The organism is Telluria sp. RB2R28, assembly GCF_059685835.1.
This window is the reverse complement of sequence record NZ_JCASIK010000004.1, coordinates 398,551-513,893: the sequence shown is the minus strand read 5'-3', so window position 1 is coordinate 513,893 and position 115,343 is coordinate 398,551. Positions and strand designations below refer to the sequence as shown.

The following is a 115,343-nucleotide window of genomic DNA, read 5'->3' as shown; positions in this document are numbered from 1 at the left end:
CGCCAAGAACGGCGCAATCGATATTCCGGAGCGCTTCGTCAGCTTCGCCTGAAGCTCGCGATTCATCTCCATGCATGCCGCCCGGTAGAAACCAGGCGGCATTTTTTTTGTGGGTCACCGTCAAACGGCCGACAGCGGAACTGGCCTGCCCTGCTCTTCGACCTCGTGAACACGGGTCAGGAAGTGCATCTTGTGTGGCGCCCGATGACGTTCGTGGAGTACACGCGTGACCACCTCGACGCGGCGCGGCCGCAGGGCAAGCTGGCATGGATCGGCAACACCGCCGCCGCCCGGTATGGCATCGGCCAGTTGCTGCGCCAGTGGCTGGGCCACGGTGCCGGTGATGACGGTGGCTGCGCCATGAAGCACCGTGTGGAGTTCGAATGCGTGCGATTGCGGCAGCACGTACACGGTGCCGATGTATTCATTGCTGTACTCGTCCATATGCCCTCCGGCATGTTGCGAGAAAGGAGGCAACGCTGCTGCCGCCGTATCACTTCATCTTAGACCTTTGGCGGCGTGCTGCAAGCGGCACGCACGCTGCGTACTGGCATAAAAAAACCGGGACCTTCACGGTCCCGGTTTCGCTTGCCACGTTGCCGGTCAGCGCTTGCGCGGTGGCGGCAAATCGGTGCAGACACCTTCGTACGCTTCGGCTGCCATGCCGATCGACTCGCCCAGCGTCGGGTGCGGGTGGATCGTCTTGCCAATATCCACGCCGTCGGCGCCCATCTCGATCGCCAGCGCGATCTCGCCGATCATGTCGCCGGCGTGCGTGCCGACGATCGTGCCGCCGATGATACGGTGCGTTTCAGCGTCGAACAGCAGCTTGGTGAAGCCCTCGTCGCGGCCATTGGCCACGGCGCGTCCGCTCGCGTTCCACGGGAAGTGACCCTTCTCGACCTTGATGCCCTGCTGCCTGGCCTCGTCTTCGGTCAGGCCGACCCATGCCACTTCCGGATCGGTGTACGCCACCGATGGAATGACCTTGGCGTCGAAGTGCGTCTTTTTCTCGAAGGCCGCCTCGGCCGCCACGTGCGCCTCATGCACCGCCTTGTGCGCCAGCATCGGCTGGCCCACGAGGTCGCCGATGGCGAAGATGTGCGGCACATTGGTGCGCATCTGGCTGTCCACGGCGATGAAGCCGCGGTCGCTCACTGTCACGCCGGCCTTGTCGGCAGCGACCTTCTTGCCGTTCGGGCTGCGGCCTACGGCCACCAGGACCAGATCGTACAGCTGCGGTTCCGGTGCGGCTGTACCCGCTTCGGCTGACTCGAACGTGACCTTGATTCCTTCCGGCAGCGCTTCCACGCCAACGGTCTTCGTCTTGAGCATGATGTTGTCGAAACGGTGCGCATTGTACTTTTGCCAGACCTTGACGGCCTCGCGGTCCGCGCCCTGCATCAGGCCATCCATCATCTCGACCACGTCGATGCGCGCACCGAGCGTCGAATACACGGTCGCCATTTCCAGGCCGATGATGCCGCCACCGATGACGAGCATCTTCTTCGGCACCTGGCGCAATTCCAGCGCGCCCGTCGAATCGACGATGCGCGGGTCTTCCGGCACGAACGGCAGCTTGACCACCGACGAACCGGCCGCGATCACGGCCTTCTTGAAAGCGATGACCTTCTTGCCGCCATCGGCCGCCGTGACTTCGATGTGGTTCGGGCTCAGGAATGCGCCCACGCCCTGCACCGTGTTGACCTTGCGCGCCTTGGCCATGAAGGCCAGGCCGCCGGTCATCTTCTTGATCACGCCATCCTTGTAGCCGCGCAGCTTGTCGATGTCGACCTCTGGCCTGGCAAACGCCACGCCCAGGTCGGCCATGTGCGTTGTTTCATCCATGACGGAGGCCACGTGCAGCAGTGCCTTCGACGGGATGCAGCCCACGTTCAGGCACACGCCGCCCAGCGTTGCGTACTTCTCGACCAGCACGGTGTTCATGCCCAGGTCGGCCGCGCGGAACGCAGCGGAGTAGCCGCCGGGACCGGCGCCCAGCACCATCATGTCGCACTCGATGTCGACCTGACCGCTGTAGCTCGACGGGGTCGGCGCCGGCGCTGCGCCCGGCTGGACCGCTGGCGCCGGATGGGCCGGTGCATACGAATCGGTCGGGCCGGCGGCAGCCGTCGGCGCCACCGCTTGCGCGCCGATCTGCGCGGCTGGCTTGGCGTCGGCCGGCTTGGCGTCGGCCGGCTTGGACTCGGCCGGCTTGGCGTCGGCCGGCTTGGCGTCGGCGGCAGGGCTGGCTGCGCCCTCTTCCACCGTCAGCAGCAGCGTGCCTTCATTGATCTTGTCGCCGACCTTGACCGTGATCGACTGCACCACGCCCGCATGCGTCGACGGGATTTCCATGCTGGCCTTGTCCGATTCCACGGTGACCAGGGACTGGTCGACCTTGATCGTGTCGCCGGCCTTGACCATCAACTCGATGACTTCGACGTCCTTGAAGTCACCGATATTCGGGACTTTCACTTCAACAGTGCTCATCAGTGCGCTCCAATCACAGAAGGGTCTTGCGCAGGTCCGCCAGCACTTCGCCCAGGTAGGCGGAGAAGCGCGCGGCGCCGGCGCCGTCGATCACGCGGTGATCGTACGACAGCGACATCGGCAGCATCAGGCGCGGCTGGAAGGTCGAACCGTCCCACACCGGCTTCATCGCCGACTTGGACAGGCCCAGAATCGCCAGTTCAGGTGCGTTGATGATCGGGGTGAACGCGGTACCACCAATGCCGCCCAGCGACGAGATGGTGAACGTTGCGCCCTGCATCGCGGTTGGCGGCAGCTTGCCGTCGCGCGCCTGCGCCGACAGTTCGCCCATTTCAGTGGCGATCTGCGAGATGGTCTTCTTGTCCGCATCTTTCACGACCGGGACCACCAGGCCGTTCGGCGTGTCGGCCGCGAAGCCGATGTTGTAGTACTGCTTCGTGATCAGGGCCGCGCCATCGCCCGACAGCGACGCATTAAATTGCGGGAACTTCTTCAGCGCGGCGACGCTCGCCTTGATGACGAAGGCCAGCATGGTCAGCTTGACCGCCGACTTCTGCTTGGCCAGCGACGCGTTGGTATCGACGCGGAACTGCTCCAGGTCGGTCACGTCGGCTTCGTCGAAATGCGTCACGTGCGGGATCATGACCCAGTTGCGATGCAGGTTCGGGCCCGAGATCTTCTTGATGCGCGACAGCGGTACCGTTTCGGTCGGACCAAATTTCGAGAAGTCCAGCGACGGCCAGGCCAGCAGGTCCAGGCCAACGCCGCTGCCACCGGCTTTTGCCGGCGCTGCAGCAGGCGGCGCTGCCATCACGCCCTTGACGAAGTTCTGCACGTCCTGCTGGGTGATGCGGCCTTTCGGACCGCTGCCCGGCACACGGCCCAGGTCCACGCCCAGTTCGCGCGCGAACTTGCGGATCGATGGCGAGGCGTGGGCTTTCGAGCCGGTCACGCCTGGTGCGGCTGGTGCTGGTGCGGCGGCTGGTGCAGACGCAGCGGCTGGTGCCGGCGCAGGTGCAGCAGCAGGTGCCGGTGCAGCAGCGGCTGGCGCAGGCGCGGCTGCAGGTGCGGCAGCCGGCGCGCCGCCGGTCGCTTCCACGACCAGCACGAGCGAATCCTTGGCCACCTTGTCGCCAACCTTGACCTTGATTTCCTTGACCACGCCGGCATGGCTCGACGGGATTTCCATGCTGGCCTTGTCCGATTCGACGGTCAGCAGCGACTGGTCGACCTTGATCGTGTCGCCCACCTTGACCATCAGTTCGATGACTTCGACTTCCTTGAAATCGCCGATGTCCGGCACGGTCACGTCGACCAGGCCGCCGGATGCAGCGGGTGCGGCGGCTGGCGCTTCGGCGGCAGCCGCCGCAGGGGCAGCCGGGGCAGCGGCAGCCGGTGCAGCAGCAGGTGCAGCTTCGGCAGCCGGGGCTGCAGCTGGTGCGTCAGCCGCGCCGCCCGCTTCTTCGAGCAGCAGCACGAGCGAACCTTCGGCAACCTTGTCGCCGACCTTGATCTTGATTTCCTTGACCACGCCGGCATGGCTCGACGGGATCTCCATGCTGGCCTTGTCCGACTCGACGGTCACCAGGGACTGGTCCACCTTGATGGTGTCGCCCGGCTTGACCATCAGCTCGATCACTTCCACTTCCTTGAAGTCGCCGATATCAGGGACTTTGACTTCCACAATGCTCATAGTGTTAGCTCCAATTGTTATGTGAGTTAGCCTCGACCCGCCGCCCCGATTAGCGCAGGGCGGCGGACGTGAGCATTACTGGGTCACCGGATTCGGCTTGTTCTGGTCGATGCCGTACTTGGCGATTGCCTGCGACACGATGGCGCGGTCGATCTTGCCTTCGTCGGCCAGTGCGCGCAGCGAAGCCACCGTGATGTAGTAGCGGTTCACTTCGAAGAACTCGCGCAGCTTGACGCGCGAATCCGAGCGGCCGAAGCCGTCCGTGCCCAGCACTTTGTAGGTGCGGTCCTTCGGCATGAAGCCGCGGATCTGCTCGGCGAACATGCGCATGTAGTCGGTCGTCGCGACGATCGGGCCGCTGGTGGCGCCCAGCATCTCGGTCACGTACGGCACGCGCTGCGGCTGCTCCGGATTGACCATGTTCCAGCGTTCGCAATCGTTGCCGTCACGCGCCAGCAGCGTCAGCGACGGCGCCGACCACACGTCCGCATCGACGTTCCAGTCGTTCTTGAGCAGTTCGGCCGCAAAGATCGACTCGCGCAGGATGGTGCCGCAACCGATCAGCTGGACGCGCTGGACATTGTCCTTGCCGCCCTCTTGCAGCAGGTACAGGCCCTTGAGAATGCCCTCTTCCTGGCCAGGCTTCAGGCCCGGCTGCGGGTAGTTCTCGTTCATGATGGTGATGTAGTAGAACACGTCTTCCTGTTCTTCCACCATGCGGCGCAGGCCGTCCTGGATGATGACCGCGACTTCGTGACCGAAGGTCGGATCGTACGGCAGGCAGTTCGGCACGGTCGCGGCGATGATGTGGCTATGGCCGTCTTCGTGCTGCAAGCCTTCGCCGTTGAGCGTCGTGCGGCCAGCGGTGCCACCCATCAGGAAGCCGCGCGCACGGATGTCGCCCGCCAGCCAGACCAGGTCGCCCACGCGCTGCATGCCGAACATCGAGTAGAACGTGTAGAACGGGATCATCGTGCGGTTGTTCGACGAGTACGACGTCGCTGCAGCGATCCACGAGCTCATGCCGCCCGCTTCGTTGATACCCTCTTGCAGGATCTGGCCTGCCTTGTCTTCGCGGTAGTACATCACCTGGTCGCGGTCGACCGGCTCGTACAACTGGCCCTGCTGGTTGAAGATGCCGATCTGGCGGAACAGGCCTTCCATGCCGAAGGTACGCGATTCGTCGACCAGGATCGGCACGATACGCTGGCCGATGCTTTCGTCCTTCAGCAGGCTCGTGATCACGCGCACATACGCCTGGGTCGACGAGATTTCGCGCCCCTCTGGGGTTGGCTCGAGCACGCCCTTGAACGACGCCAGCGCCGGCACCGTCAGCTTTTCGTCCGATTTTTCACGGCGCTGTGGCAGGTAGCCGCCCAGCGCTTTACGGCGCTCGTGCAGGTACACCATTTCAGGCGCATCGTCGGCCGGCTTGAAGAACGGGATGTCGGCCAGCTGGTCGTCAGGGATCGCGATATTGAAGCGGTCGCGCATGTCGCGGATCGCCTGGTCATCGAGCTTCTTGGTCTGGTGCGCAGTGTTGCGCGCCTCGCCCGACTTGCCCATGCCGAAGCCCTTGACGGTTTTCACCAAGAGGACGGTTGGCGTGCCCTTGTTTTCTTGTGCGTTCTTGAACGCGGCGTAGATCTTGTGCGGATCGTGGCCGCCGCGAGTCAGGCGCCAGATGTCGTCGTCGCTCATCTTCGACACCATCTCGAGCAGCGCCGGATCCTTGCCGAAGAAGTGCTTGCGCACGTAGGCGCCGTCCTTGGCCTTGTAGTTCTGGTATTCGCCGTCGACCGATTCCATCATCACGCGCTGCAGGATGCCGTCCTTGTCCTGGGCCAGCAGCGGATCCCACTGCGAGCCCCAGATGACCTTGACGACGTTCCAGCCGGCGCCGCGGAAGTCGGCTTCGAGTTCCTGGATGATCTTGCCGTTGCCGCGCACCGGACCGTCCAGGCGCTGCAGGTTGCAGTTGACGACCATGACCAGGTTGTCCAGCTGCTCGCGCGCGGCCATGCCGATCGCGCCCATCGATTCCGGCTCGTCCATCTCGCCGTCGCCGCAGAAGACCCAGACCTTGCGGTTGTCGGTCTTGGCGATGCCGCGTGCGTGCAGGTACTTCAGGAAGCGCGCCTGATAGATCGCCATCAGTGGCCCTAAGCCCATCGAGACGGTCGGGAACTGCCAGAAGTCCGGCATCAGTTTCGGGTGCGGGTACGACGACAAGCCCTTGCCGTCGACTTCGCGGCGGAAGTTCAGCAGCTGCTCTTCGCTCAAGCGGCCTTCGAGGAAGGCGCGCGCGTAGATGCCTGGGGACGAGTGGCCCTGGATGTACAGCAGGTCGCCGCCATGGTCTTCGGTCGGGGCGTGCCAGAAGTGGTTGAAGCCCGTGCCCAGCATATTGGCCAGCGAGGCGAACGACGAGATGTGGCCACCGAGGTCGCCGTCAGCGCGGTTGGCCTTGACCACCATCGCCATCGCGTTCCAGCGCATCCACGAGCGCAGGCGCTCTTCGTATTCGAGGTTGCCGGGCGAGTTCTGGTTCAGGTGCGCGGGAATCGTGTTGACGTACGCGGTGTTGCTCGAGAACGGGACGTGCGCGCCGCGACGGCGCGCCAGGTCCACCAGGCGCTCCATCAGGTAATGGGCGCGTTCCGTTCCTTCATGTTCGATTACCGCCTCCAGCGCATCGAGCCATTCCTTGGTCTCGATTGCGTCCGGATCGTTGGCGGTTTGCGAGGTCAACTGGTCGAGTTGAGCTGCCATGTCATGCGTCTCCTAGTGTGGTACGCCCCATCCGATCCCTGCGCAGGCTGGCGGCGGTTGATGAAATTCGAACTATCTTTTAGCTAAACCATCAGATTCTAACAGTGGACTTCCTCATTTTCAAACTATGATATTCGATTTCATAATGTGAAAACCCATGCTGCGACTGCACAATTTGTATAGGGAAATGTTGAACTTCCTGCCACCAATCATCGTATACCGAAGCGCCTGAAACACGGCAGAAAAGGGCCATTTCAGCCATGCGGAACGGGCGACAGCGAACGGCAAGGCGGGCGCGGGCCGTATAATTCTGTTTTTGCCCAGGACGAGCCTCCCACCATGCCAGCCCAACACATCGACGGAATCCTTCTTTCCCAACAACTGCGCACCGACATCGCCGCGCGCACTGCCAAGCTCACCGCAGCCGGCAAGCAGCCCGGCCTGGCCGTGATCCTGGTCGGGGAAGATCCCGCCAGCCAGGTCTATGTGCGCAACAAGGTCAAGGCCTGCGGCGACGTGGGTTTCCACTCGGTGCTCGAAAAATACGACGCCGACCTGAGCGAGGCTACCCTCCTCGATCGCATTGCAGCATTGAATACCGACCCGGCCATCCACGGCATCCTCGTGCAAATGCCGCTGCCGAAGCACATCGACCCGAACAAGGTCATCGAAGCGATTTCGACGGCCAAGGATGTCGATGGCTACTCGGTGCTGTCGGCCGGCGAACTGATGACGGGCCTGGAAGGCTTCCGTCCATGCACCCCGTACGGCTGCATGAAGCTGATCGAAACCACGGGTGTCGACCTGCGCGGCAAGCACGCTGTCGTGATCGGCCGCAGCAACACCGTCGGCAAACCAATGGCCATGCTGCTCTTGCAAGCCAATGCCACCGTGACCATATGCCATAGCGCGACCGCGGATCTGGGCTACCACACCCGCCAGGCCGATGTCGTGGTGGCCGCCGTCGGCCGCCGCAATACCCTGACCGCCGATATGGTCAAGCCGGGCGCGATCGTGATCGACGTGGGCATGAACCGCGACGACGCGGGCAAGCTGTGCGGCGACGTCGATTTTGCCGGCGTGCGTGAAGTGGCTGGCCACATCACCCCGGTACCGGGCGGTGTGGGCCCCATGACGATCACGATGCTGCTGCAAAACACGGTGGAATCGGCGGAACGCGAACTGAAGAACCAACGCTAACGAATCTGGAAGGACTATTGATGACGAACGAAACGAGCAATCCCCTCCTCGACTTTTCCGACTTGCCGCGCTTTGACGCGATCAAGCCCGAACACGTCACGTCCGCCATCGACAGTCTGATCGCCGAGGCGAACGCCGTCGTGGCGCAGCTCGAGGCGCCGCTGGATGAGGTTACCTGGGCCACGCTGGCTCCGCTCGACGAGGTCAGCGAACGCCTGGGCCGCGCCTGGGGCGTGGTCGGCCACCTGAACCACGTGGTCGACACGCCCGAACTGCGCGCCACCTACAACGAGAATCAGCCGAAGGTCGTCGAGTTCTCGACCGCGCTGAGCCAGAACGAGGCGCTGTTTACCAAGTACAAGCAGCTGCGCGACAGCGCCGGTTTCGAGGCGCTGAGCGACACCCGCAAGCGCATCGTCGAAAACGCGCTGCGCGACTTCCGCCTGGGCGGCGCCGAACTGGCCGCCGACAAGAAAGAACGCTTCGCCGAGATCCAGGAACAGCAGTCGCAACTGTCGACGCGCTTTTCTGAAAACGTGCTCGACGCCACCAACGATTACAAGCTCGTGGTCGACAGCGAAGCCGAACTGGCCGGCCTGCCCGACGACGTGAAGGCCGCTGCGAAAGCCGCGGCCGAACGCGATGGCAAGACCGGCTGGCTGTTCACGCTGCACTTCCCGTCGTACTTCCCGATCCTGCAGTTCAGTACCAACCGCGCGCTGCGCGAGACGATCTACCGCGCCACCGCGACCAAGGCGTCCGACGCCGGCATCATGTTTACCGATCTCGCGAAGTGGGACAACTCGTCGAACATCGTCAAGTTGCTGCAACTGCGCAATGAAGAAGCCAAGATGCTCGACTACGGCAGCTTCGCCGATGTCTCGCTGGTGGCCAAGATGGCGCAAAGCCCGCAGCACGTGATCGAATTCCTCGAAGACCTGGCGCGCCGCGCCCGCCCGTATGCCGAAAAAGACCTGGCCGAACTGCGCGCGTTTGCGCGCGACGAGCTGGCAATCGACGACCTGCAATCGTGGGACGTGGCCTTCGCCTCCGAAAAGCTGCGCGAGCAGCGCTATGCGTTCTCTGCCCAGGAAGTGAAGGAATACTTCCCCGAGCCGAAAGTGGTCGCGGGCCTGTTCGGCGTGATCCAGGAGCTGTTCGGCGTGACCGTGCGCCCGGACGACGCGCCGACCTGGCACCCGGACGTGCGCTTCTTCCGCATCGAGCGCGATGGCCGGCTGGTCGGCCAGTTCTACCTCGACCTGTATGCGCGCGCCGGCAAGGCGCAAGGCGCGTGGATGAACGATGCGCGCGGGCGCCGCCTGCTTCATGGCGGCACCGTGCAAACGCCAGTGGCTTACCTGGTCTGCAATTTCACGCCTCCGGCGATGAAAGATGGCGTGCTGCAGCCGTCGCTGTTCACACACGACGAAGTGACCACGCTGTTCCACGAATTCGGCCACGGCCTGCACCACATGCTGACCGAAGTCGAAGAGCTGTCGGTCTCGGGCATCTCGGGCGTCGAATGGGATGCCGTGGAGCTGCCGTCGCAGTTCATGGAAAACTTCTGCTGGGAGTGGGACAAGCTGCAGCAGATGACGGCGCACGTGAACACCGGCGAGCCACTGCCACGCGCGCTGTTCGACAAGATGACGGCTGCGAAGAACTTCCAGTCCGGGATGCAGACGCTGCGCCAGGTCGAGTTCTCGCTGATCGACATGCACCTGCACTACGACTTCGACGCGCACAACGGTCAAGTCCAGGCGCTGATCGACGATGTGCGCCGCAACTTTGCGGTCATCACGCCGCCGTCGTTCAACCGCTTCCTGCATTCGTTCAGCCACATCTTCGCGGGCGGCTATGCGGCCGGCTATTACAGCTACAAGTGGGCTGAAGTGCTGTCGGCCGACGCTTATGCTGCATTCGAAGAAGCGGTCGAAGGCGGCGGCGCCGACCTGTTTGAAACGGGCCGGCGCTTCCAGCGCGAGATTCTGGCGGTGGGCGGTTCGCGCCCGGCGCTCGATTCATTCAAGGCCTTCCGCGGCCGCGAGCCCTCGATCGATGCCTTGCTGCGCCATAGCGGCATGAATGCCTGATTAATTGGATTGACCCTGTCGGGAGTGCCAGCGCACTCCCGATTTTCCATAAGCGCCCATGACCCGCATCGACTTTCATACCAATATCCCGGATAAGCTGGCCTATGCCTGCCGCCTCGCGCGCAAGGCATATGGCGCGCGCGCCAAAATCGTCGTGCTGGCCGATAGCCCCGAACAAGCCGACGCCTTGAATGCCGCCATGTGGACCGTGTCGGATACTGATTTCATTCCGCACGTGATGGCCGGCGACGGGTTGGCGGCGCAAACGCCGATCGTGATTACCGATAATGAAGACAGCGAACTCCCGCACCACGATATGCTCGTGAACCTGACGCGCCGCAGGCCGCGCAACTTCACGCAATTTGCGCGTGTATTTGAAATTATCTCGATCGATGAAGAAGACGCTGCCGAAGGCCGCAAACGCTATATCGCGTATAAAAAAGAATCCTATCCGCTGACCCACTTCGTCGCAGGACAATCATGAGCCACGATCCCGCTTTCGATGCCAGTATTCCCGTGTTGACCGAAGTAGTCGCAGAACCAACCGCGCCGGGCGCGCCGCTGGCGCAACCGGCACCGGTGGTCGAAGCAGAGTCCCCGCTGCCTGCGCCCGTGGCGGCCGCGCCGCAGGACGCACCAGAGGCGCTGGAACGGCGCGCCGTCGACCACTGGAGCGGCGAGCAATGGAGCGTGATGGAGCGGCGCGTCACCGAGCGCATCCTGCAGCAATTGCAAGGCCGGATCGATTTCGTGCTCGAACAGCGCCTGCGCGACGGTATTGCCGATGCCGTCGACAAAGCAATGACCAGTTTCTCAGCCGATATTCGTAACAGCCTCGGCGATACGCTGAGCGATGTCGTGACGCGCGCAGTTTCTCAAGAAATTGCACACATCAGAATGCTGGAAAAATAAACCCGTACCACATGCCGTTCTGCCTTCCATTTGATTCGAAATTAACCCCGCGCACGATTGTCATTCCAAATTGGCGATTCAATAGTAAAATCCCTGCGCGGCTCTTCGAAACGAATCGAATCACCTAATCAAGGAAGAAACAAAATGGCAAACATCAATCTGTCGGGTTATAACCTCGCCGAACTGAAAGGTCTTCAATTCGATATCGAAAAGGAGATCAAAAACCGCCAGCAGCAAGACGTAAAGAAAGCGCGTGAGCAAATTCTCGAGATCGCCCAGAATATGGGCATCTCGGTCGAGGAACTGCTGGCCAAAGGCGGCAGCACCAAAGCCAAGAAGACGGGCGGCGGCGCGAAAGTCAATCCGCAATATCACAACCCGGCTGACAATACCCAGACCTGGACCGGCCGTGGCCGTCAACCAAAGTGGGTTGTCGACGCACTGGGCAAGGGCAAGTCGCTGGACGATCTGCGCATCTAAGCCTCGCAGTACCACGCAAGACCTGCACGCCGCCGTGACGTTCGTCCGGCGGCGTTCGCATTTCTGCCCGCCCCATCCATTCACGTGTTTCGGCTAAGATTGCAACTTCAGCAATCAGCCGGTCGTCGTCGTGAAACGCACTCCCCTCATCGCAGCACTCGCCGGCGCCGCCATCCTGGCCGTCGGCACCGTCTTCTGGTTCACCGACCGGGTCGAACCCCACAGCGGCGCCACCCCGGTACTGACCGCCCCGGTCGCCAAAACGCAGCCATTCTGGCCTGCCCGCGTGCACCTGCTGGCGGGCGACGGCCAGGACGGCGTGCTCGATGGCGCAGCACCCGCCAGCCGCTTCAGCGATCCCTACGGCGTGGCCATTGGCCCGCGCGGCGCGATCTATGTCGCCGACGGGGGCGAGGCCAACCGCATCCGCGTCGTCCAGCCCGATGGCGCAGTGTCGACGCTGGCCGGCGGCAAGGAAGGCTTTATCGATGGCCTGGGCGCGGCCGCCGCGTTCAATACGCCATCTGCCATCGCGCTGGACCACCTGGGCAACCTGTACGTGGCCGACACGGGCAATCACGCGATCCGCCGCATCGCGCCCGATGGCGCCGTGACGACGCTGGCCGGCAACGGCAGTCCCGGCTATGTCGATGGCATCGGCCGTGCCGCCCAGTTCAACGGGCCGGTCGGCATCGCGGTGGACGACGCCGGCATCGTCTACGTGGCCGACACCTACAACGACCGCATCCGCCGCATCGCCCAGGATGGCACGGTGACCACGCTGGCCGGCACTGGCAAGCCGAACCTGTTCGACGGCCCCGGCACGGCCGCCGCCTTCGATACCCCAAGCGCACTGGCCGTCGACCATGACGGCAACCTGTACATCGCCGATACCGGCAACAACGCGGTGCGCCGCCTGCGGCCCGATGGCACGGTCGACACGCTCGCGCTGCCGCCCGAGGCCGAGCGCCGCCCCGCGCTGCGGCGCCCGGTGGGCCTGGCCGTCACGCGCGACGGCTACCTGTACATCGTCGCCAGTGCCGGCGGGCGCATCCTGCAGATGACGCCAACCGGCGAATTCCGTCCGCTGGAGGATACCGACCACCCGCTCGAGCCGAACGGTCTCGGCAGCGATGGCACCGTGCAGCTCAACGGCCCGCGCGGCATTGCCGTGGCGCGCGACGGCAGCCTGGTGGTGGCCGACGCCAACGCTCACCGCCTGCACCGCCTCGCGCCGCCGCGCGCAGGCGAAGCCGCGCCCGTGCTGGCGCGCCCGCCGCTGCAACGGCGCACGGCACCGATGCCCTGGCCGCTTGGCCCGCAAGACACCGTCCATGAAGTCGTGGGCGTGATGGGCGAAGTGCGCGGCACGTATGGCGGCGACAGCCGCGACCATTTCCATGCAGGCCTGGATGTGCGCGGCGACGTCGGCGCAACCGTGCTGGCGATCCTGCCGGCCAAGGTGACCGATCCGTATGCGAACTGGGGTTTCAACAACCTTGGCGAAGGCATGAGCGTGGGGCCGCTGTCGTACATCCACATGCGCGTGGGACGCGATCCGCAAGGCCGCGCACTCGACCCGCGCTTCCAGATCCAGCGCGAAGAAACCGCTGATGGCAAGAGCAATGGCAAGGCCGTGCGCGTGCGGGTGCCGCGCGGCACCCGCTTTGCCGTCGGCGACAAGCTCGGCACGCTCAATGCGCTGTCGCACGTGCACCTCGATTACTACCAGGGCGGCTCGCTCGTCAATGCGCTCACGCTGCCGTTCATCGGTTTCGTCGACACGGTGACGCCGACGATCTCGCGCATCGCGTTGTACGACACTGCCGGCAAGCGCATCACGGCGAAAAAGGGCCAGCCCCTGCGCCTCGACCGTACGCTGGGCGAGCTCCAGATCGTCGTGAATGCCTATGACCAGGTGGATGGCAACCTGGCGCGCCGCAAGCTGGGGCTGTACAAGCTGGGCTACCAGGTGCTGCGCGCCGACGGTACGCCACTGCCCGGCTTCGAGCAGCCCGTCATTACGCAGGTCTACGACCGCCTGCCGCGCAACCCTGACGCGGTGAAAGCGGCCTATGCGCCGACCAGCGGCATCACGGTCTACGGCAGCGCATCGACCCAGTTCGACTATGCGCTCAACAACCGCCTGCGCGATGGGAGGATCGAGACGGGCAGCTGGCGCGTCGCCGACCTGGCGCCGGGCGAGTATCTGCTGCGCATCCACGCCGCCGACTACGCGGGCCAGGTGGCGCAAAACGGCCGCGACCTGGCGTTCGTGATCGAGTAGGCGTGCATGGACGGCGCCGCTGCCGTCATGCACGTCACATAATCTAGACCTTGATATCTACTTTATATAGACATCAAGGTCTAGACGCTTTACGCTGGCCTTGCCACGGGAATGTTCCCGCTACGACAAGGATCATCATGCTCAAGATGTTTGCCACTGCATTGGCTGTCGCCGCCGTGCTGCACGCTGCGCCTGCCCACGCTGCCGACTTGCCCGCCTACCCCTTCATCCACGTGACGGCTGCTGCCGACCTGCACGTGATGCCGGACACCGGCGAGATCGATTTCGACATCGTCAGCACCGACGCCGACCTGGAGGCAGCATGGAAGCTGGTCCACGAGCGTCTAATGGCGAGCCGCGCGCTGCTGGCCGAACAGGGTGTGAAGGTCGAAGACATCTCTGTGCAGGACGTGCTGCGCCGCCCGCTCAAGGAGGGCGAGCGGGTGACGGCGATCGAAACCCGCGCCGCCGTGCACGCGACGGTGCGCGACCTGAACGGGTGGACGGCGCTGATCCAGAGCCTGATGGGCCTGCCCAATGTCGAATCGCTGGCCGTGGCGTTCAGCCGCAGCGACGCCGACAAGATCGAAGCGGAACTCGTGAGCCAGGCGCTGAACGCGGCGCGCGTGAAGGCGCTGAACATCGCCCGCGGCATTGGCACCAAACTGGGGCCGGCGGGTGGCGTGGCGCTGGCGCCACTGAAGAACCTGTCCAACGCGATGGGACTGGCCAGCGATGCGCCGCGCTACCCATCGGTGTCGTCGCCACGCGATCCTCAGCTGGTGGGCGTACAGAAATTTGTGCAGGGCGTGGACGTGATTTACCGGATCGCCAAGTAAGCTGACCCACCCTGCAGTGCGCAATGTCACGTGCCTGTCATGGAGACGTGAACGGATGAGTGCTCAGGCGTATGATGGACTTATCCACTGTCCACGAGAGGCACCAGCATGAGCAAACACCACAAAACAAAACACCTGACGCCCGGGATCGCGGCGGCCGCGACGCCCGATCAGACGGAGGCAGTCAAGATTATCGACGCGACCGAAGCGACCGAGGCAGCCGACGAACCGCAAACGGACCAGCCGCTGCCAGCTGAGCCGGCACCCGGCGTCAAAGAAGCGCCGATCGGCGCCGTCAAGGCCGAACCGGTCCACCTGCGCGGGCGCATGACGCTCGAAGACGCGTTCCAGGCCATTGGCCTCAATTGTGTGGCGCAGATCGAAGCAAACGTGCCGGGCGTGCTGAAACAGCATGTCGAGAGCCTGCACCAGATGCGCGTGGGCCTGCGCCGCCTGCGCGCGCTGCTCGCGATGTTCGAAGAACTGGCGCCGCCACCGGTGCCGCTGCATGCAAGCATCGAGTGGCTGTCCGGCGAACTCGGTCCTGCGCGCGACTGGGACGTGCTGGCCGATTCCACCATCAAGCGCGTACCGGGCATCGATGCACAGGCGCTGCGCCAGGCTGCACATGACCGCGCCACGGGCCACCACGCACAGATCCTGCACGTGCTGCGCGATGCGCGCTACACCGAGCTGATGGTGCAACTGAAGGACTGGCTGGGCGAGCGCCGCTGGCAGCCCGAAGGCGGCCTGCCGAAGGATTCGCCACTGCTTGAACGCGCCGCGAAAAGCGCCCTGCCCCTGCTGCGCACGGCCGAGAAGCGCCTGGCCAAGCGTATCGACGGGCTGGAAGAAGCCGATGCACCGGGCCGTCACCGCGTGCGCATTGCCGCCAAGAAGGCGCGCTATGCGGCGGAATTCTTCCGCGACCTGCTGCCGGCGCAGCGCGTCAAACGCTACCTCGGGCATCTCGAAAAGCTGCAGGATCGCCTGGGCGCGCTGAATGATCTCGCCGTGGCCGACCACCTGCTCGAAGAACTCAAGGGTGGCAGCAGCCAGGTCGCCAAGCAGGCAGCCTATGTTCGCGGCTATATCGCGGCAACCGGCGAGGCCGATGCGCAGGGGCTGTCGAAGGTGCTGGCCGACGTCGCCAAGCGCCGCATCACGCGCTGATCTTCCCCGGCCAGGCTGAAAAGAAAAAGGCCCGGGATTCACCCCGGGCCAGACGACAAAGTTACTTCACGTCGAAGCGATCCAGCTCCATCACCTTGGTCCAGGCCGCCACGAAGTCCTTCGCGAACTTCTGGCCGGCATCGGCGCTGGCATACACCTCCGAGATCGAACGCAGCTGCGCATTCGAGCCGAACACCAGGTCGACGCGCGACGCGGTCCACTTCTTCTCGCCCGTCTTGCGATCGCGGCCTTCAAAGCGTTCGACGCCCTGGCCAGGCCGCGTGGCAGGATGCCATTCGGTGGCCATGTCGAGCAGGTTGACGAAGAAGTCGTTCGTCAACGCGCCCTTCTGCTGCGTGAGCACGCCATCGGCGCTGCCGCCGGTATTGGCGCCCAGCACGCGCATTCCCCCCACCAGCACGGCCATTTCCGGCGCCGTCAGCGTCAGCAACTGGGCGCGGTCGATCATCAACGATTCAGCCGGGATGCTGTACAGGGCTTTCTCGAAGTTGCGGAAGGCATCCGCGACCGGTTCCATCGCATGGAACGATTCCACGTCAGTCTGCTCCTGCGACGCATCGGTGCGACCCGGCGTGAATGGCACGGTAATGTCGTGGCCCGCCGCCTTGGCTGCTGCTTCGACGCCGGCGTTACCGGCCAGGACGATCAGGTCGGCCAGCGAGACCTGCTTGCCGCCCGTCTGCGCCCCATTGAACTCGCCCTGGATGGCCTCGAGCTGCGCCAGCACGCGGCCCAGCTGTTCCGGCTCGTTGGCGGCCCAGTCCTTTTGCGGGACCAGGCGGATGCGCGCACCGTTGGCGCCGCCACGCTTGTCGGAGCCGCGGAAGCTTGCGGCCGAGGCCCACGCCGTCGACACCAGCTCGCCGATGCCCAGGCCGGATGCCAGCACCTTGTCTTTCAGGGCTTTGGCATCGGCGTCGTCAATCGCCGCGCCTTGGGCGGCCGGCACCGGATCCTGCCAGATCAGCACTTCGGCCGGGACGTCCGGGCCGAGGTAGCGGGCACGCGGCCCCATGTCGCGGTGGGTCAGCTTGAACCAGGCGCGGGCAAAGGCGTCGGCGAACTGGTCCGGGTTTTCCAGGAAGCGACGCGAAATCGCCTCGTAGGCCGGGTCCATGCGCAGGGCCAGGTCGGACGTCAGCATCGTCGGACGGTGGCGCTTGGCGGCGTCATACGCATCCGGCACGGTGGCATCGGCGTCCTTGGCGATCCACTGGTGGCCGCCGGCCGGGCTTTTCGTCAGTTCCCACTCGTGGCCGAACAGGTACGTGAAGTAATCGTGGCCCCACTGGGTCGGCGTGCTGGTCCAGGTGACTTCGAGGCCGCTGGTGATCGTATCCGGACCCTTGCCGCTGCCGAAGCTGTTTTGCCAGCCAAAGCCCTGGGCATGCAGGCCGGCTGCTTCCGGCTCTTCCTTGACGTGCTCGGACGGACCGGCACCGTGGGTTTTGCCGAAGGTGTGGCCGCCGGCGATCAGCGCCACGGTTTCTTCGTCGTTCATGGCCATGCGGCCGAACGTGTCGCGGATGTCGCGGGCCGATGCGACCGGGTCGGGCTTGCCGTCCGGGCCTTCCGGGTTCACGTAGATCAGGCCCATCTGCACTGCCGCCAGCGGGTTCTCGAGGTCGCGCGTGTGGGTGATCTCGCTGTCGTCATCCTTGTCGATAACGCCGCGGCCTTCGACGCCGGGCGAGCCCACCGTGTAGCGCTCGTCGCTGCCCAGCCACTTGTTCTCGCGGCCCCAGTACACGTCGAGGTCGGGTTCCCACACGTCCTGGCGACCGCCGGCAAAGCCGAAGGTCTTGAAGCCCATCGTTTCGAGGGCGACGTTACCGGTCAGGATGATCAGGTCGGCCCACGAGATTTTCTCGCCGTATTTCTGCTTGACCGGCCAGATCAGCCGGCGTGCCTTGTCGAGGCTGACGTTGTCAGGCCAGCTGTTCAGGGGTGCAAAGCGCTGCTGGCCGCGGCCGGCGCCGCCACGGCCGTCGCCGATGCGGTAGGTGCCGGCGCTATGCCATGCCATGCGCACGAACAGGCCGCCGTAGTGACCGAAGTCAGCCGGCCACCAGTCCTGGGAATCCGTCATCACCTTGGCCAGGTCGGCCTTGACTGCCTCGAGGTCGAGGCTGTTGAAGGCGGCGCGGTAATCGAAGTCGCCACCCATCGGGTCGGACTTGGCCGAATGTTGCGCGAGCAGATCGAGACGCAGTGCTTTTGGCCACCAGTCACGATTGGTCGTACCGGTGCCGGCTGCTCCGCTGAACGGGCACTTGGCCGGGATATTGTCCACACTCATTTGTTTCTCCTGTCTGATCGGTAAGATTTGACAAAATTATAGGAACAATTCGCTCACTCGTGGATTGGCAATGTTGATGGTTGCGATAGCAGTTGTCACATAAGTTTTTGGCAACAACCCGCAGCCGACTCCACGGTGCAGATGCGCGCATCTTTGAACCGCTCTAATTTTCCACAAGGCAACATTACATCGACATGCAGGTTTTGTCGCGCTATCGTTCTTTCTTTCTAAAAAGAAAGAACTCTACTATGTCGATCAATCAACTCGTCTACGTCAGCCAGGCCACCCGCAAGATGTCCCCTGCCGACCTGGCTGCCATTCAGGATACGGCGAAAAACAATAATGCTCCACTCGACGTGACTGGAAGCTTGTTTTACAACGGCGGCTGGTTCCTGCAGGTGCTGGAGGGGCCGGTGAGCACGCTCGACGAGCTGTACCAGAAAATCGAACTCGATCCCCGCCACAAGAATTCGCGCGTGCTCTACAACGAGCCGGCCAAGTTCCGTACGTTCCCACGCTGGAGCATGAACATGATCAATCTGAATGACCGTCAGGCCGACAAATACGATGAACTGGTCGAGGTCCTGGAAGCTGCGCAAGCCAACCGGCGCATCGGCTCGGCGGCTCCGGCAGTGGCCTTACTGAAGATGTTTGCGAGCTGAGACTGTGCCAGTGCTCGCTACCAGCGGTCGAGCGTGACAAAGTCGCCCAGCGTGCCGCGCTGGGCCCAGCCTTCGAGTTCGAGCATCGGCTTCGGATAAAACTCGGCGACATGGCCGAGGCACAGGATCGCAATCGGCTTGCCGCCTTCCGGAATGCCCAGCAAGGCCGCCAGCTGCACGGGATCGAACAGCGACACCCCCCCATTCCCAAGCCTTCGGCGCGCGCCGCCAGCCACATGTTCTGGATCGCGCAGGACACCGAGGCCAGGTCCATCTCGGGCAGCGTGCGGCGCCCGAACACGTGCCGTTCGCGCCCGTCCATCAGCGCCACGACCAGCACCTCGCCGCATTCGCGCAGTCCCTCGACCTTCAGGCGCATGAATTCGGTGCCACGCTCGCCCAGGGCGTCGGCGGTGGCCACGCGCTCCGCTTCAACGAGCGCGCAGATCTGCTCACGCAGCAGCGTTGACGCGATGCGGATGAAGCGCCACGGCTGCATCATGCCGACGCTGGGCGCCTGGTGCGCCGCCGTCAGCAGGCGCACCAGCACCGCTTCGTCGATCGCGCCGGGGATGAAGTGGCGCACGTCGCGCCGCTCGGCGATCGCGCGGTAGACGCCGTCGATCTGGGCGTCATCGAAGCGGTGCGCCATCGTCGTCACGCCTCCGTGCCCGCCTGGTGGAACACCAGGTCTTCCACGCGCTCACCCTTGCACAGGTGCTGGTCGATGATGCGGTCCATATTGTCCGGCGTGACGTTGTAGTACCAGGTGCCGTCCGGCTGGACGCAGACGATCGGCCCGCCCTTGCAGGCGGCGAAGCAGCTCACCCGGCTGCGCTTGACGCGCAGCGGCCCGCCATCCAGGCCGCTGGCCTTGAACTTCTCGCCCAGGCTGTCGAACAGGGCCTGCGAGGCGCCGTCGGCGCTGCAGCGCGAGCCGGTGCACACGAGCAGATGCCGGCGGTAGACGCCGATGGTGGGCTTGACAACCTGGCGGGGCGTATCGGGTGCGGGGGAATCGAGGGTGGTCATGCTTTGGTCAGGTGGCAAAGGCGGGAGCATAGCCGACGATCTTACATCACGCGCCCTGCGGATCGCCCATAAAAAAGCGCGCCTTGCTCACGCAGGCGCGCTTCATGTCGTGCAGCAGCCGGATGGCTTATTTGGTCGCGAGCACCCACTTGACCAGCGAGCGCGCTTCGGCCTCGCTGACCTGCGGATTGGCCGGCATCGGGATCGGACCCCAGGTGCCAGAGCCGCCCTTGAGCACCTTCTGCACCAGCTTGTCTTCGGCGCCCTTCTGGCCCGCGTATTTTTCGGCGACGTCCTTGTAGGCCGGGCCAACCAGCTTGGTGGCCGAAGTGTGGCAGGCCATGCAATTCTTGGCCTTGGCCAGGTCGGCCTGGGCCAGGGCGCTGCCAGACGCAAACGCCGACAGCACGACACACAACAACAGGGACCGCTTCATGGAATTCTCCAGATTAATGACTGAGTGAATTTTACCGGCAATCCGGTGGACCTTCTGCAAGCGATACACTCTGTAACGCGATCACCACATTTGCTCATACGGTGTAACAGAAAACTGTTAAATTTGCCCATAAGCATCATTTACTCCGTAAGATGTGCGGCTACAAGGAGTTTTCCCCATGCCCCTGATCCTCTTGATCGCCCTGCTTGCCGCGTTGCGCGGCTTCGAGGTCTGGCGTTTTGCCGACCTGTCCTGGTGGTACATCATCGGCCTGATGGTCGTTGCCTTCATCTGGTTCGAGTACATCGAAAAGGCGCTCGGCCTGGACAAGCGCAAGGCGCACGATGTCGATGAACAGCGCCGCACCGACCGCGTGAAGAAGTCGCTCGGCAAGCGCCGCTGACCAGACTCCGGCGCTGTCATGGTGGCGCTGTGATACTTGTGCTGTGATACATTGGACAACTCACCGAGTCCTGTCCATCCATCACCGCCATCAATGCATCCCGAACTGCGCCAGCTCCGCCATTTCGTCGCCGTGGCCGACGAGCTGCATTTCGGCCGCGCCGCGCAGCGCCTGCACATGACGCAGCCGCCGCTCTCGCAAAGCATCGCCAATCTCGAAGACCTGCTCGGCGCGCCGCTGTTTTTGCGCAACCGCCGCATGGTTGGCCTGACAGCGGCCGGCAGCGCGCTGCTGCCTGAAGCGCGCCGCATCCTCGACGAAGCCGGCGCCCTGCCCGAACTGGTGCGGCGCGCGGCCAGCGGCGAGGCGGGCCGCCTGGCGCTGTCGTTTGTTTCCACGGCCGGCCTGGGCATGCTGCCCGACGTGCTGCGCCGCTACCGCGCGGCGTTCCCGGGCGTGCGCCTGGTGCTGCACGAGGCGACGTCCGACGTGCAGTTCGACGACCTGCTGTCCGGCCGCATCGATGCCGGCTTCGTGATCCCGCTGCAGCCGGGTGCACCGGCGGGCATGGCCGATCCTGCGCTTAACTACCGCAAGCTGCTCGACGAACCCCTGGTGCTGTGCGCGCCGAGCGGACTGGCGGCGCTGGCCGCACCGGGGCCGGTGTGGCTGCGCGACCTGCCCCCGCTGCCGCTGGTGATCTTCCCGCGCACGGTGGCGCCCAGCCTGCACGATGCGATCCTCGCGTGCTATCGCGCCGCCGGCGTGCTGCCAACGATCGGGCAGGAGGCAATCCAGATGCAGACCATCGTCAGCCTGGTTTCCGGCGGCATGGGCTTGGCACTTGTGCCACAATCCGTCTCGAACCTGATGCGCCCCGGCGTAGAATACCGTGCCCTGCGCGACGCCGCGCCACTGGCCGAAACGGGCCTGGCGTGGCGGCGCGATAACGATTCGCCCGTCCTCAAGGGCTTCCTGGACCTATTGAAGAAAGACTGATTATGCTGATTCATCCGCAGCCGGACCCGATCGCGCTCGCGCTCGGGCCGGTGCAAATCCACTGGTATGGCCTGATGTACGTGGTCGCCTTTGCCCTGTTCATCATGCTGGGCCGCGTGCGCATCCGCATGCCGCACGTGGCGGTGCAGGGCTGGACCAAGGATGATCTGGACGACATGCTGTTCTACGGGATGCTCGGCGTGATCCTCGGCGGCCGCCTGGGCGAAGTGCTGTTCTACCAGCCGCTGTACTACCTGGCGCACCCGCTCGAGATCTTCATGATCTGGCGCGGCGGGATGTCGTTCCACGGGGGCTTTTTGGGTGTGCTGATCGCGATGGCGCTGTGGGCCCGCAAACGCCGCCGCAATATCCTCGACGTCTACGACTTCATCGCGCCGCTCGTGCCGCTCGGGTATGCCGCCGGCCGCATGGGCAACTTCATCAACGCCGAACTGCCGGGCCGTCTGGCCGATCCGAGCCTGCCGTGGGCCATGCTGTGGCCGGGCGTGGCCGGCCCGCGCCATCCGTCGCCGCTGTACCAGGCGCTGATCGACGGCGTGCTGGTCTTTATTATCCTGTGGCTGTTCGCGCGCAAGGCGCGTCCGCGCCTGGCCGTCGGCGCCATGTTCACGCTGCTGTACGGCTGCGCGCGCTTCTTCACCGAATGGTTCCGCGTGCCGGATTGGGAAACCACCGTGTTCGGCTTGCCGATCACGTCGGGCCAGGTATTGTCGCTGCCGATGATCGTTGGCGCGCTGGCCATGCTGGCGTGGGCGTACCGCAAAGCGCCGGCGCGGCCCGTGACGGCATAAGTACCCACTGGGTGGGCGAACGCACAGAGCGCCCACCCGTACTGCATCGACAATGGGACTCCCCGACACGGAGTCCCGATGGTTAAAGTCCAGCGCAAACGACATACCGGCTGGTGGCTGCTGCTCGCAGCCGTCATCGTCGCCAGCGGCGTCGCATTTGCCATCATGTGGCGTCCCGCACTGGCGCCGCAGTCCACACCACCTTCCTTCGACACCACCCGCATCGGGCGCGGCGCCAATCTGGCGCGCCTTGGCATGTGCGCCTCGTGCCACACGCCGGACCTGTCGCGGCCCTTCGCCGGCGGCAAGCCGATGAACACCCCGTTTGGCACGGTCCACAGCACCAACATCACCCCCGACACCGCGACCGGCATCGGCGCCTGGAGCGAAGCGGCCTTCACACGCGCGATGCGCGAAGGCGTCGCGCGCGACGGTCACTTGCTGTATCCCGCCTTCCCGTACAACCACTATGTACGCATGACCGACGGCGACATCGAAGACCTGTACGCTTATTTCATGACGCGCCCCGCGATCGTGGCGCCGGCGCGCGAGAACCGGATGACCTTCCCGTTCGGGTTCCGCCCGCTGGTGGCGTTCTGGAATGTGCTGTACCTGGACGATGCGCCCTGGCAGCCGGTCGCCGGGCAATCGGCTGAATGGAATCGCGGCGCGTACCTGGCGGACGCGGTCGCACACTGCGCCGCCTGCCACACGCCGCGCACGCTGCTGGGCGGCCCCGATCTGAAGAAGCAGCTTGATGGCGGCGAAGCCGATGACTGGTACGCGCCGGCGCTGAACGAGCAGTCGCCCTCGCCCCTGCCCTGGACCCGCGAGCAGCTGCATGCGTATCTGCGCAACGGGGTCGCGCATGACCACGCGATGGCGGCCGGGCCGATGCAGGATGTGGTCACGCACCTCGCGCAAGCGGACGAGCGCGACGTGGCGGCGCTGGCCGCCTGGACCCACAGCCAGCTGGCCAAGGCGCCGCCGCGCGCGACGCCGGCGCAGCAGGCCGGCCCGCTGCCCAAGCCTGCCAATGACGACCCCGACCTGCAGCGCATGACGCTCGGCTACGCCGTGTATGCCAATTCGTGCGCGCGTTGCCACGACGCCGGACGCGACGCCAGTTCCGGCACCGCGCTGCCGCTGCAAAAGGCGATCGCGCTGTACGACCCCGACCCGCGCGACCTGATTCACATCACGCTGGATGGCATCACGCCGCCCGATGGCGAGCCGTCGCGCTTCATGCCGGCCTTTAAAACGATCCTGACCGACGAACAGACCGGCGCCCTCGCGGCCTACCTGCGCAAATATGGCGCGAACCAACCCGTGTGGCCCGATCTGGACAAGGCCGTGCGCAAAGCGAGCAAAGAATGACGACCTACCGCCTGCAGGTAAACGGCAAGGTGCACGCCGTCGACCAGGATGCCGACACCCCGCTGCTGTACGTGCTGCGCAACGACCTGGAACTCAATGGCGCCAAGTTCGGCTGCGGCCTGGGCCAGTGTGGTTCGTGCACGGTGCTGCTGGACGGGAAGCCGGCAATGTCCTGCATGGTGCCGGTGTCCGTCGTCGGCCAGCGGCCGGTGCGCACGGTCGAAGGCCTGGGCAATGCCACCACCCCGGGCGTACTGCAGCAAGCCTTCATCGACGAACAGGCCGCCCAATGCGGCTACTGCATCGCCGGCATGCTGATGCAGGCCACGGCGCTGCTCGAAAAGACGCCGGCGCGGACCGATGCCCAGATCCGCGCCCACATGTCGCCGAACCTGTGCCGCTGCGGCACGCACATGCGCATCCTGCGCGCGGTGCGGCGCGCCGCCAATACGCTGGCAGCAAAGGGCAAGCCATGACGATCGATACCGGCCGCCGCGCATTTCTCGCTGGCGGCGGCGCACTGACGCTGTCGTTCGCGATGCCGGCAACCGCCTTTGCCGCCCCCGGCGAGCTGCCCAAGAGCCTGGACAAGTCGCCGTGGCTCGACGCCTGGATCCGCATCGAGGCCAATGAACGCATCACGGTGTTTACCGGCAAGGCCGAACTGGGGCAAGGCATCAAGACCGCGCTGCTGCAGGTGGTGGCCGACGAACTGCGCCTGGCCCCTGGCCGGCTGCAGCTCGTCACCGCCGACACGGCGCGCACGCCGGACGAAGGCATCACTGCCGGCAGCAACTCGATGAAGGACAGCGGCACGGCGCTACGCCATGCGGCCGGCCAGGTGCGTCTACGCCTGGGCGAACTGGCCGCAACGCGGCTTGCCACGCCCGTGGGCAGCCTGGCGCTCAAGGATGGTGCGTTCAGCGCGGGCGGCCGGCGCGTCACGTTCGGCCAGCTGGTGACGGGCCAGGAACTGCACCTGCGCGCCACGCCAACGCCCGCGCCACCCCCGCCAGGCCCGCGCACGGCAATCGGCAAGTCGGTGCCGCGCATCGACATTCCAGCCAAAGTCACGGGTGGCGCGGCCTATGTGCAGGACCTGCGCCTGCCGCAGATGGTGCATGCGCGCATCGTGCGGCCACCGTCGCAGGCGGCGCGGCTGATTGGCGTCGACGTCGCCGCGATCGAACGCCTGCCGGGCGTGCTCAAGGTGGTGCAGGACGGACGCTTTCTCGCCGTGATTGCCGAGGGCGAGTACCGCGCCGTGAAGGCGGCGACGGCGCTGGCACGGGCCACGCGCTGGGACACGCCGGCGTCGCTGCCGGTGCATCCCGACGTGAATGCCTTCATCCGCGCCCAGCCCGCCGAGGCGTTGCCGATCCTGGCGCGCGGCGCAGCAGGCCAAGCGGGCCGCAGATTCGCTGCGCGCTACACACGCCCGTTCCAGCTGCACGCTTCCATCGGTCCCTCGTGCGCCGTGGCGCAACTGGTCGACGGCCGCTACACGGTCTGGACCCATGCGCAGGGTGTCTACCCGCTGCGTACGGCCCTGGCCGAACTGATCGCCGTGGACGAAGCCACGATCCGCTGCATCCACGTCGAAGGGTCGGGCTGCTATGGCCACAACGGCGCCGACGACGTCGCGGCCGACGCCATCCTGCTTGCGCGCGCCCTGCCCGGCCGGCCCGTGCGCGTGCAGTGGATGCGCGAAGAGGAACACGCGTGGGAGCCGTTCGGAGCGGCGATGGTGGTGCAGGTGGCCGCCACGCTCGACAGCAAGGGCCGCATCGCCGACTGGCAGCACGACGTCTTCACGCCGCCGCACAATACGCGGCCCGGCAAGGCCGGCAACCTGCTGGCGGCCACGCACCTGGCGCGCCCGTTTGCGCCACCGGTCGCCAAGCCTGCACCGCAACCCGAAGGCAGCGGTGACCGCAATGCCATTCCCTATTACGTGCTGCCCAACGCGCGGGTGGTGCACCACTTCCAGCCAAAGCCGGTCCTGCGCTCGTCGGCGCTGCGCGGCCTGGGCGCCTACTGCAATGTGTTCGCCATCGAAAGCTTCATGGACGAACTGGCGCGCGCCGCGAACAGCGACCCGGTCGCGTTCCGGCTGCGGCATCTGGACGATCCACGCGCACTTGACGTGGTCAAGCTGGCGGCAGCAAAGTTTGGCTGGGATGCGTACCGGCGCCCTGCCCGGCGCGGACGCGGCTTCGCGTTTGCGCGCTACAAAAACCTGGCGTCGTACTGCGCCATCGCGGTGGAAGTCGAGGTGGCGCGCGAGACAGGCCTGGTGCGCATCACGCGCGCGGTGAGCGCCGTCGATTGCGGCGAGATCGTCAGCCCGGACGGCGTGCGCAACCAGATCGAGGGCGGCATCATCCAGTCGGCCAGCTGGACCCTGCTGGAACAGGTGCGCTTCGACGCATCGCGCGTGCTGACGGTGGACTGGGCGTCATATCCGATCCTGCGCTTTGCCCAGGCCCCCGAACAGATCGACGTGCACCTGATCGACCGGCCTGGCCAGCCGTTCCTGGGTACCGGCGAAGCAGCGCAGGGCCCGGCGGCGGCGGCGATTGCGAACGCGGTGTTCGACGCCTGCGGCCTGCGCATGCGCGACCTGCCACTGGACCGCACGCGGGTGCGCAAAGCCTAGCTCCAGTCTAGTTGAACGCTTTCCAGAACATGTAGGCAGCCAGCGCGCACAGGATGACGCTGAAGATACGCTGCAGTTGGCGTACCGGCATCTTGTGCGCGGTGCGCGCGCCCAGCGGCGCCATCGATACGCTGGCCAGCACGATGATCGCCAGCGCCGGCAGGTAGATGAAGCCCAGCGACCAGGGCGGCAACCCGGGTTCGCCCCAGCCGAAGTAGATGTTCGACAGCGTGCCCATCAGCGCAACCGGAAAGCCGATCGCGGCACTGGTGGCCACGGCATTATGGATGCGTACATTACAGCGCGTCATGAACGGCACCGAGACGAAGGCGCCGCCCGCACCCACGAGCCCCGCCAGGATGCCAATCACGCTGCCAGCCGCAAACATGCCCGGTTTGCCGGGCAGCTCACGCGCCGCCGCCGGTTTTTTCCCGATCAGCATCTGGATTGCCGAGTAAGCCACGAAGCAGCCGAAAAAGAAGGCCAGCACCGGGGTGTTCATCTGCTTGCCGATCCAGGGCCCGATCCACGCACCGAGCAGGATGCCGGGCGTGAACAGGCGTACGACATGCCACAGCACGGCGCCGTGCTTGTGATGCGCACGCACCGACGACAATGAGGTAAAGAAGATGGTGCCAAGTGACGTGGCGATCGCCATGTGCACCACGAGTTCCTCGGGAAAGCCGCGTGCAGTAAAAATCATCGTGATGAACGGGACGAGGATCATGCCGCCGCCGACGCCAAGCAGGCCGGCCACGAAGCCCCCGAATGCGCCCATTGCCAGCAGGGCCAGGATGAGCAGCGGATCGAATGCGGGCGCCATCATCAAGCCCCCTTGCCGCGCACCAGCGCGACGATGGTGGTGTACTGGGCTTTGGTGACCGGCGAGATCGACAGCCGGCTGCCCTTCTGCAGCAGCACCATGTCGTCCAGCGCGGCCACCGTGCGCAGTTCGGCCAGCGGCACGAAGCGGCCCGCTTCGACTGCCTTGACATCGACCGAGATCCAGCGCGGCGTTTCGGGCGTGGCCTTCGGGTCGTGGTAATGGCTGGCGGCGTCGAACTGGGAGGCGTCGGGATACGGACCGCTGACGATTTCAGCGATGCCGGCCACACCGGGCAGCTTGCCGCCCGAGTGGTAGAACAGCACGCCGTCGCCGACGGCCATGGCGTCGCGCATGAAGTTGCGCGCCTGGTAGTTGCGTACGCCAAACCAGGCCACGGTGGCGCCGGGGGCGGCGAGGACGTCGTCGAAACTGACTTCGTCGGGCTCGGATTTCATCAACCAATAGCGCATCGCGCTGTTCTCCCTGCCAGCACACGATGCACCGGAAGCATCAGTGAATGCGCACATAAAAAAAAAGCGGCTGCGTACCGAGTGCGCAACCGCTTGTATGTTTAGTCCCCGCCTGTGCCGTTTTTGCCGGCATCCTGAACCACAACGGTTCAAGGCGGTCACGGTCAGATCAATTTCGGGTTCGTCGGACTAGCGACGCTCACACCCATCGAACTTGTTCCACGACCTATGCGTAAGAATGGTTCAAGGAATATATGGCAAATCTCGAACACCGCAGGGCAGAAAAGAGTTTACTCCTTTGACCAGCCCTGTCAAACGGATTCGGCCTTTCAGGCCAGATTTTCCTGGTCAGCCAGGACGCGGTCCAGCACCGTGTGCATCGACTCGAGTTTTTGCTTGACCTCGAGGATCGACATGTCCGACAGCGGTCCCTGTGGCGACTTCACCGACAGGAATTCAGCGGCCACGCTCAGCGCCGCCATCACGGCGATGCGGTCGGTGCCCTTGACCTTGCCCGAATCGCGCAGCTGGCACATTTTGCCATCGAGGTAGCTCACCGCTTCGCGCAACGTGCGCTGTTCGCCATCGCGGCACGCGAGGCGGTAGGACTGGCCCATGATATGCACGTCGAGATGAATCATAGTGCCCCCTGACGTTGAGCGTGGGCGAGATGCGGCGGGATCGGTGCATCGGGATCGCGTGGCGCCTCTTGCGCAAGCGCGTCTGCGGCAGGTGCGTCTGCAGCAGGTTCTTCTTCGGCGTCCGACGCATCCGGCGGCTTCGGCAATTCGTCGAGCAGCGCTTCGACCCGGCGCTGCGCTTCGATCAGGCGTTCCTTGAACGCGAGATTTTCTGCGCTGAGCAAGGTATTGGCCTGGCGCAGCAGGTAATTCTCGGCGCGCAATGACTGGGTCAGCTGCGCAAGCCGGTCGATTTTGTCTGAAAGGTCTTGGAATTCGGAAATCATCCGACACTATAGGATCGAGTTGCTTTTTCCGTCAACCGGTGCTCATTGCCGTGCGGCAGTAATAGCACTGGCGTGCGGCACCGATGTGGTTAGCGGTGTACGCTGCCGGCCTTCCGTCGTCTACCAGCGTCGGACAAACGGCGGCAAAGATTGCGAATATGCCAATGTCATCATTGCGCTATATCAAATGTTTAAAATGATTTCGCCATCATGCGCCTTGAAAAGGCAGGTTATCGTCCCTATAATTAGCACTCGTTAGCTGAGAGTGCTAACAACTCTTTGCAGACCGGCGCAGCATTCACAATGCTTGCTGCGACGGCGCCAAAAACGCCAGTTAAACCATTGAATATTAAGGAGTTTTGCATGAACCTTCGCCCTCTGCACGATCGCGTAATCGTGAAGCGTCTCGACCAGGAAACCAAAACTGCGTCCGGCCTGATCATCCCTGATGCCGCGGCAGAGAAGCCGGACCAAGGCGAAGTTCTCGCCGTTGGTAACGGTAAAGTGCAAGATAACGGCCAGCTCCGCCCTCTGGAAGTGAAAGTCGGCGATCGCGTGCTGTTCTCCAAGTATGGCGCTCAGACCGTCAAGATCGATGGCCAGGAACTGCTGGTGCTGCGCGAAGAAGAAATCCTCGCGATCGTCGCACTGTAATTTCTGACCCCATTCACGAACATTTCGGAGAAATAACAAATGGCAGCTAAAGAAGTAGTATTCGGCGACGCAGCGCGCGCCAAGATGGTCGAAGGCGTCAACATCCTCGCCAATGCAGTCAAAGTCACCCTGGGCCCGAAAGGCCGTAACGTCGTGCTCGAGCGCTCGTTCGGCGCGCCGACCGTCACCAAGGATGGTGTCTCGGTCGCCAAAGAAATCGAACTGAAAGACAAGCTGCAGAACATGGGCGCGCAGATGGTCAAGGAAGTTGCTTCCAAGACCAGCGACAACGCCGGTGACGGCACCACCACCGCGACCGTGCTGGCACAAGCCATCGTTCGCGAAGGCATGAAGTTCGTTGCCGCCGGCATGAACCCGATGGACCTGAAGCGCGGCATCGACAAGGCAGTTGCTGCCACCGTCGAAGAACTGCGCAAGATCGCCAAGCCAACCACCACCACCAAAGAGATCGCACAAGTCGGCGCCATTTCGGCCAACTCGGAAACCTCGATCGGTGAGCGCATCGCTGAAGCGATGGAAAAAGTGGGCAAGGAAGGCGTCATCACCGTGGAAGACGGCAAGTCGCTGAACGACGAGCTGGACATCGTGGAAGGCATGCAGTTCGACCGCGGCTACCTGTCGCCGTACTTCATCAACAACCCGGACAAGCAAGTCGCTGTGCACGAAAACCCATTCGTCCTGCTGTGCGACAAGAAAATCTCGAACATCCGTGACCTGCTGCCGGTACTGGAACAAGTCGCGAAAGCTGGCCGTCCGCTGGTCATCGTTGCTGAAGACATCGACGGCGAAGCGCTGGCGACCCTGGTCGTCAACAACATCCGTGGCATCCTGAAGACCGTCGCTGTCAAGGCCCCAGGCTTTGGCGACCGTCGCAAGGCCATGCTGGAAGACATCGCTGTCCTGACCGGCGGCCAGGTCATCGCTGAAGAAGTCGGCCTGACGCTCGAAAAGGTCACGCTCGAAGAGCTGGGCCAGGCCAAGCGCATCGAAGTCGGCAAGGAAAACACCATCATCATCGACGGCGCCGGCCAGGCTGAATCGATCGAAGGCCGCGTCAAGATGATCCGCGCCCAGATCGAAGAAGCGACCTCGGACTACGACCGCGAAAAACTGCAAGAGCGCGTGGCCAAGCTGGCCGGCGGCGTTGCCGTGATCCGCGTCGGTGCAGCCACCGAAGTCGAGATGAAAGAAAAGAAAGCACGCGTCGAAGATGCACTGCACGCTACCCGCGCTGCCGTGGAAGAAGGCATCGTTGCCGGCGGCGGCGTGGCCCTGCTGCGCGCCCGTGCCAACATCACCGTCAAGGGCGACAACCCTGACCAGGACGCTGGTATCAAGATCGTCCTGCGCGCAATGGAAGAGCCACTGCGCATGATCGTCCAGAACGCCGGCGAAGAGCCATCGGTCGTCGTTGCAGCAGTGTTGGCCGGCACCGGCAACTACGGCTACAACGCAGCCAACGGCACCTACGGCGACATGGTCGAAATGGGCGTGCTGGATCCAGCCAAGGTCACCCGTTCGGCACTGCAGAATGCAGCGTCGATCGCCGGCCTGATGCTGACCACCGACTGCATGGTGTCGGAACTGGCTGAAGACAAGCCAGCCGGCGGCATGGGTGGTATGGGCGGCATGGGCGGTATGGGTGGTATGGACGGCATGATGTAATTGCCGGGGCAGTCCGGGCGAAGCGCGCTGCATGTTTCGCCCATACTACCCACGATAAAAAACCCGCGAGGTTCACACCTCGCGGGTTTTTTGTTGTCTGCGTTTCGTGCGGTTCGTACGTTTAGCGCGTCTCAGCGGGCGCGTGGGCCCTTGCGGCGCAGCCACAGCAGCGCAGCCAGTGCGATGCCGCCGAGCCACAGCGTGCCCGGTTCAGGCACTTCGGTCGGCGGGGCCGGTTCGACCACGGTGTCACCAGGGATCGTTGGCGTGGCCGGCACGGTCGGGGTACCTGGCATGCCATGCGTACCCGGCGTACCAGGGCTATCCGGCGTGCCAGGCGTGCCAGGGATACCCGGCGTGCCCGGCGTGTCGGTACCGGTACCTGGCGGTGGCAGAGGCGGCCGCGTATCAACCGGCAGTTCGGGCACACCGTTGCCGCCGCCGTCCCGCACGGGGGCCGGGGGCAAAACCGCGTTGCCGCCAGGGCGATCCGTGCCGACTGGCGGACTGACGCCTCCCGGCACCGTGCTCCCGCCACCATCGCGGACCGGCACTGGTATGTCATTGCCGGTGTCGTCGCTGCCGCCGACAGGGCCAGCAGGGCCCAGCACGCCGCCAGAATAGATTGGCGAGCCATACCAGCCCGGCAGGCCAGGTGGTTGCCCCTGGCGGGACGGCATCGGCGTCGGCGTCGTATTTTCCGGCGTCAGCAGGCCAGCGCCATCGGGGAAGCTCGTCGCGTAGTAGCGCTGCCCCACTGCCTCGCTGGTGGACAGGTCGTCCATGCTCACGGGCACTATGCCGCCCTCTTCACCGGCCACGCCAACCATGTCGGATGGCGCGCCGACAGCGAGCACGGTATCGAGTTCGGCTTCGCTTGGCCCGTGGGGTTCTACCGGATACTGCGGCACGTCCGAAATGCGGTTGGCGCAGCGGGCGCGGATCTCGTGTTCGCCATCGGTCAGCAGCGTCTCGCCCTTCTCGAGCATGACCTTCTTCGACGTCCAGTAGATCTGGTCGTTCTTCCGGTACGACACATAAACCGCGCGCGGCGCCGTCACAGTCACGGCGCGGGCATTGTCGACATTGAAGGTCGCGTAGTGCGCCGCCACCAGCCGGTCGGATCGCACAATCTGCGCCAGTTCACCCTTGTCCGCCACGCCGCCGGGCACAACCGAGTGCCGGTAGATGCGCCGCGCCGCGCCTGTCTGCTGCGCCGTGGGCGCCGTCGGGCTCAACGCATGCGCCGGCGCTGCAGTAACCGGTGCCACGTTCGAGGCCTGCCCGAACGTCGGCCAGCTGATCGATGGCGATGGCAGCACGACGCCGGCCACGCCGACGGCAACGCCGACCACGGCCAACGTCATCAGGCGCTTTTCGCGGTGCGAGCTTCGTTCGAGACGACGTTGATAAGTAGCGCGGCTGTCCATACGGTGTACTGACTGGTAGGAGTGATCCTACAGAATATCATTACTTGCATCAACAAAATCAGATGCCGACATGAAACACATGGAGAGCGTGGCGTAAACCATGAAAGGATTTCCATGTGGAAATAATAACGTTCATGTGGACGTCGCAGACGACGTATTTGCCGCTAAAACAAGCATGGTTTAGTATGGCCGTCTTATCTACCGGAACCTGCCATGTCCCCACGCGCCGCTGCCTTCCCTCCCCTGCGCACGACCCTTGCCACGCTGGCACTGTGCTGCGCGGTCGCTGCCTGCCAGCGCGCCGAGCGGCCCGCGTCGCCGCCTGCCCCGGCGCCGGCTGCACCCGTCGTCCAGGCGCCTGCGCACAGCAAGGAACAGGCCATGGCCGCATTGCTGGCATTACCGGAACTGACTGCCTGGTCGGCGCAGATCGAGCGACGCACGGGCGGCAAGGCGCGCGGCGCCGTGGTCGAAGACGATCCGGTACCGCGCGAGGTGAATGGCAAGACCTACTACCAGCTGAGTTTTGTCGAAAACCGCGCGCAGGACGCGCGGCGGCAGGAAAGCTTTCTGGTCGCGCAGGACGGCAGCGAGATCCTCGTCGAGGACACCGAGTCCGACACCCTCCTGAGCCTGCAGGAATGGCGCCGCACGATCGAGCGCTTCAACCTGAAAAGCGCGGATTAACTATCCAGGTGCGAGATCAGCAGCCGGCGCGGATCCTGACCTGGCGCCGGTCCGTGCTGGCCATCGACCGAGATCCCGACGGCCATGATGTCGATCAGCAGCAGCTGCAGGATGCGCGAAATCATCGACAGAAAACTCGTGCTGTCCTCGGCATGGTCGACCGCCAGGCACACGCTGGCCTTGCGCGCCAGCGGCGACTGGCTGTTGCTGATCGCAATGACGTCGGCGCCGGCAGCGCGCGCGATGTCCACCGCCTCCAGCAGTTCGGGCAAGCCACCTGAATTCGATACCGCAATCACCACGTCGCCCGGCCCCAGCAACTCGGCGGCCAGCGTGAACAGGTGCGCGTCGCCATACAGCGCGGTCGGGATGCGGAAGCGGAAGAACTTGTGCTGGCCATCGAGCGCCACCGCGCGCGAATTGCCCATCGCGTAGAACTCGACGCGCTTGGCGCGGCTGACCATCTCGATCGCACGGTCCAGCGAGCGCACATCGAGCTGGTCGCGAAAACGCAGGATCGCCGATACGGTGTTGTCGATCACCTTGGCCGACAGATCGTGCGTGCTGTCGCTCAGGCGCACCTGACTGTGGCGCACCGGGATCGAGCCGGTCAGGCTGCTGGCGAACTTGAGCTTGAAGTCAGCCAGGCCCTGGAAGCCCAGCGAGCGGCAAAACCGGATCACGGTCGGCTGGCTCACGTCGGCCAGGCGCGCGATCTCGGCAATCGGTTCATTGAGCACCATGCGCGGCTGGTCGATCACGAGGCTGGCCACGCGCCCTTCGGCGGGCGAGAGCTCGTGGCGCAGCTGCGTGATGCGCTCCATCAGCGTGTTGGCGCCGCTGCGCCCGCGCAGGTGTTCGGCCAGGATGGTGGCCACGCCGTGAAAGGCGGGGTTCGGCGTCGTGATCACCCAGGTCGGAATGTCGGCCAGGTAGTCCGAGAACCGGCCCTTGGCTTCGAAGCGCGCGCGAAACGGCGAGCTGGCAAACCACTCGCCCAGGCGCGGCACGATGCCCCCGCCGATGTACACGCCGCCAAAGGCGCCCAGCGTGACGGCCAGGTTGGCCGCCGCGCCGCCCAGCATGCCGCAGAAGCACTCGAGCGTTTCCAGGCACAGCGCATCGTTCTGTTCGAGCGCGCCGGCCACGATCGTTGCGGCCGTGCGCGGCGCGGCGTCGACGCCATTGCGGTCGGCCAGCGCGCGGTAGATCACTTCCATCCCGGGCCCGGAAATCAGGCGTTCGTTCGACACGTGCGGCCACTCGCGCCAGGCGTATTGCAGGATCGCGAATTCGCGTTCGTCGAACGGCGCGAAGTTCACGTGCCCGCCTTCGCTGCCCAGCGTGACGAAACCATCGGCGGTCGGAATGCCGCCCGAGACGCCCAGACCCGTGCCCGGGCCCAGCACGCCGATGACGGCGCCCGGCACCGCCTTGCCCGGGCCGACCTGCATCAGGTCGTCGCGCGCAAAATTGGGCAAGGCCGTGGCCAGCGCCGTGAAGTCATTCACGATCAACAGCGTGGCCAGGCCCAGCTCGCGCCGCACCGCATCGGTGGAAAACTCCCACGCGCGGTTGGTCATGCGCACATAGTCGCCGCTGATCGGATTGGCCACCGCAAAGGCGCCGTGGTGCAGCGTGACGTCCTGGTGGTCGAGCAGGTAATGGCGCAGCAGCGGCACGATGCCGGCGAAGTCGTCGCAGCGCAGCACCGCCACGTCGCGAAACACGCCGGATGCGTATTGCAGCGCGAAGCGCGCATGCGTGGCGCCAATGTCCGCCAGCAGGCGCGGGCCATCGGCAAACGCCGTGCGCGCGAATTTTTCGGGCTGCGCGCCGGCCATCAGCGGTTCGCCGCCACGGTGCCGAACCAGGCGCCGTACGGCGCCAGCGTGACGCGGCCCTGCTGCGCGCTGCCGGCCAGGCCGTCGACCGGCATCTGCGCCACGCCGTCCGTTGCCGGCCAGTCGAAGCTGACTTCTTCGTTCGACAGGTTGAACGCAGCCAGCACACTGTCGTGCCCTGCCAGGTCGCGGCGCAGGGCCAGGACCGGCTCGGGGGCATCGAAGAACGCGATCTCGCCGCGCGTGAGTTGCGGCAGGCTGCGGCGCAGGGCGATGAAGCGGCGCTGGAAGTTCAGCATCGAGTCATGGTCGCTGTCCTGCACGTCGACGGCAGCCTTGACGTGCGCGGCGTCCACCGGCAGCCATGGCTGGCCGTCGGTAAAGCCCGCGTGCGGCGCATCGGCGACCCACGGCATCGGCGTGCGGCAGCCATCGCGGCCCTTGAACTCGGGCCAGAAGGTCTTGCCGTACGGGTCCTGCAGCAGTTCGTACGGCACATCGGCTTCGGTCAGGCCGAGTTCATCGCCCTGGTACAGGCATGGCGTGCCCTTGAGCGAGAGCTGCATCGCCAGCACCAGCTTGGTGAAACCAGGGGCCGGGTTGACGCCGCCCCAGCGCGTGGCGACGCGGATCGCATCGTGGTTGCCGACTGACCAGGAGGCCCAGCCATCCTTGACGCGCTCGTTGAATTCTTCGACCTGGCGGCGCACGTGCGCGGCCGTGAAGACCGGCGTGAGCAGGTTGAAGCTATAGGCCATGTGCAGCTTGTTGCCGCCTTCGGTGTACTCGCTCATCTGGGCCAGCGCATCGTCCGAGCTGATCTCGCCGATCGAGACGGCGCCGAATTCATTCAGTTGTGCGCGTACGCGCTCGAGGAACGCGATGTTTTCGGGCTGCGTCTTGTCGTACAGGTGCGCCTGCATGCCGTACGGGTTCACATCGGTCACGGTCGACGTGTCGCGCACCAGCGCCGGCGGGTTGCTGCGCAGCTGGCGGTCGTGGAAGTGGAACACGCACGCATCCATGCGCACGCCGTCGACGCCGCGCTCGAGCCAGAAACGCTGCGCGTCCAGATGCGCCTGCTGCACCAGCGGATTGTGGAAGTTCAGCTGCGGCTGGCTCACGAGGAAGTTGTGCAGGTAGTACTGCTTGCGGCGGGTATCCCACTGCCACGACGAGCCGCCGAACACCGACAGCCAGTTGTTCGGCGGATTGCCGTCCGGGAGCGGGTCAGCCCACACATACCAGTCCGACTTCGGATTGTCGCGGCTGGCGCGGCTTTCGATGAACCATTTGTGCGTCTCGGCCGTGTGCGACATCACCTGGTCGATCATGATTTTCAGACCCAGGCTGTGCGCCTTGGCGACCATGCGGTCAAAGTCGGCCAGGTCGCCAAACAGCGGATCGACGTCGCAATAATCTTCGATGTCGTAGCCGAAGTCGGCCATCGGCGACTTGAAGAACGGCGACAGCCAGACGATGTCCACGCCCAGGCTCGCGATGTAGTCGAGCTTTTCAGTCACGCCGTTCAGGTCGCCGACGCCATCGCCATTGGTATCGAGGAAGCTGCGCGGGTACACCTGATAGATGATGGCTTCGCGCCACCAGTTCGGGTTGTCGGTCGTCGAGATCTGGGTCATTGGCTGGTCCGGGCGGATGCGTGATGTGGAATTCTAGGCAATATACATCAGGCGAACCTTCTTGACAATTCCATCCAGTCAGCCATAAATCCCATTTAGTCATTTGATTTCAATGACTTGAAACGTTATAGGCGATTCTGCCGATTCTTCGTCCGTACCTAAACTACGTATGCATGTTGCCACTTTGTTTCTAGTTTGTTTCACGACAATTTTTATGTTGCAAAGAGAGGCGTCCCCGTCATAGCATCGCGTCTGTTTGCCAATTCAAGGAAGCGGTTCGATGACAACTCTCGTAAAACCAGGCACCGGGCGCATGCCCCGGCAAATCCCCTACATCATTGCCAATGAGGGGTGCGAACGCTTCAGTTTCTACGGGATGCGCAACATCCTGACGCCTTTCCTGATCACGACGCTGCTGATGTTTTTGCCGGAAGACATGCGCACCGGTGAAGCCAAGCACGTGTTCCACACCTTCGTCATCGGCGTCTACTTCTTCCCGCTGCTGGGCGGCTGGCTGGCTGACCGCTACTTCGGCAAGTACAACACCGTGTTCTGGCTCAGTCTCGTGTACTGCCTCGGTCACGCCTGCCTGGCCATGTTCGAGGACAACGTCAACGGTTTCTACTTCGGCCTGTTCCTGATCGCGCTCGGCTCGGGCGGCATCAAGCCGCTGGTGGCCAGCTTCGTCGGCGACCAGTTCGACCACACCAACAAGGACAAGGCGAAAGTCGTCTTCGACGCGTTCTACTGGATCATCAATTTCGGTTCGTTCTTCGCCTCGCTCCTGATGCCGCTGCTGCTGCGCGACTACGGTCCGGCCTGGGCCTTCGGCGTGCCCGGCATCCTGATGTTCATCGCGACCATGGTGTTCTGGAGCGGCAAAAAGAAGTACGTGCACGTGCCGCCGGCGCCCGCCAATCCGCACTCGTTCATGCGCGTGGCAAAAAGCGCGCTGCTGGCCAGGCAGCCCGGCCAGGGCCGTCCGGGCCTGAATCTGGCCTTGCTGGGCGCAGCCGGCGCATTGGCTTCGCTGGCCATGGCCGCGCAATGGGGTTTCGTGATCGCCGCCTGTACTGCCCTGGTGCTGTTGATGGCCTTTGGCGGCATGGGTACCTCGATGCAGCTGGACCGCGCACGCGGCCTGCATCCGGACGACGCCGTGGACGGCGTGCGCGCCGTGCTGCGCATCCTGATCGTGTTCGCGCTCGTCACCCCGTTCTGGTCGCTGTTCGACCAGAAGGCCTCGACCTGGATCGTGCAGGCCAATACGATGACCACACAGGTGAACCTGCTGGGCTGGACCTTCGACGTGATCCCGGCCCAGATGCAGGCCTTGAATCCCCTGCTCGTGATGCTGCTCATCCCGATCAACAACATCGCCCTGTTCCCGCTGATGCGCAAGATGGGTGTCGAGCCGACGCCGCTGCGTCGGATGACCGCCGGCATCGCACTCTCGGCCGCGGCCTGGATCGTTGTGGGCAATCTGCAGGTGGCGCTCGACGCCGGCGACGCCGTCTCGATCGCGTGGCAGATCGCGCCGTATGCGCTGCTCACGCTGGGTGAAGTGCTGGTCTCGGCGACGGGTCTGGAATTCGCGTACAGCCAGGCGCCAGCCTCGATGAAGGGCGTAATCATGGCGCTGTGGTACCTGGCCGTCACGGTCGGCAACCTGTGGGTGCTGATCGTCAATGCCAGCGTGAAGAACGAAGCAGTGATCGCGTATATCGAAGGCTCGGGCGTGGGAGTGATGGCGTTCCAGATGTACTTCTTTGCCGCGTTTGCGCTGCTGTCGGCAGCGGCGTTCGGCTGGTATGCGACGCGCTACCGCATGGTCGACCACTATCGCAGCAGTGTCGCGGGGTAAGCGGTCCATGAAACGTCACCTTGTCCTGCTTGCAGCATCGCTGTCCTCCAGCGCTTACGCTGCTGTTCCTCTCGCCACCTGCGACAGCCCGGCCTTCCAGGAGGTGCTCAGCGCCTCCGCCACCAAGCTCGATGCGCGCGCCGTCTGGCTCGACCGCCGCCTCGTGCGCTGGCCCGGCGCGGCTGCAGATGGCGTATATCGGCTGTACCACTCCCCCGCCGGCGGGATCCAGGCCACGGCCGGCAGCAAGGTCTCCGGCAGCGCCGGTTCGATCACGCTGGCCGTCTCGCGCGTCGCGGTGCCGCAAGCCGTCGCCACACGCTTCAAATGGGTCGCCAGCGGCCCGACCCTGAGCGTGCAGGAAGCCGACCTGGCGCGCCTGCCTGCCCTGCACCGCGAACAGCTGGTGCTGGTCCACGAGAACGCGGATGGCACCGTGCGCGACGCAACGCGCGTGCAAGCGGCCGGCGCGCTCGACGACCTGTATGCAGCGGCCGAACGCATCCCGGACCTGGGCGCGACGCCCACCGGCAACCAGACCGCCTTCAAACTGTGGGCGCCGACCGCACGCGATGTGGCGGTGTGCACCTATGACAGCGCAACGGGCCGCGCCAACGCCGTGCTGCCGATGACGCTAGATGCACGCACCGGCGCCTGGGCTGCCAGTGTCCCGCGCGATTTGTCCGGCACCTATTACAAGTACGCGGTCGACGTCGTCGCCGATGGCGCGGGGCTGGTACGCAACCTGGTGACCGACCCGTACTCGGTCAGCCTGAATGCGGACTCCAAACGCAGCTACATCGCCGACCTGGATGCGCCGAGCCTCAAGCCAGCCGGCTGGGACGCCACGCAGCCACCGGCCACGGTCAAGGCGCAGACCGACATGGTCATCTACGAGCTGCACGTGCGCGACTTTTCGCTGATCGACCAGACCGTGCCGCCGGCCAAACGCGGCAAGTACGGCGCGTTCGGCGAGATGAACTCCAACGGGATGCGGCACCTGCGCGCGCTGGCACAGGCCGGCCTGACCGACATCCACCTGCTGCCCGTGTACGACATCGGCAGCATCCCCGAAGTGGCGTGCGCGCAGCCCGCCCCTGCCGGCGCGCCGGATGGCGAAAGCCAGCAGGCGCTGGTCGTCAAGACCGCGCACACCGACTGCTTCAACTGGGGTTACGACCCGCAGCACTTCAACGCTGTCGAAGGCAGTTACGCAAGCGACCCGCAGGACGGCGCGCGCCGCATCATCGAGTTCCGCCAGATGGTGATGGACCTGCACAAGGCCGGCCTGCGCGTGGGTACCGACGTCGTCTACAACCACACCTTCATCGCCGGCCAGGAAGAAAAGTCGATCCTCGACCGCGTGGTGCCGGGCTACTACCATCGCCTGAACGCCGTGGGCGGCATCGAAGCGTCGACCTGCTGCTTCAACACGGCGACCGAAAACACGATGATGGCCAAGCTGATGATCGATTCGTCGGTGCTCTGGACGCGCCAGTACAAGATCGATTCGTTCCGCTTCGACCTGATGGGCCACCAGCCGCGCGAAGCGATGGTGCGCCTGCAGCAGGCCGTCGACGCGGCGGCGGGCCGTCACGTCCAGCTGATCGGCGAAGGCTGGAACTTCGGCGAAGTGGCCGACGGCGCGCGCTTCGTGCAGGCGTCGCAGCTGTCGCTGAACGGCACCGGCATCGGCACCTTCAGCGACCGCGCGCGCGACGCCGTGCGCGGCGGCTCGCCCGGCGACTCGGGAGAACCGGTAATCAAGCAGCAGGGCTATATCAATGGCCTTGTGTACGACGCCAACGCCCTTGGCGGCGACGCCCAGAAGGCCGAGCTGCTGCGCGCGGCGGACCTGATCCGCGTCGGCCTGGCCGGCTCGGTGCGCACGTATCCGATGCAGGGGCACGATGGCCAGGTGCGCCAGTTGCAGGCAATGGTCTACGGCGGCAACCAGCCGGCCGGCTACGCGAGCGAGCCGGGTGAAGCAGTCAACTACGTCGAGAACCACGACAACCAGACGCTGTACGACATCAACGTGCTCAAGCTGCCCGTGGCAACGAGCAGCGCGGAGCGCGCGCGGGTTCAGGTGCTGGGGATGGCGATCAATGCGTTCAGCCAGGGCGTGGCGTATTACCACGCCGGCATCGACACGCTGCGCTCGAAATCGCTGGACCGCAACAGCTTCAATTCGGGCGACTGGTTCAACCGCATCGACTGGACGTACCAGGACAACTTCTTCGGCACCGGCCTGCCGCCGGCGCCGGACAATGCCAAAGACTGGCCGCTGTTCAAGCCGTTGCTGGCCAATGCCGCGATGAAGCCAACGCCCGCCGACATCGCATTCGCGCGCGACGCCTTCCGCGACCTGCTGCGCATCCGCGCCAGCAGCACGCTGCTGCGCCTGCGCACGGCCGACGACATCAACAAGCGCCTGCGCTTCTTCAATACGGGGCCGCAGCAGGAGCCGACCGTGCTGGCCGCCTGGCTCGATGGCAAAGGCTATCCGGGTGCGGGCTTTGCCGGGATGGGGTATCTGGTGAACGTCGACAAGCGGGCGCACACGATCAAGGACGCCACGCTGCGCGGCAAGCGCCTGAAGCTGCATCCGGTGCACAGCGCACCTGGCGCGGCCGACAAGCGCGCGCTCAAGGCGCGCTTCGACAGCGCCAGCGGCACCTTCACGGTGCCGCCGCGCACGGCGGTGGTGTTCGTCGAGTAGGGTGGACGGCTACGCCGTCCACGCGGGGATCGCTGGCAGCGGGATCAGCCGGCATGCTCCAACACAGGCACCGGCGCCGCCACCATCGCCAGCCGCGCAATCGCAAACGTGTTGCGCCCCTTGTCCTTGGCCTCATACAAGGCGCTGTCGGCCAGCTCGCTGATCGTCAGCGCCGTCACGCCCGGTGCGTCGGCCAGCGCAATGCCGATCGTCGCACTGACGGAAATCGGCTGGGAGCCGACCATGAACGGCGCTTCCATCGTCTGCATGATCTTCTTGGCCACCAGCTCGACGTCGCGCGGCGAATTGACTTCGTCGAGCAGCACCGTGAATTCGTCGCCGGCCAGGCGCGCCACCATGTCGGAGCTGCGCACCACCTTGCGCACGCGCCGCGCGAATTCGACCAGCACCATATCGCCCACCGCGTGGCCGTACGTATCGTTGATCCGCTTGAAGAAATCGATGTCGAGATAGAACAGCGCAAAGGCACGCTCGCGCTGCGGCGCACGTTCGACGGCTGCCTGCAGCGCCAGCTCGAACTGGCGCCGGTTCGGGATGCCGGTCAGCGCATCGGTGTGGGCCAGCGCATGCAGGTTCCGTTCGTGCATGCGCGCGGCGGTGGCGTCGGTCGTCAGGATGTACACGCCCACCACCTCGCCGTCGCGCAGATGCGGCAGGAAAGTCGAGTGGACGATGCGAATGTGCTTTTTACGCACGATGTCATGCTCGCACTGCGATGCCTTGCCCAGCCAGGCGTCGTCCAGCGCTTCCTTCTGCTGCAGGTAGAAGTCTTCGCCAAAGGCTTCGACCATGGTCTGGCCCACGACCTGGTCGGACGCCTTGCCGAGCCATGACTGGTGCACCGCATTGGCGAACATGTAGCGGTGATCCTGGTCGAGGTGCGCAATCAGGACCGGCAGGTTATCGGTAATCGTGCGCAGGCGCTCTTCGCTGTCGGCCAGGCGGTCGCGCGATGCTTTCAGTTCGGTGATGTCCTTCATCGCCACGACTGCGCCGAGGGTCTTGCCCTGGGCGCTGCGCAGCGGACGGCCACTGGCCAGCAGCGTGTACGGCACCCGGCCGGCTGGTGCGACGACCATCGCGCCGTCGCGCACGACTTCGCCCTTGAGCGCGCGCACCAGCGGCACGTCGTCCATCGCCATCGCGGTCTGGCCGTCGCCGTGGTACAGCGAGTAGAACAGCGGCCATTCCGATGGCGCGATCGCCTTCAGGTCGTGACCATGCAGGGCGCGCGCCGTGCGGTTGAACAGCGTCAGGTTGCCGACGGCGTCGCAGGCGACCACGCCGACGTCGATCGATTCGAGCACCGCGTCGAGCAGTTCCTGTTTTTCTTCCAGCTGCTGCTGGGTGCGGATGCGGTCCGAGATGTCATTAACGAAGGCGCCGATATAGCGCGCGCCATTCCACTCGTGGGCCGCCACCGTCATCTGGATCGTGATCTGGCGCCCGCTCTGGGTCAGCGCCGGCAGTTCGACATTCTGGTTCAGGTACGGGCCGGTGCCGGTATCGAGCAGGCGGCGGATGTTCGCGTCATGCGCTTCGCGCTGCTGCGCCGGCATCACCAGTTCGGACAACTGGCGGCCACGCGCGTACTCGCCCGACCAGCCGAAGATGCGCTCAGCCGACGTGTTCCACGCCACCACCACGCCGTTGCTGTCGGCGCCGATGAAGCCGCTGAACGACGAGTCGATGATCGTACGGTTCCAGGCTTCGCTCTCGCGCAGCAGCGCTTCGGCCGCTTCGCGCTGCGTCACTTCATGCGACAGTTGCGCGACCTTGTCTTCCAGTTCGGCAGTGCGGGCGACGATGCGCGCTTCCAGGTCGGTATTGAGCGACTTGAGCGCCTGCTCGGCGAGCATGCGCGCGGTAACCGCCTTCAGGTGATTGATTTCGACTTCGACCAGCCCGGCCAGGTCGGCCAGCACCTGGCGCTGCTCCTGGTTCAGGCGGCGCGGCGCGCGGTCGATGATGCACAGCGTGCCCACCGCTTCGCCATCGCTGTAGACCGGCTGTCCGGCGTAGAAGCGGATATGCGGCTCGCCGGTCACCAGCGGATTGTCGGCAAAGCGGGGATCCTGCGCCGCGTCCTCGATCACGAGCAGCGCGCGCGCCTGCACCGCGTGGCTGCAGAACGACAGCGAGCGCGGGGTCTCCGACAGTTCCAGGCCATGGTGCGACTTGAACCACTGGCGCTCTGCATCGATCAGCGACACCAGCGCAATCGGCACGTCGAACGTCATGGCGGCCAGGCGGGTAAAGCGGTCGAAGCGGGTCTCGGCAGGCGTGTCGAGAATCTGCAGTTCGGCCAGCGCGGCAAGGCGGGCCTGTTCAATTAACATTTGGCTGACGATGATAAAACCTCTTCCATGGTCCGGAACACAGACGGCAAGGCAGGACGACCCTGTCGACACGGCGCCGGGGATTGGGGGAGCCACATGAAATGGTAGCACGCAGTGCCGTGCGGAAACTACACGTTCCGTCCCGTGCGTCGCGTGGCGTTGACGTTTTTTTGACAACTTTTAGCGAGACATCGGTACAAAAGCACGTAGCCCAGCCGATTCTGACCCGGTGCAGCGCATTCTCGTCAGTACGCGTGACATGCGCGTGACATGCGCGTGAGCGGTCCGTCAGATGTCGAGGTGCGAGATCAGCAGCCGGCGCGCATCGATGTCGCCCTGGTGGTCCGGGCTGCCCTCCCCTTGCGTGCCCAGGGAAATCCCGACCGACATGATGTCGATGAGGAGCAGTTGCAGGATGCGTGAAATCATCGACAGGAAGCTCGTGCTGTCTTCGCTGTGATCCACCGCCAGGCACACGCTGGCCTTCTTTGCCAGCGGCGAGCGGCTGGCCGTGATCGCAATGATGTCGGCGCCCCGCGCGCGCGCCGTGTCGACCGCCTCGAGCAGCTCGGGCAGCTGGCCGCCGGTGGAAATGGCGATCACGACGTCGCCCGGCCCCAGCAAACCGGCCGCAAGGTTCAGCAGGTGCGAATCGCCATACGACGCGGCCGGGATGCGGAAACGGAAGAACTTGTGCTGGCCGTCGAGCGCCACCGCGCGTGCATTGCCCAGCGCGTAGAACTCGACCCGGCGCGCGCCCCGCAGCAGTTCGATGGCGCGGTCGATTGCGTGCACGTCGAGCGCATCGCGAAACTTCAGGATCGCCGAGACCGTGTTGTCGATCACCTTGGCCGACAGGTCATGGGTGCTGTCGGTGACGCGCACCTGGCTGTGGCGCACGGGGATGGTGCCGGTCAGGCTGCCGGCGAACTTGAGCTTGAATTCGGCCAGGCCCTGGAAGCCCAGCGAACGGCAGAAACGGATCACGGTCGGCTGGCTCACGTCGGCCAGGCGCGCGATCTCGGCGATCGGCTCGGACAGCATCTTGCGCGGATGCTCGATCACGAGCGCGGCCACGCGCTGCTCGGCCGGCGAAAGCTCGTGCAGCAGTTGCTGCACGCGGTCGGTGAGCGTGTTGGCGCCGCTGCGCCCGCGCAGGTGCTCGGACAGGATCGCCGAGACGCCGTACAGCGCCGGGTTGGGCGTCATGATGATGTAGGTCGGAATCTGGGCGATGTAGTCACGGAAGCGCCCCTTGGCTTCGAAGCGCGCACGAAATGGCGACTGCGCGAACCAGGTGCCCATGCGCGGCACGATGCCGCCGCCGATGAACATGCCGCCAAATGCGCCCAGCGTCACGGCCAGGTTCGCGGCCGCGCTGCCCAGCATGCCGGCGAAGGTTTCCAGCACCTCGAGGCACAGCGGATCGTGGGCATCGAGCGCCGCGCTGACGATGTCGGCGGTGCTGCGCGTTGGCGCCACGACGCCGTTGCGCTCGGCCAGCGCGCGGTAGATCAGTTCGATGCCGGGGCCGGAAATCAGGCGCTCGTTCGACACGTGCTTCCACTCGCGCCATGCGTATTGCAGGATCGCGAATTCGCGCTCGTCGCTCGGCGCGAAGTTGACGTGCCCGCCCTCGCTGCCGAGCGTGACGAAACCGTCGATGGTCGGGATCACGCCCGAGACGCCAAGGCCCGTGCCCGGCCCCAGCACACCCGACACGGCATGGGTCTGCGGCGCGCCGCCGCCGATCTGCAGCAGGTCCTTCGGCTGAAAGCCCGGCAGCGCCATCGCCAGCGCGGTAAAGTCGTTGACGATCAACAGCGTCGACAGGCCCAGCGCGCGGCGCACGGCATCGGTTGAGAACTGCCAGTCGCGGTTGGTCATGCGGATGAAATCGCCGCTGATCGGATTGGCCAGCGCAAAGGCCGCGTGGTGAATGCGCCCGCCCGGATGCTGTTCGAGGTAGGCGTGCAGCAGCGGGATGATGCCGTCGAAGTCGTCGCACAGCAGCACGGCGACCTGCCCGAGCACACCAGGCGCGGTCTCCAGGCCCAGGCGCGCATGGGTGGCGCCGATGTCGGCCAGCAGGCGCGGGCCGTCGGCAAAGGCGGCGCGCGGTGGTTTGCTTTTTGGATCAGGGTCTTCCGTCATCGCGCAAGGATAGCATTAACCCAATGACAAGAGAATGGGCCCTGGTCAGCGCACGAGTCCCTTGAGCAGCGCCTTGTGGAACTGCACCGGATCCTGCATCTGCGGCGCGTGCCCCATCTCGGGAAACGTCACCAGCACCGAGCCCGAGATTGCCTTGCGGGTGGTCTCGGCCAGCACCTTGTAGTTGCCCAGTGTTGGGCGCACGTCAGCGGGCGCCGCATCCTTGCCGATCGCGGTGGTGTCCTTCAAGCCCATGAGCAGGAAGGTCGGCGTTTTGATCAGCGGGAATTCATGCACCACGGGCTGCGTGTAGATCATGTCGTAGATGAGCGCCGAATTCCAGGCCACGAGCTCCTTGCCCTTGCCACGGTACATCCCGGCCAGCATCTGGACCCACACTTCGTACTCCGGCTTCCACTGGCCGTTGTAATAGGTCGTGCGCTCGTACTCGCGCACGCGTTCGGCCGACAATTTCAGCTCGCGTTCATACCACTGATCGACACCCAGCGACGGCACGCCCAGGTTCTTCCAGTCCTCCAGGCCGATCGGGTTGATCATCACCAGCTGGTCCGTCAGTTCGGGATACATCAGCGCGTAGCGCGTGGCCAGCATGCCGCCGGTCGAGTGGCCGATGATGATGGCCTTCTTCACGCCGATCGAAGCCAGGAGCTTGCGCGTGTTGTCGGCAAGTTGCTGGAACGTGTACTGGTAATGCTGCGGCTTGGTGGACTTGCAAAAGCCGATCTGGTCGGGCACCACGACGCGGTAGCCCGCGTCGCTCAGTGCCTTGGTAGTGCCGGCCCAGGTCGCGCCGCAGAAGTTCTTGCCGTGCATGAGGACGACGGTGCGGCCATTCGGGCTGGCCGGCTTGACGTCCATATAGGTCATCTGCAGGTCGACGCGCTGCGACGTGAAGCGGTATTGCTGCGTCGGTGCAGGGTAGGCGAATTCTTCGAGTTCGGCGCCGTAGACTGGCGCGGCGGCCGATTGCGCCTGCGCCGGGGCCAGCGCGAGGGCGAAACCGAGGCCCGCGATGGCGCGGGCGATGTGCGTAAAGTAGGACATGAAGGCGGGCAGACTGGCAGCCGAAAGTGGACGGAACGGCCAGTCTACCCGGAACCCGGTCAGTCCTGCGCGATCAGCGCGACCTGTGCGGCGGTTGCGAACCGCACCTTGCCGTCCTTGACCACGGCGGTATTGCCGGTGTACCAGTCGCGCACCGTGGCGCCGTCGTTGAAGACGCCGCCCACCGAAATGGCCACCGGCTGCTGCGTCGACAGGCCCAGCGCGACGACCACGCGGTCGCTCACGCCATTCTGTTCCCACGTGCGCTTGAACGTGTACGGGCTCGAGCCGATCATCTGGTGCTTGCCGGCGCCGACGGCCGGATGCGCAGCGCGGAAGCGTCCCAGGCGCGCCCAGTGCGCGCGGATATCGGCCACGCGGTGCAGGCCGCGCTCGGCGTTCGACGCCAGCTCGTCCCAATTCATGAACGTGCGCAGGTTGGCGTCGCCCTCGGCGCCATCGAACTTCAGGATGCGCGCCGTTTCGTCGCCGTAGTAGATCTGCGCCGCACCAGGCGCGAGCAGCAGCTTGTTGGCCGACTCGAATGGCTGCTGGCGCAGCGGATCGAACGGGCTGCTGTCGTCGTGCGAGCTGATGTAGTTCAGCACCGAGAAGCCTTTCATGTCGCCGTGCAGGATGTTCGAGTATTCCGAGAACACCTGTTCATACGGGCGCTTGGCATCGCTGCGCAGGCTGAAGCTGATCATGCTGTCGAAGCCCTGGTCCAGGTAGTCGACGAATTCGCCGCCGCCCAGGTCGAACTTGCGCGCGTGCTTGATCTCGTAGTTGTAGACCTCGGACACCATCCAGAATGGCTTCTGGTCGATGCTCTTGGCCGGGTTGGCGCGCTTCCAGTCCGCCAGCGCCAGGCTCGCTTCTTTTTTCAGTTCCTTCCACAGGCCAGGTTCGGTGTGCTTGACGGTGTCGGCGCGGAAGCCATCGATACCGAACTTGCGCACCCAGTCGGCGTGCCACTTCATCAGGTAGTAGCGCGGCGCGCGCGGGTAGCCAGTGCGCTTGAAGAACGCGTCGAGCTCTTTCACCTCACGCTCGTAGCGTCCTTCCTTCTTCCACTTGGCCACCAGGTGCGGCGGCAGGTCGACCGGCTTGTCGCTGCCGGTCAAAAAGTCCGGCAGGTTCGCCACCAGCGTGCAATCGACCGTCGTGCGCGCATCCTTGTAGGTGCAGGTCGGACCGGTGCGCACCCACGACGCCGGCCAGACCTTGTCCTGCGGCGTGACGGGGCCGGTGTGATTCATCACGACGTCGAACACGATACGGATGCCATTCGCGTGCGCCGTGTCCACCAGCGTGCGCAATTCGTCCTCGGTGCCAAACGCAGCGTCGAGCGCCGTGAAGTCTTTCGCCCAGTAGCCGTGGAAGGCGTAGCTCTTGCCAGTGCCTTCATCGGTCGCGCCGTGGATCTGTTCGATCACGGGCGTCAGCCAGATCGCGTTCACGCCCAGGTCGGTGAAATACCCTTCCTTGATCTTGGCCGTGATGCCGGCGATGTCACCACCCATGAAACCGCGCAGCGGCGCTGCGTCGTCCTTGCGGCCATAGGCCTTGTCGTTGGCCGGGTTGCCGTTGTTGAAGCGGTCCGTCAGCAGGAAGTAGACGGTCGCATTCTCCCAGACAAACGGCTTGGCGGCGGGCGCCGGGCCGGGCAACTGAGCGCTGGCAGAGGCCATCGCACCGAAGGCGAGCAGCATGGCGGAAGCAAGGACGGGTAGTTTCATGCGGGGTTCCTGTGTGGTGAAGGGGTCAGGTGACGACCGTGGGTTCGCTGCGGCCGGTGCGCTGGCGCAAATCGGACAGGCTTTCGGCCAGGTCGATCAGGCCTTGCAGCGCGGCCTGCGTATCGAGGTTGTGGTGCGCCGGATCGGCTTCGTAGCGTTCGAGGTAGACCCGCACGGTGGCGCCTTCGGTGCCGGTGCCGGACAGGCGGAACACGATGCGCGAGCCGTCCGCCATGATGATGCGGATGCCCTGCTTGGTAGAGACCGAGCCGTCGACCGGGTCGGTATAGGCAAAGTCGTCGGCCAGTGCAATCTGGTGGCCGGCCAGCGTCTGCCCTGCCAGTTCCGGCAGGCGCGCGCGCAGCGCGTCCATCATGGCGCCGGCAGCGCCGGCATCCACGGCTTCGTAGTCGTGGCGCGAATAGTAATTGCGGCCAAAGCGCGCCCAGTGCGCCGCCAGCAGCTGTTCGACCGTTTCGCCGCGCACGGCCAGCAGATTGAGCCAGAACAGCACGGCCCACACGCCGTCTTTTTCGCGGATGTGGAACGAGCCGGTGCCGTAGCTCTCTTCGCCGCACAGCGTGACAAGACCGGCGTCCATCAGGTTGCCGAAGTACTTCCAGCCGGTAGGCGTCTCGAAGCAGGCGATGCCCAGCGCTTCGGCCACGCGGTCGGCCGCCATCGACGTGGGCATCGAACGGGCGATGCCCTTGATGCCGCCCGCGTAACCCGGCGCCACGGTGGCGTTGGCGGCGATGATGGCCAGGCTGTCCGATGGCGTGACGGCGATGCCGCGCCCGACGATCATGTTGCGGTCGCCGTCGCCATCCGAGGCGGCGCCGAAGTCCGGCGCGTCGGGCGCCGCCATCGCCGCGATCAGCTCGGCCGCGTTGACAGGGTTTGGATCCGGGTGTCCGCCGCCGAAGTCTTCGCTCGGCACGCCATTGACGACGGTGCCGGCCGGTGCGCCGAGGATGCCTTCGAGGATCGTGGTGGCATACGGGCCGGCCACTGCGTGCATCGCGTCAAAGCGCATCCGGAAGCCGCTCGCGAACAGGCCGCGGATCGCGTCGAAATCGAACAGGCCTTTCATCAGCTCGGCGTAGTCGGCCACCGGGTCGATCACCTCGATCTGCATGTTTTCCAGACGGGTGGTGCCCAGCACGTCGAGGTCGACGGCCGGCGCGTCGCTGATGCGGTACTGCGTGATCGACTGCGTGTGCGCGAAGATGGCGTCGGTGATTTTCTCGGGCGCCGGGCCGCCATTGTCGATGTTGTACTTGATGCCGAAGTCGCCGTCCGGGCCGCCCGGATTGTGACTCGCCGAGAGCACGATGCCGCCCTGGGCGCCGTGCTTGCGGATCACGCAGCTGACGGCCGGCGTCGACAGGATGCCGCCCTGCCCCACCAGCACGCGCTCCACGCCGTGCGCGGCCGCCATGCGCAGAATGGTCTGGATCGCGTCGCGGTTGAAATAGCGGCCATCGCCGCCGACGACCAGGTGACGGCAGGCGCCTTCGCCCAGCGTCAGGAAGATCGACTCGACAAAGTTTTCAAGGTAGCCGGGCTGCTGGAACTCGGTCACTTTCTTGCGCAGGCCCGAGGTGCCGGGCCGCTGGCCGGCGAACGGGGTGGTCGCGACGGTCTGGATGGTCATGCTTTACTCCTGTCAATGTAAGCGTTCACAACACCGCCGGACAGAGCCGGACAATGTTGATAAAACGTTACGATACGACAGACGCCGGATTCACGGCGCGCACACGCGTACCGTGCGCGCCTGGCGCCCCAGCCGTCACACGGCAGCGCGTACCGGCTCCGCCTTGTCGGTCACCAAGAGGGTCAACAGTGCGGCGATGAGCATGCAGACGCCGCCCAGCACGAGCGTGAGCACGGCGTGACCATCGAACAGGTGCTTGGTCACAAAGCCCAGCAGCAGGCCGCTGACGATCTGCGGAATCACGACGAAGAAGTTGAACAGGCCCATGAAGTAGCCCATGCGCTTGGCGGGCAGCGAGCCGGCCAGGATCGCGTACGGCATCGTCAGGATCGACGCCCAGGCAATGCCGATGCCGATCATCGGCACCACCAGCATGTTCTTGTCGGTGATGAGGAACACGCTGGCCAGGCTCAGGCCGCCGATGGTCAGGCAGGTCGCATGGACGACCTTGCGGCTGGTCATGCGGGCAAACACGGGCAGGATGAATGCGGCCAGTGCCGACACGCCGCTGTACACAGCGAACATGATGCCGACCCAGTTGCCGGCGTCCTGGTACGCAGTTGACTGCGCGTCGGTGGTGCCATAGACGCTGTCGGCAATGGCGGTGCCGGTATAGATCCACATCGCGAACAGCGCGATCCAGGTGAAGAACTGCACGAACGCCAGTTGCACCATCGTGCGCGGCATCTTGCCAAAGCCGCCGAAGATCTCGGCGATGGCCACGCCCACGCTGCGCGAAGCGGCGCGTTCCTTGTTGAACGCTTCCATGTCGGGCGGCGGCAGTTCGTCGGCGGACACCACAGTCCAGGTCACGGCCAGGAAGAACACGAGGCCACCGGCATAGAACGAGTAGCGCACGGTGTCGGGGATCACACCGCCGATGACGGCGTTCGACACGCCCATGCTTTCAAAGAAGGTCGGCAAGAGCGAGGCGATGACCGCGCCGCAACCGATGAAGAAGGTCTGCATCGCGTAGCCGGCGGTCTGCTGTGACGGATCGAGCTTGTCGCCGACAAAGGCGCGGAACGGCTCCATCGATACGTTGATCGCAGCGTCCATCATCCACAGCACGGCCACGGCCATCCACAGCGCGGTGGAATTGGGCATCAGGAACAGCGCGATGGCGGCCAGCACGGCGCCGATGAAGAAGAACGGCCGGCGGCGGCCCCATTTGGGGTGCCAGGTGTTGTCGCTCAGGTAGCCGACGATCGGCTGGATCAAGAGGCCCGTGACGGGCGCAGCGAGCCAGTAAAGGGAAAAGTTTTCGGGGTCGGCGCCGAGGGTGGCGAAGATGCGGCTGGTATTCGCGTTCTGCAGTGCGAAGCCGAACTGGATGCCGAAGAAACCGAAGCTCATGTTCCACAGCTGCCAGAACGACAGGCGTGGTTTGAGCACGGTCGATTGCATATCCATGTGTGTCCCCAATCTGGCCCGACACGGGAGCGGGCGCTGTTATGTGAATGCGCGGCGCACTGGTGGTGCGCGCCGTTGATGCGGAGGCGTGCCGGAACAGACAACAATCCTGCCAGCGTATCTGTAGCAAAATAACATGGGGGTATCAGGGTGTCAATCGTGCAGATCCCATAGTGAGATCGGTGAGACACCTGCGGAACATGTAGCGTTTTGTAGTCAAACAACATGAGCAAGAGCGCCCGCTATTCGACGTGCAGATGCAAAAACGTCGCTCCTGCTTGCGCGGGAACGACGTTTTTCAGCTCACGGTGAAACGATCAGTCCTTGCTACCCTCGCCCTTGCGATGCGGCTTCTTGCCCGGCATCGGCTTGTCGGTCACGCGGCGGTCGGCGCCGCTTTTCGTGAACGGCTTCTTGGCGCCGGCGGCTGGCACCGCTGGCGTTTCGCCGTCACGCGTGATCGACAGCTGGCGGCCGGCGACCCAGATCGACTTGAGTTGCGTGAACAGTTCAGCAGGCATGTCCGACGGCAGGTCGAGCGTCGAGTAATCGTCATAGATCTCGATGCGGCCGATCTGCTTCGACGGGATGTTCGCTTCGTTGGCGATCGCGCCGACGATATTGCCCGGCTTGGCGCCGTGGGCAAAGCCCACTTCGATGCGGAACGTCGCCATGCCCGGCTCAGGGTCGCGCATGACGCGCTCTTTCTTGAAGCCTGGCTCGCGCGCAGGGCGCGCTGGACGCTCTTCCCAGTCACTGCGCGGCTCGCGTGGTGCACGCTCGTGGCTGCCGCCAAATTCGCGCTGCGATGGCATGCTTTCCGGACGCACGTCGCGGTCGGGCTTGGTCAGCAGCAGCGGCTCGTCGCCACGCGCCATCTTGGCCAGGGCCGCGGCGATGTCGATCGCCGGGACATTGTCGTCGCGCTCGACGTCTTCGATCAGCGCGCGGAAGACCTCCAGGTTGCCTTCAGCCAGCGTGGCGCGAATCTGGTCCTTGAAGCGCGTCATGCGCACTTCGTTGACGGCCTTGACGGTCGGCAGTTCGAGTGGCGACACCGGCTGGCGGGTCGTGCGCTCGATCAGCTTGAGCAGGCTGCGCTCGCGCGGGGTGATGAACAGGATCGCTTCGCCGCTGCGGCCAGCGCGGCCGGTACGGCCGATGCGGTGGGTGTAGCTCTCAGGGTCGGACGGCACGTCGTAGTTGATGACGTGGCTGATGCGCTCGACGTCCAGGCCGCGCGCGGCAACGTCGGTCGCGACCAGGATGTCGATCTTGCCCTTCTTGAGGTTATCGATCGTGCGCTCGCGCTGCTGCTGGGCGATGTCGCCGTTGATGGCAGCGGCCGAGAAACCGCGCGCCTGCAGCTTGGTCGCCAGTTCTTCGGTGCCCAGTTTGGTGCGGGCGAAAATGATCATGCCGTCGAACGCTTCGGCTTCGAGGATGCGGGTGAGCGCGTCGAGCTTGTGCATGCCGGCCACCAGCCAGTAGCGCTGGCGGATATTGTCGGCGGTGCCGGTCTTGGCGGCAACCGTGATCTCTTGCGGGTCGCGCAGATAGGTCTTGGCGATGCGCTTGATTGCTGGCGGCATCGTTGCCGAGAACAGCGTGGTCTGGCGCGTGGCCGGGGTCTTTTGCAGGATCTGCTCGACGTCGTCGATGAAGCCCATGCGCAGCATTTCATCGGCTTCGTCCAGCACGAGGGTGGTCAGCTTCGACAGGTCGAGCGAGCCCTTCTGGATGTGATCGATGACGCGGCCTGGCGTGCCGACGACGACGTGCACGCCGCGGCGCAGCGACGACAGTTGCGGGCCGTAGCTCTGGCCGCCGTAGATCGGCAGCACGTGGAAGCCCTTGATGTGGGCGGCGTAGCTCTGGAATGCTTCGGCGACCTGGATCGCCAGTTCGCGCGTCGGCGCCAGCACCAGCGCCTGCGGCGCGGTCTGCTTGACGTCGATGTTCGACAGGATTGGCAGTGCGAAGGCGGCGGTTTTACCGGTGCCGGTCTGCGCTTGTCCCAGCACGTCGCGCCCTTCCAGCAACAGGGGAATGGTGGCTGCCTGGATCGGCGACGGCGTTTCGTATCCGACGTCTTTCAATGCTTTCAGGACAGGCGCCGAAAGATTGAGGTCGGAAAACGATGGGATTGGGGTGTCTGACATAGAGGAAGTTGCTCTTATTAAGTAAGTACGAATGCGACAGTTTACACCGTTGCTTCGTTGGGGGCGCTAAATACAATGGACCGGGCGGCCGAAACCACAGAATCCGAACAATGAAAAATGCCCTTGCAGGCACACCTGCAAGGGCATTGGCGATCGCGGCAGCGCCCCGTTGGGTGGCGCTACCTTCGCTTGATACCGGATTACAGCTTGTAGTTCAGGCCGAACAGCATCTGGCGGCCATACTTGGCATAGCCGCGCGGACGGTCTTCGGTACCAGCGTAGCTGCGGAAGGCGGTGTCGGTCAGGTTGTTGACCTGGAACAGCACGGACAGACCTTCGACTTGCTTGAAGTCATAACCCAATTGCAGGTCGACTACTTTATCAGCTTTTACGTAAGTCAGCTCGGTTGCACCACCAATTCCGCCGATTTCACCCACAAAATCGCTGCGATAACGCTGGCTGATACGTGCCGAGAAGCCATCTTTCTCGTAATACGCCGTGAAGTTGAACACGCGCTTCGACAGGCCTGGCAGCGGAATCGCGACGTTGCCGAAGCGCTGGTCGAGAATCGAGATCTCGCTGTTGGTGAACGACGCGTTGGCGGTGATGCCGAAACCGTCGAGCATCGGGTGGATCATGTCCAGCGGGGTCGATGCTGCAAACTCCAGACCGCGCAGGCTACCGCCCTCGCCGTTACGCGGCTGGGTGATGGTGCCGATGTTGGTCAGGGCGCCCTGCAGGTTGAACTCCGAGAAGTCACGTGGCACGGTCACGCTGTAGATGTACGAGGACAGGTCCTTGTAGAAACCAGCCGCCGAGATATAGCCCTTGTTGCCGAAGTACTTTTCATACGACAGGTCGACCTGCTTGGCGCGCCATGGATCGAGCTGCGCATTGCCGCCGTTACCGTACGGGGTGCCGGTGGTCTGGGCGGTCAGGCCCACTTCCAGCGCCGCGTTCAGCTGGTTCAGCTTGGCACGTGCCAGCGTCTTGCCGGCGCCGAAGCGCAGGAATTGCTGGTCAGGCAGGCTCCATGCCAGGTTGATGCTTGGCAGGTAGTCGGTGTACTTCTTGCCGTCGGTCAGTGGCACCAGGTCGGCGAATGGCCAGGCGCGCAGCGTGTTCGCGGTCGAGCTCTGGTCGGTTTCGATGACCTGCATGCCGATATTGCCGCGCAGTGGCATCGACATCAGTTCGGTATCGATGTTCAGCTTGGCGTAGCCGGTCTTGACCTTCTCTTCGATGGTCCAGTTCTTGGTCGCGCCCCATGGCACCAGCACGGCTGGCGTGAATGGGCCGAAGTTGTTGGCCAGCACGCCGTCGATGTCCCAGCTCAGGCTGTTCTGCAGGCCGTACAGCGCTTGCGAATCGTTCAGCACATTGGCGCCGAAGGTGCCATTGCCGATCTTCGAGAAGCCCGTCTCCAGGTGCGCTTTTTCCTTTTCGCGCTTCGAGTAGTTAAAGCCGACTTCCATGCTGCTGAAGTGTGCGTTGTCGAACTTGCGCTCGATGCTCGTGCGGAACGAGGTCATCTTGTCGGTCATGTTCGGGGCATTGACATAGCCTTCGCCGAACTGGCCGCCGATGGCGAGCTGCGACGGATCGTCGTAGGTGCCCGACAGGCCCAGCACAGGAATCGTGCCGCCGTTGTAGCTGTAGTTCAGCGTCTGGCGCGCAGCGCGGCCGGCGTTGATCTCGATCAGCTGTTCCTTGTGGTCAGCCTTCGAGCGGCTGATGTCGACGATGCCGACCCAGTCGCCCGTCGTGTAGCGGTTGTTCCAGCCGAAGGCGGTCAGTTTGTCGTCGCGCGTCAGGCGGTTGTTGCGCACGACCGGATTGACGTTGTTGGCGGTGCCACTGATCATCGTGCCGTTCACGACGGTCGGGTTCGAGAAACGCACTTCGCCGTCGTCCTTGAGTGGCATTTCGATGCCGCGGCGGATTTCTTCCTGGTCGAAACGCGAGTGGTAGACGTCGAAGGTCGAGCTGAAGTTGCGGTTAGGACGCCATTCGAGCACACCCATCAGGCCATCACGCACCTGGTTGCCGGTCGTGGCGATCGACTTCATGCCCTTTGGCACTTTGACGGTCGAGCCTGGCACGACATTGGTATCGTCCACCCAGTCCCACGTTTCGAACTGTTCGCCGACGTTCGGCTTGTCCTGGCGGGCGTAGCCGATGGCCACACCGAGCGTGCGGTTGGCGAACTGGTCGATGTACGACGCGCTGACGCGGCTGCCGGTGTCCGGCGAGCCGGCGCTGACTTCGCCTTTGGAATTCTTTTCACCGCGCACATTGACGGTGACGACGCGCTCGCGCAGCGACAGCGGCTTGATGGTTTGCAGGTCGACAGTACCCGACAGGCCCTGGCCGATCACGGCGGCGTCGCCGGTTTTATACACGGTGACGGCGCTGATCAGTTCGGATGGGTACTGGTCGTATTCGACGGTACGGTCCGAGCTGGTGGTGACTTGTTCGCGGCCGTTGAGCAGCGCGGTCGACAGGTCGCCCGAGGTGCCGCGGATGCTGATCGACTGGGCCTGGCCGTTGACGCGCTGCGCCGACAGACCCGGCAGGCGGGCCAGCGATTCAGCGATCGACACGTCCGGCAGCTTGCCGATGTCTTCCGACGAAATGGCTTCGACGATGCCGGTCGATTCGCGCTTGACGGCAATCGCGTCTTCGATGGCGCGGCGGATACCGGTCACGGTGACGGTTGCGACTGGCACATCGGTTGCGGCGGTGTCAGTCGTCGTGGCGGTTTGCGCCTGCGCGCTGCCGGCCATGATGGTGACAAAGATGGCGCACCCGGCAGCCACTGGGCTCAGCTGGAACGCGGAACGCTTGTTGGCGAAAGTTTTCATGATCTCCTCAGAACGACGTAATTTCCCTAGAGCAGCTTTCGACCGCATGTTCGGGACTTTGTTATGACACGCCTCAACATCAACGCTCGGCGGGATTCTGTATTAAAACTAGATGCACTGTCAACGGGAGTTGGTTTCAAACGAACTCGGGTCATCCGTTGACACGATATTCAATAAAAACAATGACTTAATAACTGATGAGCAGCTCACGTGTGGTTTTTAACGCGTGTAGTTGGGCTACAAACGCTCTAAAAAGCAACTATTTATGCTTGATTGCACCGAATCGGTGCGCAGGATGTAGTAAAACAATCAGTCCCTGGAACCCAGCTTGTAACTTCACTACGTGAATTTTGTATTTTTACAACAGACGAAAAAAATCCCCGGCAGCCTTTCGGCTGTCGGGGATCGCTTGATGCGGTCTGGAGGCTGTTACGCAGCCTCGCCGGTCATCAGAACTTGTAGTTGGCGCCGAACTGGTAGGTGCGACCGTAATCGACGCGGCGGGTGATCGAATCGCTGTTGTTCGTGTACTCCTGGTACGGCGCATTGTTCCAGTTGTTGGCCTGGGCAAACACCGACAAGCCCTTGGCGAAGCCCGACTGGATTTCATACGACAGCTGGAAGTCGACGATCGTCTCGCCCTTCACGAAGGTGTACTGCAGCGTGTCCGAGAAGTCCGGCGACTGGCCCAGGAAGTCCGAACGCTTGCGCGCTGCGGCGGCGATCTGGAAGCCATACTTTTCGTAGTACACGCGCAGGTTGCTGACCTTGCGCGACAGGCCAGGCAGCGGGATCGACTGCGCCGAGGTCTGCACATTGCCGAAGCCCAGTGCCGGAATGTCGATCGCCGAGCTGGTGAACGAGTGGTTGGCCATGATGCCGAAGCCGTCCAGCCAGTCGCTGACCATATTCAGTGGAATGTTCACCGCCAGCTCGTAACCCTTGATGTTGCCGCCTTCGCCGTTTTCAGGACGGTTCAGCACGCCAACGGTCGAGCCGGCGAAGTCGCCGGTGGTCGGCAGCGGCGTGGTCGAGGTCGTCCATGGCGCGAAGTCGTATTCCGACGGCGTGCGCAGGATGAACGTGTCGAGCTTCTTGTAGAACACGGCCGCGCTGACATAGCCCTTCTTCGCGAAGTACTTTTCGTACGACAGGTCGAACGCCTTGGCCTTGAACGGCTTGAGCCCCGGGTTACCGCCGCCACCGCTGATGAACGGGTTGGTCACGCCGGTGTTCACGCCAAAGCCGATGCCGCCGCGCAGGTCGTCCAGGTTCGGACGCGACAACACTTGCGCCAGACCCATGCGCAGCACCTGGTCATTCTTGAGGTCGAACGACAGGTTCAGGCTTGGCAGCACGTCCCAGTAGCTGACGCTGTCGACGACGCGCACGGCCGGGCAGGCATCGGCCGTTTCGCCGGTGCAGCTGCCGCTGTTGTAGCCGCCGCCCGTCTGCTTCGTGTGCACGAATTGCGAGCCGACGTTACCGCGGTATTCGAAGCCGAACAGCTCGCCGTTCAGGTCGCCCATCAGGTAAGCGGTCTGGACCGTTTCCTTGACATCCCAGAACTTGGTCAGGATGTCGGCGTTGACCTTCGTGGCCAGCTGGTACACGGTGCCAAGCGAGCCGGACGGATTCCACGTGGCGATCGGAAGGCCGGTGGTGCCGGCAACGCCGGTGCCCGTGCCCGGCATCGTCTGCGCAGCGAACTGGGCGCCGCCCAGGATCTCGAGACGGCCTTCTTCGCCGCTGCGCGCTTTTTCGCGGTCGGTGAAGTTATAGCCAAACTGCACAGCCGACATCGGGCCCCACTCCACCGGACGCTTGGCGTTCAGGCGGATCGCCTTGAGCGTGTCTTCCACGTACGGCTGGGCCAGGTAACCGGCTTGCGGCAGGATGTTGGTGGCGGTGCCCGACCAGCCGTTCACGTCGGTCAGTTGCGCGACCGCGCGGTCCGAATAGTTCAGGCCCGTGCGCCAGGCGACGTCGGTGAAATTGCCGCCGTTAAAACCGGTCCACGAAATCGTGTCCAGCGGATTCGCATTGCCCGGCAGGCCGGCGGTGGTTTCGTAGCGCGCGCTCAGCTTGGTCGCCTTCGACCAGGTGATGTCGGCGCTGGTGCTCCAGTCGCCCAGCTTCAGTTCGTTCTTCCAGCCGACCGTCTTCAGGTCGTCTTCCGACGTCTCGACGTGGTTACGCACCACGCCCTTGTAGTTGGTCAGCGTGCCGCTGGTGGCGACACCGTTCTGCACGACGACGTTCTGCAGCACGCCGGCCGGGTCATACAGGCCCGACGTGTTCGAGCCGACCGCGCCTTCGAAACCGCTGCGCTTCAGGCCCGTCTCGCCGGCCGAATAGAACAGGTCGAGGGTCGAGCGGAAATCGCGATTCGGACGGAACTGCAGCGACATGAAGGCGCCGTCACGCTTGTGCGACGTCGACTCGGTGTCGGCGGTAAAGCCCAGCGGCACCAGCACGTTCTGGCCATTGAACGGCAGGGCTGCCGTGTTGCCGCCCCAGGCGTCGAACTTGCGCTGCTCGCCGCCGGTTTCGTCGTACGACGTGATGCCCAGTGCGATGCCGAACTTGCGGTCGGCGAACTGGTCGATGTACGAGAACGAGACGCGGTCGCCACTGCCTTCTTCGGCAGTGCGCACGCCCAGGCGGCTGCGCTTGTAGTTGGCGGCAATGACGCGCTTGCCGAAGTCCAGTGGCTGCACGGTTTTCAGGTCGATCGTCGCGGCCAGGCCCTGGCCGATGACGCTCGCGTCCGGCGTCTTGTAGATCACGACGCCGCCCATCAGCTCGGACGGGAACAGGTCGAATTCAGGATTGCGGGCATTGCCGGTCGAGGCCATTTCGCGGCCATTGAGCAGCGTACCGTTGAAACTTGGCGACAAGCCGCGCACCGAGATTTCCGATGCACGTCCCGAACCGCGGCTGCGCTGGGCGGTCACGCCCGGCAGGCGCGCGATCGATTCAGCAACCGACGTGTCCGGCAATTTGCCGATGTCTTCGGCCGAGATTGCTTCAACGATCGAATTCGAATTGCGCTTGATCGAGATGGCCGCTTCGATACCGGTACGGATACCGGTCACGGTCACTTTCGAGACGGCGCCGTTCGGGAATGCGGTGGGTGCAGCGGCCGGTGCTTCTTCCGGCGTCTGCACCGTGGCGGCTGCCACGGGCGTGTTCGGTGCGACGGGGGTGGCTTCTTCGCTGCCCGAGGCTTGCGCATACGCGTTACCTGCCAGGACCGACAGCAGCACGGCGCAACCGGCGGCGAACGGGTTCAACGGGAATGCAAAAGTGGCTGCAGTACGGCGGCGGGCCTGGGTGGCCCGGGTGACGGTGGCGTTCATGTGTCTCCTCGGATTTTCTCAACTGCCGTTACGACTCTGTACTAAAACTAGAATCCGAACGGGCAGCAATGTGTGGCGAGGATCATGGCATGCTTTGCACGAGAACAACATTGTGCACGTTGTACTTGGGCTACACATTTGAGGCGTTTTCAGGCCCTAGAAAGACTTTCGCACCGAATCTGAAGGCAATCTGAAGGTTGGACTATGTTGAGCCTATGTAGTCGGGGTGAAATCGAATCCACCCCGCATGATTGTTGGGCGGCAGGGTTTATAGTAACCTTCCATCAACACAACAATTACCGGCCCCGCGTTCCAGCGTCGACATGCAGATCCTGTAGTCGAACTACGTCAGCAGTATCGCGACTGGCACCAGCCCAGAATCCATGAGACAACTCCTCGCCACCATCGTGCTCGGCAGCGCTTCGCTTGCCGCCTTCGCCCAGGCTCCGGCCATCGACCGCATGGAGCCGCCGTTCTGGTGGGCCGGCATGCACGACAACAAGGTTCAGCTGATGGTGCACGGCGAAGCGATCGGCGACCTGACGCCGACGCTGACCTACCCTGGCGCGCGCATTGCGGCCGTCACGCGCACACCGAACCGCAACTACCTGTTCATCGACCTCGTGCTCGACCCGAAGGTGGCGCCCGGCACGTTCGACATCACGTTCAGCGGCGCTGGCCGCACGACCACGCATGCCTACCGCCTGCTGGCACGCGACCCGGGTTCCGCCACGCGCCAGGGCTTTTCCAGCAAGGACGCGATCTACCAGATCATGCCGGACCGCTTCGCCAATGGCGACCCGTCCAACGACAACGTCGCCGGCATGCTCGACAAGGCTGACCGCAAGGGCGGCCTGGGCCGCCACGGCGGCGACATTCAGGGCGCGATCAACCACCTCGACTACATCGCGGACATGGGCTTCACGCAGCTGTGGCCGACGCCGCTCATCGAGAACAATATGCCGGGCTACTCGTACCACGGCTATGCGGCCACGGACCTGTACAAGATCGACCCGCGCTACGGCAGCAACGAAGACTTCGTGCGCCTGTCGACGGAAGCGAAGAAGCGCGGCATCGGCATCATCCAGGACGTGGTGCTGTCGCACATCGGTTCACACCACTGGTGGATGAAGGATGTGCCGGCGCCGGACTGGATCAACTACAACGACAAGTTCGTCCCGACCCAGCACTACCACACGGCGGTGCAGGACCCGTACGGCTCGAAAGAAGACGCCGACAACTTCACGCGCGGCTGGTTCGTCAAGAGCATGCCCGACCTGAACCAGTCCAATCCGCTGCTGGCCAACTACATCATCCAGAACAACATCTGGTGGATCGAATACGCGAAGCTCTCGGGCCTGCGCATCGACACCTTCGGCTATTCGGACAGCGCGTTTTTGTCGGAGTACACGCGCCGCATCATGGCCGAATACCCGAACCTGAACCTGGTCGGCGAAGAGTGGAGCATCAAGGTGCCGGTCGTGGCGCGCTGGCAGCGCGGCAAGGACAACTTCGACGGTTACCGCGCCTACATGCCGAGCATGATGGACTTCCCCGTGGCCGAGGCGATGCGCACCGCGCTGGCTGATAAGAAAGGCGGCAACGTGTTCTCGGACGTGTACGAGACGCTGTCGCTCGACTACCTGTATCCCGAGCCGGGCAACCTGGTGCTGTTCGCCGACAACCACGACATGTCGCGCATCTACAGCGTCGCCGGCGAAGACTTCGACAAGTACAAGATGGCGATGGTATTCATGATGACGGCGCCGCGCATCCCCCAGTTCTATGTGGGTGACGAGCTGCTGTTTACCAGCCCGACGAAAGACCGCGATGATGCCAGCTACCGCATCCCGTTCCCGGGCGGCTGGGCCGGCGACAAGGTCAATGCCTTCACCGGCGCGGGCCTGAAGGACAAGCCGCGCGCGGCGCAAGCGTTCGTCCGCAAGCTGACCAACTGGCGCAAGGGCCAGCCGGTGATCCACAACGGCCGCATGATGCATTACGGGCCGCAGAACAATACCTACGTCTACTTCCGCTACAACGCGGATAGAAAAGTGCTGGTCGCGTTCAACAACAACGCAAAAGAAATGGCGCTCGATGTCGACCGTTTCCGTGAAATGCTCACGGGCGTAACCAGCGGCGTGGATGTCCTGACCGGCAAGACGTTCGACCTGCGCTCGACGCTGACCCTGCCGCCACGTGCTTCGGTGATCCTGGAGCTGGAGACGCCGCGATGATGCGCAGCGCCATCGCACTGGCCGCCCTCCTCGCCTGCGGCGCCGCCCACGCGCAGTCAGATGCCGCGTTGTTCGTGCGCGGCGCGTTCAATGGCTGGGGGACGGCCGATGCGCTGGCGCCCAAGGGCAAGGGCATTTACCAGGCCGACATCGCCGTTGCGCCAGGCAACCACGCCTTCAAGCTTGGCAGCAGCGACTGGGCTGCCGAGTGGGTCATCGATCCGGACAAGAGCGTCAATGTGGCGCCCGACACCGCGTACCAGCTCGAACGCCTGTCGGGACCGGAGACGTTCCTGTTCGTGCGCACGTCGGGCACCTACCGCTTTACGCTGGACGCGAGCGATCCGGCCAAACCTGCTCTGAAGGTCACGCGTCTTCCCGATGCCGACCGTGCCAACGCGCCCGATCCGCATGCGGGCCACGCTGCGGTCGTCACGCAGGCCTGGCCAACGTGGGATGGGAAGACCGAGACGGTGCGCTACTCGACGCCGGATGCGCAGGCGTCACTGCGCCAGTATGTCCAGTCGAGCACCATGAGCCTGCGCGATCCCGGTCCGCAGCATGTCGCCTACGCCGAGCAGGAAGGCTTGCCGCGCGCCCGCACCGGCAACCTCGCCTTCGACGCCCTGTTCGCGCTGGCCGGCGCCGAGATGCGCCTCAATTCGGTCAGCCAGATCAAGGACGGCAACTACAACGGCGGCAACGCCATCGATTGCGACTGCTTCTCGACTGGCGAGAAGTGGGCGTATGTGTGGACGCGCGACCTGTCGTATGCGGCCGACCTGGGCCTGGCCCTGCTCGACCCGCAGCGCGTGCGCAATTCGCTCGATTTCAAGCTCTCTGGCTGGCGCGCCGGCGTCACACCGGTGGCGCAGGTCCCTGCCACGGCGGACGGCCTGCAGATCGTGCAGGATACCGGCAGCGGCGGCAGCTGGCCGGTCAGCACGGACCGCCTGACGTGGGCCTTCGCGGCCGAAGAAACGCTGCGCACGCTGCCGCCTGCCGAGCGTGCGGCATTCGCCAGCAAGGCGTTAAAGGCGCTGTCGAACACACTCGAGATCGACCGTGTGGCAGCGTTCGACACAGCCACCGGCCTGTACACGGGCGAAGAATCATTCCTCGACTGGCGCGACCAGACCTACGCCGCGTGGATGCCGGGCGACCTGGCGTCGATGGCCAGTTCGAAGGCGCTGTCGACCAACGTCGTGATCTTCCAGGCGCTCAAGCTGGCGGCGCAACTGGCGCGCGAACAGCGCGATGCGGCCAAGGCCGCGCGCTACACGCGTTGGGCATCGGAGCTGAAACACGCGATCAACAAGGAACTCTGGCTGGCCGACGAAGGCATGTACAGCAGCCTCACCGCCGGCCACCTGGACGGCGCGCCGCTGCACAAGTTCGACTGGCTCGGCCAGGCGCTGGCCATCGTCAGCGGCGTGGCCGACGACAGGCAGACGGCGTCGATCCTGGCGCGCTATCCGCATGGCCCGATGGGAGCGCCGGTGATCTGGCCGCAGCAGATCGGCGCGCCGGTGTACCACAACCGCGCCATCTGGCCCTTCGTCACCGCGTACGGCTTGCGCGCTGCGGTGCAGGGCAAGAACGCGGCGGTGGCCGATGCCGCCTACGCAACGCTGATGCGCGGCGCGGCGGTGAATCTGTCGAACATGGAAAACCTCGAGTGGTTGTCGGGCCAGCCGCTGCTGCTCGACGAGAAGACCCCGGCGCTGAGCGGCCCCGTGATCAACTCGCGGCGCCAGTTATGGTCGGTCGGCGGGTATCTGGGCATGGTGATCGACAACGTGTTTGGCGTGCGCGTGCAGGACGACGGCATTGCGCTGCATCCGTTCGTGACGGCAAAGCTGCGGCGCGAGACTTTTGGCGCGTCGAACGAGATTGCCTTGCACGACCTGCGCCTGCACGGCAAGCGCATCGACGTGGTTCTGCGCCTGCCGCCAGCGGCCGAAGGCGACGGCTATCACCGGGTCGAGCGCATTCTGCTGAACGGCAAGCAGGTCGGGGACACGCTGCGCATGGGTGATTTGCAAGCCGGGAATCGCATCGAGATCGTGCTGGGCAAACTCGTTGCGGGTGCGCAGGGCATCCGCCGCGTGCAGGCCAATCCGTATGAAGAATCGTCCGTCACGTTCGGGCCGCGCGAACCGGTGATCGAGGCGCTGACACGTGCATCGTCCGGGGCCGTAGGGTTGACGATTGGCGCGAACGGGAATGCGGCGGGCGTGACCTACCGCGTCTACCGCGACGGCAAACTGGTGGCCGACAAGCTGCCGGCCGGCGCCTGGACCGACGACAAGGCCGGTGTGGCGTCGTGCTATGCGGTGGAGGCGCGCTTTGCCGACAGCGGCAATGTAAGCCACCACAGCCAGCCACGCTGCATTGACGCGGTCGCTGGTGCTGGCATCGACATCGGCGTGACCGACCCGCGCGTGACGTCGAACCTGACAACCACGGCGCCGGATGCGCGCTTTTCACTACCCGCGATCCGCGACTGGGGCCGGCCGCAAGACCGCTTTGCAGTGGATGGAATTCGGGTTGAAAGCGCAGGCGACTACCGGGTTCAGGTGCGTTATCACAATGGTGCGAACCAGGTGAATCTGGGGATCAGTGGCGGCGTGAAGTGGCTGGCGTTGAAGAACAGCGCGGGCAAGATCGTGGCCCAGGGCGTGATCCAGTTACCGCATGCGCCGCTGTTCAAGGGTGCGACGCCAACCGTGTATTCGACGCCGCTGGCGGCGCGCCTGCAGGCCGGCAGCTACCGCCTGGAGATGACGGACTTCTACAATATGAGCTACCTGGAGAGCAACCGGACCTTCACGGGCGCCGGTGGCGCCGAACCGGCGAACCGGTTCGACATCCATGGTGTGCGCTTGCTGCGGGTGAAGTAGGCCGACTGGTTCAGGCAGCGTCGCCAGGTGTGGCGGCGGCTGCCTGTGGCGGCGCCAGCAGTAGCTTGAGCCGCCCTTCCAGCACCCGGAACTCAAACGGCGTCGCCATTTTGCTGACTTCGCCATCAACGGCGACCTTCAGGCGCTTGCGCCCGTATAGCGACGGCGTGCGCACGGTCATGCGCTTGAACGAAAATGCCACGACGTCGTCGGCGTTGCCCAGCTTGCCAAGCGCGCCGCGCACCAGCAGGCCCAGCAGACCGAGTTTACCCATCGGCTTGGGCGCCAGCGCCGCCAGCTGGCCATCCTCGACCGCATCGGTCAACTGTTCCATACCGACCTGTTCCATCTGCAGCCGGTTATTGCCCACGAACAGCGTCGTCGTGCGCAAGCGCTGCTCCTTGCCGTCGAGCTCGAGCCGAATCTGCAGGTGGCGATGCGCCCGCAGCGCCATCTTGATGGCCGACAGAAACGCGACCACGCGGCTGCGTCCGAACTCGCGCTTGTCGTGCTCGCGTTCTTCGAGCAGCGCCGGGTACAGGCCAACACTCGCATTGACCAGGAATATCTTGTCGTTGAGCATGCCTACCTGCACCGGCTTGATCTTGGCGCGCAGCAGCGCGTGCACGGCCTCGGCCAGGTCTTCCGGAATCCCGTGGGTGCGCCCGAAGTAGTTGAAGGTGCCCTGCGGCAGTACGCCAAACGCGCACCCTGCCAGCACCGCCTGATGCGCGACCGTGTTGATGGTGCCATCGCCGCCAGCAGCCACCAGTACGCCGCCGCTGGCGACGGCCTTGGCCGCCATGTCCTTTGCGATCTGTTCGATGCGCTCGGGCTCGTCCACTACTTCCAGATGGCATACGCGGCCACCGGCGTCCATGACCTCGTTGATCGTGGAAATGCGCATCTCGGTTTCGGAATGACCCGACCCCGCGTTCAGAATAATGAAGAAAGGAGCGTCAGGTAGCAACTCGGTGGCTGGCATCGCAGGGTCGTTTCGGTAAGAGGTGGTTGATCGAGAATGCAGCCATCGTATCACCGGCATTGACGCCGCTGGGTGCGTTACACAACGCTCGCGTGCAGGGCCCAGGGCCCTGAGCATAGGATGCGAACCATGAACGAAATTCATCGTTGAATGAGTTAACATCACTTTTATTCAATCGACTGACTGGTCATAATCGACGGACCGGGCACACACAGGTGTGCTCTCAATCCCGGAGCAGCTGGCTATGATGAATGAAGATTTTACGTTTGCGATCAAGACCGTTCGGTTCGATGAACATTACCGCCCGGCCGACGGCACGCGAATCACGACCAATTTCGCGAACCTGGCCAGGGGAGAACATCGGCAGGACAATCTGCGCAAGGCCTTGAACATGATGGACGCGCGTTTCAATGCGCTGGCCCAGGTGGACAATCCCAGGGGAGATCGTTATGCCCTCGAGCTCGACATCGTGTCGGTCGAGATGGCGGTGTCGGCCGAAGGCGGTGGTGATGCGTTCCCGCTGATCGAAATATTGAAAACCACTATCGTCGATCGCGAGACCAATGAGCGCATCGAAGGCATCGCGGGAAATAATTTTTCTTCGTACGTGCGCGATTATGACTTCAGCGTCCTGCTGTCGGACCACAACAAGGATCGACAGGAATTTGGCGTCCCGGATAACTTTGGCGACCTGCACGGAAAGCTGTTCCAGTGCTTCATTGCGTCGGCGGCGTATAAAGAACATTTCGGCAAGCCGCCGGTGATCTGCCTGAGTATTTCAACCAACAAAACGTACCACCGCACCGAACATCAACATCCTGTATTGGGCGTGGAATACGTTCAGGATGAACCCTCCCTGACCGACCAATACTTCAGCAAGATGGGACTGCGGGTGCGCTACTTCATGCCGCCCGACAGCGTTGCACCACTGTCCTTCTATTTTGTCGGCGATCTGCTGGCCGACTACACCGATCTGGAACTGACAGGCACGGTCAGCACGATGGAAGCGTTTCAGAAGATTTACCGGCCCGAGATCTATAACGCCAATGCTTCGGCAGCGAAACACTTTCAGCCGAAATTGAAACACCAGGATTATTCACTGACGCAGATCGTGTACGACCGGGAAGAGCGCAGCCAGCTCGCCGTCAAGCAGGGGAAATTTGCTGAAGAACACTTCATCAAGCCATTCCAGCCAATCCTCGAGCGCTGGGCCGCCAGCTACACCTTCTGAAGACCAAACACGCAAAGCGATCTGACATGAAAAAATTGTTACCCACTTCAACCGCCGGCAGTCTGCCGAAACCCGCCTGGCTCGCAGAACCAGAAACCCTTTGGTCCCCCTGGAAACTGCAAAACGAAGAACTGGTCGAGGGCAAACAGGATGCATTGCGCCTGTCACTCGAAGACCAGCAACAGACAGGCATCGATATCGTCAGCGATGGCGAGCAGACGCGCCAGCATTTCGTCACGACCTTCATCGAACACCTGAACGGTGTCGATTTCGAAAAGCGCGAAACGGTCAGGATCCGCAATCGTTACGATGCCAGCGTCCCGACCGTGGTTGGCGCCGTGAGCCGCCCGAAGCCGGTGTTTGTCGACGATGCCAAATTTTTGCGTCAGCAGACGGACAAGCCGATCAAATGGGCCCTGCCCGGCCCGATGACCATGATCGACACGCTCTACGACAGCCACTACAAAAGCCGTGAAAAGCTGGCCTGGGAATTTGCAAAAATCCTGAACCAGGAAGCGCGCGAGCTGGAAGCAGCCGGTGTCGACATCATCCAGTTCGACGAACCGGCGTTCAATGTGTTTTTCGATGAAGTCAACGACTGGGGCATCGCCACGCTGGAACGGGCAATCGAGGGCCTCAAATGCGAAACGGCGGTCCATATCTGCTACGGCTACGGCATCAAGGCCAATACGGACTGGAAAAAGACGCTGGGATCGGAATGGCGCCAGTACGAATCCATCTTCCCGCAGTTGCAGAAATCGAACATCGATATTGTCTCGCTGGAATGCCACAACTCGCATGTCCCGATGGATCTGCTGGAACTTATTCGCGGCAAGAAAGTAATGGTTGGCGCGATTGACGTGGCGAGCAATATCATCGAAACGCCGGAAGAAGTGGCCAATACCTTGCGCAAGGCGCTGAAGTTCGTCGACGCCGACAAGCTGTGCCCTTGCACCAATTGTGGAATGGCACCGTTGTCGCGGCACGTCGCGAAAGCCAAGCTGGCTGCGTTGAACGCGGGCGCCGAGATCATTCGGCGGGAACTGTCAGCCTGATCGGGTGACGTTCTCGGGCCATGCAGGCCGAGTGTAGACAGTGCAATCCTACATTCGCGCCAGCTTCGGGACTATTCGTGCGCTGAAGGTAACTGCCTATCATGAGGCTATATTTCATGACAAGGAGATCAGCATGGCCATGCAAAATGAAGACAATGGCGTCAACGCACATCGTGATCAGCAGCGTATGGGTGACGGCACGGGCAACGACGATGCCGTGGGCAAACCGCCTGCAACTGAAGACGACCAGCAGGCCGCGATGCCGCCAAGTGAGACTGACGACGACCAGTACGACCAGGGGACCGTGAAGCGCGAAAGCTGAGCGTCGTTGTTCAGATGGTGGCGGCCAGATAGCCGCTACCGGATGCCTGTAACAGCATCCGTATCACCCGCCACCTACCCGGCGCGTCGTCATTCGTCGGCCAGTGACCTGGCAGCATACGACCGCATTACGCGGGCTCCAATCGGGGTCAGGTCTGACATTCAGACACGAGCTCAACAATAGGTCTATCCGTGATAGCCCTCGTGAAGGACCAAGGTAGAGTCCGGGTCCAAATGTCAGACCTGACCCTCACATCGTGTTGGCCGCCCAGCGCAGGATAGCAGGGTGCTGAGCTGAGGAAATTACGGACTGTCACCACAGGCAGGAAACAACCCAAAGCAGACAGTTACAGCTCTGCTTGATGCTCAGTCGGGCATTACCTCAACATTTTCCCCGAACTTGGCGAACTCATGAAAGATGTCATCGAGATAAGTAGCTAGGTCTTGCACTACCAAGTTCGACGGGATCACCACATCGTTCAGCCGCGCTCGCTTCCCCAGCTCTGAACGATACACGACCCAGAATTCGTTCTCACGTCGCACGTCTACTTGAAAGCGACCGTAAATATTGAATTTCATCGTGCCATTGCTCGTGGTAAGCGATTAGATAGCGTTACAAAACGACGGTCTTCTCTTGGCCGACCCAGACGTCGATCATCGTAGCAGGTTGCCAAGATCGAAATGCTACCAATGACCGGTTTCTACCCGCGAGGCACATGCAACCGCATCCGCAGCCCCCTTTACCCGCCCGGCGCGTCGTCCGCCGTCGGCCAGTGATCCGGATCCTGCAGCAACTGGTACATCACGTAAGCATCGATATAGCCCAGGCGCTTGTGGCGAAACGCCTTGGGCAGCGTCCCGACAATCGAAAACCCAAGCTTCTTCCACAGGCCGATGGCCGGTCCATTGGTGCTGACCACATGGTTGAATTGCATCGCCAGATAGCCGCGGCTGCGCGCTTCATTCAGGCTGTGCTGACCCATCGCGCGGCCCACGCCAGCGCCCTGCGCCGCCGGGTTGACCATGTACGAGGCATTGGCCACGTGGTGGCCGCGCCCGACCTGGTTCGGCACCAGGCGGTACATGCCCAATACCCGGCCGCCCGGACTCACCGCGACAAAACTGCCCACGCCCTCACCCAGCCAGTAGTGGTAACCGGCTTCGCGGGACGTCGCCGTGCTGAAGACATAGGTTTCACCTGCCTCGATATGGGCGCAAAAAATAGCCCAGATCGACTCAAAATCGGCGTCGAGCGCAGGGCGAATAACAAGGTCTTTCACAACAATCTACGGGAGTGCCAGGACAGGGCGGTCCGCTATTTTGCCTGAAAAACCACGAATTATCACGCGCTACATTGACAGTTTAGCCACGGCCGAGACGGAAGTCGGCGCTGTCGGGCCGGCCCGGCAGATGCAGGCGGCTGGCCGCCGCTGGCGCTTCGGACACGACCTGACCGCGCCGCAACACGAGGCGGCGCGGGGCGCGCAGACGGATCGCTTCCACCGTCGAGCCGGCGTCGAGGATCATCAGGTCGGCGTGGCAGCCCGGCGCCAGGCCGTAGCCTTCCAGGCCAAGGATGCGCGCAGGCGTCTCGGTAATGGCGGTAAAGCACGACTGCATTGCTTCCAGCCCCGTCATCTGCGCCACGTGCAGCCCCATGTGCGCCACCTCGAGCATGTCGCCCGAGCCCATGCCGTACCACGGATCGAGCACACAATCGTGGCCGAAGGCGACATCGACGCCCGCTGCCATCAGCTCGGGCACGCGCGTCATGCCGCGCCGCTTCGGGTAAGTATCGTTGCGGCCCTGCAGCGTGATGTTGATGAGCGGATTGGCGATCGCCGCCACGCCGCTCTCCGCGATCAGCGGAATCAGCTTGCTCACGTAATAATTGTCCATCGAATGCATCGACGTCAGATGCGAGCCGGCCACCCTGCCCTGCAGCCCCAGGCGCTGCGTTTCATATGCCAGCGTTTCGATATGGCGCGACATCGGGTCGTCGCTCTCGTCGCAGTGCATGTCCACGCGCAGGCCCTGCTCGGCCGCGAATTCGCACAGCAGGCGGACGGATTCGGCGCCCTGCGCCATCGTGCGCTCGAAGTGAGGAATGCCGCCGACGACATCGACGCCCATGGCGATCGAGCGCTTCAGGTTCTCGAACGCGTTGGCGCTGCGCAGCAGGCCGTCTTGCGGGAAGGCGACCAGTTGCAGGTCGAGATACGGCGCGACGCGGCGCTTGACTTCCAGCAGCGCCTCAACCGCCAGCAGCCGGTCGTCGCAGACGTCCACGTGGGTGCGGATCGCGAGCAGGCCGCGCGCCACCGCCCAGTCGCAATAACGCAACGCGCGCTCGATCAGCGCATCCTGGCTCAGTTGCGGTTTCAGTTCGCCCCACAGCGCGATTCCTTCCAGCAAGGTGCCGCTCTGGTTGACGCGCGGCAGGCCGTAGCTCAGCGTGGCATCCATATGGAAGTGTGCATCGACGAATGGCGGGCTGACCAGGTCGCCGGCGGCGTCGATCTCGCGCACGCCCCGTGCGGCCAGTTGCGGCGCCAGCGCCGCGATGCGGCCGTCCAGAATGCCGATGTCGATGCCGGTGCGGCCATCGGGCAGCGTGGTATTGCGGATCACGAGGTCCATGGTGACTCCATTGAATGGTTGTCCGATTGTAGCAACTGTGGCACAACCATATGGCAATGCTGCAACGCAATATCATCCGCGCCGAATAAGCGACCATCGTTCATTGCACCGGCCAACAATCGTGGGTACACTGACTTTATTGCAGCGCGCCATACTTGATAGATAGGAAACTTCATGACCTCACTCTCCGAGCAGTTGTCCGCAGCACCCAACAATTACCTGACTGCACCGATGAACGCTCAGCTCACGGTGCTCAATGCACTGGCCACCCAGGCAATCGACAGCGCCAGCCGCATCACGGCGCTCAATCTGACCACGTCCCAGGAAGTCCTCGAGCGCTCGGCGCAGACCGCCCGCCAGCTGATCGGCGCGCGCGATGCGCGTGACCTCGCCGTGCTGCGCAGCCATGCCGAAGAACAGGTGCACAGCCTGTTTGCGTATAGCCGCGAATTGCTCGGTATCGCTGTCGGCGCCCAGCCATTCCTGCTGCGCAGCGCAAAGCCCGCACCGGCGCCGGTCGCTGAGATGGCGCCGGTCGCCGAGATGGCGCCGGTCGCCGAGATGGCGCCGGTCGCCGACATGGCGCAGGCCGTCGTCGATGCCGGCAAGGCCACCGCCGACACCGTGCAGGCAGCAGCCGAGCGCACGATCGATGCCGTTGCAGCAGCGCCAACGCCAGAACCCGTCGCCGTCGCACCGGCGCATGTTGCCGAAGCGCCCGAGCCGGAAGTCGAAGCAGCGCCACAGGCAGAAGCAGCGCCCCAGCCTGCCCCGGCCATTGAGGCGGTGGCCAGCGTGCTGCAGGAACCAGCACCCGATGACGCGGCGCTGAATGTATTGTCGAGTCCTGCAGCCAAGCCCACGCCGATCGCCCAGGCTGCCGGCAACGGCGCCGTCCTGGCCGCGACGCCACCGGCGCCAGCGGCCGCGACGATCGAGCGGCGCGACCCGGACGCCCCTGCCACGGCGGCCACGCCACGCCGGCGCCGCAAGTAAAGCAGCGGCTCACGCCAACGCCGACAAGGCATCGGACAAGCGCGGCAACAACGGTGCCGCTGCGCCAAACAGGCGAAACGATTACACTAGCGGACTCTCGCCCTGATGCCGTAGGGTGGACGGCTCTGCCGTCCACGCGTTCAAATCACGCTGATACCGTAGCGGCGTGTTCAAATCACGCTGATTTCGTGGCGGCGTGTTCAAATCACGCTGATTTCGTGGCGCATTGACATTGGTTGAACGCGTGGGCGGGGACCCGCCCACCCTACGCCGGCATCAGGGTTACGGCCCGCTTTTTTTTCGGGCGCAACCGCAAGGAATTCGAATGAGTTTGTCCAGGCTGATCGGCGGCTTCGTGCGCCGTCATTGGCAATCCTATGCCTCGTCGGCCGTGATGCTCGTCGGCGTCGCGATCTGTACGGTTCTCATCCCCCGCAAGGTCGGCGCACTGGTCGACGCGCTCGCCAACAACCGCCTTGGCGAGCAGGACCTTCTGCTCGGCATCGCCCAGGTTCTCGGCCTGGGCGTGGCCATCTATGTGCTGCGCGTGTGCTGGCGAATCCGCCTGTATTCGGCCGCCTACCAGCTCGGCGTCGAGCTGCGCACGCGCCTGTATGCGCGCCTGGCCGCGCAAGGCCCTGCCTTCTACCAGCGCCAGCGCACCGGCGACCTGATGGCACTGGCCACCAATGACATCGACGCCATCGAGATGGCTGCCGGCGAGGCCCTGCTGGCCGCGTTCGACGGCACGCTCACGCTGGTGATGGTCCTCGGGATCATGACACTGGGCGTGGACTGGCGCCTGGCGCTGGTCGCGCTGCTGCCGTTCCCGCTGATGGGACTCGCGTTCTGGTACATCTCGACCCACATCCAGAAGGCCGAGGGGGATGCGCTCAAGGGTTTCTCGAAGCTGAACGACCATGTGCAAGAGTCGCTGTCGGGCGTGCGCACGCTGCGCGCCCTCGGCCTCGAAGCGCGCAGCAGCACCCAGTTCGGCGTGCTGACGGCCAACGCGGCCGAGGCCAGCCTCACCGCGCAGAAATGGGAAGCGGCCTACGAGCCGGCCGTTGGCCTGGCGCTGACTGCCGCCACCGGCCTGACGCTGGGCCTGGGCGGCTACCTGGTCTGGCAGAACGAGCTGACGGTCGGTGCGCTGACCAGCTTCACGATGTACCTGGGCCAGCTGATCTGGCCGATGTTCGCCGCCGGCTGGGTGGTCACGCTGATCGAACGGGGCCGCGCCGGCATGGCGCGCCTGCAGCCGCTGCTCGAGGCGCCGCTGTCGGTCGAAGACGCTGGCACCATCGACCAGGTGGGCCAGGGCCCGCTGGTACTTGATGGCGTCACGTTCACGTATGGCGTGAACGGCGCTGGCCAAGACGGCGCGTCCGCTGACGACACGGCGCAGGCGCCTGCCCTCTCCGGCGTGTCCGTCACGCTCGAACCCGGCCAGACGCTGGGTCTCGTCGGTCCGACCGGCTCCGGCAAATCGACGCTGCTGCGCGTGCTGCTGCGCCAGGCGACGCCGCAACAGGGCCAGGTGCGCTGGGCCGGGCAGCCGCTCGACGCCTATCGCCTGAGCGCCCTGCGCAGCGCCACCAGCTGGGTGCCGCAAGAGTCGTTTTTGTTCTCGTCCACGATTGCCGAGAACATCGCGCTGGCCCGGCCTGACGCCACGCGCGCCGAGATCGAAGGCGCCGCGCGCATGGCCGCCATCCACGACGACATCCTGCGCTTCCCGTATGGTTACGACACCCCGGTCGGCGAAAAAGGCATCACGCTCTCGGGCGGCCAGCGCCAGCGCGTGGCGATTGCGCGTGCGCTGCTGGCCGACAATCCGCTGCTGCTGCTCGACGACGCGCTGTCGGCGGTGGACACCGGCACCGAAACGCGCATCCTCGAACACCTGGCCGAACTGCGCCGGGCGCGGCCCGAGCGCGCCGCCATCATCGCCAGCCACCGCCTGTCGGCAGTGGTCGGGGCCGACCATATCGTGGTGCTGCGCGCCGGACGCGTGATCGAAGCCGGCACGCACGACGAACTCTTGCTGCTGGATGGCTGGTACGCCAGCCAGTGGCGCTATCAACAACTGGAGGCCAGCCTTGACGCAACCTGAAGCAACGCTGGACACAGCCGACGCATCCACCACCACCACCACGCCGCCGCCCAAGACCGATAACAGCCTGGAACGCGGCGTGATACGCGACCAGGCCAAGCTGGCCACGCGCCTGCTGCGCCGCGCCGCCGCGCCCGAACAGCGCCACCTGATCATCGCCACGCTGTGGCTGATCCTGGCGGCGGCTTTCGAAGTGGTCGGCCCGCTGCTGGGCAAGGCGCTGATCGACGACCACCTGCTCCCACGCAATCTCGACTGGCCGCAGATGGCTCTGCTGCTGGGCGGCCTGGTGGTCACCGGCTGGGTCTCGAGCTGGGTGCGCTACCTGCAGCTGATCCGCCTGTCCGGCGTGGCGATGCGCTCGGTGCAGCGCCTGCGCGAATGGGTTTATGGCCATGTGCTGCGCCTGCCGATGGCCTTCTTCGACCGCGCCATCACCGGTCAGCTGGTCAGCCGCGTGACCAACGATACCGAAGCCGTCAAGACGCTCTACATCCAGGTGTTGTACGTCATGCTCGACAATTCGATCGTCCTGATCGGCACGATGGTCGCGATGGCCTGGCTCGACTGGCGCCTGATGCTGATCGTGCTGTTGCTGGTGCCGGCGGTGGTCGGCATTGTCTGGCTGTATCAGCGCCTGTCGGCGCCGGCCGTCACCCGTGCGCGCGCCCTGCGCAGCGACATCAATGCGCAGATGGCCGAGTCGATCGGCGGCATGACCGTGCTCCAGGCCAGCAATGCGGAGCTGCGCTTCGGCGAACGTTTCCTCGTCACCAACCGCACCCACTACACGGCGCGCCTGGCCGAGCTGCGCGCCAACGCCTTCCTGCTGCGCCCTGCGCTGGATCTGCTCAACGTGGCCCTGCTGGCGCTGGTGATCTTCGCGTTCGGCCAGCGCGAGATCGGCGCGGTCGAAGTGGGCGTGCTGTATGCGTTCGTCAGCTACATCGCCCGCGTGGTCGAGCCGCTCATCCAGATCACGATGCAGTTCAGCGGCCTGCAGCAGGCGGTGGTCGCAGCCGCGCGCGTGAACACGCTGCTCGACGAAGCCGGCGCGCCCGAACACGACGTGGACCGCATCCATGGTCAGAATGCGTTTTCGCCCGACGCACCGGCCGTCAGCGTGCGCAACGTCGAATTTGCGTATGTTCCGGGCCAGCCGGTGCTGCACGACCTGTCGCTGGACGTTCCGCAAGGCGCGTTCTTCGGCGTCGTCGGCCACACGGGCAGCGGCAAGTCGACGCTGCTGTCGCTGCTGCTGCGCTACTACGTCGTCGAACAGGGCAGCATCGAGATCGGCGGCGTGCCGCTGGCGAAGATCGGCAACGAGCGCTTCCGCAACGAAGTGGGCCTGGTGCCGCAAGACCCGTTCATCCTGGCCGCCAGCGCGCGCGAAAACATCGACATGGGCCGCGGCCTGCCGCTCGAACGCCTGATGGATGCAGCGCGCGCGGCGCATGCGCACGATTTCATCAGCGCGCTCGAACAGGGTTACGACACGCAGCTGGGCGAAGGCGGCTCGCGCCTGTCGTCGGGCCAGAAGCAGCTGATCGCGATTGCCCGCGCACTGGCGGGCGAGCCGCGCATCCTGCTGCTCGACGAAGCGACGTCGCGCATCGACAGCGCGACCGAACAGGTAGTGCAACAGGCACTCGAAGAACTGCGCGGCAAGGTGACCATCATCGCCATCGCGCACCGCCTGTCGACGATCCGCGACGCCGACCGCATCATCGTGCTCAACCACGGCCGGATCACCGAAGCCGGGCCGCACGAAGAACTGATGCGCATCGAGGGCGGCCTGTACCAGCGCCTGTATCTGCTGCAGCAGATCGCCCTCTAGGACGGCACGCACCGACTGTGCGGCCGATTTGCCCGCCTCGGCTTATGATGACGGTTCATCATCACTGCACGCGATCATGACCTTACAACCGGCTGCAGTTCCGTCGTTCAACCAGCCGGGCCGCATGGCCCGGCGCCTGCGCGAGCATGACTGGAGCGTCTCGACGCTGGGGCCGCGCGCCACCTGGCCGCACAGCCTGAACCTGGCCCTGAACATCTGCCTCGACTCGCATTTCCCGATCGCGATCTGGTGGGGGCCCGACCTGATCCAGTTATATAACGACGCTTACCAGCCGATCATCGGCGACGACAAGGACGTCACAGGCTTCGGCGGGCCGGCCTTCGAGTCATGGCAGGAAATCTGGGACACCATCGGCCCCATGGTCGGGCAGGTCATGCAACAGGGCGAAGCCGTCAGGGGCGAGGATCTGCCGCTCTGGATCCGCCGTAATGGCATGCTGGGCCTCGCGCATTTCACGTTTTCGTACAGCCCGATTCGCGACGACAGCGGCGCCGTGCTCGGCATGTTCACGGCGGCCGTCGAAACCACGGCGCGCATGGACCTCGAACGGCGCCAGGCGTTTCGCCTGAAGCTGGCGCAGGACCTGCGCCAGATGCCGGGCCCGGACGCCGCGATGCAGGCGGCCAGCCTGGCGCTCTGCGACTACCTGGGGGCGCCGTTCGTGCGCCTTGGCGCCATCGACGCAGCCACGCGCTGCCTGGTCCTCGAACCGGCCACGCCAGATGGCGCCGCGCTGACGATTGCGCTGGACGGCCCGCGCGCCGCCTGGCATACGGCGCTCGATGGGGGTGCGCCCGTGCGGCTCGACGACCTGCGCGATCAGGCGCCAGTACCCGGCATCGCCTCGCTGCTGATCCTGCCGGCCATCAAGGATGGCAGCGTCGGCACGGTGCTGGCCGTCGGCAAACATGCGCCGTACCGCTGGACCGATGGCGACGTGCTGTCGGCCCGCGAAAGCCTGGACCAGATCGAGGGCGTGCTCAGTCGCCTGCGCGCCGAGCAGCTCGTGCGCCAGAACCTGGCCACCGAAATCGAACGCCTGCGCCACATGTTCGACCAGGCGCCCAGCTTCCTGGCCGTCACGCAGGGTCCGCAGCACATGTTCGACCTGGCCAATGCGGCCTTCGGGTCCCTGGTGGGCGAGCGCGACATCCTCGGCCTGCCAGTGCGCGCCGCACTGCCCGAGCTCGGGGGCCAGGGTTTCTTCGAACTGCTCGACGAAGTGTATGCAACGGGCGTGCCGTTCATCAGCCGGGGCATGCCGATCAAGCTCCAGCGCACGCCGGACGCACCGCTCGACGAACTGATGGTCGACTTCATCTACCAGCCGGTGCTGGACGCCGAAGGCACCGTCACCGGCATCCTGATCGAAGGCACCGACGTCTCGATGCAGTACAGCGCCCAGGCCGAACTGGTGCGCGAGCGCGATCTGAGCCAGCACGTGTTGTCGAGCATGAAGGAAGGCTTTGCCATCGTCGGCAGCGACCTGACGGTGCGCCAGGTGAACGACGAAGGCGTGCGGCTGGCGCGGCGCCCGCGCGAGGCGATTGTCGGCATGCCGGCCGGCGCGGTCTGGCCCTGGCTCGACGGCGACGCGACCGACGCGCTGTCCGGGCGCGTGCTGGCCAGCCACGCCGCCCAAATCCGGGACGTGCCGTTCGCCTGGCCGGACGGGCGCCAGGCGTGGATGGAACTGCGCATCTACCCGTCCCTCGACGACAGCATGGCGCTCTTCTTCCGCGACATCACCGAGCGCAAGGTGGCGCAGCGCCAGCTGCGCGAGGCCGACAGGCGCAAGGACGAATTTCTGGCCATGCTCGCGCACGAACTGCGTAATCCCCTCGCCCCGATCGGCGCTGCAGCCGACCTGCTGCGCATGGCGCACCTCGATGAAGCGCGCCTGCGCCAGACGAGCGGCATCATCACCCGACAGGTCAGGCACATGACAAGCCTGATTAACGACCTGATGGACGTCTCGCGCGTCACGCGCGGCCTGATCACGCTCGAACACGACATCCTCGACGCCAAGGCACTGATTGCCGATGCCGTCGAGCAGACCAGGCCCCTGATCGCTGCGCGCCGGCACAGCCTGGACGTGCACACGCCGCACGAACCGGCTTTCGTGCGCGGCGACCAGAAGCGCCTCGTGCAGGTGCTGGCCAACCTGCTGGGCAATGCGGCCAAGTACACGCCGGAAGGCGGCGAGATTGCCGTGTCGCTGGAGGTACACGGGCCGCTCGTGCGCTTCACGGTGCGCGACAACGGTATCGGCATGGCGCCGTCACTGATCGCCAGCGTGTTCGAGCTGTTCATGCAGGGCGAGCGCACGTCGGACCGCTCGCAGGGCGGTCTGGGCATCGGCCTGGCCCTGGTGCACAGCCTGGTCGAGCTGCATGGCGGCGCCGTGTCGGCGCACAGCGCGGGCCTGGGCCAGGGCAGCGAATTCACGGTCGTGCTGCCGGCCGTGGCGAGCGATGTCGATGCGCTGCCCGCGCCGGCGCACCGGTTGCCGGCGCCCACCGGACCGCGCCTGCGCATCATGGTCGTGGACGACAACGTCGATGCGGCGCAGATGCTGTCGATGTTCCTCGACGCGGCCGGGCACGACGTAATCACCGAACACAGTCCGCACGCGGCGCTCGAACGCGCGCGGGTCGACACGGTCGATGTGTTCCTGCTCGATATTGGACTGCCCGACATGGATGGCTACGAACTGGCACAGCGCCTGCGCCAGCGCGCCGGTGGCGCAGGCGCCACCTTCATCGCGATCACCGGCTACGGCCAGGAGTCCGACCGCGGCTCGAGCATGAACGCGGGCTTTTCGTACCACCTCGTCAAGCCGGTCGACACGCTGGAACTGGCGCGCCTGCTGGCGACGCTGGCCGAAAAGCCGGCCAGGTTCAAGGCCGGCTCCAGTTGACGCAGCCGCCCGGCGCGCCCGCCCCGCTCACCAGCAGCGCGCCGTGCCGGTACAGGGTAAGGTGATCCCGGACCGGGATGGCCATCACGACCACGCCCATCGCGCGGTCGCTCCAGACCAGGCGCCCGTCGACGGCGTCGAGCGCGGCAAACACTTCGCGCGGTCCGGCGCCCGGATGAAACACGACCGTGGTGAGGTTCTGGCCAGGCGGCGGTACCAGTGCCCAGCCACCGAGGGCCGCGCTGCCGGCGGCCAGCAGCACCAGGCCGACCACCGAAGCGCGCGCGCCCGTGCCGCCAGCGCCCGGCCGGCGCAGCCAGCGCAGGCCCAGCACCAGCGGCGCGATGCCGAACACGACCAGCCAGACCAGGTCCCACAGCAGCGGATCGGGACTGTCGACGCGGATGCGGTGGATGCCCAGCAGCCAGTGCGACAGCAGCGCATCGATCGCATGCCACGAGCCGAAGCCGGCCAGCATGGCGCCCGCCAGCGGCCGGCCCCAGTGCATTGCGCCGCGCCGCTGCGCGCGCCACAGGCCTGCCAGGCCCACAAGCGCCACCACGTACATCAGCAGATGAAAGTAACCGTCCCACAGCACCTGCAGGCGCAGGTCGTCCATGCCGGGCACGAGGCTGAACAGATGATGCCATTGCAGGATCTGGTGCAGCAGGATGCCGTCAAAAAAACCGCCTAGGGCAAAGCCCAGCGCCCCACCCCACCTGACCCACGGTGATTTCCACATGACCGGCCTCTACAGGGATAATCGTCCGGCCAGTATAGGGCGATGGTTCGACGGCGCACGCACGCTTGCCTGCGCTGCGTGGGACACTTGGAAACGATGCCGCTGTGTCATTTTTGTGACATTTCACGACAAATTGAATTTCTTGTTTGCAACAGCAATATAATGTTCCAAACCAACTTCCACCGGCTCTTGCCGGCGCGACGAAACCACGGCATGTTCGCTATCCTGCATCGCGCCTTGTCGCGCTCCCGATTCAACGCCGTGGCCTTGTCACTGTGCGTTGCGTCGGCCTGCGCGCTCGCCAGCGACAGCCCGGTGCTCGACGCGCGCCTGGCCGAGATCCGGGAAGCCAACCGCGTCGTTCCCGAACGCGCCCTGCCGATGCTCGAAGCCATCGAGGACGAAGCGCGCATTGCACCGCTGCCGCAGCGGATCGAATTCCTGAACCAGATGGCCGCCGCCCGCCACGGCATGGGCCAGCATGCCCAGGCAGTCGCGCTGGCCAACGAGCTCATTGCGCTGGGCCGCCAACACGATCACACCGGCGCACTGGCCAAGGGTCTGCTGATGCAGGGGTATGCCGCGTTCGCCCAGCACCGTCCGGGCGAAGCCCACCGCCTGATCTGGGAAGCCGAGAAACTGGCCAATACCACGAACGATATCGACCTGCGCGTGCGCACGGCGATTTCGTCAGGTGAATCGTATGCCGAAGAAGGCAATCTGCCGCGCGCCCTGCAGGGTCTGCAAAGCGCCGCCGCGCTGGCGCGCTCGAACGGCGATCCAATCCATATCGTGATGGCGCAGTACTCCCTGGCGCGCCTGTACGCCCGGATGCGCGAACCCGAAAAAGGCTTCGACGTGCTGGACGAGGCCTACGCCGCTGCGGCCAGCGCCAACTCGCCCGGACGTACGGCGCTGCTCAAGCGGATCGAGTACGGCCTGGCGATGGACACCGGCCAGAACGAGCGCGCCCTGCGCGCGCTGCAGGACGGCCTGGCGCTCGAACGCAAGATCGGCGCCACCAACCGCATCGCCGGCACCCTGGTCAACCTGTCGGACTGGTATCTCAAGATGGGGGATTACCGCAACGCCGTCGTCTACGCGCAGCAGGCGCTCGACGCGCTGAAAACCCTGAACGACCGCCGGCTCGACGCGATCGCGCACCTGAACCTGGGCCAGGCCTTCCTGGCCACCGGCCGCCTCGTCGAAGGCAAGCGCCATATCGAGGCCGGCATCGCCGGCTATGAAGAAATGGGCGACAAGCCCGAACTGCAAACCGCACTGGTGGAGTACGGCATGGCGCTCGAGCGCGTGGGCGACCTGCCGGGGGCCCTGAAGGCCTACCACCGCGAGCGCACGCTGTCGAACGAACTGTTCGAAAAGCGCCGCCAGCAGGCCATGCTCGAGCTGCAAGAGAAGTACGAGGCCGAACGCAAGCAGCGCCAGATCGAACTGCTGCGCAGCGAGAACACGATCAAATCGGCCGAACTCGACAACCGCCGCCTGCAGCAGCGCGTCTGGTGGCTGGTGCTGGTCGTGATCGCGCTGGCGGCCATCGTGGTGGGTCTGTTGTACCGCAAGGTGCGCCATGCAAACGCGCAGCTGCACGCCAAGAACTTCGAACTCAAGCAGCAGAGCGCGCGCGATCCGCTCACGGGCCTGTACAACCGCCGCCACTTCCTCGAGTACATGCGCGCACTGCCCCCATCGACGCCGTCAGCAGCCGGGGCGGACGGCGTCGGCGCGCTGTTCCTGCTGGACGTCGACCACTTCAAGCATATCAACGACACCCACGGCCACGCGGCCGGCGACACGGTGCTGACCACGATCTCGGCCAGCCTGGCCGAGATCCTGCGCGAGACCGACATGATCGTGCGCTGGGGCGGCGAAGAGTTCCTGGCCTTCCTGCCCTCGGTGCCGCGCCACCGGATGGACGAAGTGGCTGCGCGCATCCTGGGCGGCATCAACGCCACCGTCATCGATCATGCCGGCGTGCAGATCACCGTGACCGTGTCGATCGGCTTCGCGCCGTTCCCGCTTGCCGTCGGCAGGCAGGCCATGGCCTGGGAGCGCGTGGTCAACCTGGTGGACATGGCGCTGTACATGGCCAAGTCGCATGGCCGCAACCGTGCCTACGGCGTGCGCGGTTTCGCCGATGGCGAGCGTGTGAACCTGGATGTGATCGAGCAGAACCTGGAGCACGCCTGGCGCTCCGGCCAGGTCGACATGGCCATCGTGTACGGCGATCCGGACATGCCGCGCGCCGCCAACGCTTAAGTCGGCGCGGGCGATTTCCGGGCTCAGCGCGAAGGATCGGCCAGCGGATGATCGCGCCGGCCGGCGTCGATGCGCGCCTTGACTTCGCGCGTGCGCCCGTCCTCACCCCAGCGCTTGGTAAACGTGGCCAGGCGGGTGCGGGCCTGTTCGAAGCTGCCCGTATTCAGCAGGCGCTCGATGGCGTTGTTAGCGGTGGTCCACGCGGCGCGGCGCTGCCCGGCGCGGGTGCAGGCCGCTGCCGCCGTATTGAGCCTGCTCTGGACCTGGCGCAGCTGCTCGGGCGTCGCACGCGTCTTGCGCAGCGCAATCAACTCGTCCTGCGCTTCCTTCGGCTTGCACTCCTTGGCCAGGGCGATGGCCGACGCCATGCGCCGCTCGATGCGGGCCGCGGTCGGCTTGGTCAGCATCCAGGCCAGCCACAGGACGCCGAGGCCGATCAGCCACCAGCGCAGGCGGATCGGTTTGCGCGTTGGGACGGGCGGGCGTGGTGCGGGATTGGCGCGCACGGGTGGCAGCGGCGACGCTGGGGGTGCTGGTGGTGCTGGCGCCGGAATCGGCTTCGGCGCTGGCGGTGGTTGAACGACTGGCGCCGCGATGACTGGCGCCGGCGGCACGGGGGCCGTCGGTGGCACGGGAAGCGCGGGTGGCCTCACGACCGGCGGCGCCGGCACGGCGTTGACCGGCCGCTGCGCCGTACCGCACCACGGACAAAAATCGACCGGCTGTGGAAACGCGCGGCCGCAGCCGGTATTGATGCAGGAATCGTTGTGTGCCATGGTGCCCCGTATTTCGCTGTTGCCGTACATGCCGAAAGACGGCCTGCCAACCGCTGTCTTGATCGTGATGGAAGGCCGCATGATAGCGCCCCGCACGGCCAAGCGTCGCGCTGTTTGCCCGGTAGCGCCGCCTGATCCCTGACGGTGCAACGGAACGTATAATGGCTGCTTCCCTCTCCCTTCCTGTGCGCCGATGACCGCTGCCGCCCCCCTCCTTTCCGACGACGACCTGCCCGCCACCGTGGTGGACGCCGCGACCGCGCACCTGGCGGCCGTGCTGTCGATCGCCCTCGAACACGGCCCGGCGCACAAGGCGCTGGTCGTGTACGACACGCGCACGCCGCTGGCGCGCGCGCTGCTCGCGGGCTACCGGCGCAATCTGCCCGAGGCCGCGTTCGTGGACTTCGACAGCGTCACGCCCGATGCGGTGCTGGCGGCGTTCCGCTCGATGGCCGCGCACGACCTGGTGGTGCTGGTCCAGTCGACCAATTTCCGGCTCGACGGCTTTCGCATCCGCGTCGAGCTGTTCAAGCTCGATTTAAAAGTGGTCGAGCACGTGCACCTGTCGCGCATGCCCGGCATCCAGGGCGAACACTATGTCAATGCGCTGGCCTACGACCCCGCCTACTTCCGCGGCACCGGGCGCGCGCTCAAGGCGCTGATCGACAGCGCGCCGCATGGCCGCGTGGTCGGCGGCGGCGAGACGCTCACCTTCGCCTCGCCGTTCGAAGCGGCGAAGCTCAATATCGGCGACTACAGCGAGATGAACAACGTCGGCGGCCAGTTCCCGATCGGCGAAGTATTCACCGAAGCGCAAGACCTCGAAGCCGTGCATGGCCGGGTGCAGATCCACGTGTTCGGCGACACCAGTTACCGCTCGAACCATCCCGACGTACCAGTCACCTTGATCATCGAAGCGGGTCGCGTGACCGGCACCGAACATGCGACGCCCGCCTTCGAACAGGTGCTCGAAAACATCCGCCTCGAGGAAGGCGAAGTCTGGGTGCGCGAGCTGGGCTTCGGCCTGAACCGCGCTTTCACGCGCGAGCTGCGGGTCGACGATATCGGGACGTATGAGCGCATGTGCGGCATCCACCTGTCGCTCGGCGCCAAGCACGGCGTGTATACGAAGCCGGGCTTCAAGCGCAAGGATGCGCGCTTTCACATCGACGTGTTCGCGGTCACCGATGCGGTGTTTTTGGGCGAGGTCCAGGTATATGCCGACGGGCGCTGGCTGGCCTGAATCGGACCGCGCCTGCCTGCGGATGGTATGATTTCGACCTCATTGACCAGGGCCCCATGATGCCAGACACCGTCTCCCAGCATGTCAGGGAAATCCAGGCCATTGCCGCCGTGCCGCGCGTGCTGGAAACCGTGGCGACCATGACCGGGCTGGGGTTCGTCTGCATCGCGCACGTCACCGACACCACCTGGACCACCTGCGCCGTCCACGACCAGCTCGGGTTCGGCCTGCAGGCGGGCCACCCGCTGGACGTCACCACCACGCTGTGCGAAGAAGTGCGCGCGACGCGCCAGCCGATCGTCATCGACAGCGTGCGTGACAGTGATTCGTATCGCGATCACCACACGCCGCGCCTGTACGGCTTCCAGAGCTATTTTTCGATCCCGATCTTCCGTCCCGACGGCGACTACTTCGGCACGTTGTGCGGTCTCGATCCCGAGCCGGCCGCCTTGAGCGAGGGCGCCACGGTGTCGGCGCTGACGCTGTTTGCCGAACTCATTTCACGCCAGCTCGAAACCGACCGCTCGCTGCGCGATACCCGCTCGGACCTGCTGTCCGAACGCGAGACAGCCGAACTGCGCGAACAGTTCATCGCCGTGCTGGGCCACGACCTGCGCACCCCGCTCAGCGCCATCCTGACCGGCGCCGAACTGCTCAAGCACCGCAGCACCGATCCGGCCACCGACAAGATCGTCGAACGCGTGCGCAGCAGCGCCATGCGCATGGCCGGCCTGGTCGACAACGTGGTCGATTTCACGCGCGGGCGCATGGGCTCTGGCCTGGCGCTCGAACTGTGCCAGAGCACCGACGTGCACCTGATGCTCGACCAGGTGGTCGACGAACTGCGCGGCGTGTATCCCGACCGCGTGATCCGGTCCGACATCGCGCGTGACGTCGCGCTGCGCAGCGATCCGCAGCGGCTCGCCCAGCTGCTGTCGAACCTGCTCAAGAATGCGCTGCTGCATGGCGACAGCGGAGAGCCGATCCACGTAGAGGCGCGCATCGACGGCGCCAGCTTCGTGCTCGCCGTGAGCAACGCCGGCCCCGATCTGAGCCAGGCAGTCATCGACCAGCTGTTCAAGCCCTACTGGCGCGCCACCTCGCGCGCCGGCGACGACGGCCTGGGACTGGGCCTGTACATCGTCGACCAGATCGCGCGCGGCCACGACGGCGCGATCGGCGTCACCTCAACGGACGGGCGCATCACGTTCACCTTCAGCATGCCGGTGGCATAGCTTTCTCCCAATGCTTGCCGGCCTGGCCGCGCCTGCCCATACTGTTTGCCATTTGTGCAACCATGTCTGGAGAAGAAGATGCGTTCCGCCCTGCCCCGCCGCCACTCCCATGTTGCTTACCTCGCCGCCTGCATCGCAACGCTGGCCGCTGCCTGCGCATATGCCGACGACAGCGCCGCCATCGCCCGCATCGAGTCCGGCCTGCGCCCGGAAGTCGCCCTGGCCGATGTGCCGGTAGCACCCCTGGCCCTGCTCGACGAAATGAAACGGCTGAACGTGCCGGGCGTGAGCGTGGCCGTGATCAAGGACGGCAAGGTGGCCTGGACGCGCGGCTATGGCGTGGCCTGGACCGGCGGGCCGGCCGTCACGCCGCAGACGCTGTTCCAGGCCGCCTCGCTCAGCAAATCCGTGTCGGCCATGGCGGCGCTGCGCATGGTCGAACAGGGCAAGCTCGATCTGGACGCCGGCATCGACCAGGCGCTCACTAGCTGGACGCTGCCAAAGGGTGACGGCATGCCGAGCCTGCGCCAGCTGCTGTCGCACACCGGCGGCATGAGCGTCTCGGGCTTTCCCGGCTACGCCGCCGGCAAGAGCGTGCCGACGCTGCAGCAGGTGCTCGATGGTGCCGGCCCAGCCAACACGAAGGCCATCCGGGTCAACGCGGCGCCGGGGTCGGCCTTCCGCTACTCGGGCGGCGGCTACACGCTGGTGCAGCAGGCGATGATCGATCGCGCCGGCCAGCCATTCGACGCGATCCTGCGCGAACTGGTGCTGGCGCCGCTGGGCATGACCGCCAACACCTATGCCCAGCCGCTCCCGCCGGATCTGGCGCCCAATGCCGCGCGGCCGCATGACGAAGACGGCAAGCCGTTCCCCGGCGGCGCCTACACCTATCCCGAGCAGGCTGCCGCCGGCCTGTGGACCACGCCGCACGACCTGGCGCGCTTCGCGATCGCGATCCAGCAGGGCGCGGCCGGGGCAACGGACGGCGTGCTCACGCCCGCGATGACGCGCACGATGCTCCAGCCGGTGAAGAACAACTATGCGCTGGGCTTGCAGATACAGGACCACGGCAAGGGCTTCAGCCACGGTGGCAGCAACCAGGGCTTCAAGGCGGTGTTCTACGCTGCCGTCGCTGACGGCAGCGGCGCGGTCATCCTGACCAATGGCGACAATGGCATCGACGTGGCGGCAGGTCTGATGCGCGCCATCGCCTACGAGTACCAGTGGGACACCAACCAGACCAAACTGCGCAAGGCCGTCGCGCTTGCGCCGGAAACGCGGCGCACGCTGGTGGGCCGCTACAAGCTGGACGGCGCGCCGGACTTCGACATCGCCGAGCGCAAGGGCCAGCTGATGGTCAACCAGAGTGGCCAGTGGGAACCGCTGTACGCCGAATCGGACAAGGTGCTGTTTGTCCTGTCGCGCGATATCGAACTGCGCCAGCAGGATGCCGACAATGGCCAGATCGTCATGGGCACGTGGGTACGGGGGTATGCACGCGTGGCCAACATGCAATGAGCACGTACTAATCGGGCAATTTCATGCAGGCGCGCGTCATTGGTGTGGTGCGCGCCACATGTATCTGGATTTTTACAAATACGTTAAGCAATTGACGAATATCAACGATAGAATTCCTGTCATATTTCCAACAACAAATCCAGGGGAATCATGTTTCGTTTGCCAATCGGCGTAGCAGCTCTATGCCTCGCAGCATCTTCGTTTGCCGCAGCACCGTTCGACGACAAGTTCCGCCAGCTCGATGAGCTGCTGCCGACCCCAGGCACGATCCGCACCGCCTCCGGCGCCCCGGGCCACGCCTACTGGCAGCAACGCGCCGATTACACGATCCGCACCACGCTCGATGAAGCCAAACGCGCACTGAGCGGCGCCGGTACGGTCACCTACCACAACAATTCCCCGGATACCCTCAAATACCTGTGGGTGCAGCTCGACCAGAACATCTACAAGACCGATTCGGATGCGCGCCAGAGCGCCATCCTGCCTTCGCGTGACGCGTGGGCCAACGGTACCCAGACCACCGGCCTGAAATACGATGCCCTGCGCACGGTGCTCGAGGGGCGCACGTTCCCGGGCGGCTTCGACATCCTGGCGGTCAAGGATGCGGGCGGGCGCCCGCTGCCGTACACCATCAACAAGACGATGATGCGGATCGACCTGCCGCAGCCGCTCAAACCCGGCGCGAAGGTGACGTTCGGTATCGACTGGCGCTACAACATCAATGAGCAGAAGGTGCTCGGCGGGCGCGCCGGCTATGAAACCTTCGACGACAAGAACGACCTGTTCGAAGTTGCCCAGTGGTTCCCGCGCATGGCCGCCTACTACGATGTGTACGGCTGGCAGCACAAGCAGTTCCTGGGCTCGGGCGAATTCACGCTGGAGTTTGGCGACTACGACGTGCGCATCACGGTGCCGGGCGACCATATCGTCGCTTCCACCGGCGAGCTGCAAAACCCGGGCGAGGTCCTGACGGCCGCCCAGCGCGATCGCCTGCAACAGGCAAAGACCGCGAAAAAGCCGGTCATCATCGTGACCCAGGCCGAAGCCGAAGCGGCCGAGAAGGTCCGCAGCACGGCCATGAAAACCTGGCACTTCAAGGCGAAGAACGTGCGCGACTTCGCGTTCGCGTCGAGCCGCAAGTTCATCTGGGATGCGCAGGCGGTCAAGAGCGGCAAGCAGGACGTGCTGGCGATGTCGTACTACCCGAAGGAAGGCAATCCGCTGTGGGAGAAGTACTCGACCCAGGCGATCATCCACACCATCGAGCAGTACAACAAGTACTCGTTCGACTACCCGTACCCGACTGCGATCTCGGTCAACGGTCCGGTGGGCGGCATGGAATACCCGATGATTTCGTTTAACGGTCCGCGTCCGAGCAAGGACAGGAAGACCGGCGAACTGACGTACTCGCAGCGCACCAAGTATGGCCTGATCGGCGTGATCATCCACGAAGTGGGCCACAACTACTTCCCGATGATCGTCAATTCGGACGAGCGCCAGTGGACCTGGATGGATGAGGGCCTGAACTCGTTCGTGCAGTTCCTGGCGCAGGAAGCCTGGGAAGCCAACTGGCCGGGCGGCCGCGGCGACCCGCGCGCCATCACCACCTACATGAAGAGCACCAACCAGGTGCCGATCATGACGAACTCGGAATCGGTCCTGCAGTTCGGTAACAACGCCTATGCCAAGCCGGCCACCGCGCTGAACGTGCTGCGCGAAACGGTGCTGGGCCGCGAACTGTTCGACTTCGCGTTCAAGGAATACGCCGAGCGCTGGAAGTTCAAGCGCCCGACGCCGGCCGACTTCTTCCGCACGATGGAAGACGCATCGGGCACGGACCTCGACTGGTTCTGGCGCGGCTGGTTCTACACCACCGATGCGGTGGACGTCAGCGTCGACGGCATCACCGAGTACACGGTGTCCTCCAAGGACCCGGAAGTCGAGAAAGCCATGGCGCGCGCACGCCGCGCCGCCGAGCCGGTGTCGATCACGGACCAGCGCAACAAGGGCATGCCACGCCGCGTCGATGCGCATCCCGAACTGAAGGACTTCTACAACGAGAACGACGAGTTCACCGTCACCAACAAGGACCGCAACAAGTTCGCGGAAACGACGGCCGATCTGGAAGACTGGGAAAAGGCGCTGCTCAAGGAAGGCAAGCACCTGACGCTGGTCGACTTCTCGAACGTGGGTGGCCTGGTCACGCCGCTGATCGTGGAACTGACGCTGAAGAACGGCCAGAAAACCATCGAGCGCATCCCGGCCGAAGTGTGGCGCTATTCGCCGACCAAGATCACGAAGCTGTTCGTCACCGATGAACCGATCGTCGGCCTGACGCAGGATCCGAACTGGGAAACGGCCGACGTCGACGTCAGCAACAACAGCTGGCCACGCAAGGCGACGCCGTCGCGTCTCGAACTGTTCAAGACCGACCGCGATCCGAACAACCTGATGCGCGACTTCAATTCGAAGCTCAAGACGAAGGATGCGGAAGGGGCTCCGGCAACGGCGCCAACGCCGGCGGAATAACGCGGCATCCGTTTGGTTCATTACCCGGGCGGAGCGATCCGCCCGATGTCATTTTTTGGGCACCACGATCATGAAACTCCCCCACCTGCACGCGGCCTTCGCGACCTTCACTCTTGGCGTTGCGATGACCGCCAGCGCGGCCGGCCCGGCCTTCGACGACAAGTTCCGCCAGCTGGACGAGCTGCTGCCGACGCCCGGCGTCACGCGCAATGCGGCCGGCGCACCGGGCCACGCCTACTGGCAGCAGCGCGCCGACTACAAGCTGCGCGTGACGCTCGACGAAGCCAGTCGCGCGATCAGCGGCGCCGGCACGGTCACGTACCACAACAACTCGCCCGATACGCTGTCGTACCTGTGGGTGCAGCTGGACCAGAACATGTTCCGCAGCGACTCGGACAACCGCAAGATCACGACGCTGCCGTCGCGCAGCGCGTGGCAGGCCAGGGGCAACGACGGCGTGAAGTTCGACGCACTGCGCTTCACGCTGGAGGCAGGCAAGTTCGCCGGCGGCATCGACATCCAGAGCGTGACCGGCAGCGACGGCCGCGCGCTGGCGCACACGATCAACAAGACGATGATGCGGATCGACCTGCCGCAGCCATTGAAACCCGGTGCAAAGGTGTCGTTCAACGTGGCCTGGCGCTTCAACATCCCCGAGATGAACGTGCTGGGCCGGCGCATGGGCTTCGAGCGCTTCAAGGACGGCAACGACATCTACGAAATCGCGCAGTGGTTCCCGCGCATGGCCGCCTACTACGACGCCGCCGGCTGGCAGAACGCGCAATACCTGGGCGACGGCGAATTCACGTTGGAATTTGGCGACTACGACGTGGCGATCACGGTGCCGAGCGACCACATTGTGGCCGCCACGGGCGAGCTGCAGAACGCGGGCGAGGTCTTGAGCAGCGCCCAGCGCGGGCGCCTGCAGCAGGCGAAAACCGCGGGCAAGCCCGTGATGATCGTGTCGCAGGCCGAAGCGCAGGCAACCGAAAAGAGCCGCGCCACTGGCAATCGCACCTGGCGCTTCAACGCCAAGAACGTGCGCGACTTCGCGTTCGCGTCGAGCCGCAAGTTCATCTGGGATGCGCAGGGCATCAAGAGCGGCAAGCAGGACGTGATGGCGATGTCGTACTACCCGGCCGAAGCGAACCCGCTGTGGGAAAAGTACTCGACGCCGGCCGTGATCCACACGATCGAGCAGTACAACAAGTACTCGTTCGACTACCCGTATCCGGTGGCGATCTCGGTCAACGGCCCGGTGGGCGGCATGGAATACCCGATGCTGTCGTTTAACGGCCGCCGCCCCGTCAAGGACGCCAAGACCGGCGAGCTGACGTACTCGCAGGCCGCCAAGTATGGGCTGATCAGCGTGATCATCCACGAGGTGGGCCACAACTACTTCCCGATGATCGTCAATTCGGACGAGCGCCAGTGGACCTGGATGGACGAAGGGATGAACAGCTTCCTGCAGTTTTTGGCCGAGCAGGCGTGGGAAGAGAACTACCCGGCGCGCCGTGGCGAGCCGCGCGACATCGTCGACTACATGCGCAGCACGAACCAGGCACCGATCATGACGAATGCCGAGTCGACGCTGCAGCGCGGCGCCAACGCCTACGCCAAGCCGGCTACCGCCTTCAACATCCTGCGCGAGACGGTGCTGGGGCGCGAGCTGTTCGACTTCGCATTCAAGGAATACGCCGAACGCTGGAAGTTCAAGCGCCCCACCCCGGCCGACTTCTTCCGCACGATGGAAGATGCATCCGGCACGGACCTCGACTGGTTCTGGCGCGGCTGGTTCTACACGACCGACGCGGTGGACATCAGCGTCGACGGCATCAGCGAGTACACGGTGTCGTCGAAAGATCCGGAAGTCGAAAAAGCCTGGCAGCGCGCGCGCCGCGCCGCCGAGCCGGTGTCGGTAACCGACCAGCGCAACCAGGGTATGCCCCGCCGCGTCGATGCGCACCCGGAGCTGAAGGACTTCTACAACGAGCATGACGAATTCACCGTCACCAACAAGGACCGCAACAAGTTTGCCGAAACGACGGCCGACCTGGAAGACTGGGAAAAGGCACTACTCAAGGAAGGCAAGCACCTGACGCTGGTCGACTTTTCCAATCGTGGCGGGCTCGTGATGCCGCTGATTGTGGAGCTGACCTTCAAGAGCGGCAAAAAAACGATCGAGCGCATTCCGGCCGAGGTGTGGCGTTATTCGCCCAAGAAGATCACGAAGCTGTTCGTCACCGACGAACCGATCGTCGGCCTGACGCAGGACCCGTACTGGGAAACGGCCGACATCGATGTCAGCAACAATAGCTGGCCACGCAAGGTGACGCCGTCGCGCCTGGAACTGTTCAAGACCGAGCGCGATCCGAACAACCTGATGCGCGACGCGGCCACGCCTTTAAAATCGGCACCGACCGCGGCGCCGAAGGCGGCCCAATGACGCTGCACGGATTGAAGTCGCTGCTCCTGGTGCTGCTGCTGTGCGCCAGCGCTGCGGCCAGCGCGCACCGCTTCCACTTCGGCATGACCGACATCTCGTACAACGCGCGCACCGAGAGCACGGAAATCGTCCACACCTACACGGCGCACGATATCGACGCGCTGCTGCTCAATCTGTACGGGCGCCAGTTCGACCTGAGCGACGTGGAAGACCAGGCCGTGCTGCGCACCTACGTCGAGCGCCACTTCTGGCTCGCCGACAAGAACGGCAAGAAGCTGCCCGTGACCTGGGTCGGCATGACGGCCGATGCGCAAAGCGTCGTGATCTACCAGGAGCTGGCCGCCACGCCGCTGTCGGCAGCGGCCGTGATCCGCCAGGGCGTCCTGGTCGACTTCATGGCCGAACAGGTCAACACCGTGAACCTCAACGAAGGCGGCGCCGTGCGTTCGCTGACCTTCATGCGCCAGACGCTCGAACAGCCCGCGCGCTGAAACTTACTCTGAATTTGCCCATGCTGCTTCGTCCGATGCCTCTTCGCCCAATCGCGTGCGTGCTCGCCGCGCTGTTCGTCTCATCCACCGTTCATGCCGATGATTTCCAGCTCCAGCGCGTGCTGGTCGAAGGCGCCCGCGCCAGCCAGCTCGGCATCGCCGATTCGGCCGGCGCCGGCAGCGCCGGTGCGAAGGACCTGGCCGGGCGCATCGCGTACCGGCCGGGCGAGCTGCTCGAAGTCACGCCCGGCCTGATCGCCAGCCAGCACAGCGGCGAAGGCAAGGCCAACCAGTTCTACCTGCGCGGCTTCAATCTCGACCACGGCACCGACCTGGCCACCTGGGTCGACGGCATGCCCGTCAACCAGCGCAGCCACGCGCACGGCCAGGGCTGGACCGACCTGAATTTTTTGATTCCCGAACTGGTGGGCCGGCTCGATTACCGCAAGGGCCCGTACTCGGCGCGCGAAGGCGATTTCTCGTCCGCCGGCGTGGCCTCGCTCAGCTATGCCAATCGTCTGGTGAAAAGCATCGCGTCCGCAACGGTCGGCCAGGACGGCTACGCCCGCACGATGCTGGCCGGCTCGCCCGAGGTTGCCGGCGGTAGCCTGCTGTACGCGCTGGAACTGATGAAGAACGACGGCCCATGGACGCGCCCCGACGGCTACCGCAAGGTCAACGCCGTGCTGCGCTACAGCCAGGGCTACGCCAACAATGGCTGGAACGTCACCGCGATGAGCTACAGCGGACACTGGAATTCGACCGACCAGATTCCGCTGCGGGCCGTCGAGGATGGCCGTATCGGGCGCTTCGACCTCATCGACGACAGCGATGGCGGCAAAGCGCGCCGCCAGAGCATCTCGGGCATCTGGCGCAGCACGGATACCGATTCGGCCTCGAAAGTGAGCGCCTATGTGATCCGCAACGAGCTCGAACTGTTCTCGAACTTCACCTACTTCTTGAACGATCCGGTCAACGGCGACCAGTTCGCCCAACCCGACCGGCGCGTGACGACGGGCCTGGACGCCACACACACCTGGCACATGCACCGCAGCGACACGCTGTCGTCCGACCTGACGGTGGGCGCGCAGCTCCAGAACGACAATATCTACAACGCCCTGTACGACACCCGCAAGCGCGCGCGGATTGCCACCACGCGCGAAGACCACATTGTCGAGACGAGTGGCGCGGTGTTCGTCGAGAATGCCACGCGCTGGAGCGATGCGCTGCGCACGGTCGTCGGTGTGCGCGCGAATAACTACCGCTTCCGCGTCGATGGCGACCGGCCCGAAAACGCCGGCAAGGCGCACGACACGCTGGTGACGCCGACGCTGAACATCGCCTACGGCCCGTGGGCCTCGACCGAGCTGTATGCCAACTACGGCCACGGCTTTCACAGCAACGACGCGCGCGGCACGGTCGCCACGGTCGATCCGAAAACGCTCGATGCGGTGGATCGCACGCCGGGCCTCGTGCGCTCGCGCGGCGTGGAGTTTGGCCTGCGCACCGAGGCAATTCCGAAGATGCAGATGTCGCTGGCCGTGTACCGCCTCGACTTCGATTCCGAGCTGACCTATATCGGCGACGCCGGCAACACCGAGGCGGGCGATCCGAGCCGCCGCTACGGCATCGAGTTCTCGAACTACTACCGGCCCTACAAATGGCTGTCGGTCGACTTTGATGCGGCCTGGGCCCGCGCACGTTCGCTGGGCAACCGGATCCCGGGCGCCATCGAAGGCGTTGCGCAACTGGGCGTGACGGTCGACCGCAGCGGCCCGTGGTCCGGGTCCCTGCGCCTGCGCTGGTTCGGCCCGCGCCCACTCATCGAGGACGACAGCGTGCGTTCGAAGGCGAGCGTGACGCTCAACGGGCGCGTGGGCTACCAGCTGGCAAAGGACCTGCAGCTGGAACTCGAAGCGTTCAACCTGACGAACCGGCGCGCCTCGGCGATCGACTACTTCTACGAGTCGCAACTGGCGGGCGAGACCGCGCCCGTGGCAGATGTGCATTTCCACCCGATTGAACCGCGCTCGCTGCGCCTGACGCTGGTCAAGACCTGGTGAAGTCTGGCCGGGCGGCAATGAAAGTGCTAGGCTAGCGGGATGACCACTCCGCCCCTGCCCTATCTCGATCCGTCGCACCTGACGGCCGCACTGCGCGACACCGGCTACGCCCTGCTGCGCCCTGACGACGTTGCGCTGCTGGCCGGCTGCAGCCTGCCGGACCTCGCCACGCTGGTGCCCAGCTGGGACCGCCTCGAGCTCGATGATTACCTGAAGGATGGCGGGCGCTATCGGCGCCGGCGCCACTCGTGCTTCATCGACGATGGCGCCAGTCTGGTGCAGACGCCGCACCGCGCGCACTGGCAGCCGGTCGAGTACAACGCGCTGCACGGCGGCATGCACCGCCTGTTTGCGCCGATGGAGGCGGACACGGTCGCCAACCCGGCCTGGGCACGCCTGCTGCGCGCCCTCGGCGCGGCCTGTTCGGCGGTGACGCCAGCACAGCCATGGTTCGTGGAAGCGCACCAGTTCAGGATCGACACGGCGGACGGCATCGGCCGCCCGACACCCGAAGGCGCGCACCGCGACGGCGTGAATTTCGTGGCCGTGATCATGATTGGCCGCCACGGCATCAAGGGCGGCGAGACGCGCGTGTTCGACGCCGACGGCCCGGCCGGCCAGCGCTTCACGATGACCGAACCCTGGACCCTGCTGCTGCTGGACGACGCCGCCGTGATCCACGAATCGACGCCGATCCAGCCACTGGGCGAGCATGGTTACCGGGATACGCTGGTGCTGACCTGGCGCGCCGGGTCGTTCCAGGGCGAAAACGTCTGAACAGAGCAAAAAAAACGCCCGCAGAACCTGGTGGCTGGCGGGCGGCAAATCCAATTTTCGGAGAAAACTGGAGGAGACAGTTCCAATATAGTCCTTTTTATTGTGCAGTGCAATACGGTAGATCTACTGTTGTAAATTTGTAGAACGCCCTGCCAACACGCCTATTTTTCCGCACTGCACTATTTGTAACGACATCCGTGCAGCCCTGCCGGGGGCGCCACATTTGCTACACTCAGTTGCTTGCCGCAGCGCCGGACCGCCGGATTGCTGGACCAGGCCGCGATCACCCAGACACCATGAAAACCATTCGACATCCACGTGCCCTTGCCATCGCCCTCGGGGCCGCGTCGCTGTGCGCCGTCATTGCGCTGGCGACGATCAACCGCGCCGACGCCAAGGAAGAAAAGGCCGCGCCACGCCCTGCCCTGAGCGTCACCACCACCCGCCCCGCCACCGCCAGCCTGCCGATCAGCCTGACCGCCAACGGCAGCATCGCCGCCTGGCAGGATGCCGTCATCGGCAGCGAATCGAACGGGCTGCGCCTGAACGAAGTGCGCGTCAATGTCGGCGACGTGGTCAAGAAGGGCCAGGTGCTGGCCGTGTTTGCGGATGAAACCGTGCGCGCCGATATCGCGGGTGCGCGCGCCGCGCTGCTCGAAGCCAAGGCCAATGCCCTGGAATCCAAGGCGAATGCCGACCGCGCGCGGGCGCTGGAAAGTTCCGGGGCGCTGAGCGCCCAGCAGGTCACGCAATACGTGACGGGCGAGCAGACTGGCGCCGCGCGCGTCCAGTCGGCCCAGGCCACGCTCACGCAGCAGCAGCTGCGCCTGAAGTACACGCAGGTAACGGCGCCCGACAGCGGCGTGATCTCGGCTAGGGGCGCCACCGTCGGCGCCGTCGTCGGCGTGGGCACTGAACTGTTTCGCATGATCCGCCAGGGCCGCCTCGAGTGGCGCGCCGAAGTGACGGCGCAGGATCTGGGCCGTATCAAGCCTGGTACCCGCGCCATCGTGCGCGGCGCCAGCGGGCTCGAAGTCACGGGCAAGGTGCGCGTCGTGGCGCCGTCGGTCGATCCGCAGACCCGACTTGCGCTGGTCTATGTCGACCTGCCGCCGGCGCTGTCGGGCGATATGCCGCTCAAGGCCGGCATGTTTGCCAGCGGCCGGTTCGAACTGGGCACGTCGAACGCCCTGACCGTGCCGCAGCAGTCGATCGCCGTGCGCGACGGCTTCAGTTATGTGTACCGCCTGAATGCGGACAGCCGCGTGAGCCAGCTGAAGGTCACCACGGGCCGCCGCCTGGGCGACCGGGTCGAGATCGTCGGCGGCCTGGCGGCCGACGCGCCGATTGTCGTCACCGGCGCCGGGTTCCTGAATGACGGCGACCTGGTACGCAATATCGCCACGCCCGCAACCGCGCCGGCAGCCGCACCGGCAAAGGCCGCACGATGAATTTCTCCGCCCTGTCGATCCGCAATCCGATCCCGGCGATCATGCTGTTCGTCCTGCTCACCGTGGCGGGGCTGATGGCCTTCAATGCCAGCAAGGTGCAGGACTTCCCGGACATCGAACTGCCAATCGTCACTGTCACCGCCGTCCTGGATGGCGCCGCCCCGGCGCAGCTGGAGACCGAAGTCGCGCGCAAGATCGAAGACTCGGTCGCCACCCTGCAGGGCATCAAGAACATCTACACGCGCGTGCTCGATGGCGTGGCCACCGTCACCGTTGAATTCATCCTCGAGCGCGATTCGGCCGAAGCCGTCAACGACGTGCGCGACGCGGTCTCGCGCGTGCGCGCCGACATGCCGGCCGAGCTGCGCGAACCGACCGTGACCAAGGCCGCCACCGCCGGGCGCGTCGTCTCCACCTTCACGATCGCCGCGGCTGAGGGCTCTGGCCTGGACGACCAGGACCTGAGCTGGTTCGTCGATAACGACGTCGCCAAGCGCATGCTGGGCGTGCCGGGCCTCGGTGAAATCCGGCGTGTGGGCGGCGTGACGCGCGAGATGCGCGTGGAGCTCGATGACCAGAAGATGGCGGCGCTGCGCGTCTCGGCGCTCGACATCTCGCGCCAGCTGCGCAATGTGCAGCGCGAAGCGCCGGGCGGCCGGGGCGACGTCAGCGGCGTCGAGCAATCGGTGCGCACGCTGGCCACCGTCGGCACCGCGCAGGCGCTGGCCGCGATGGAGATCCCGCTGCCGGACGGGCGCCACGTGCGCCTGGACCAGGTGGCGCGCGTGCTCGACACCGTGGAAGAGCCGCGCGCGCTGGCCGAGCAGGATGGCCGCCGCGTCGTCGCCTTCGAGGTGTTCCGCACGCGCGGGGCCGGCGAGATCGATGTCGCCACGGGCGCGCGCGCCGCGATGGAACAACTCAAGAAAGAAAACCCGAAGCTGATCGTCAATGAAGTGATCGACAACTCGGTGTCGGTCGACGAGAACTTCGACGCCTCGATGCACATGCTGTACGAAGGCGCGCTGCTGGCGGTGCTGGTGGTGTGGTGGTTCCTGCGCGACTGGCGCGCGACGCTGATCGCCGCGGCTGCCCTGCCCCTGTCGGTAATTCCCGCCTTCCTGGGCCAGTACCTGTTCGGCTACACGCTCAATATGGTCACGCTGCTGTCGCTGGCCCTCGTGATCGGCGTGCTGGTCGACGATGCGATCGTCGAGATCGAAAACATCTCGCGCCACCTCCACATGGGCAAGTCGCCGATGCAGGCCTCGCTCGAGGCGGCCGACGAAATCGGGATGGCGGTCATCGCCACCACGTTCGCGCTCGTGGCCGTGTTCCTGCCGACCGCCTTCATGGGCGGCATTCCCGGCAAATTCTTCAAGCAGTTCGGCTGGACCGCCGTGCTGGCGATCCTGGCCTCGCTGCTGGTGGCGCGCCTGCTCACGCCGATGATGTGCGCCTACCTGCTCAAGGCGCCGAAGAACGCCGGCGTGGCCGGTCACGAGCCGCAGGACGGCGCCCTCATGCAGCGCTACCTGGCCGTGATGCAGTGGTGCCTGCGCCGCCGTGGCCTGACGATGCTGGGCGCAGCCGTGTTCTTCGCGGGCTCGCTGGCGCTGGTGCCGCTGCTGCCGACCGGCTTCATGCCGCCGGCCGACCGCTCGCAGACGCAGGTCAATGTCGAACTGGCGCCGGGCGCCACGCTGGCCCAGACCCGCGCCGTGGCCGAACAGGTGCGCCTGGAACTGATGAAGGTCGAGGGCGTGACGAGCATCTTCAGTTCGATCGGTGGCGGTTCGAGCGGCGACGCGTTCTCGCCCGGCGCCGCCGCCGAAGCGCGGCGCGCGGTGCTGACGGTGAAAATGGTGGACCGGAGTGACCGCGACGTGAAGCTGGGCGTCATCGAGAACACGATCCGCGAACGCGTGGCCGCCATTCCCGGCGCGCGCTTCACGGTCGGCATTCCCGACGCCGGCACCAAGATGCAGCTGGTGCTGCGCAGCGAAGACGCCAATGCGCTGAGCACCGCGGCGCGCCAGGCCGAGCGTGAATTGCGCGGCCTGCCCGGCATCGGCAACGTCAGTTCGAGCGCCTCGCTGGTGCGCCCCGAAATCATCGTGCGCCCCGACTTTGCGCGCGCGGCCGACCAGGGCGTGACGGCGGCGGCGATTGGCGAGACGGTGCGCGTGGCCACCGCCGGCGACTACGAGCAGTCGCTGGCCAAGATGAACCTGGACGAGCGCCAGGTGCCGATCCGCGTGAAACTGCCCGACGCCGTGCGGGCCGACCTGGACGCGATCGGGCGCCTGACGGTGCCTGGCAAGAACGGGCCGGTGCTGCTCTCGACCGTGGCCGACATCACAATGGAAAGCGGCCCGGCGCAGATCAACCGCCTGAACCGCACCCGCAACGTCACGCTCGACGTCGAACTGTCGGGGCGCTCGCTCGGCGAGGTCAATACCGCGGCGCGCGCGCTGCCCGTGTTCCAGTCGCTGCCATCATCGGTGACGATCGCGGAGCTGGGTGACGCCCAGGAAATGCAGGCGCTGTTTGCCAGCTTCGGCCTGGCGATGCTGATCGGTGTGCTGTGCATCTACGGCGTGCTGGTGCTGCTGTTCTCGGACTTCATGCAGCCGGTGACGATTCTGGCCGCGCTGCCGCTGTCGATCGGCGGCGCCTTCGTGGCGCTGCTCGTCACCAGCAATGCGCTGTCGATGCCGACAATGATCGGCCTGATCATGCTGATGGGGATCGTGACCAAGAACTCGATCCTGCTGGTCGATTACGCGATCCTGGCGCGCCAGGCGGGCATGAACCGCTTCGATGCGCTGGTCGACGCCTGCCACAAGCGCAGCCGGCCGATCGTGATGACCACCATCGCGATGGGCGCCGGCATGCTGCCGCTGGCGCTCGGGTTCTCGGGTGACCCGAGCTTCCGCTCGCCGATGGCGGTGGCCGTCATCGGTGGCCTGATCACGTCGACGTTGCTGAGCCTGCTGGTGGTGCCGGCCGTGTTCACGTATGTCGACGATTTCGAGAATTGGCTCAAGCGCACCGGGCGCAAGATGCGGCGCCAGCCGGCGCGGGCCGTCGAGGTGGACAACACCCCGGCCTGAGCGCGTGCCCTTCAGCGGGGTTCTTCGACGCCGGCAGCCTGCAGCAGCTGCCAGAGCGCGAAGAACTTCGCGCCATCATTGGCCGGGCAGTACTGCAACAGCCCGGCCCGGCTGGGTTCATCCACCGCAGCGACGATCCGCCCAATCATCGCCGCATCGTCGTCATTCACGATGGCGAGCGGATGCGCCCAGCGCGGACGGCCCGGTTCGCGGCCGAACAGCCAGACCGGCAGCACGCCCACCAGCAGCAGCGGGCACACGACGGGAATCAGATAGGTCCACCAGGGCGACCACAGCGCCCCAACGAGGGCGGTCAGTCCCAGACTGGCCACGATGGTCGCGCCATATAACAGCGCGCCGCACCGCTCCAGCCAGTCCGGCGGATACGCCCTTGCAAGCCGGTTCACCACGCCCCGCAGACGGAAATGGTCGCCGCGTGACAGGGCAATCCGGGCAGGGTCGACGACCGTGCGGAGCATGCTCATGATGGCGTGGCTTGCAGGGTGGCGATCAGCGCCACGACGATCGTGCACGCGATCCAGATCGACCACAGCGTATGCGTCATGAAATGCGCGCCGCGCAGCTGCTGCAGATAGCCGACCGTGGCGCCAGCGCCGATCGCCAGCAATGCGGCGGCGCGCGCCCGCGATGGCCGCGCCGGCAGCCAGCAGACGGCCAGCGCCACCAGCCACAACGCGCTCGACGCATGGCCGGCAGGCAGGCACTGACCCGGCGTCATGCCCGTAGGGAGCGTGCCGAACAGGTGCACGTACGGCTGCTCGCCGCCGTAGCGCACCAGGTCCCATGGACAGTGCGATGCGCTGAGCTGTTTCAAGGTACTGGTCACGGCCGGCACCAGGATGGCGGACAGCGCGACGATGCGCAGCTGCAGGCGGCCAAGCGCGCCCAGCGCGGCGCGGGGCCGGCAGGCATCGACCAGCACATAGCCGATGACGCCTGCCGCAAACACCATCATGAACTGCTTGACGATGACGTGGTTGAATGTGACGGTCAGCCACGCATCACGCCAGGGAAAGACGCGCCGGTGCGCGTCGAACACGGCATCGGACAGCACCAGATCGAGATCGGTCCAGCGTCCGAGCCAGAGGATCGCCAGCGCGCTGGCCGCCAGCATGATGGCCAGGCGCCGGATCGCGTGCGCCGACAGCAGCGTGGCATCGGCCCGCACCTCACGCACCCCGCACGCACGCATGGAACAGGTCCAGCCGCGGATTGAGCACAGCCGTGTTCACGTCGAGCATGCCGAGCACCGAGTGGAACACATTGTCGTGCGACAGCGGTTCGTTGCGCCGCGCGGTCAGGCAGCGCCGGTCGATGCGGAAACGCTCGCTGAAGCTGTCGGACATCCACAGCATCATCGGCACCTCGGTCTGCTCGCGCGGCGCGAACATGTACGGCGCGCCGTGCAAATACACGTTGTTCTCACCGAGCGATTCGCCATGGTCCGAGAAGTACAGCATGGCCGTATCGGCGTCCTGCGCCGCCGCGATCGCGCGCAAGCCGTCGATGGTCTTGCTCAGGAAGTAGTCGGTGTACAGGATCGTGTTGTCGTAGGCGGCCCGGATCGATTCGCGCGAGCAGGTGTCGAAGTCACTACTTGCGCACACCGGGCCAAAGCGGCCGAACCCTTGCGGGTAGCGGCTGGCATATGCCGGACCATGGCTGCCCTTCTGGTGCAGCACCACGACCAGGTCCTTGCTGCTGTTGGCGAGCAAGTCCGGCAAGCCATCGAGCAGGCGCTCGTCGTAGCACTCGTCGCCGCTGCAGTGCACGTTCTTGCCGTCGGGCCGCGAGAGGTCCTCGTACCCGACGCGGTTGCACACCCCCTTGCAGCCAGAATTGTTATCGCGCCACAGCACGGCGAAACCCGCATGCGCCAGCACGTCGAGCAGCCCTTCCTGGCTCGCCCCTTTCGACTGGCTGTAATCGTTGCGGCCGAAGGCCGAAAACACGCACGGCACCGACACCGCGGTCGCTGTACCACACGAGCTGACATGCGAAAAATTGATCAAGCCAGCTTGCCGTGCCAGCAGCGGATTGGTCTCGCGGGCATAGCCATCGAGCGAAAAATTCGCTGCCCGCGCCGTCTCGCCGACGACGATCACCGTCAGCGTCTTGCGGTGATGGCCCGCCCAGGCGGCGCTTTTCACGGCATCGCGGCCCAGCGGGGCGACCACGATCTCGGCCGCCCAGCGGCTGCGCAGATACCCATGCACGGCCTGGATGAAATTGGTGGGCGTGAGCAAAAAGCGCAGTTCGCGGTGCTCATGCAGCGTCGGCGCCAGGCTCTTGAACAGCAGCGCCAGCAGGACAAACGCCAGCAGCAGCGAGCCGCCGGCATTGCTGCTGCGCCTGAGCAGTCCTTTCACGCCGCTGGGAAACTGGATATTCGCGCGCGCGATCCACAGCGATGGCAGCACGCCCAGCAAGCCGATCCTGGCGGCCATCTGCCAGCTGATCAGTTCGGTCGCTTCGCGGGTATCGGTCTCGAATACATTCTGGATCATGGCCTTGTCGATGACGATTCCGTAGGTCGCAATGAAGTAGCCTGCCGCGGATGCCGCCAGCACGAGGGCGATCAGCACCGGCTTGGCGAGGTAGCGAAAGCTGGCCAGTGTCAGGCAGGCGTTGAAGAACAGGACGACAATCAGGAACGTGCCGGCCAGCAGGGGCAGGCTGGCCAGCGACACGCCACCGGTCGCATGAACCAGCACCGTCCAGAACGTGACGTTGCCGAGGCTTGCCAGCAACAGCGCCACCGCGAGTACGAGCAGCGGTGCATCGATCCGTCTTGCAAACAGCTTGTCCATCTCATGCCCTTGTCCACAGCGCAGCCGACGTCGCTGCAATGCCTCAAGGATAGAAAGGGTGATGGCAAGCCACCGTCAACACGGCGTTAGGATGGCGTGAACGACGCAGGAAAAACGATCGTGAAGCGACTGCCGCCACTTGGGCGGTTTTCGTAGACGAGCGACGCGCCCAGGTATTCGCAGATGCGCTTGACCAGCGACAGGCCCAGTCCGGTGCCGGCCGACCCGCTCGACGGGATCGGGCGCGCGCCCTCGCCCAGGGTCTGGCGTACCGCGTCGGGCAAGCCGCGCCCCGTGTCTTCGACCGTGATGCGCCCCGGTTCGATCACGACCGTCACCTCGCCTTGCTCGGTGTACTGGCAGGCGTTGCGAATCAGGTTGGCGATGGCCGACACGCACAGTTCGGCGGGCGCGCAAATGCGAAATGCCGCATCGCCGACACAGCGCAGCGTGACGGGCTTGTCCGCCACCATGGCCTGGTAACGCTCGGTTTCGCGGCGCGCGATCTCATTGACCGACACCGGAGAAAACAGGCCAAGCTGCGGTGCGCGCGCCAGCACCAGCAGCACGGTCACGCACTCTGTCGCTTCCTGCGCCGCCCGGTAAATGCGCTGCGCCGGCGCCTGCACCGCCGGGCTCCTTCCGTTTTCGACGAGGATCTCGGCCGCGCCCATGATGACGGTCAGCGGCGTGCGCAGCTCGTGGCTGACGTCGCCCGTGAACAGGCGCTCGCGGTCGAGGTATTCACGCAGCTCGGTCGTGTGCGCGGCCAGCGCGCGTGCCAGGGTTCCCAGTTCGTCGCCCCGTTCGGTATGCGGCAAGGCGAAGGCGCCCTGCCCCACGGCGTCGGCCAGTTCGCGCAGCGGCGTGACGATGCGCCTGCCGACAAAGCGGCCAAGAAACAGCGCCAGCGTGACGAAGCCGGCGAAAAAGGCGGCAAACATCGAGTACACCAGGACTTCGATCTCTTCGTAATCGCTTTCATGGTCGACCACCACATACGGCCCCCGCTCATCGGCGCCGGACAGCACATGCAGGCCGATGCCATCGACCTCGGCCTCGGACACGCCGGGCGGCAGCGCGCGCAGCGAGAGCGGGATATCGTCGCCCCGGTGGAAGCGCAAGCCGGCCGGCAGGTCGGCCGGCAACCCGGCGGCGGCCCGGGGGCGCGCCCATTTTTCGACTTCGGCCAGGCGCTCGTCGACCAGGTGCACTTCGATGCCCTCGACCACCAGCGCGGCCAGCACGGCAAAGAACAGCGACAGGACCACGCCGAACAGGATGAAGGCGCCGACGATTGGCCGGCTGAGCGAACTAGCCTGGCGCATCGGGCATCGCCAGTTTGTAGCCGACACCGGCGATGGTATGGACCAGGGGCGAGGCAAATGGTTTATCGACCGCCTGGCGCAGCGCATGGATGTGCGTGCGCAGCGCGTCGCTCTCGGGACGGTCCTCGCCCCAGACCGCTTGCTCGAGCGCCTCGCGCGGCACGATGCGCGGGGCCGCCGCCATCAGGCAGCGCAGCAGGACGTATCCGGTCTTGGTCAGCGCGATCCTGACGCCGTCGCGCGAGGCCTGTTGCTGGTCGGGATCGAACACGAGCGGACCGAAGCGCAGGACGCGGCTGAACGCATGCTGCCCACCGGCACGGCGCGCCAGCGCTTTCAGGCGCACGTCGAGTTCGACCAGCGAAAACGGCTTGACCAGGTAGTCGTCGGCGCCGCTGTCGAAGCCCAGCACCTTGTCCTGCAGGCTGTCGCGCGCCGTCAGCATCAGCACCGGCGTCGCGCTGGACAACTCGGTGCGCAGCTTCTGGCACAGCTCCAGGCCACTCAAGCCAGGCAGCATGACGTCGAGGATGATGACGTCGTAGTTGTTTTCGGACGCCAGCGCCAGGCCGCCATAGCCGTTGCGCGCCGAATCGACGGCGTAGCCCTTCGGCTCCAGGAACCCGTACAGGTTGGCCAGGATGTCGGGGTTGTCTTCGACGATGAGGATGCGCATGCTGGTCATTGTAAGGTGAATCGGTCGCCGTTTTCAGCGCGGGCGATAGCGCTGCTCGCGGTACAGGATCGATGGCAGGATCACGTGCGCCATCGCCTTGTCGACCTGGGCCTGCGCCGGGCTGCCACTGCCCGGGCTGAAATGCCCGCTGTCTGCATCATACCGGCCCGCCAGCGGCGATTGCCCGGGCCGCAGCACGGTGGCCGATGCGCCTTCGAGATAGGCAAAATAGTCGTTGAACTGGATCAGCGCGCGGCCCGGCGTCGTGCTGTCTTGCGCGAAGTCGCGCCCGATCATCGGGTGCGTGCTCGAGACGCCCAGCAGCGACAGCAGCGTCGGCGCCAGGTCGATCTGGCTGGCAATGGTCGCAATGCGCTTGGGCTCGATGTCCGCGCCCAGGATCAGGCCGGGGATGTGGAATTTCTTGATTGGCACGAGGCTGTCGCCATACACGCGGTTGTCGTGGTCGGCCACGATCAGAAACACCGTGTCTTTCCAGTAGGCCTGCTGTTTGGCTGCGTGGATGAACTTGCCCAGCGCGTAGTCGGCATACTTGACGGCGTTGTTGACGGTCTGCTTGTCGGGGTCATGCAGCCCGATCTTACCGTCCGGGAATTCGAACGGCTCGTGGTTCGACGACGTGAAGATCAGGCTGAAGAACGGTTTGTTCGCGGCGTGCAGGGTGTTCAGGCGCTCAAGCGACTTGTCGAACAGGTCTTCATCCGATGCGCCCCAGCTGGCGACGAACTTCGGTTTCATGTCGCCGATGTCGACGATCTTCTGGAAGCCGTTGCCGGTGAAGAAGCTGCGCATATTGTCGAAGTGCGCTTCGCCGCCGTAGACGAATTCGGTGTGGTAGCCCTGGTCGCCCAGGCCGGCAGCGAGCGTATAGAAATTCTGCTGCGACAGCGACAGCTTGACCGTGCTGCGCGCGGGCGTGGGCGCGTAGCCGGCGACCACTGCCTCGATGCCGCGCACCGAGCGGGTCCCGGTGGCGTACAACTGCTCGAACCACCAGCCCTCGCCCTTGAGTTTTTCGAGCTCCGGCGTGACGGCCAGGCCGCCCAGCGACTCGACGAACGTCGCGCCCAGGCTTTCCTGCAGCACGATGACAAGATTCAACGGTTTGGCGCGGGTGATGGCCGCGCTCTGGTAGTGCCGCGTCGGCTGATCGGGGTTGGCGAACCCGTAATCGCGCAGCCATGGCGCCGCCTTCACTTCGGCAAACACCTTCGCGCGCGGGAAGTCGCCATAGATATCCGACGACTTGGCTTCGTTGTCCATCGAGCGCATCGCGTCAAACACCGACCACGCCGAATTGATGACGAGCGAATTGACCATCGCGTCGCCCGTGAGCGCGAACATGGCCGGATTGGCGGGCCGGTGGCCGGTGGTCGAGCGGATCTGCATGAACACGAGCAGGCACAGGACCGGCCACACCAGCAGCATTTTGCGGCCCGGCCACATCGGCGTGCTGGCGGAGGCGCTTTTCAGCAGGCGCACCAGCGCGACACCCACGAGCACGGTGACCGCGCAGCCCAGCAGCACTGCGGTGCGGAAACCGTGCCACAGCGTGGAAAAGACTTCCCGGGGATTGTTCAGGTATTCGATGAACAGGCGGTTGGGACGCACGTCGTACTGCATGATAAATTGCGGCGACGCGACTTCCATGAACAGGATGAAGATCAAGGCCAGCATCGTCCAGCCCAGCGTGAAGCATTGCCACAGGCGGGCCGTCCGGCGATGCGCCAGCAGTGGCGCCAGCAACAAGGGAATGGCCAGGCAATAGCCAAGCAGGATCAGGTCGGCGCGCACGCCCTGCACGATGATCTCCAGCAGGACGCCGGTGGCACGCACGCGCTCCCATTGCCAGGCCAGCATTGCCAGGCGAAAGCCCGAGAGCAGCACGAGGCCGATGAGCAGCATCTGCATCAGCGGTGCGAAGGGGCCGGCGATGCGTGTGCTGCGTGCCAGCCAGGAAGATGCAGGGCGTGTCGGGGCGGTGGCCGCCCGGTGCAGGTAGAGCTCGTCAGTCTTCATGAATCCGTCGGATGGGCCGGGCCATGCGCTGCCCGACGATGAATCGATCACGCGGACCTGGATCCAACGCGCCTTCTGATGCGGTATGGATGCTAGATTGCCCACCGTCATCGTCACGTTAATCAGACGTTAAGAAAGCGTTAAAGCTCAGAATGAAAAAAGCCCGGCCAGCAGATGCTGGTCAGGCTTTCGATCGGCACATCGAAGATGCGCCGGAATCAATCCACGGTATAAGGCGTGGAATGAATTGCGCGGGAATTAATCGCGGTACGAGTTGTAGTCTTTGCGGTAGTCGTTGCGATAATCGTCACGATAGTCGCTACGGTCGCTCGAGCCACCCAGCAGCTTGGCCAGAATGAAGCCGACGCCGACTGCAGCCAGCAGTGCGCTGCCTGGGTTGTTCTTGACGTATTCCTTGCCCTGAGCCGACAGGTCCGAGTACTTCTCGGTGATCTGGGTCGAACGGTCGCCGAATTTTTCTTGCGCGGTGCTGATCAGGCCAGTGACCTTTTCGACGCCTGCGTGTGCTTTCGAAGCGATGTTGTCGACGACTGGCTGAGCAGCTTGCGCTGCCTTGTCGATGGCGCCGTGTGCTTTCTCAGGCGTGATCGACGACATTGCTGCCTTGATGCCACCAGCGGCGTTTGCTGCGGTGTCGCTGATCGACGATGCGGTCGACGAAGTCGACGAGGTCGATGGCGTCGACGACGAACCGGTGGTCGAACCCGACGTGTTGCCGGCGCCGGTGCTGGCGCTGCTGCCGCTGTTGCCCAGACCGCTGTTGCCGGTCACGGTGCTCGTGCCCAGCGAACCGGTGCCGGTGCTGGTGCTCGACGACGCGTTTTGCTGGTTGCCCGAACCTGGGTTCGAAGCGTTGGTTGCGTTGATGCCTTTACCCTCGGTAGACTTTTGATTATCCATGATGTAACCCTCATAAAATAGTGATCAACGCGGAGTAGAACGAAATTCGACTAGCACCACATCTTTGATTGAATAAGTCCGATACAACAAGCGGGAACGATCTTTGACTGCGCTACATCAACATCGATTTGACTCGGCGTCTCTGTACATTTTCTTTGCGTCCCATCCCGGTTGGCCACTTTGCGGCAACTTTCCGAGTCGCAGTATCGGATTCACTGCGTCGCGATACAAAAAATACAATGGGCACCCTGCGTAGACCGTGCGCTGACTAACAGAACCGTCACATCGGTTCATAAAGCGGTCATTTTGGGTGATTTAGGCGCACTTTGCGGCAGCTGGCGGTACCATACGCCCCTCATCACAGACAGGAACGCCTGACATGGCAGTAGAGAAGGACCCGGGCGCCGCGCGCCTGCCGCCGCTGCGGCGCACGGACGTGGCGCAGGCTGAACAGGACGCCGCAGCGCGCGCGCAGCGCGATGCGCAAGTGCGCGGCGTCGACTCGATTCCCGCCATGCGCGAGGCCATCAAGGCCGCGGCGCAGGCGCTGCCCACGTTCACGCACGTGCCACGCCTCGCGCGCCTTGATGCGGCGGCATTTCGCGCGCATGGGCTGGCCGGCATGCCGTTCCTGGTCACGGACGTGGTCGGGCGCTGGCCGATCGTGCAGCTGGACATCGCCACCCTGCGCGCGCAGTACGGCCACCTGCCCGTGCGCGCGCGCGTGGGCGACTACGTGCATACGGCTTTTGCACCGGATCGGGCCATGCAGGACATGCTGCTGCGCGACTATCTGGATCTGTCTACGCCGGTCGAATCAGGGTTGCCGCCGTATGTAGGCAACCTGGCGCTGCGCGAACTGAACCGGCTGTGCCACTGGCCGGCATACTTTGACAAGATGGGGCCGCCCCGCTTCTGGATCGGCCCGGCGCGCACGATCACGCCGCTGCACTGCGACTACGATGACAATATCTTCGCCCAGATCCGCGGCGTGAAGCGCATCTTCCTGGCCCCGCCCCACCATGACGCGTTCTTGTATACGCGGGAAGCCAATCCGCTCCTGTTCGGCTCGCCCGTCGATCCGGAAGCGCTGGACGACGAACGCTTTCCGCTGGCGCGCCAGGCGGCGCTGGTGGAAGTCATCGTCCGGCCGGGCGACATGCTGTATGTGCCGGCCGGCTGGTACCACCAGGTGCGTGCGCTGGAGTTTTCGCTGTCATCGAACCGCTGGGCGCGCGGGTTGCCGCTGGCGCTGGCGGGCCAGCAGCCCGGCTAGGCGGCCTTCTTCGGCCGTTCGACTGCAGGCTCGGCCGCCTTTTCCTCGCCCAGCTTCAAAAACTGCGTGGAAGGCCGGCCATCGGCGTTGTGCTGAACGATGCGCTCGGGCCTGCCCTTCGCATCGAGCCAGACCTGGCCGATGCCGGAACCGTTCCACAGGCGTTCGCCGTGCTTGCGCTGGTCGGGCAGGTGCGGCGTGATCGACATCGCGCGCCGCTTGGTGAACCAGTTCAGCGGCGAGCGCGGCGAATACAGCCAGCGATTGAGGCGGTCGAGCCAGTTGAGCAGGTCTTCGGGGAATTCGTTCTTGAAGCCGCTGCTGGTGATCTGCCAGATATGCGGCGGCCGGGTATCGTCGCGCACTTCGACGTCATAGGCGAACGAATAATGCACGTCGCCCGAGAGGATCACGTAGTTGCCCGGTGTGCGCGAGTGGCGGAAGATATTCAGCAGGCTGCGGGCTGCGCCGCGGTGCGCCATCCAGTTCTCGGCGTCGACGGTCAGGGCCTGGCCCATCAGCGTGGCAATCTTCTGCACCACCTCGATCAGCTTCACGCCGAACATCGGCGCCGCCGACACGATCACCGCCGCCGTCTCATCGATCAGCTCATGCTGGAACTCGGTCAGCGATTCCCAGTCCATCAGGCCCGATGGATGGCTCGGACGGCGCTGATTGCGCCAGCGCCGCGTACGGGTATCGAGCACGATCACGGCCGGCTGCGTGCGCAGCATGTAATCCCACTGGCGGAACGTCAGCAGCCGCTCGATCAGCGCGCCATGCGGTTCGGGTTCGAGACGATTCCTGGAATCCGGCCTGGCGGCCATCGCCGCCATGTCGTCCAGCACCTCGCCGAAGACGTCGGGCCGGTTGCCCCAGCCCTGGCACAGCATGTAGGCCACCAGCGCATTGCCCATGATGCGGCGCGAGAACGGGTGGCCGTAGGCGGTCTTTTCCCACTTGTACGACAGGTTCCAGTCATCGGTGACGTCATGATCGTCGAAGATCATCAAGGTCTGCACGTGCGCCATCAGGCGCGCGGCGCGCGGCAATTCGTCGCAGAAGCCGTGCAGGATGCCGGCTTCCTCGTGCCAGCGCTCCTGATGTTTGGGGTCGAGCTGGGGCATCGCGATCTCGCCCACGACCTGCCACGGCACCGGCGACCAGACCAGCAGGTACATGGCCAGCACTTCGCCCAGCGTCATCAGGTGGTTGTCGGCGTTGGCCGTCGTGAAGATCGGTTTTTCCACGCCGCCGAAGAACTTTTCGCGCAGCGCCTCGCTCGATTTAACTGCCGGCAGCAGGTGCTGGCGGCCATAGTAACCGTCGGGATGAGCGTACAGTTCGTCGCTGTCGGCGACGACGGCGCCTTCGACGCATTCGCCGAACAGACCCAGACGCTCGATCAGCGCATGGGTCGCGCCCAGCATCGGACCGGCCACGTCGTCGGCATACACCTGGTCACCGGCCAGCAGCAGCATCGACGGCCGCTCGCCGGCTTGCCCCAGGTGTTCGGCAATCAGATCATCCCCCCGCGCCAGACCGTCGCGCGACGGGTGATGCGGCTTGCGGCACGAGCCATACAGGATGTTGTCGGAGCGGCTGCGCAGCACCATGTTAGGCATCGTGGCGCCTTCGTGCACCAGATGCGGCGCCCAGGCAGCGATGCCCTGTTCGACGCCTTCGACATCCCTCAGCAACAGGTCGTAGTCGATCAGCGTGTCCTGCGGCAGCGGGTCGGGTAGCGTAACGTCGATAAAGTGAATGTGCGCATCGCGCCCGATCGGAATGATGCGGCACGAGTCCTCATCCACCACCAGCCGCTGTGCCTCGCCGCCATGCGGTTCGAGTACCAGAGTGAAGTCGAGCGGCGTGCTACCAACGAGCCAGAGGACGAGACGACCAGGTTCGAGGCGGCGCAACAGGGGACCGACGAGGACGGATGGGAGGCCGTTGGGAGTGTGTATGTGGATCACGCGGGCGACGGCAAGCTGTGGAAAAGATCGGGTCAGTGTAACAGAGCCATCCGGAAATCAAAGTTGCCCATCCAGGCGCGCGGGTATGCATGATCACTTCAGATGCGCTGTCGGGATACTAAGGAAAGTTGTAAATTTTGCTTGCGCGGCACGCAGACTGCGATAGAATAAATGAGAATCATTATCATTTGATAGAGGGCATCGCCCTTCTCTGCCATTTTCTGTGCCAAAGGATCTGCCATGTGCGACAAACATGCTTCGACCGTACCCTGCTCCAACGATGGCGCGCAGAGCTCGCGCCGGCGGCGCGTCTGGGAGTTGTCGCATGCGTCGCATTGTCCGCTGGTGGGCGTGGGGTTACCGTTGAATGGGTTGCGCAAGCTGGTCGAAAAGGTGACCGGTGGGAAGGTGCTGCATGATGACTACGATATCCACGTCGGCACCGTCAGCGAATGCGCATTGCGCACGCCGGTGGCCGATGCGGTTCAGAAAGAGCTTGAACGTCGCTATGCGCAGCATATCCAGCGCTTCCGCGCGGCCAAGACCACCGAGCAGGTCGAAGCCATGTGGGCGGCGGCTGTGGCGGCTGGCGATGTGGCGGGCGCATTCTGGGCCGGGCTGTCCCATCCCCGCTGCACGGTGGCGCTCGAAGAAAAAATGTGCCGCGATATCCACATGGTGCAGCACCAGGCCGGCGCCTGCGCCCGCGCCGATCTCAACAAGTTCAATGCGATCGTTGCCGACAATTCCCGGCTCGAACGCGAGGTCGTCCGCCTGCAGGAGCGCTGCAACGCGCTGGCACAAGAAAAAGCGCTCGACGCCGAGCGTCACGAGCAACTCCTGATGACGGCGCGCGCTGCCACCATTGCCCGCGACGGCGATGTCGCCACCCTGCGCGCCGAGCTGGCGCGTCTGCAAGCCAGCATCCCAGACCTCGACACCCGCGAGCGCATGGCCGAACGCATCGCGCAGCTGGAAGCGCGCGAGCAGGGTTTGCGCGCGCAGGTGGCCGAGCTGAAGGCGTCACGAGCCACAGCGCTGGATGCCGACGAAGCGCCCGCGCCGGAACCCGTCGCCGTCCCCGTTGCGATGCCGGTACGGCTGCACAACCGCGCCGTGCTGTGCGTCGGTGGCCGCAGCAGCAGCGTGCCGATCTACCGGACGATGATCGAGCGCGTCGGCGCCCAATTTGCGCACCACGACGGCGGCCTGGAAGACAGCAGCAGCCAGCTCGATGCCAGCCTGGCCGCTGCCGACCTGGTGATCTGCCAGACCGGCTGCATCAGCCACAGCGCCTACTGGCGCGTGAAAGACCATTGCAAGCGCCATGGCAAGCGCTGCGTGTTCGTCGACAATCCGAGCGTATCGAGCCTGGCACGCGGGTTGCAGGAAGCCGCGACTGAAGAGACGCAGCCCGGCTAAAGCGGCAGGCGCTCACACTGCCGGCAAGTGGATCAACGCCGCCAGGCAACCGATCTGCATAGCATTCTTCAAGAAGACGGTGCGAGGCGAAACTGGGTGCCAGCTCGTGCGATGACGTCGCGTTGGTCGTTGGCGCATTCGTCGATTTCAGCCCCTCCTCCCGTCACATCAACGACCAAGGCATCCAGGTCATTGTCAACCGCAAGGCCGCGGCGCCAAACAGCCTGTTGGCGCAACCAGGCCAAAGCAGCCAATGACGGCTTGACCTCCCGCGCCCCACCCCGCCTGAGCCCCGGCGACGCGTGCGGCCCCCAAGCCATGCCGCGCATCAGCGCTGCTGAACAGGACAGGCGCGATCGCGACCGTATTGGTATCCTGCACGAAGAGCTCGCCGCCGAAGCGCGCAGCGATGCTGCCGCGATGCAGCGCGCGCAGGATGCCAGCACAAAACCACCAAGTTATCCGCTGCAGACAGCCAGCGACTTCCCGAGGAGTTGTATGACCGTCAAAAAAATATTCAGGCACTCAATTCGGAACTGCGACGCACCCGCAGTGTGCAATAAGCTTCACGCGGCCATATGGTTGGGCGCAGCGCTGCTGGCGACGGCCCCTGCGCTGGCTGGCGACAAGATGGCCGTCGACCGCAAGGGTGGCGCCGACAGTCCGCTACTGAGCCGGTACAAGGGGTCGATCCTGTACATGTACGGCGACAGCCGCCTGGAGCAGGCGTCGGTCGTGACTGTGCAGAAAGGCAAACCGGTACTGATCCCGGTCGAGGGCAAGATCAGCAACCGCCTGTATCTTGCGCCCGACGACAGCAGTCCGCTCGAGATCTACCGCAACTACCGCCATGCGCTCGAAGCCGCAGGCTTCCAGACCTTGTATGCCTGCGAAACTGCCGCATGCGAACAAGCCAATGTGCAGCAACTGGTAGAGAATTTTCCGCGCAAGGCGCACTGGAACGGCTACGACAATGCCGTTCTTGGCACGTTCAACAGCGCCAATCAGCCGGGTTTTCATTACTACAGTGGCCAGCGCAAAGGACCTTCCGGCGTCACTTACGTGTCGATCGGGATCGTCTCCGGCTTTCCAAATTCGGGAATCATGAGTCGCAAGCGCCAGTTCGTGCAGATCATCGAACCGGCAGCAACCCAGTTGGGCAACGTCGAGGTCGACGCGGCGGCCATCACGACAGGACTCAAGCGCGACGGCAAGATGGCCCTGTACGGTATCGAATTCGACACCAACAAGGCAGTCCTGCGCAGCGATTCGGCCAGTCAGCTGGCCCAGATGGCGAACGTGCTGAAAGCCACGCCGGCCATGAAAGTATTCATTGTTGGCCATACCGACAACCAGGGCGAGTTTGCCGCCAACAGCACGTTGTCACAAAAACGTGCTGAAGCGGTATGTGCAGCGCTGGCCTCCACGTATGGGATCGCCTCGACAAGACTGGTGGCGCGCGGTGTCGCCAATCTGGCACCGGTGTCGACCAACGAGAGCGATGAAGGACGCGCAAAAAACCGACGCGTCGAAATGGTCGTCCGCTGAGCCACCTGCTCACCGAGCGGCTCGATAACAATTTTTCAGGAGATTTATTTGTTCACCACGTCCTTTCCCCCTCGCCTGCCGGCCATGATCGCGGCAATCCTGCTGCCATTCGGCGCAACTGACGTAAGCGCCGCGACGGCGCCCGCCCTGGTCAATTTGCCACCGCCTGGCCTGTACCGGATCGACGCCGATGCCAATGTCATACAAAGCAATGGCGCTGTGCTGAAGCAGAAAAACGACAGCGCCAGTGGCATGGCCAGTATGCGAGTCCAGGCGCCAGGTGGGGCGGCCGTTGTCGGCGCGCTTCCCACTCCGGGGCAACTGTGCATTGGCGCCACGGGCAGCGGCCTGTTGCCGCCAGCTGACCAGCAATGCACGAGTTCGGCACCAGTGCACGCAGCCGGCAGCACCACGTTCAGTTCGCGCTGCCCGAGCGCCGATACCACCGTTGCCGTCCGCAAGGTCAATGCCACTACCTGGGAAATGAAAACATCGGTCACCGAACGTATGGGGCAACAAGGCCTGCTCGACTTCGATCAACAGCGCAAGACGTTCGAAAACGCGTTGAAAAATTCCACCAGCGCCGATGAGCGTGAGGATGCGCGCTACGCGCTCCAAAACTGGGAGGAACACAAGGCCGACATGCGCGCGATTGCTGCTGAACGCGGCGGCGCCGGCGCTGCCGGCGCCGCCACACGTTCGAGCGTCCTGGTAACGCGCCTGACACGCATCGGCAGTCAATGCAAGGCGGTCAGCGCGTCGTCGGCGAAGGGGGCGCGATGAAGAGCATATTGACCGTCGCCTGCGCGGCCCTGCTGCTGGCAGGATGCAGCAAATCGACCGACGACGCGCCATCTGGCGATGACGCCGCAGTCCAGGCCACTCCAGTCACCGAGGGTGACAATAAGCATCCGGCTTACCGCGCTACCATGCTGAGATTGGCTGCCGGCAGCTATGGCGGCACATGCAACGGCATCGGTGGCCCCATGCCGCCAGAGGGGGTCACCATTGGACGCGACGGCAAGGTCGTTGCCGCCGACTGGACGATCAACCTGGCAGGCACGCGCATGAGTTTGGTACGTACGTTCGATGGCAGCGCAGCGCCGGCAGGCACCTTCGATG

At 64.7% G+C, this 115,343-nt stretch carries 83 protein-coding genes, 1 other RNA gene and 1 pseudogene (2 of these 85 only partly in view); 46 read left to right on the top strand and 39 right to left on the bottom strand.

Annotation, left to right across the window (positions count from 1 at the left end):
* Positions 1–52 carry the 3' portion of a hypothetical protein gene (locus AC56LV_RS17835; protein WP_499559585.1) on the top strand. 134 nt of this gene lie to the left of the window's left edge, so only the last 52 of its 186 coding nucleotides appear in the window; its start codon lies off the left edge, out of view; the stop codon is at positions 50–52.
* Positions 53–120: 68 nt separating this feature from the next.
* Here AC56LV_RS17835 and AC56LV_RS17830 read toward each other — a convergent pair whose 3' ends face one another.
* From AC56LV_RS17830 to aceE, 4 genes are all read right to left on the bottom strand, one after another.
* Complete coding sequence (locus AC56LV_RS17830) at positions 121–444, bottom strand: hypothetical protein (protein ID WP_258835454.1); 324 nt, start codon at positions 442–444, stop codon at positions 121–123.
* A 159-nt stretch (positions 445–603) separates the two neighbouring features.
* Positions 604–2,493 carry a dihydrolipoyl dehydrogenase gene (lpdA, locus tag AC56LV_RS17825; RefSeq protein WP_499559583.1) on the bottom strand — a complete coding sequence of 630 codons (1,890 nt, stop codon included), beginning with the start codon at positions 2,491–2,493 and terminating at the stop codon, positions 604–606.
* 13 nt (positions 2,494–2,506) lie between these two features.
* The gene (gene aceF, locus AC56LV_RS17820; protein ID WP_499559581.1) at positions 2,507–4,186 is read right to left on the bottom strand and encodes a dihydrolipoyllysine-residue acetyltransferase; all 1,680 of its coding nucleotides are present in this window, start codon (positions 4,184–4,186) and stop codon (positions 2,507–2,509) included.
* A gap of 75 nt (positions 4,187–4,261) precedes the next feature.
* Positions 4,262–6,958: a pyruvate dehydrogenase (acetyl-transferring), homodimeric type gene (aceE, locus tag AC56LV_RS17815; RefSeq protein WP_499559579.1), complete on the bottom strand. Its 2,697-nt coding sequence runs from the start codon at positions 6,956–6,958 to the stop codon at positions 4,262–4,264.
* Positions 6,959–7,297: 339 nt separating this feature from the next.
* On the opposite strand from aceE, the gene folD reads away from it, so the two are divergent.
* The 8 genes from folD to AC56LV_RS17775 all read left to right on the top strand — a co-directional run bounded on the left by folD (position 7,298) and on the right by AC56LV_RS17775 (position 15,945).
* Positions 7,298–8,158 carry a bifunctional methylenetetrahydrofolate dehydrogenase/methenyltetrahydrofolate cyclohydrolase FolD gene (folD, locus tag AC56LV_RS17810; RefSeq protein ID WP_499559578.1) on the top strand — a complete coding sequence of 287 codons (861 nt, stop codon included), beginning with the start codon at positions 7,298–7,300 and terminating at the stop codon, positions 8,156–8,158.
* Positions 8,159–8,178: 20 nt separating this feature from the next.
* Positions 8,179–10,254, top strand: a complete 2,076-nt coding sequence (locus tag AC56LV_RS17805; protein ID WP_499559576.1) for a M3 family metallopeptidase — start codon at positions 8,179–8,181, stop codon at positions 10,252–10,254.
* A gap of 58 nt (positions 10,255–10,312) precedes the next feature.
* Positions 10,313–10,738: a DNA polymerase III subunit chi gene (locus AC56LV_RS17800; RefSeq protein WP_499559574.1), complete on the top strand. Its 426-nt coding sequence runs from the start codon at positions 10,313–10,315 to the stop codon at positions 10,736–10,738.
* Entirely contained in the window at positions 10,735–11,166 is a 432-nt protein-coding gene (locus AC56LV_RS17795; protein WP_499559572.1) for a DUF2486 family protein, read from the top strand. The genes AC56LV_RS17800 and AC56LV_RS17795 overlap by 4 nt, the downstream gene beginning before the upstream one ends.
* A 144-nt stretch (positions 11,167–11,310) precedes the next feature.
* Positions 11,311–11,646 (top strand): H-NS histone family protein, encoded by a 336-nt coding sequence (locus AC56LV_RS17790; protein WP_183555866.1) that lies wholly within the window; start codon positions 11,311–11,313, stop codon positions 11,644–11,646.
* 130 nt (positions 11,647–11,776) lie between these two features.
* Positions 11,777–13,933 carry an NHL repeat-containing protein gene (locus tag AC56LV_RS17785; RefSeq protein ID WP_499559570.1) on the top strand — a complete coding sequence of 719 codons (2,157 nt, stop codon included), beginning with the start codon at positions 11,777–11,779 and terminating at the stop codon, positions 13,931–13,933.
* 137 nt (positions 13,934–14,070) lie between these two features.
* Positions 14,071–14,772 carry an SIMPL domain-containing protein gene (locus tag AC56LV_RS17780; protein ID WP_499559568.1) on the top strand — a complete coding sequence of 234 codons (702 nt, stop codon included), beginning with the start codon at positions 14,071–14,073 and terminating at the stop codon, positions 14,770–14,772.
* A gap of 108 nt (positions 14,773–14,880) precedes the next feature.
* On the top strand, positions 14,881–15,945 hold the full coding sequence (locus AC56LV_RS17775) for a CHAD domain-containing protein (RefSeq protein WP_499559566.1): 1,065 nt from the start codon (positions 14,881–14,883) through the stop codon (positions 15,943–15,945).
* A 61-nt stretch (positions 15,946–16,006) separates the two neighbouring features.
* Here the strand turns inward: AC56LV_RS17775 and katG are convergent, their stop codons facing one another.
* The gene (gene katG, locus AC56LV_RS17770; protein ID WP_499559565.1) at positions 16,007–18,265 is read right to left on the bottom strand and encodes a catalase/peroxidase HPI; all 2,259 of its coding nucleotides are present in this window, start codon (positions 18,263–18,265) and stop codon (positions 16,007–16,009) included.
* A 248-nt stretch (positions 18,266–18,513) separates the two neighbouring features.
* Here katG and AC56LV_RS17765 point away from each other — a divergent pair, with 248 nt between their 5' ends.
* On the top strand, positions 18,514–18,927 hold the full coding sequence (locus AC56LV_RS17765) for a BLUF domain-containing protein (protein WP_499559563.1): 414 nt from the start codon (positions 18,514–18,516) through the stop codon (positions 18,925–18,927).
* Positions 18,928–18,944: 17 nt separating this feature from the next.
* Here AC56LV_RS17765 and bluB read toward each other — a convergent pair.
* The 3 genes and pseudogenes from bluB to AC56LV_RS17750 form a co-directional block, all read right to left on the bottom strand.
* Positions 18,945–19,579, bottom strand: a pseudogene (gene bluB, locus AC56LV_RS17760) (5,6-dimethylbenzimidazole synthase).
* 5 nt (positions 19,580–19,584) lie between these two features.
* Positions 19,585–19,959, bottom strand: a complete 375-nt coding sequence (locus AC56LV_RS17755) for a (2Fe-2S) ferredoxin domain-containing protein (protein ID WP_499559561.1) — start codon at positions 19,957–19,959, stop codon at positions 19,585–19,587.
* 127 nt (positions 19,960–20,086) lie between these two features.
* Entirely contained in the window at positions 20,087–20,395 is a 309-nt protein-coding gene (locus AC56LV_RS17750; protein WP_258835467.1) for a c-type cytochrome, read from the bottom strand.
* 178 nt (positions 20,396–20,573) lie between these two features.
* Here AC56LV_RS17750 and AC56LV_RS17745 point away from each other — a divergent pair, with 178 nt between their 5' ends.
* The 6 genes from AC56LV_RS17745 (at position 20,574) to AC56LV_RS17720 (ending at position 26,645) form a co-directional block, all read left to right on the top strand.
* Positions 20,574–20,798: a TIGR04438 family Trp-rich protein gene (locus tag AC56LV_RS17745; protein ID WP_499455354.1), complete on the top strand. Its 225-nt coding sequence runs from the start codon at positions 20,574–20,576 to the stop codon at positions 20,796–20,798.
* Between the two features lie 93 nt (positions 20,799–20,891).
* Positions 20,892–21,797, top strand: a complete 906-nt coding sequence (locus AC56LV_RS17740; RefSeq protein WP_499559559.1) for a LysR family transcriptional regulator — start codon at positions 20,892–20,894, stop codon at positions 21,795–21,797.
* 2 nt (positions 21,798–21,799) lie between these two features.
* Positions 21,800–22,609 carry a prolipoprotein diacylglyceryl transferase gene (gene lgt, locus AC56LV_RS17735; RefSeq protein WP_499559557.1) on the top strand — a complete coding sequence of 270 codons (810 nt, stop codon included), beginning with the start codon at positions 21,800–21,802 and terminating at the stop codon, positions 22,607–22,609.
* Positions 22,610–22,687: 78 nt separating this feature from the next.
* Positions 22,688–23,986, top strand: a complete 1,299-nt coding sequence (locus tag AC56LV_RS17730) for a c-type cytochrome (protein ID WP_499559555.1) — start codon at positions 22,688–22,690, stop codon at positions 23,984–23,986.
* Positions 23,983–24,462 (top strand): (2Fe-2S)-binding protein, encoded by a 480-nt coding sequence (locus AC56LV_RS17725; RefSeq protein WP_499559553.1) that lies wholly within the window; start codon positions 23,983–23,985, stop codon positions 24,460–24,462. Before AC56LV_RS17730 ends, AC56LV_RS17725 begins: the two co-directional genes overlap by 4 nt.
* Positions 24,459–26,645, top strand: coding sequence for a xanthine dehydrogenase family protein molybdopterin-binding subunit (locus tag AC56LV_RS17720; protein WP_499559551.1), 2,187 nt, complete (start codon positions 24,459–24,461; stop codon positions 26,643–26,645). The genes AC56LV_RS17725 and AC56LV_RS17720 overlap by 4 nt, the downstream gene beginning before the upstream one ends.
* A gap of 7 nt (positions 26,646–26,652) precedes the next feature.
* Here the strand turns inward: AC56LV_RS17720 and AC56LV_RS17715 are convergent, their stop codons facing one another.
* The 5 genes from AC56LV_RS17715 to AC56LV_RS17695 all read right to left on the bottom strand — a co-directional run bounded on the left by AC56LV_RS17715 (position 26,653) and on the right by AC56LV_RS17695 (position 28,908).
* Positions 26,653–27,468, bottom strand: coding sequence for a sulfite exporter TauE/SafE family protein (locus AC56LV_RS17715; protein ID WP_499559694.1), 816 nt, complete (start codon positions 27,466–27,468; stop codon positions 26,653–26,655).
* A gap of 2 nt (positions 27,469–27,470) precedes the next feature.
* Positions 27,471–27,941, bottom strand: a complete 471-nt coding sequence (locus AC56LV_RS17710) for an EVE domain-containing protein (protein ID WP_183555882.1) — start codon at positions 27,939–27,941, stop codon at positions 27,471–27,473.
* Between the two features lie 101 nt (positions 27,942–28,042).
* Positions 28,043–28,224, bottom strand: a non-coding RNA gene (gene ssrS, locus AC56LV_RS17705) — 6S RNA.
* Positions 28,225–28,270: 46 nt separating this feature from the next.
* Positions 28,271–28,582, bottom strand: a complete 312-nt coding sequence (locus tag AC56LV_RS17700) for a cell division protein ZapA (protein ID WP_258835476.1) — start codon at positions 28,580–28,582, stop codon at positions 28,271–28,273.
* The gene (locus AC56LV_RS17695; RefSeq protein ID WP_499559549.1) at positions 28,579–28,908 is read right to left on the bottom strand and encodes a hypothetical protein; all 330 of its coding nucleotides are present in this window, start codon (positions 28,906–28,908) and stop codon (positions 28,579–28,581) included. Before AC56LV_RS17695 ends, AC56LV_RS17700 begins: the two co-directional genes overlap by 4 nt.
* Before the next feature lie 363 nt (positions 28,909–29,271).
* Here AC56LV_RS17695 and groES point away from each other — a divergent pair, with 363 nt between their 5' ends.
* Both groES and groL read left to right on the top strand, forming a co-directional pair.
* Positions 29,272–29,562 carry a co-chaperone GroES gene (gene groES / locus AC56LV_RS17690; RefSeq protein ID WP_183555885.1) on the top strand — a complete coding sequence of 97 codons (291 nt, stop codon included), beginning with the start codon at positions 29,272–29,274 and terminating at the stop codon, positions 29,560–29,562.
* Between the two features lie 39 nt (positions 29,563–29,601).
* Positions 29,602–31,248 (top strand): chaperonin GroEL, encoded by a 1,647-nt coding sequence (gene groL, locus AC56LV_RS17685; protein ID WP_499503567.1) that lies wholly within the window; start codon positions 29,602–29,604, stop codon positions 31,246–31,248.
* 131 nt (positions 31,249–31,379) lie between these two features.
* Here groL and AC56LV_RS17680 read toward each other — a convergent pair whose 3' ends face one another.
* Entirely contained in the window at positions 31,380–32,615 is a 1,236-nt protein-coding gene (locus AC56LV_RS17680; RefSeq protein WP_499559547.1) for a PEP-CTERM sorting domain-containing protein, read from the bottom strand.
* Between the two features lie 276 nt (positions 32,616–32,891).
* Between AC56LV_RS17680 and AC56LV_RS17675 the strand changes: the two genes are divergently transcribed.
* Positions 32,892–33,365, top strand: coding sequence for a hypothetical protein (locus AC56LV_RS17675; protein WP_499559545.1), 474 nt, complete (start codon positions 32,892–32,894; stop codon positions 33,363–33,365).
* Here AC56LV_RS17675 and AC56LV_RS17670 read toward each other — a convergent pair.
* Both AC56LV_RS17670 and AC56LV_RS17665 read right to left on the bottom strand, forming a co-directional pair.
* Positions 33,362–35,209, bottom strand: a complete 1,848-nt coding sequence (locus tag AC56LV_RS17670) for a glucokinase (protein WP_499559543.1) — start codon at positions 35,207–35,209, stop codon at positions 33,362–33,364. The two genes, AC56LV_RS17675 and AC56LV_RS17670, sit on opposite strands and share 4 nt — an antisense overlap.
* The gene (locus AC56LV_RS17665) at positions 35,209–36,849 is read right to left on the bottom strand and encodes an alpha-glucosidase (protein WP_499559541.1); all 1,641 of its coding nucleotides are present in this window, start codon (positions 36,847–36,849) and stop codon (positions 35,209–35,211) included. The genes AC56LV_RS17670 and AC56LV_RS17665 overlap by 1 nt, the downstream gene beginning before the upstream one ends.
* A gap of 280 nt (positions 36,850–37,129) precedes the next feature.
* On the opposite strand from AC56LV_RS17665, the gene AC56LV_RS17660 reads away from it, so the two are divergent.
* Together AC56LV_RS17660 and AC56LV_RS17655 are read left to right on the top strand one after the other, a co-directional pair.
* Positions 37,130–38,713: a POT-type proton-dependent oligopeptide transporter gene (locus tag AC56LV_RS17660; RefSeq protein WP_499559540.1), complete on the top strand. Its 1,584-nt coding sequence runs from the start codon at positions 37,130–37,132 to the stop codon at positions 38,711–38,713.
* Positions 38,714–38,720: 7 nt separating this feature from the next.
* Complete coding sequence (locus AC56LV_RS17655) at positions 38,721–41,435, top strand: alpha-1,6-glucosidase domain-containing protein (RefSeq protein WP_499559539.1); 2,715 nt, start codon at positions 38,721–38,723, stop codon at positions 41,433–41,435.
* Between the two features lie 44 nt (positions 41,436–41,479).
* On the opposite strand, the gene AC56LV_RS17650 is transcribed toward AC56LV_RS17655, so the two are convergent.
* From AC56LV_RS17650 to AC56LV_RS17610, 9 genes are all read right to left on the bottom strand, one after another.
* On the bottom strand, positions 41,480–43,795 hold the full coding sequence (locus tag AC56LV_RS17650; protein WP_499559538.1) for a sensor domain-containing diguanylate cyclase: 2,316 nt from the start codon (positions 43,793–43,795) through the stop codon (positions 41,480–41,482).
* Between the two features lie 288 nt (positions 43,796–44,083).
* Entirely contained in the window at positions 44,084–45,949 is a 1,866-nt protein-coding gene (locus tag AC56LV_RS17645) for a glucokinase (protein WP_499559536.1), read from the bottom strand.
* Between the two features lie 45 nt (positions 45,950–45,994).
* Positions 45,995–47,014 (bottom strand): alpha/beta fold hydrolase, encoded by a 1,020-nt coding sequence (locus tag AC56LV_RS17640; protein WP_499559534.1) that lies wholly within the window; start codon positions 47,012–47,014, stop codon positions 45,995–45,997.
* A 59-nt stretch (positions 47,015–47,073) separates the two neighbouring features.
* Complete coding sequence (locus tag AC56LV_RS17635; RefSeq protein WP_499559532.1) at positions 47,074–48,753, bottom strand: alpha-amylase family glycosyl hydrolase; 1,680 nt, start codon at positions 48,751–48,753, stop codon at positions 47,074–47,076.
* A gap of 25 nt (positions 48,754–48,778) precedes the next feature.
* Entirely contained in the window at positions 48,779–50,410 is a 1,632-nt protein-coding gene (locus AC56LV_RS17630; RefSeq protein ID WP_499559531.1) for an alpha-D-glucose phosphate-specific phosphoglucomutase, read from the bottom strand.
* A gap of 135 nt (positions 50,411–50,545) precedes the next feature.
* Positions 50,546–51,883 (bottom strand): MFS transporter, encoded by a 1,338-nt coding sequence (locus tag AC56LV_RS17625; RefSeq protein WP_499559529.1) that lies wholly within the window; start codon positions 51,881–51,883, stop codon positions 50,546–50,548.
* Positions 51,884–52,200: 317 nt separating this feature from the next.
* Positions 52,201–54,045 (bottom strand): DEAD/DEAH box helicase, encoded by a 1,845-nt coding sequence (locus AC56LV_RS17620; RefSeq protein WP_499559527.1) that lies wholly within the window; start codon positions 54,043–54,045, stop codon positions 52,201–52,203.
* Between the two features lie 200 nt (positions 54,046–54,245).
* Positions 54,246–56,909 carry a TonB-dependent receptor gene (locus AC56LV_RS17615; RefSeq protein WP_499559525.1) on the bottom strand — a complete coding sequence of 888 codons (2,664 nt, stop codon included), beginning with the start codon at positions 56,907–56,909 and terminating at the stop codon, positions 54,246–54,248.
* A 449-nt stretch (positions 56,910–57,358) separates the two neighbouring features.
* The gene (locus AC56LV_RS17610) at positions 57,359–60,271 is read right to left on the bottom strand and encodes a TonB-dependent receptor (protein WP_499559523.1); all 2,913 of its coding nucleotides are present in this window, start codon (positions 60,269–60,271) and stop codon (positions 57,359–57,361) included.
* Positions 60,272–60,654: 383 nt separating this feature from the next.
* Here AC56LV_RS17610 and AC56LV_RS17605 point away from each other — a divergent pair, with 383 nt between their 5' ends.
* The gene (locus tag AC56LV_RS17605; protein WP_499559521.1) at positions 60,655–62,508 is read left to right on the top strand and encodes a glycoside hydrolase family 13 protein; all 1,854 of its coding nucleotides are present in this window, start codon (positions 60,655–60,657) and stop codon (positions 62,506–62,508) included.
* Positions 62,505–65,411, top strand: a complete 2,907-nt coding sequence (locus AC56LV_RS17600) for an alpha-L-rhamnosidase-related protein (RefSeq protein ID WP_499559519.1) — start codon at positions 62,505–62,507, stop codon at positions 65,409–65,411. The genes AC56LV_RS17605 and AC56LV_RS17600 overlap by 4 nt, the downstream gene beginning before the upstream one ends.
* Positions 65,412–65,421: 10 nt before the next feature.
* On the opposite strand, the gene AC56LV_RS17595 is transcribed toward AC56LV_RS17600, so the two are convergent.
* Complete coding sequence (locus AC56LV_RS17595) at positions 65,422–66,396, bottom strand: diacylglycerol/lipid kinase family protein (RefSeq protein WP_499559517.1); 975 nt, start codon at positions 66,394–66,396, stop codon at positions 65,422–65,424.
* Between the two features lie 247 nt (positions 66,397–66,643).
* On the opposite strand from AC56LV_RS17595, the gene AC56LV_RS17590 reads away from it, so the two are divergent.
* The 3 genes from AC56LV_RS17590 to AC56LV_RS17580 all read left to right on the top strand — a co-directional run bounded on the left by AC56LV_RS17590 (position 66,644) and on the right by AC56LV_RS17580 (position 69,004).
* The gene (locus AC56LV_RS17590; RefSeq protein ID WP_499559692.1) at positions 66,644–67,627 is read left to right on the top strand and encodes a DUF1852 domain-containing protein; all 984 of its coding nucleotides are present in this window, start codon (positions 66,644–66,646) and stop codon (positions 67,625–67,627) included.
* Between the two features lie 26 nt (positions 67,628–67,653).
* Positions 67,654–68,682: a methionine synthase gene (locus AC56LV_RS17585; protein WP_499559516.1), complete on the top strand. Its 1,029-nt coding sequence runs from the start codon at positions 67,654–67,656 to the stop codon at positions 68,680–68,682.
* A gap of 133 nt (positions 68,683–68,815) precedes the next feature.
* The gene (locus AC56LV_RS17580; protein WP_499559514.1) at positions 68,816–69,004 is read left to right on the top strand and encodes a hypothetical protein; all 189 of its coding nucleotides are present in this window, start codon (positions 68,816–68,818) and stop codon (positions 69,002–69,004) included.
* A gap of 365 nt (positions 69,005–69,369) precedes the next feature.
* Here the strand turns inward: AC56LV_RS17580 and AC56LV_RS17575 are convergent, their stop codons facing one another.
* From AC56LV_RS17575 to AC56LV_RS17565, 3 genes are all read right to left on the bottom strand, one after another.
* Entirely contained in the window at positions 69,370–69,582 is a 213-nt protein-coding gene (locus AC56LV_RS17575) for a DUF7661 family protein (protein ID WP_499559513.1), read from the bottom strand.
* Positions 69,583–69,743: 161 nt separating this feature from the next.
* Positions 69,744–70,283, bottom strand: a complete 540-nt coding sequence (locus tag AC56LV_RS17570; RefSeq protein WP_499559511.1) for a GNAT family N-acetyltransferase — start codon at positions 70,281–70,283, stop codon at positions 69,744–69,746.
* Positions 70,284–70,365: 82 nt separating this feature from the next.
* Positions 70,366–71,643 (bottom strand): amidohydrolase family protein, encoded by a 1,278-nt coding sequence (locus tag AC56LV_RS17565; RefSeq protein ID WP_499559509.1) that lies wholly within the window; start codon positions 71,641–71,643, stop codon positions 70,366–70,368.
* 174 nt (positions 71,644–71,817) lie between these two features.
* Here AC56LV_RS17565 and AC56LV_RS17560 point away from each other — a divergent pair, with 174 nt between their 5' ends.
* From AC56LV_RS17560 to AC56LV_RS17545, 4 genes are all read left to right on the top strand, one after another.
* A complete protein-coding gene (locus AC56LV_RS17560; protein WP_499559507.1) occupies positions 71,818–72,639 on the top strand; it encodes a phasin family protein in 822 nt (273 codons plus the stop codon).
* Positions 72,640–72,964: 325 nt separating this feature from the next.
* Positions 72,965–74,755 carry an ABC transporter transmembrane domain-containing protein gene (locus AC56LV_RS17555; RefSeq protein WP_499559505.1) on the top strand — a complete coding sequence of 597 codons (1,791 nt, stop codon included), beginning with the start codon at positions 72,965–72,967 and terminating at the stop codon, positions 74,753–74,755.
* Between the two features lie 79 nt (positions 74,756–74,834).
* Entirely contained in the window at positions 74,835–76,595 is a 1,761-nt protein-coding gene (locus tag AC56LV_RS17550; protein ID WP_499559690.1) for an ABC transporter ATP-binding protein, read from the top strand.
* Positions 76,596–76,671: 76 nt separating this feature from the next.
* A complete protein-coding gene (locus AC56LV_RS17545; protein ID WP_499559503.1) occupies positions 76,672–79,536 on the top strand; it encodes a hybrid sensor histidine kinase/response regulator in 2,865 nt (954 codons plus the stop codon).
* Here AC56LV_RS17545 and AC56LV_RS17540 read toward each other — a convergent pair.
* A complete protein-coding gene (locus AC56LV_RS17540; protein WP_499559501.1) occupies positions 79,517–80,278 on the bottom strand; it encodes a DUF2243 domain-containing protein in 762 nt (253 codons plus the stop codon). The genes AC56LV_RS17545 and AC56LV_RS17540 overlap by 20 nt on opposite strands.
* Before the next feature lie 213 nt (positions 80,279–80,491).
* Between AC56LV_RS17540 and AC56LV_RS17535 the strand changes: the two genes are divergently transcribed.
* Positions 80,492–82,555, top strand: coding sequence for a tetratricopeptide repeat-containing diguanylate cyclase (locus AC56LV_RS17535; RefSeq protein WP_499559499.1), 2,064 nt, complete (start codon positions 80,492–80,494; stop codon positions 82,553–82,555).
* 23 nt (positions 82,556–82,578) lie between these two features.
* Here the strand turns inward: AC56LV_RS17535 and AC56LV_RS17530 are convergent, their stop codons facing one another.
* On the bottom strand, positions 82,579–83,331 hold the full coding sequence (locus AC56LV_RS17530; protein WP_499559497.1) for a hypothetical protein: 753 nt from the start codon (positions 83,329–83,331) through the stop codon (positions 82,579–82,581).
* A gap of 193 nt (positions 83,332–83,524) precedes the next feature.
* On the opposite strand from AC56LV_RS17530, the gene AC56LV_RS17525 reads away from it, so the two are divergent.
* The 10 genes from AC56LV_RS17525 (at position 83,525) to AC56LV_RS17480 (ending at position 100,203) form a co-directional block, all read left to right on the top strand.
* Positions 83,525–84,574: a hypothetical protein gene (locus tag AC56LV_RS17525; RefSeq protein ID WP_499559495.1), complete on the top strand. Its 1,050-nt coding sequence runs from the start codon at positions 83,525–83,527 to the stop codon at positions 84,572–84,574.
* 56 nt (positions 84,575–84,630) lie between these two features.
* Complete coding sequence (locus tag AC56LV_RS17520; protein ID WP_499559493.1) at positions 84,631–85,809, top strand: sensor histidine kinase; 1,179 nt, start codon at positions 84,631–84,633, stop codon at positions 85,807–85,809.
* A 78-nt stretch (positions 85,810–85,887) separates the two neighbouring features.
* A complete protein-coding gene (locus AC56LV_RS17515; RefSeq protein ID WP_499559491.1) occupies positions 85,888–87,330 on the top strand; it encodes a serine hydrolase domain-containing protein in 1,443 nt (480 codons plus the stop codon).
* A 150-nt stretch (positions 87,331–87,480) separates the two neighbouring features.
* Positions 87,481–89,859 carry a M1 family metallopeptidase gene (locus AC56LV_RS17510; RefSeq protein WP_499559489.1) on the top strand — a complete coding sequence of 793 codons (2,379 nt, stop codon included), beginning with the start codon at positions 87,481–87,483 and terminating at the stop codon, positions 89,857–89,859.
* A 70-nt stretch (positions 89,860–89,929) separates the two neighbouring features.
* A complete protein-coding gene (locus AC56LV_RS17505; RefSeq protein WP_499559487.1) occupies positions 89,930–92,305 on the top strand; it encodes a M1 family metallopeptidase in 2,376 nt (791 codons plus the stop codon).
* A complete protein-coding gene (locus tag AC56LV_RS17500; protein WP_499559486.1) occupies positions 92,302–92,796 on the top strand; it encodes a DUF6702 family protein in 495 nt (164 codons plus the stop codon). Before AC56LV_RS17505 ends, AC56LV_RS17500 begins: the two co-directional genes overlap by 4 nt.
* A 35-nt stretch (positions 92,797–92,831) precedes the next feature.
* Entirely contained in the window at positions 92,832–94,859 is a 2,028-nt protein-coding gene (locus AC56LV_RS17495; RefSeq protein ID WP_499559484.1) for a TonB-dependent receptor, read from the top strand.
* Between the two features lie 39 nt (positions 94,860–94,898).
* Positions 94,899–95,636 (top strand): 2OG-Fe dioxygenase family protein, encoded by a 738-nt coding sequence (locus tag AC56LV_RS17490; protein WP_499559483.1) that lies wholly within the window; start codon positions 94,899–94,901, stop codon positions 95,634–95,636.
* A gap of 296 nt (positions 95,637–95,932) precedes the next feature.
* Positions 95,933–97,087 (top strand): efflux RND transporter periplasmic adaptor subunit, encoded by a 1,155-nt coding sequence (locus AC56LV_RS17485; protein ID WP_499559481.1) that lies wholly within the window; start codon positions 95,933–95,935, stop codon positions 97,085–97,087.
* Complete coding sequence (locus AC56LV_RS17480; protein ID WP_499559479.1) at positions 97,084–100,203, top strand: efflux RND transporter permease subunit; 3,120 nt, start codon at positions 97,084–97,086, stop codon at positions 100,201–100,203. Before AC56LV_RS17485 ends, AC56LV_RS17480 begins: the two co-directional genes overlap by 4 nt.
* A gap of 11 nt (positions 100,204–100,214) precedes the next feature.
* Here AC56LV_RS17480 and AC56LV_RS17475 read toward each other — a convergent pair whose 3' ends face one another.
* The 7 genes from AC56LV_RS17475 to AC56LV_RS17445 all read right to left on the bottom strand — a co-directional run bounded on the left by AC56LV_RS17475 (position 100,215) and on the right by AC56LV_RS17445 (position 107,999).
* A complete protein-coding gene (locus AC56LV_RS17475) occupies positions 100,215–100,688 on the bottom strand; it encodes a hypothetical protein (protein WP_499559477.1) in 474 nt (157 codons plus the stop codon).
* Positions 100,685–101,416, bottom strand: coding sequence for a phosphatase PAP2 family protein (locus AC56LV_RS17470; RefSeq protein ID WP_499559475.1), 732 nt, complete (start codon positions 101,414–101,416; stop codon positions 100,685–100,687). Before AC56LV_RS17470 ends, AC56LV_RS17475 begins: the two co-directional genes overlap by 4 nt.
* Positions 101,394–103,034 carry a phosphoethanolamine transferase gene (locus AC56LV_RS17465; RefSeq protein WP_499559473.1) on the bottom strand — a complete coding sequence of 547 codons (1,641 nt, stop codon included), beginning with the start codon at positions 103,032–103,034 and terminating at the stop codon, positions 101,394–101,396. The genes AC56LV_RS17470 and AC56LV_RS17465 overlap by 23 nt, the downstream gene beginning before the upstream one ends.
* Before the next feature lie 86 nt (positions 103,035–103,120).
* Positions 103,121–104,362, bottom strand: coding sequence for a sensor histidine kinase (locus tag AC56LV_RS17460; protein WP_499559471.1), 1,242 nt, complete (start codon positions 104,360–104,362; stop codon positions 103,121–103,123).
* The gene (locus AC56LV_RS17455) at positions 104,349–105,038 is read right to left on the bottom strand and encodes a response regulator transcription factor (protein ID WP_499559469.1); all 690 of its coding nucleotides are present in this window, start codon (positions 105,036–105,038) and stop codon (positions 104,349–104,351) included. The genes AC56LV_RS17460 and AC56LV_RS17455 overlap by 14 nt, the downstream gene beginning before the upstream one ends.
* Positions 105,039–105,071: 33 nt before the next feature.
* On the bottom strand, positions 105,072–107,078 hold the full coding sequence (locus AC56LV_RS17450) for an LTA synthase family protein (RefSeq protein ID WP_499559467.1): 2,007 nt from the start codon (positions 107,076–107,078) through the stop codon (positions 105,072–105,074).
* Positions 107,079–107,336: 258 nt separating this feature from the next.
* Positions 107,337–107,999: a hypothetical protein gene (locus AC56LV_RS17445; protein WP_499503613.1), complete on the bottom strand. Its 663-nt coding sequence runs from the start codon at positions 107,997–107,999 to the stop codon at positions 107,337–107,339.
* A gap of 379 nt (positions 108,000–108,378) precedes the next feature.
* Here AC56LV_RS17445 and AC56LV_RS17440 point away from each other — a divergent pair, with 379 nt between their 5' ends.
* Positions 108,379–109,275 (top strand): cupin-like domain-containing protein, encoded by an 897-nt coding sequence (locus AC56LV_RS17440; protein WP_499559465.1) that lies wholly within the window; start codon positions 108,379–108,381, stop codon positions 109,273–109,275.
* Here the strand turns inward: AC56LV_RS17440 and AC56LV_RS17435 are convergent.
* Entirely contained in the window at positions 109,272–111,197 is a 1,926-nt protein-coding gene (locus AC56LV_RS17435; RefSeq protein WP_499559464.1) for a metallophosphoesterase family protein, read from the bottom strand. The two genes, AC56LV_RS17440 and AC56LV_RS17435, sit on opposite strands and share 4 nt — an antisense overlap.
* Positions 111,198–111,491: 294 nt before the next feature.
* On the opposite strand from AC56LV_RS17435, the gene AC56LV_RS17430 reads away from it, so the two are divergent.
* The 4 genes in view from AC56LV_RS17430 to AC56LV_RS17415 are tightly spaced (at most 48 nt apart) and all read left to right on the top strand, a layout consistent with a single transcriptional unit that may run on beyond the window.
* Entirely contained in the window at positions 111,492–112,673 is a 1,182-nt protein-coding gene (locus AC56LV_RS17430) for a DUF2325 domain-containing protein (protein WP_499559462.1), read from the top strand.
* A 27-nt stretch (positions 112,674–112,700) separates the two neighbouring features.
* The gene (locus AC56LV_RS17425; protein ID WP_499559460.1) at positions 112,701–114,221 is read left to right on the top strand and encodes an OmpA family protein; all 1,521 of its coding nucleotides are present in this window, start codon (positions 112,701–112,703) and stop codon (positions 114,219–114,221) included.
* A 48-nt stretch (positions 114,222–114,269) separates the two neighbouring features.
* Complete coding sequence (locus AC56LV_RS17420; protein ID WP_499559459.1) at positions 114,270–115,004, top strand: hypothetical protein; 735 nt, start codon at positions 114,270–114,272, stop codon at positions 115,002–115,004.
* Positions 115,001–115,343, top strand: the 5' end (the start) of a protein-coding gene (locus AC56LV_RS17415) for a hypothetical protein (RefSeq protein WP_499559457.1). The gene runs 443 nt beyond the window's last position; 343 of the gene's 786 nt are visible here — the first part of the coding sequence; the start codon lies at positions 115,001–115,003; its stop codon lies off the right edge, out of view. Before AC56LV_RS17420 ends, AC56LV_RS17415 begins: the two co-directional genes overlap by 4 nt.

Bases quoted from the DNA above. Each gene is read 5' to 3' on its own strand.
- AC56LV_RS17585 (WP_499559516.1), top strand. From the start codon at position 67,654: ATGAAAAAATTGTTACCCACTTCAACCGCCGGCAGTCTGCCGAAACCC.
- katG (WP_499559565.1), bottom strand. From the start codon at position 18,265: ATGAGTGTGGACAATATCCCGGCCAAGTGCCCGTTCAGCGGAGCAGCC.
- AC56LV_RS17765 (WP_499559563.1), top strand. From the start codon at position 18,514: ATGTCGATCAATCAACTCGTCTACGTCAGCCAGGCCACCCGCAAGATG.
- AC56LV_RS17470 (WP_499559475.1), bottom strand. From the start codon at position 101,416: ATGCGTGCGTGCGGGGTGCGTGAGGTGCGGGCCGATGCCACGCTGCTG.
- AC56LV_RS17805 (WP_499559576.1), top strand. From the start codon at position 8,179: ATGACGAACGAAACGAGCAATCCCCTCCTCGACTTTTCCGACTTGCCG.
- AC56LV_RS17455 (WP_499559469.1), bottom strand. From the start codon at position 105,038: ATGCGCATCCTCATCGTCGAAGACAACCCCGACATCCTGGCCAACCTG.
- aceE (WP_499559579.1), bottom strand. From the start codon at position 6,958: ATGGCAGCTCAACTCGACCAGTTGACCTCGCAAACCGCCAACGATCCG.
- AC56LV_RS17650 (WP_499559538.1), bottom strand. From the start codon at position 43,795: ATGTTAATTGAACAGGCCCGCCTTGCCGCGCTGGCCGAACTGCAGATT.
- groL (WP_499503567.1), top strand. From the start codon at position 29,602: ATGGCAGCTAAAGAAGTAGTATTCGGCGACGCAGCGCGCGCCAAGATG.
- AC56LV_RS17445 (WP_499503613.1), bottom strand. From the start codon at position 107,999: ATGGATAATCAAAAGTCTACCGAGGGTAAAGGCATCAACGCAACCAAC.
- folD (WP_499559578.1), top strand. From the start codon at position 7,298: ATGCCAGCCCAACACATCGACGGAATCCTTCTTTCCCAACAACTGCGC.
- lgt (WP_499559557.1), top strand. From the start codon at position 21,800: ATGCTGATTCATCCGCAGCCGGACCCGATCGCGCTCGCGCTCGGGCCG.
- AC56LV_RS17520 (WP_499559493.1), top strand. From the start codon at position 84,631: ATGATGCCAGACACCGTCTCCCAGCATGTCAGGGAAATCCAGGCCATT.
- AC56LV_RS17695 (WP_499559549.1), bottom strand. From the start codon at position 28,908: ATGATTTCCGAATTCCAAGACCTTTCAGACAAAATCGACCGGCTTGCG.
- groES (WP_183555885.1), top strand. From the start codon at position 29,272: ATGAACCTTCGCCCTCTGCACGATCGCGTAATCGTGAAGCGTCTCGAC.
- AC56LV_RS17555 (WP_499559505.1), top strand. From the start codon at position 72,965: ATGAGTTTGTCCAGGCTGATCGGCGGCTTCGTGCGCCGTCATTGGCAA.
- AC56LV_RS17700 (WP_258835476.1), bottom strand. From the start codon at position 28,582: ATGATTCATCTCGACGTGCATATCATGGGCCAGTCCTACCGCCTCGCG.
- AC56LV_RS17615 (WP_499559525.1), bottom strand. From the start codon at position 56,909: ATGAAAACTTTCGCCAACAAGCGTTCCGCGTTCCAGCTGAGCCCAGTG.
- AC56LV_RS17710 (WP_183555882.1), bottom strand. From the start codon at position 27,941: ATGCGCTATTGGTTGATGAAATCCGAGCCCGACGAAGTCAGTTTCGAC.
- AC56LV_RS17505 (WP_499559487.1), top strand. From the start codon at position 89,930: ATGAAACTCCCCCACCTGCACGCGGCCTTCGCGACCTTCACTCTTGGC.
- AC56LV_RS17525 (WP_499559495.1), top strand. From the start codon at position 83,525: ATGACCGCTGCCGCCCCCCTCCTTTCCGACGACGACCTGCCCGCCACC.
- AC56LV_RS17725 (WP_499559553.1), top strand. From the start codon at position 23,983: ATGACGACCTACCGCCTGCAGGTAAACGGCAAGGTGCACGCCGTCGAC.
- AC56LV_RS17560 (WP_499559507.1), top strand. From the start codon at position 71,818: ATGACCTCACTCTCCGAGCAGTTGTCCGCAGCACCCAACAATTACCTG.
- AC56LV_RS17535 (WP_499559499.1), top strand. From the start codon at position 80,492: ATGTTCGCTATCCTGCATCGCGCCTTGTCGCGCTCCCGATTCAACGCC.
- AC56LV_RS17620 (WP_499559527.1), bottom strand. From the start codon at position 54,045: ATGTCAGACACCCCAATCCCATCGTTTTCCGACCTCAATCTTTCGGCG.
- AC56LV_RS17800 (WP_499559574.1), top strand. From the start codon at position 10,313: ATGACCCGCATCGACTTTCATACCAATATCCCGGATAAGCTGGCCTAT.
- AC56LV_RS17640 (WP_499559534.1), bottom strand. From the start codon at position 47,014: ATGTCCTACTTTACGCACATCGCCCGCGCCATCGCGGGCCTCGGTTTC.
- AC56LV_RS17780 (WP_499559568.1), top strand. From the start codon at position 14,071: ATGCTCAAGATGTTTGCCACTGCATTGGCTGTCGCCGCCGTGCTGCAC.
- AC56LV_RS17775 (WP_499559566.1), top strand. From the start codon at position 14,881: ATGAGCAAACACCACAAAACAAAACACCTGACGCCCGGGATCGCGGCG.
- AC56LV_RS17440 (WP_499559465.1), top strand. From the start codon at position 108,379: ATGGCAGTAGAGAAGGACCCGGGCGCCGCGCGCCTGCCGCCGCTGCGG.
- AC56LV_RS17655 (WP_499559539.1), top strand. From the start codon at position 38,721: ATGAAACGTCACCTTGTCCTGCTTGCAGCATCGCTGTCCTCCAGCGCT.
- AC56LV_RS17540 (WP_499559501.1), bottom strand. From the start codon at position 80,278: ATGTGGAAATCACCGTGGGTCAGGTGGGGTGGGGCGCTGGGCTTTGCC.
- AC56LV_RS17625 (WP_499559529.1), bottom strand. From the start codon at position 51,883: ATGGATATGCAATCGACCGTGCTCAAACCACGCCTGTCGTTCTGGCAG.
- AC56LV_RS17830 (WP_258835454.1), bottom strand. From the start codon at position 444: ATGGACGAGTACAGCAATGAATACATCGGCACCGTGTACGTGCTGCCG.
- AC56LV_RS17430 (WP_499559462.1), top strand. From the start codon at position 111,492: ATGTGCGACAAACATGCTTCGACCGTACCCTGCTCCAACGATGGCGCG.
- AC56LV_RS17665 (WP_499559541.1), bottom strand. From the start codon at position 36,849: ATGACCCAGATCTCGACGACCGACAACCCGAACTGGTGGCGCGAAGCC.
- AC56LV_RS17485 (WP_499559481.1), top strand. From the start codon at position 95,933: ATGAAAACCATTCGACATCCACGTGCCCTTGCCATCGCCCTCGGGGCC.
- AC56LV_RS17480 (WP_499559479.1), top strand. From the start codon at position 97,084: ATGAATTTCTCCGCCCTGTCGATCCGCAATCCGATCCCGGCGATCATG.
- AC56LV_RS17675 (WP_499559545.1), top strand. From the start codon at position 32,892: ATGTCCCCACGCGCCGCTGCCTTCCCTCCCCTGCGCACGACCCTTGCC.
- AC56LV_RS17635 (WP_499559532.1), bottom strand. From the start codon at position 48,753: ATGAAACTACCCGTCCTTGCTTCCGCCATGCTGCTCGCCTTCGGTGCG.
- AC56LV_RS17645 (WP_499559536.1), bottom strand. From the start codon at position 45,949: ATGACGGAAGACCCTGATCCAAAAAGCAAACCACCGCGCGCCGCCTTT.
- AC56LV_RS17580 (WP_499559514.1), top strand. From the start codon at position 68,816: ATGGCCATGCAAAATGAAGACAATGGCGTCAACGCACATCGTGATCAG.
- AC56LV_RS17565 (WP_499559509.1), bottom strand. From the start codon at position 71,643: ATGGACCTCGTGATCCGCAATACCACGCTGCCCGATGGCCGCACCGGC.
- AC56LV_RS17755 (WP_499559561.1), bottom strand. From the start codon at position 19,959: ATGACCACCCTCGATTCCCCCGCACCCGATACGCCCCGCCAGGTTGTC.
- AC56LV_RS17510 (WP_499559489.1), top strand. From the start codon at position 87,481: ATGTTTCGTTTGCCAATCGGCGTAGCAGCTCTATGCCTCGCAGCATCT.
- AC56LV_RS17590 (WP_499559692.1), top strand. From the start codon at position 66,644: ATGAATGAAGATTTTACGTTTGCGATCAAGACCGTTCGGTTCGATGAA.
- AC56LV_RS17715 (WP_499559694.1), bottom strand. From the start codon at position 27,468: ATGGCGCCCGCATTCGATCCGCTGCTCATCCTGGCCCTGCTGGCAATG.
- AC56LV_RS17575 (WP_499559513.1), bottom strand. From the start codon at position 69,582: ATGAAATTCAATATTTACGGTCGCTTTCAAGTAGACGTGCGACGTGAG.
- AC56LV_RS17530 (WP_499559497.1), bottom strand. From the start codon at position 83,331: ATGGCACACAACGATTCCTGCATCAATACCGGCTGCGGCCGCGCGTTT.
- AC56LV_RS17490 (WP_499559483.1), top strand. From the start codon at position 94,899: ATGACCACTCCGCCCCTGCCCTATCTCGATCCGTCGCACCTGACGGCC.
- AC56LV_RS17545 (WP_499559503.1), top strand. From the start codon at position 76,672: ATGACCTTACAACCGGCTGCAGTTCCGTCGTTCAACCAGCCGGGCCGC.
- AC56LV_RS17450 (WP_499559467.1), bottom strand. From the start codon at position 107,078: ATGAAGACTGACGAGCTCTACCTGCACCGGGCGGCCACCGCCCCGACA.
- AC56LV_RS17610 (WP_499559523.1), bottom strand. From the start codon at position 60,271: ATGAACGCCACCGTCACCCGGGCCACCCAGGCCCGCCGCCGTACTGCA.
- AC56LV_RS17740 (WP_499559559.1), top strand. From the start codon at position 20,892: ATGCATCCCGAACTGCGCCAGCTCCGCCATTTCGTCGCCGTGGCCGAC.
- AC56LV_RS17465 (WP_499559473.1), bottom strand. From the start codon at position 103,034: ATGGACAAGCTGTTTGCAAGACGGATCGATGCACCGCTGCTCGTACTC.
- AC56LV_RS17500 (WP_499559486.1), top strand. From the start codon at position 92,302: ATGACGCTGCACGGATTGAAGTCGCTGCTCCTGGTGCTGCTGCTGTGC.
- AC56LV_RS17680 (WP_499559547.1), bottom strand. From the start codon at position 32,615: ATGACGTTGGCCGTGGTCGGCGTTGCCGTCGGCGTGGCCGGCGTCGTG.
- AC56LV_RS17730 (WP_499559555.1), top strand. From the start codon at position 22,688: ATGGTTAAAGTCCAGCGCAAACGACATACCGGCTGGTGGCTGCTGCTC.
- AC56LV_RS17595 (WP_499559517.1), bottom strand. From the start codon at position 66,396: ATGCCAGCCACCGAGTTGCTACCTGACGCTCCTTTCTTCATTATTCTG.
- AC56LV_RS17750 (WP_258835467.1), bottom strand. From the start codon at position 20,395: ATGAAGCGGTCCCTGTTGTTGTGTGTCGTGCTGTCGGCGTTTGCGTCT.
- AC56LV_RS17670 (WP_499559543.1), bottom strand. From the start codon at position 35,209: ATGGCCGGCGCGCAGCCCGAAAAATTCGCGCGCACGGCGTTTGCCGAT.
- AC56LV_RS17720 (WP_499559551.1), top strand. From the start codon at position 24,459: ATGACGATCGATACCGGCCGCCGCGCATTTCTCGCTGGCGGCGGCGCA.
- AC56LV_RS17790 (WP_183555866.1), top strand. From the start codon at position 11,311: ATGGCAAACATCAATCTGTCGGGTTATAACCTCGCCGAACTGAAAGGT.
- AC56LV_RS17745 (WP_499455354.1), top strand. From the start codon at position 20,574: ATGCCCCTGATCCTCTTGATCGCCCTGCTTGCCGCGTTGCGCGGCTTC.
- AC56LV_RS17600 (WP_499559519.1), top strand. From the start codon at position 62,505: ATGATGCGCAGCGCCATCGCACTGGCCGCCCTCCTCGCCTGCGGCGCC.
- AC56LV_RS17515 (WP_499559491.1), top strand. From the start codon at position 85,888: ATGCGTTCCGCCCTGCCCCGCCGCCACTCCCATGTTGCTTACCTCGCC.
- AC56LV_RS17605 (WP_499559521.1), top strand. From the start codon at position 60,655: ATGAGACAACTCCTCGCCACCATCGTGCTCGGCAGCGCTTCGCTTGCC.
- lpdA (WP_499559583.1), bottom strand. From the start codon at position 2,493: ATGAGCACTGTTGAAGTGAAAGTCCCGAATATCGGTGACTTCAAGGAC.
- AC56LV_RS17460 (WP_499559471.1), bottom strand. From the start codon at position 104,362: ATGCGCCAGGCTAGTTCGCTCAGCCGGCCAATCGTCGGCGCCTTCATC.
- AC56LV_RS17495 (WP_499559484.1), top strand. From the start codon at position 92,832: ATGCCTCTTCGCCCAATCGCGTGCGTGCTCGCCGCGCTGTTCGTCTCA.
- aceF (WP_499559581.1), bottom strand. From the start codon at position 4,186: ATGAGCATTGTGGAAGTCAAAGTCCCTGATATCGGCGACTTCAAGGAA.
- AC56LV_RS17630 (WP_499559531.1), bottom strand. From the start codon at position 50,410: ATGACCATCCAGACCGTCGCGACCACCCCGTTCGCCGGCCAGCGGCCC.
- AC56LV_RS17660 (WP_499559540.1), top strand. From the start codon at position 37,130: ATGACAACTCTCGTAAAACCAGGCACCGGGCGCATGCCCCGGCAAATC.
- AC56LV_RS17475 (WP_499559477.1), bottom strand. From the start codon at position 100,688: ATGAGCATGCTCCGCACGGTCGTCGACCCTGCCCGGATTGCCCTGTCA.
- AC56LV_RS17795 (WP_499559572.1), top strand. From the start codon at position 10,735: ATGAGCCACGATCCCGCTTTCGATGCCAGTATTCCCGTGTTGACCGAA.